This window comes from Streptomyces sp. NPDC048514 (assembly GCF_043199955.1).
Taxonomy (GTDB): Bacteria; Actinomycetota; Actinomycetes; order Streptomycetales; family Streptomycetaceae; genus Streptomyces.
Genome location: NZ_JBICWT010000004.1, coordinates 287,370 through 400,935 on the forward strand (window position 1 = coordinate 287,370; position 113,566 = coordinate 400,935).

Here is a 113,566-nt window from a genome sequence, read left to right on the forward strand (position 1 = left end):
TCGGGTTGGGCCACCCCGGCGGGTTGCCGGGCTGCGGCGTCGTCGGGTTGGGCCACCCCGGCGGGTTGCCGGGCTGCGGCGTCGTCGGGTTGGGCCACCCCGGCGGGTTGCCGGGCTGCGGCGTCGTCGGGTTGGGCGGGTTGGTCGGCGGCGGCGTCGTCGGGTTGGTCGGCGAGGTCTTGTTCGGGTCCTGCGAGCTACCCGGCACCTTGGACGGGACTTCGATCGGGCCACCGGTGCCCCCATAGCCGGGCCCCGTCGAGCCACCCGGCGTCCCGCCGTACTTGCCACCCCAAAGTGTCTGCGGCTGCTGAGCCTGCGAAGCATTGCCCTGCGGAGCATTGCCCTGCGAAGCACCCTCCTGGGAGGCACCCTCCTGGGAGGCACTCTCCTGGGAGGCACCCTCCTGGGAGGCACCCTCCTGGGAGGCACCCTCCTGGGAGCCACCCTCCTGGGAGCCACTCTCCTGAGAGCCACCCTCCTGAGAGCCACCCGGATCATCCTGCTGCGGAGCTGCAACGGGAGGAGCTTGTGGGAGCGCCGCAGCTTGGGCGACTGGCATCACCACGAGAAGGCTCCCGGCAAGCAGTACTGGACTGCCGAACGCGATGAGCTGTCGCCTAGCCGGCGAGAGTTGATGTTTTGCGGCCACAAGGCATCACCTCGAAACGACTGAGAAAGATGCGGCCTTTCATTCCGCTTTAGTCGACGCAGCACCACAAGTCAAATGGAACATTGGTAGTCTAATGGTCAATCAGTTTATCGCACCCATACCACTCATCGCACTTTTCGCACTTCTCGCATCAGTGCGAGCCAAAACGCACCGCACTTTAGGAGGGGCGTCGGGGTGTCACCCTTCTCACACCTGTGCGAGCCGTAAGGTCCTGCGCCGTGATCACAACCCACACCACTGCCGTCACAAACCAGAAAGGCGGTGTCAGCAAGACAGCCACCGCCCTGAACATGGTCGGCGATCTGTCAGAGGCTGGAAAGAGCGGGCTCCTGGTCGACCTCGACCCGCAAGGCCACCTCACAGACGGACTGGGCATCGACCAGGCGTCCACCGGGGAAGGTTCGGCCAACCTCTACAGTGCCCTGATCGGGGCGTACGCCGACAGCGTCGCTGACCTGATGGCACGTCATCATGCTCCGGCCGAGTGGCTCGAGCTGGTACCGATCCTCACGACCAACGCGCTCGCGGCCGCCGACGGGGTGCTCATCCCCGTCCAGGCCAAGGTCAGCGCAGCTCTCCGTCTGCTGCTGCCTCAGATCGCCTCGGCGGACACCGACCTGCGGGAGAAGCCTCTCGAGCTGCACGGACTGGTCGTATCTCCGCTACGCCGGCCCACAACGAAGCTCGCGGAGTCCGTACTCGAGGAGCTGGACAAGCCTGACGGACTGCCAATCGTCGGCACCGCGCTGCTAGGTGTCGTCGTCACCGCGACCTGGCGGTCCGGCCGAACCGTGGTCGACTATCCCCCAGAATCCGTACACGCCCAGGCACCTGGGGCTCTCGCCAAGACCCTGGCAGGTGGCCAATGAGCGGCCGCAGGAAGAAGCTGCCCCCGCCGGCCGACAACGGAGACCCCACAACCCCCCTGCGGTCCCGTCCCGCCCGCACCACCGTCAGCGACACCCAGCCAACACGGCAGCCACCCGCCCCGGACGCTTCTGCGCCCGCACAGGCCAAGAATGCGCCTATGGACCGTCGTTCCTGGTACATGCCGAAGGAGTCTGCCAACGCCCTGGCGGAAGCGCTGGATGAGCTCCATTGGTCCACCCGGCAGCCGAAGCACGTCATCATGGCCGCCCTGGTCGCCGTCGCCCTTGAGCAGCTGCCCGCAGTGGAAGAACGGATCAAGCAGCAGTAGTCGCATTTCTCTCACCGCGCGGCAGCTCGCTCGACCCTGCAGGTCGTGTCCGACCGTTGCTCAGAGCCGCAGCGGCTCTCGGCGTTCCGGATCTTTCAGCCCGGAAGATCCGTCTCATCACCAAGACCGTGTCCTGTGTGGTGAGGCGGATCAGTCGCTTGTCTGGCTGCGGGTAGAAGGGATTGTGCTGGTTGTGTTGCAGGTTTAGTGGCAAGTCGAGAGCTGAGATCAATTGGCGCTCTAGGATCCATGGCTCATCGTGTCCGAGCCAGCACACTTGTGCGTGATCAGCCATCCACTCGCTGAGCCGATCTTCACCGTTCCCGCCGAACGTGAAACGCTTTCCACTACCCACGCGTCGCAGCTCGACCCCAAGCAGAACGCCGAGTGTGCGCCGTAGCGTCGACCCCTCTGTTATCCCTGCGGGCGAGAACATCCGGGCCTTGAGTCAGTACTTCTGGCCGCTCTGCACGGGCCAGGCCATCCCTATCGACTCGTGGAGATCGCGGATGTGGCTGGACCCCTGGGTCTAGCCGGGCGGACGTGGCGGGGCGGCACGGTCGGCACGGCCGGCACGGTCGGCACGGCCGGCACGGTCGGCACGGCCGGCACGGTCGGCAGATCTACGGATCGCGCGGAGGTCGGCCTCCGAGCCGCGGTTTCCCCTGCGACCACGACGGTCACCCCAGGCCTGCCCCATCGGTAGGTGATTCTCGTGGGTCACCGTCGCGCCGGTCGGCCAGGATCATCGCCACATCGTCCGCCAGCTCGCCGCCGGTGTGACGAATCAGCGCCTGGTGCAGTTGCTCCAGGAGTTCCAGTGGGCTTGGTGCGACGCCCATCCCCTCCACGGCCTCCGGCAGAGCGAAGAACTCGCCTTCGCGGTTGCGGGCCTCGATCACACCATCGGTGTACAGCAGCAGCCGGTCACCAGGGAGGAACGCGTAGCTTTCCGGCTTCTCGGGCCGGTCGCTGACGACGAGGTCCTCGAGGCCGAGGGGCGGCAACGGCAGACTCGGCATGAGTGGGGAAGCCCTGCCCCGGTGCAGGAGCAGCGGCGGTGGATGTCCACGATTGACCAACTGCACCACGGGTTCGTCCGGTACCTGCGCGATGAGGGCCGTGGTGAACCCTTCCAGCAGAACCTCCTGACCATACGCACCCGGGACGGCGACTTCTCGCCGAAGCGCAGCCGCGCAGCGGTTCATGACCTCTACCAGGTCGTCCTCATAGTGCACCGCCTCCCGGAACGCTCCCAGTGCCGCCGCGACGGCCCGCACCGCGGACAGTCCTTTGCCCCGGACGTCTCCGACGATCAGCCGAACGCCGTACCGCGTCTGCACCGCCTCGTACAGATCACCGCCCACCTGTGCCCCCGTCCCGGCCGCAAGGGCCAGACTGCCGGCCCGCAGTGGGCCCAGACGCGGGGGCACGGGCCGCAGGACGACATCCTGGGCCGCAACGGCGATGCGACGGACCTGGTCCAGCTCTCGCTGCCTGCGCTCCTGCATGGCGCGGCTGGTGATGAACCCGGCCACGGAGACCAGGATCAGAGCCAGGAAGTTGCTGTAGACCGGCAGGGTGCCCCACGCCCCGTTGTGCGTCGCGGTGGTCACACTGATCGCCAATGCGAGGCCCGCCGCCGCGGTGGTGCCCTTGGGCCCCAACGTCACTGCCGCCAGCGCCGGCACCGCCGTGAGGAAGGGACCCGTGTAGATGAAGTGCGCAGGCGTGAGTTCGATGGCCAGCACAGCCAGCGCGATCAAGAAGGGCACGCACTGCAGCAGCGCGAAGAGGACCCGGTTGTGACCGCCGGCTCCTGCCATCGAGTGGGACCGCAGAAGCGACCTCATGTCCCAAGCCTGCCTCGCTGAAACCCACAGCTCCACCTCAGCCCGCCGCCCTGGGCGGCGCAGAGACCCGCCCGGCCCGTTTGCACTCTGATCACGCCCGGTGGGCCACCGGCCTCCGATCAGGGGTGACGTTCACTACCTGGTTCCGGCGCCCCGTCCCGATCGACCCCCGGCGTTCACGGATGTGGCTCGATACCCGGGTCTGATCACGTTTTCGACAACTCCGGTCACACCGGCACCGCAAACGCTTACAGTGCATCCGCACCTGTTTTTGAACGCGTTCAGGTCACTGTCGGCGCGACAGGCGAGACGGACGCGGCACGTGCCGACGGGGACGGGGAGGAGTGCGCGGGATGCGCAACGGGGTCAAGGGCGTGGTCATAGGCGGGGTGTGCGCGGCGATGCTGGGAGGCGCCGGTTACGGCGCCTACAACATCCTGTCCGCACTGAACGACGACGGGACGACGAGCGGCGTGGCCGCGACCGTGAAGTCCGGGCCGCCCGGCGGGGACGAGGTGAAGGACACGGCGGCGAAGTTCTTCGCCGCGTGGGAGAAGGGCGACGCGGCGACCGCGGCGTCGTACACGAACTACCCCGGCGCCGCACAGCAGTTGCTGACGGCCTACGGCGACGACGCGCACATCACCGGGGTGCGCATCACGCCCGGCACGGCCACCGGCACGAGCGTGCCGTTCTCGGTCGAGGCGACGGTGTCGTACGGCGGCACGTCCGAACCGCTCGCCTACCGGAGCAGGTTGTCCGTCGTGCGCGGTGAGACCACGCACCGCCCGCTGGTCGACTGGAAGCCGTCGGTCGTGCATCCACGGCTGCGCACCGGGGACACGCTCGTCACCGACGCGTCGGCGGCCGCGCCGATCCAGGCCCTGGACCGGGACGGCGCCGTGCTGACGAAGGAGAAGTACCCCTCTCTCGGTCCGGTCCTGGACGAGTTGCGCAAGCGGTACGGCGACAAGGCCGGCGGCCGGGCCGGTGTCGAGCTGGCCGTACGGCATACGGGCACGGACGGCTCCGGAGGGGCCGCCGACACCCCCCTCCTCACGCTCACGAAGGGCAGGACCGGCAAGCTCCGCACGACCCTGAGCGCGGGCGCGCAGGCGGCCGCCGAGACGGCCGTGGCGAAGTACCCGGACGCCTCCGTCGTGGCCGTCAGGCCGAGCACGGGCGAGATCCTGGCCGTCGCCAACAACCGCACCGACGGCTTCGACGCGGCCCTGCTCGGTGAACGCCCGCCCGGCTCCACCATGAAGATCATCAGCGCCGCCACCCTCATCGACAACGGCCTGACGTCCGCGAACGGCAAGGCGCCCTGTCCCCCGTCCGCCGTCTGGCAGAGCCAGACGTTCCACAACCTCACGGGCCTGGAGGCGAACGAGAACGCCACCCTCTCGGAGAGCTTCGCCCGGTCCTGCAACACCGCGTTCGTGAAGTTCGCGGACGTCGTGAAGGTGGACTCCCTCACCGACGAGGCCGAGGAGCGGTTCGGGCTCGGTCGGAACAACTGGCAGATCGGCGTCCCGTCCTTCGACGGCCGCGTCCCCGCCACCGGGGGCCCCGACACCGCAGCCGCCCTCATCGGCCAGGGCCAGGTCCAGATGAGCCCTCTGAACATGGCCTCCGTGACGGCGACCGCGATGACCGGCACCTTCCGGCAGCCGGTGCTCGTGCCGCTCACGCTGGACGACCGGGAACCGGCACGCGCGCGTGGGCTGTCGCCGGGCACGGTCGCCCAGCTGCGCGCGATGATGAACCGCACCGCGACGAGCGGCACCGCGGCACCGACCATGTCCGGGCTCAGCGGGAGCATCGGCGCGAAGACCGGCTCGGCGGAGTCCGACGGGCAGGCGAGGTCGGACAGCTGGTTCACCGGTTACCGCAACGACGTGGCGGCGGCCGCGATGGTCCAGGACGGCGGTCACGGCATCGACGCGGCCGGTCCGATTGTCGCAAGCGTGCTACGGAACGCCGGCTGACATCAGCCGTCACGGCGGGGACTTTAAGGTGAAGGACGTCGTTGGGGAGTGTGTGAGGGCTGCGGGGACCCTGGGGAAGGCGCGGAGGAACTGAGGCTGTGGGCAAGAGAAGGCGCGTCGCCGCGCGACGGAAGACCGGACCCGCCGTGCTCGGCGGGATGATCGCCGTGGTCGTCGGCGGCGCCGGATTCGGCGTCTACGCGCTGTACGGCGGAGGTGCCGCCGCCGACGAGGGGACGTCCGCCACGGCCGGCCACAAGGCCGTCAGGACCGGCCCGTTGACCGCGGCGGAGATCCGCACGGCCTCGACGCGCTTCCTCACCGCCTGGCAGCGGGGCAGGACCGCGGAGGCGGCGGCCGCCACCGACGACCCGTCGGCCGCCGGAGCCCTCCTCACGGGCTACGCCAAGGACGCCCGTCTGACGGACGTCACCCTCACCGCCGGGGCGGCGACGGGCGCCAAGGTGCCCTTCTCCGTCAAGGCGACGGTCGCGTACCACAAGCTCGGCAAGCCGCTCGCCTACGGCAGTTCGCTCACCGTCGTCCGGCGCGCGAGCGACGGCAAGCCACTGGTCGACTGGCACGCCGCCGTCGTCCACCCGGACCTGAAGGACGGCGACACGCTCGTCACCGGCGAGTCCGGCACCCCGCCCGTCACCGCACTGGACCGCGACGGCGGCAAGCTGACGGCCACCCGGTACCCCTCCCTCGGCACGGTGCTGGACGGCCTGCGGGAGAAGTACGGCAAGACGGCGGGCGGCCGGGCCGGCATCGAGCTGCGCGTGGTGCGCGGCAAGGCGTCGAGGACGGCCAAGCTGTCCGACAAGACGCTCGTGGAGCTGAGCAAGGGCACACCGGGCACGGTGCGCACGACGCTGAGTCCGGGCCTGCAGAGGGCCGCCGAACAGCAGGTCGGCAAGCGGGCCGGCGCCTCCGTGGTCGTCGTGCGTCCCTCGACCGGCGAGATCCTCGCCGCCGCCAACAGCGGGCACGGCTTCAACATCGCCTTCCAGGGCTCCCTCGCGCCCGGCTCCACGATGAAGGTGATCACCTCGTCGCTGCTGATCGACAAGGGCCTGGCGGAGGCGGACAAGAAGCACCCCTGCCCCAAGACGTTCACCTACGGCGGCTGGAAGTTCCACAACGACGACGACTTCGAGATCAAGGGCGGCACGCTCAAGGCCAGCTTCGCCCGCTCCTGCAACACGGCCTTCATCAGCCAGGCGAAGAAGCTGCAGAACGACGACCTGACCGAGCAGGCGCAGCAGGTCTTCGGCCTGTCCATGAACAACTGGGCGATCGGTGTGCCCAGCTTCGACGGCTCGGTGCCGGTCCAGTCGGCGGCGCAGATGGCGGCCTCGCTGATCGGGCAGGGCGGGGTGCGCATGAACCCGCTGAACATGGCCTCGGTGGCGGCCACCGTGAAGACGGGCACCTTCCATCAGCCGTACCTGGTGTCACCGTCCGTTGACCACCGCACGCTGGCCACCGCATCGCGCACCATGTCCGCCGGGACGCTGTCCCAGCTGCGCGAGATGATGCGGTACACGGCCGCCTCCGGCACGGCGGCCGAGGCGATGTCCGGGCTCGGCCCGGACTACGGCGCGAAGACCGGCTCCGCGGAGGTCGACGGGCAGAAGAAGCCCAACGGCTGGTTCACCGCCTACCGGGGCGACCTCGCCGCGGCGGGCGTCGTCCAGGCCGGCGGCCACGGCGGCGACACGGCGGGCCCGATCGTGGCGGCACTCCTCAGGACTGGAGGCTGACCGCCGCCCCCGGCCCGGCGGCGCCGTCCCGGCCCTGCCGGTCAGGTCCCGTCCGGCTCGGTCAGGTGCGCACCGGTCCCACTCGGCTCAGGTGTGCACCGGCTCGGCGGTGTAGGTCCGGCGCAGGAATCTGACCAGGGTCTTGGACTCGAACTGCACGACGGCCACGCCGCAATCAGTGTGGAACTCCACGACGGCCTGGACGCGCCCGCACGGCCACACGCGTACGTCACCGCTCTCGGCCGGTGCCCGCAGTCCCTTTTCCAGCAGTGCGCGGGAGAAGGTCCACTCGTGCGGGCCCGGCAGGCCGAACCGCACCGACCGTGGATCACTGTCGGGGTCGTACCGCAGCACGACGGGGACCGCCCCCGGATCCTCTTCGTCCGTGACGATATGGGCGCGCGCGTACTGTTCGACTACAGACATCGGAACGCCCTTTCACGCAGTGTGACCTTTGCGAAAGTCATGCATCCACTTCCTCCTCCAATGTCGCACATTTTCCTGTGAGCGCGTCCGGAGGCGGTGGATCTCCCGGCACCTCCGCCCGTTTCACCGGACGACCGACTGGTACTTGCAAGCCACTTGCAACAAGGTTCTAAAATCGTACGGTGCATGTACCTGACGGATTCATCAACGCCCCCACCTCCGCCGTCACCGGAGTGGTCGCCGCCGGTGCGCTCGCGGTGAGCCTGCGCGGCGCCCGCCGCGAACTCGACGAGCGAACGGCCCCGCTGGCCGGTCTGGTAGCGGCGTTCATCTTCGCCGTACAGATGCTCAACTTCCCCGTAGCGGCCGGAACAAGCGGCCACCTTCTGGGTGGTGCGCTGGCCGCGATCCTCGTCGGCCCCTATACAGGGGTGCTGTGCGTGTCGGTGGTCCTGCTCATGCAGGGTGTGCTGTTCGCCGACGGCGGGCTGACCGCGCTCGGCGTGAACATCACCGACATGGCCATCGTCACGACGGTCGTGTCCTACGCGATCTTCCGCGGTCTGCTCGCCGTGCTGCCCCGCAAGCGGCGCTCGGTGACCGTCGCCTCCTTCGTCGCCGCACTGGTGTCCGTGCCGGCCGCCGCCGTCGCCTTCACCGCGATCTACGCGATCGGCGGCACCACCGACATCTCCCTCGGCAAGGTCGCGACCGCGATGATCGGCGTGCACGTGCTGATCGGGATCGGCGAGGCGGTCATCACCGCTCTCACCGTCGGCGCCGTCGTCGCCGTACGCCCCGACCTCGTGCACGGCGCGCACGGCCTGCGGCAGCGGCTCCAGCTGCGGGTGAACGGCACGCTGGTCGACGCCCCCGCGGCCGAGGCGCCCACGGCGCCCGTGGCGGCGCGCACCTCCCGGCGCACGCTGTGGGTGACCGGCCTCGTCACCTCCCTCGTCCTCGCCGGCTTCGTCAGCTTCTACGCCTCCGCCAACCCCGACGGCCTGGAGAAGGTCGCGCACGACAAGGGCATCGACAGGAAGGAGGAGGCGCACGCGGCGGCCGACTCCCCGCTCGCCGACTACGGCGTCAAGGACATCTCCGACGCCCGGCTGTCCGGCGGCCTCGCGGGAGTGATCGGCGTCGGCGTCACCGTCGTGGCGGGCAGCGCGGTGTTCTGGGCCGTGCGCCGGCGCCGCAGCGCGGACGTCTCCCCCGTCTCCACGACGGGCTCGGGCGTCTGACGTGGGAGCGGGACACGCGCACCGGCTCTACCGGCACGGGCACTCGCCCGTGCACGCCCTGCCGCCGCACACCAAGCTGGCCGCCGTCTTCCTGTTCGTGGTGGTCGTGGTGTCGACCCCGCGGGGGGCCATGTGGGCGTTCGCGGTCTACGCCGTCCTGCTCGCGGTCATCGCGTACCACGCGCGCGTGCCCGCCGGTTTCCTGCTCAGGCGGCTGCTGATCGAGATCCCGTTCGTCGCGTTCGCGGTGCTCATGCCGTTCGTGGCGGAGGGCGAGCAGGTACACGTCCTCGGGATGTCGCTCAGCGAGAGCGGCCTGTGGGGCGCCTGGAACGTGCTGGCCAAGGGCACACTCGGCGTCGCCGCCTCCGTGCTGCTCGCCGCCACCACCGAACTGCGCGAACTGCTCCTCGGGCTGCAGCGGCTGAAGCTGCCGCCGCTGCTCGTGCAGATCGCCTCCTTCATGATCCGCTACGGCGACGTCATCACCGACGAGATGCGCCGGATGCGGATCGCCCGTGAGTCGCGTGGCTTCGAGGCGAATGGCGTGCGCCACTGGGGCGTGCTCGCCAAGTCCGCCGGCGCGCTGTTCATCCGCTCCTACGAACGCGGGGAGCGCGTGCACCTGGCCATGGTCAGCCGGGGGTACGCCGGCTCGATGCCGGTCATCGACGAGGTGACCGCGTCCCGGGCGCAGTGGTCGTACGCCCTCACGCTCCCCTGCGCCGCCCTCACCGTCTGTCTGCTGGGATGGGTCCTGTGACTACACCTGCCTCCCTGGAGGTCTCCGGCCTCGCCTTCGCCTACCCGGACGGCCACCAGGCCCTGTTCGGTGTCGACTTCCGCCTCGCGCGCGGTGAGCGGGTCGCGCTGCTCGGCCCGAACGGCGCCGGCAAGACGACCCTGGTCCTGCACCTGAACGGCATCCTCGGCGGCGGCACCGGCACGGTGACCGTGGCCGGGCTGCCCGTCGGCAAGAAGCACATGGCCGCCGTCCGGCAGAAGGTCGGCATCGTCTTCCAGGACCCGGACGACCAGCTGTTCATGCCGACCGTGCGAGAGGACGTGGCGTTCGGCCCGGCCGCCGCCGGGCTGAGGGGCGCCGCGCTGGAGGAACGGGTGCGGCACGCCCTGGAACGGGTCGGCATGCAGGACTTCGCCGACCGTCCGCCGCATCACCTCTCCTTCGGCCAGCGCCGGCGCGTCGCGGTGGCCACCGTGCTCGCCATGGAGCCGGAGATCCTCGTCCTGGACGAGCCCTCCTCCAACCTCGACCCGGCCTCCCGCCGCGAACTCGCCGACATCCTGCGCTCGCTGGACGTGACGGTCCTCATGGTCACCCACGACCTGCCGTACGCCCTGGAGCTGTGCCCGCGCGCCATGATCCTCAGCGACGGCGTGATCGCTGCGGACGGGCCGACCGGCGAGCTGCTCTCCGACGACCGGCTGATGCGGGCGCACCGCCTGGAACTGCCCTTCGGCTTCGACCCCCGCACCGTGGCCCCCACCACCCCGCACCACGCCTGACGCGACGCCCCGCACCCACCGCGGCGGCACCGGAGCGGCACTGAGAGACACCTCACGTCCGTCCGCCCTGCGCCGAGGAATCGCAGGCGCAGGGCAGCTGTTGCACGCACTGTCGCAGGCGATCGGAAGGGACGGCGGGCGTGGACGTGAACGGCACTGTGGCCGAGGGCTTCGAGCCGGTCAGGGAGGCGTTCGCAGCGAACTTCGCCCTGCTCGGCGAACGCGGTGCGGCCGTCGCCGTGTACCGCGACGGGCACCGGGTCGTGGACCTGTGGGCCGGCACCAGGGACGTGGACGGCGACACCCCCTGGGAGTCCGGTACCGCGCAGATCGTGCGCTCCGCGACCAAGGGCGTCGCGGCCGCCGCGCTGCTGCTCCTGCATCAACGCGGCGAGCTGGACCTGGACGCCCCGGTCGGCACCTACTGGCCCGAGTACAAGGCGGCCGGCAAGGAGCACACCCGGGTGCGGCACCTGCTCGCGCACCGCGCCGGCCTACCCGTACTCGACCGTCCGCTGACCCCGCGGGAGGCCGCCGACCCCGACCTCGGTGCGGCGGCCGTCGCCCGGCAGGCGCCGGCCTGGGAGCCGGGCACGGACCACGGCTACCACGCCCAGACCTACAGCTGGCTGACCGGTGAACTGGTCCGGCGCGTCACCGGCCGCCCGGTGGGCGAGTGGCTGGCGGACGAGATCGCCGGGCCCGTCGGCGCGGACCTGTGGCTGGGCCTGCCCGCGTCGCACCGCACGCGCGTCGGACGCGTCGGTCCCGTCGAGGCCCCGGAAGCCGCAGGCGCACTGAGGACCCGCCCCAAGCGCGCCGTCGCCGAGGCGTACGCCGACCCGGACTCCCTGACCCGCCGCGCGTTCGCCGCGATCACACCACTGCCGGACGAGAACGACCCCGCCTACCGCGCCGCCGCCCTGCCCGCCTCCAACGGCATCGCCACCGCCGACGGCCTGGCCCGCTTCTACGCCTCGCTGATCGGCGAGGTGGACGGTGGCACCCGCCTGTTCGCCCCGGCGACGACGGAACTGGCCCGCACCGAGCAGTCCGCCGGAGCCGACCGGGTCCTCGTCGTCGGCACCCGCTTCGGCCTCGGCCACATGCTGCACGGCATCGCCTCCCCGCTGCTCTCCCCCGCCTCCTTCGGGCATCCCGGCCGGGGCGGTGCGCTCGCGTTCGCCGACCCGGAGGCCGGTGTCTCCTTCGGCTACGTCACCAACGGCTTCAGGAAGGGCGTGACGGCGGACCCGCGGGCCCAGGCCCTGGTGCGGGCCCTGCGCACGGCACTCGCCTAGGCACGGCCGCGGTCAGGGGGGTGCGCCGCGGCCGCGGCGCGCGTCGTCCCGAAGGTCCTCCCTCTCGCGCCCTGTCGCGTCACACGTGGATCGGGTGCGAGGTCCGGCCGGAATCCGCGTCGATCTCCTCGTGCGCCTTGGTCAGCAGTTGCATGGCCAGTTCGTTGAGCGCGCGGGCGCCGGCGATCTCCTCGCCGACCCGCGGCTGGTGGGAGTCGACGCGGTGCCGGCTGGCCCGGCCATGCGCCCGTACCTCGGTGCCGTCGGGCAGACGCACCATCGCCACCGCGCGCGTGTGCTGATCGTCGTCCTCCACGAACTCCAGCTCGACGTGCCATCCCACAACCGTGTGCATCATGTCGACCACCTCCGGAGAGCCACTGCTTCCAGGGTGCGCCGGGCGGCCCCGCCCGTCATGTCGGTGCCCGGGCCGCCCGCCGCGCGAGGCGGCCGTACGGTCCTCACTCGTCGAAGCTGGCGAAGTAGGCGGCGGCCATGTCCTCGTCCGCGTGGCCCTGGGCGGCGGCACGGGCGAGCCGCTCGGCGGTCGCCGCGGCGACGTCGAGGCGTACGCCCTGCCGTTCGCCGGCCTGGACGATGAGCCGGGCGTCCTTCTCCGCGGTGGCCACCGCGAACGACGCCGGGGAGAGCTTGTCCTCGAGGATCAGCGTGGCCTTGGCGCGCAGGTATCCCATGTCGAGCGGGCCGCCTTCGATCAGGTCGAAGAAGTGCTGCGGGTCGACACCCAGGCCCTTCGACAGGGCCAGCACCTCACCCGCCGCGGCGGTGGCCGCGAGGACCCAGCTGTTGGCGACCAGCTTCAGCCGGCTGGCGCTGCCCGTGCCGCCGTCGTCCCCGGTCCACACCGTCTTGGCCCCGACCGCGTCGAAGACCGGCTCGACCGCGGCCCGGCCCTCCTGCGGTCCGGCGGCAAGCACGGTCAGCAGGCCGTCCTCGGCGGGCCGGCGCGTGCCGAGGACGGGGGCGTCGTAGAAGACGAGCCCGTGCTCGCGGGCGAACGCGGCCAGCTCCGTGATCAGGTCCGTCCCGGCGGTGGTGCACTGCGCCCAGACCGCGCCGGAACGCAGTGCCGGGGCCGCCTCGCGCATGACGTCCAGGACGGCGTTGCCGTCGTAGAGCATGGTCAGTACGACATCGGCGCCCTCGACGGCCTCGGCGGGCGTGCCGGTGATCCGGGCGCCGTCGGCGGCCAGCGGCTCGGCCTTCTCGCGGGTGCGGTTCCAGGCGCGGACGTCCAGCCCGGCGCGGCAGAGGTTGCGGGCCATGGCGGCCCCCATGATGCCCGTGCCCAGGACACTGACGGTCGGCTTCTCGGTCATTGACGGCTCCCTGTCGTGCGGTTACTGCCTCGTGCAGTCGTGCGGTTGCTGCCTCGTGCTGTCATGCGGTTACTGCCTCGTGCTCCGACGTCATCTTCGTACGGATGCGCCCGGGGACGGCTCGAGCCGCGCTCCTTTCCGCTCCGGCCGCACGGACGGTCCGCTTCGTACGGGCGCGCCGAGGGGCCGGCTCCAGCCGCACGCGCTATCCGGCGTGCAGCATCAGCCCGATCCCCACGACCAGCAGGCCCGCCGCCGCGAGCCGGGGTGCTCCGAAGCGCTCCTTGAAGAGCAGTGCGCCGATCGCGGCGCCGACGATGACGGACGACTCGCGCAGGGCGGCGACGGGCGCGAGTTCGGCGCGGGTCTGCGCCCACAGGACCAGGGCGTACGCGGCGACGGAGAGGGCGGCGCCGAGAAGGCCGAGGGCGGCGTGGGGCCGCAGCAGCCGGAGGGTGTCGCCACGCGCGCGTGCGTACATGTACGCGGGGATGACGACCCCCTGGATGGCCATGAGCCAGGCGATGTAGCCGAGGGGGGTGTGCGAGGCGCGGGCGCCCAGTCCGTCGAGCACCGTGTACGCGGCGATCGTCAGACCGGTCGCCAGAGCCGCTCCGATCGCCGCCCAGTCGGGCCGGCTCCCGCGCAGGCCCCACAGGCTGACGCCGGTCAGGCCGAGGCAGGACACGACGATGCCGGCCATCGCCCAGGCACCGGGCACCTCGTGCGCGAAGACGGCGGCGAGAAGGGCGACGACGAGCGGCGCGCTGCCGCGCGCGAGGGGGTAGGCCTGTCCGAAGTCACCCAGGCGGAAGGACGTCATCAGCAGGGCGTAGTAGGCGACGTGCACGACGGCCGAGGTCAGCAGGTACGGCCAGGCGGCCGCGGCCGGGACGGCGGTGAACGGCAGTGCCGCGAGCCCGATGAGCACCCCGCCGCCGGAGATCAGGGTGAAGCCGACCAGCTTGTCGGTGATCCGGTGGGCGATGGCGTTCCAGCTGGCGTGGGTGACGGCGGCCAGCAGGACGGCCGACGCGACGAGCGGTGTCATGCGGTCCGCTCGCGCACGTCCACCGGCGCGGCACCCGCGTGGGCGACCAGATCGGGAAGCCCGCGCACCTTGCCGGCCGGCTCCCCGATCCCGTGCTCGCGCAGGGCCTCGGCGAACCGGGGGTGGGCTCCTGATCCGTCGGCGTCCGTGGCGGCTTCCGTCGTCATGAAGGGCACGGTAGTGGCCGGTGCGCGGCGCGCGCGAACGAGTTACGGCCTCGGTGCCGAACCCGCCGGCGTCGCCCACCTCGGCCGATCACCCGCTCCGCGGGTCGCGGGTCAGGACATGAGCCGGTGAGGGTGCAACCCGTCCCCACGGGCACCCTCACCGGCCGTTCTGCCGTCGGAAGCGGTACGTCAGGCGCGTACCAGCTCCCGCTCCCCGTCGGGGTCGGCGTCCCTGCGTTCCTCCGCCGTGCGCAGGCCCTCGCCCTCGACGTCGACGTTGGGCAGCGCCCGGTCCAGCCACTTCGGCAGCCACCAGGCCCGCTTGCCGAGCAGCGCGAGCACCGCCGGCACGATGGCCATGCGGACGAGGAACGCGTCGAAGAAGACGGCGATGGCGAGGCCGAAGCCGATCATCTTGACCATCGACTCGCTGGAGCCGATGAAGCCGGAGAAGACGGCGATCATGATGACGGCGGCGGCCGTCACGACCCGGGCGCCGTACCTGAAGCCCGTCACCACCGCCTGGCTCGCGCTCTCGCCGTGGACGAAGGCCTCCCGCATCCGGGTCACCAGGAAGACCTCGTAGTCCATGGCGAGGCCGAAGACGACGCCCACCATGAAGATCGGCATCATCGACATGACCGGGCCGGTCTGCTCGACGTTCATCAGGCCGGACAGCCAGCCCCACTGGAAGACCGCGACCACGGCGCCGAGGGCGGCCAGGACGCTGAGCAGGAAGCCGAGGGCCGCCTTCAGCGGGACGAGGATCGAGCGGAACACCACGATGAGCAGCAGGAAGGCGAGTCCGACGACCAGGGCCAGGTAGGGCAGCAGGGCGTCGTTCAGCTTCTGCGAGACGTCGATGTTCATCGCCGTCGAGCCGGTGACCAGGACCGTGGAGTCGGTCTCCCGGGCGATGTCCGTGCCCTTGTCACGGATGGCGTGCACCAGGTTCTCGGTCGTCGCCGAGGACGGCTTGGACTCCGGGACGACGGTGATCGTCGCGGTGTCGCCGGCCTTGTTGGGCGCGGCCGGGGTGACCGTGACGACGTCCTTGAGGCCCTTGATCTCTTCGCCGACCTTGGCGAAGGCCGCCTTCGCGTCGTCGCTGTCCCTGGCGTCGACGACGACCATGAGCGGACCGTTGAAGCCGGGTCCGAAGCCCTCGGAGAGCAGGTCGTAGGCGCGGCGCTGGGTGGTCGAGGTCGGCTGGGAGCCGTCGTCGGGGAGGCCGAGTTCGAGGGAGGCGGCCGGGATCGCGGCCGCGCCGAGTCCGATCACGCCGAGCAGGAGTACGGCGACCGGGCGCCGGACGACGAAGCGGGCCCAGCGGGTGCCCATGTTGGGCCGGCCCGGCTTCCTGGGCGGGCGGCCGCCGCCGAGCAGCTTGCTCTTCTCGCCGGCCGGCTTGATCCTGCGGCCCGCGTAGCCGAGCAGTGCCGGGATCAGGGTGAGGGCGATGAGGACCGCGATGGCGACGGTGCCCGCGGCCGCGACGCCCATCTTCGTGAGCATCGGGATGTTGACGACGGACAGGCCGACCAGGGCGATGACGACGGTCAGTCCGGCGAAGACGACCGCCGAGCCCGCCGTGCCGACGGCGCGGCCGGCCGCCTCCTCGCGTTCGCGGCCCTCGGCGAGTTCCGCGCGGTAGCGGGAGACGATGAACAGGGCGTAGTCGATGCCGACGGCGAGGCCGATCATCGAGGCCAGGGTGGAGGTGGTGGTGCCCAGATCCAGGGCGCTGGCGAGCGCGGTGATCGTGGAGACGCCGATGCCGACGCCGATGATCGCGGTCAGCAGCGGGAATCCGGCCGCGAGCAGCGAACCGAAGGTGATGACGAGGACGACCGCGGCGATCGCGATGCCGATGACCTCGCTGGAGCCGGTCTCGGGGGTCGCGCTGAGCGCGTCACCGCCGATCTCGACGGTGAGCCCCGCGTCCCGTGCCTCCTGCGCGGCCTTCTTCAGCGCGTCGCGCGAGGTGTCCTCCAGCTCCATGCCGGAGACCCTGTACTTCACCGAGGCGTAGGCGATCGTGCCGTTCTTGCTGACGGCATGCCCCTTGTAGGGGTCGGCGACCGAGGTGACCTCGGAGTCGCCCTTGAGCTTGCCGACGGTCTTCTCGACGGTCGCCTTGTTGACGGCGTCCGTCATCTTCTCGCCCCTCGGGGCCTTGAAGACGACCCGGGCGGTCGCGCCGTCGGCGCTCATCCCGGGGAAGCGCTGTTCCAGCAGGTCGAAGGCCTTCTGGGCCTCGGTGCCCGGGATGGAGAAGGACGTGTTGCCGGCGGTTGGCGCGGAGGCGGCGCCCACCCCGGCGAGGGTGAGCAGCGCGACCCATATGAGGGCGGCGAAGTGGCGTCGCCGGAAGGCGAGCCGGCCGAGTTTGTAGAGGAACGTGGCCACGGAGGCGTACTCCCGGTCAGGTCGTGGGTTCGGCTGGGCAGGGGCTTTCAGCCCGACGACGTGAGCGGTGACGTCAGGTGGTGGGCTTGCTGGGGAGGGGATCGGTGCCGGTTCCGGCGGGGCCGGTTCCGGCGGGGCCTGTTCCGACGGGGCCGGTCCTGGGTGACCGGCCCGGTGGGCAGGGGGATTCAGTCGGTGGGAACGCCGAGGGCGGGGAGGACGACGGCGTCGATGTACGAAAGGAGGAAGTCCTGCGTCGGCGGTAGTTCGTCGATCATCGTGCGGGCGGCGAACCCACCGATCATCATGTGCATCACGAACTCGATGGCGGGGTTGTCCGCACGGACCTCGCCCCGTTCGATCGCCCGTTGCAGCACACGGCGGAACTCCGCCATCTCCGGTTCGATGAGGTGCTCCCGGAACGCCCGCAGGAGGTCCGGGTTGGAGTGGGTCGCCATGGCCAGGCTCCGCATCAGAGCGGAGTTCTGTTCCATCTCGCAGTCGTCCGCACGCAGCGTGAGCGCGTGCAGGTCACCCCTGAGCGACCCGGTGTCGATCTCGTCGGCGAGGGTGCCCGGCTTGCCGTGCCGCACCGCCCTCGCCACCAACTCGGCCTTGCCGCCCCACTGACGGTAGAGCGTGGCCTTGCTGGAACGGGTGCGGGCTGCCACGGCGTCCATGGTGAGGGTGTCGTAGCCGACTTCCCGGAGCAGTTCGAGCACGGCCTCGTACAACTCGGCCTCACGCTCGGGCGTGATCCGACTGCGACGCGCCGTTGCGACGACCTCGGTCATGCCAGTCACCTTCCCGCTCCGGAGCTTTCTGCTTCGTACACCACAGAAAGATACCCCGCTAGCGAGCGAAACGAAACCGTTTCGTACGTGTGGTGGGTCACGCGTGTCGGGTTTGCGTAAGTGAGCGGACCGTGCGCCGGTTCGCGGTGTACGGGAAGTGCCGGTTCGCGGTGTACGGGAAGCTGCTGCCGGTTCGCGGTACGGGAAGCCGCCGGTTCGCGGTGTACGGGAAGCTTCCGGTCGGCGCGGTACCGGGAGCCGCCGGTCCGTGCGGTGCGGGTGGCGGGGGAAGCCGAAGTCGCCGTTCTTCACGAGTTGCTGGGGCTCTTCGCCCGGAAAAGCATGGGGAGGTGAGCTATCTGCGTCTTCCCCACCTCAGCGGCGACCTGCTGTGCTTCGTGTCCGAGGACGACCTCTGGCTGGCCCCCCTCGACGCCCCCGGCCGCGCCTGGCGGCTCACGGCGGACCGCACGAAGGCCGGCCACCCCCGCTTCTCGCCCGACGGCCGCCGGATCGCCTACACCACCTGGCGCAGCCTCGTCCCCGAGATCCACCTCGTCGGCGTCGACGGCGGTCCCGCGCGGCAGCTGACGTACTGGGGCAGCGCCGACACCCAGGTCTGCGGCTGGACCCCGGAGGGCGACATCCTGGCCGTCGCCTCCCACGGAGAACCCTTCTCCTACTTCACCTGGGCCTACAAGGTCCCCACCGACGGGGACCCGGGCGGCCGGCTGCCCTGGGGCCCCGTCTCCGACCTCCAGGTCGCCGACCTCGACGGCGAACGCAGGACCCTGCTGCTCACCGGCACCCCGCCGCACGAACCGGCCTCCTGGAAGCGCTACCGCGGCGGCGCCATGGGCCGCCTCTGGCTGCACGGCCGGCGCCTCCTGCCGGACATCGACGGCCATCTGGCCTGCCCCATGTTCGTCGCCGGCCGGATCGCCTTCCTCTCCGACCACGAAGGCGTCGGCAACCTCTACTCCTGCGCCCGGGACGGCACCGATCTGCGCCGCCACACCGACCACGACGCCTTCTACGCCCGGCACGCCTCCACCGACGGCAGCCGCGTGGTCTACCAGTGCGCGGGCGATCTGTGGCTGGTGGACGACCTCTCCCCGGCCGGTGCGCCGCGCCGGCTCGACGTCCGGCTCGCCGGCCCCGCCACCGGGCGCCGCAGATATCCGGTGCCGGCCGCGCAGAACGTGGACGGCATCTCCGTGGACGAGACGGGCCGCGCCGGCGCCGTCGTCGTACGCGGCAGCCTGTACTGGCTCACCCACCGCGACGGACCGGCCCGTACGATCACCGACACCCCGGGTGTCCGGGTGCGGCTGCCGGAGATGCTGGGCTCGACCGGGCAGGTCGCCTACGTGACGGACGCCGAGGGCGAGGACGCCGTCGAGATCGCCCAGCTCCCCCGCGCGACCGGCGACCGCGCGCCGCGCCGGCTGGCCTCGGGCGAGCTGGGGCGGGTCCTGGAGATGGTGTCCGACCCGCTCGGCGAGCGGCTGGCCATCGCCTCGCACGACGGACGTCTGCTGCTGCTCGACGTGACGGACCCGTCCACGGACCCGTCCGACGACGAGACCGGGCCCGGGGCCGGCACGGAGGACGCCGAGGAGCCCACGCCGGAGGCGGCCGGCGAGATGCCCGGGGACCTGGGCGAGCCCGGGGACGCGGAGGTGGTCGAGGACACGGAGGTGGCCGGGGAGACCGCATCGGGCGGCGGCCCGGCGGATGGCAGTGGTGGCCGTGGCAACGGCAACGGCAACGGCAACGGCAACGGCAACGGCAACGGTGTGACCGAGTTGATCCACTCCGTCAACGGTCCCGTGCGCGACCTCGCGTTCTCACCCGACGGCTCGTGGCTCACCTGGTCCCACCCGGGCATCGGCCGCTCGCTGCGCCAGATCAAGCTGGCGCGCATCAAGGACCGATTGATCGTGGACGTCACGAACGGCCGTTTCGAGGACGAGAACCCCGTCTTCACGCGGGACGGCCGCTACCTCGCGTTCCTCTCCTGGCGCGGCTTCGACCCGGTGTACGACGTCCACACCGGGGACCTCTCCTTCCCGCTCGGCTGCCGCCCCTACCTCGTCCCGCTGTCCTCGGCCACCCCCTCGCCCTTCGCCCTGAACCCGGAGGGGCGCCCCGCCGCCGGCGGCCTGGACCCGCTCGAGGACGAGGAGAGAGGCGAGGGCGGCACGGTGATCGTGGAGGTGGAGGGCCTGGAGAACCGGGTCACGCCGTTCCCGGTCATCGCCTCCAAGTACTCCGCGCTGTACCCGGTCGCCGGCGGCGGGCTGGTCTGGCTGCGCTGGCCGATCTCCGGCGCGCTCGGCGAGACCTTCGCCAGCCCGGACGACACCACCGGCCGTCCCACCCTGGAGCACTTCAACATCAGCAAGGCCAAGAAGTCCGAACTCGTCGGCCATCTCGACTGGTTCGCGGTCAGCGGCGACGGCACCCGGCTGGTCGTCGTCGACGAGGGCGACCTGCGGGCCGTGCCCTCGACCGAGATCGGCGACAGCGATTCGACCGTCTGGATCGACCTGCGCCGCATCCTGCACCAGGTCGACCCGCCCGCCGAGTGGCGCCAGTCCTACGAGGAGGCAGGACGTCTCATCCGCGCCTACTTCTGGGACCCCGACATGTGCGGCATCGACTGGGACGCGGTGCTCGGCCAGTACCGGCCGCTGGTGGAACGGGTGGCCTCCCCGGACGAGTTCGCCGACCTGCTGCGCGAGGTCCTGGGCGAGCTGGGCACTTCGCACGCCTACGTCACCGCCGCCCGCCGCAACGAAGGGCCGCCCCACTACCAGCGCTGGCAGGGCCTCCTCGGCGCCAACCTCGCCCGCCGCGACGGCCACTGGACGGTCAAGCGCATCCTGCCCGGCGACTCCTCCGACTCCAAGGCCCGATCGCCGCTGGCCGGCACGGGCATCCGCGAGGGCGCCGTGCTCACCCACGTGGACGGCCGCCCGGTCGACCCGGTCGCCGGCCCCTTTCCGCTGCTCGCCGGCTCGGGCGGTACGACCGTGGAACTGACGTTCACCACCGCGGAGGGCGGGGCGGGGCACGCCCGGCGCGTGGCCGTCGTCCCGCTCGTCGACGAACGCCCCCTGCGCTATCAGGACTGGGTGGCCAAGCGCCGCGAGGTCGTCCGGGAGTTGAGCGGCGGCAGGTGCGGCTATCTGCACATCCCCGACATGGGCGGCTCCGGCTGGGCCCAGTTCAACCGCGACCTGCGCATGGAGGTGTCCCGGCCCGCGCTGATCGTGGACGTGCGCGGCAACGCGGGCGGCCACATCAGCGAACTCGTCATCGAGAAGCTGACCCGCACGATCCTCGGCTGGGACCTGACCCGGGACGCGCAGCCGGTGGCGTACACCTCGAACGCCCCCCGGGGCCCGGTGGTCGCCCTCGCCGACGAGGCGACCTCCTCGGACGGCGACATGATCACCGCGGCCTTCAAGCTGCTGAAGCTCGGCCCCGTCGTCGGCCAGCGCACCTGGGGCGGCGTGGTCGGCATGACCGGCCGCCACCGCCTGGGCGACGGCACGGTGATCACGGTGCCCATGAACGCGGCCTGGTTCGACGCCTATGGCTGGTCCGTGGAGAACCACGGTGTCGCCCCCGACCTGGAGGTCCTGCGCACCCCCCTCGACTGGGCGGAGGGCCGCCACGCCCAGCTCGACGACGCGGTCCGGCTCGCCCTGGACCTCCTGGAGACCAACCCGGCGGCCGTTCCGCCCGACTACGCCGACGTCCCCGACCGTTCACGTCCCAGGCTGCCACCGCGGCGGTGAGCCCACGCCCGCCAGAAGGGTGGGCACGAAGGCGGTGGACGCGAAGGGCGATGGGCACGAAGGCGGTGGACGCGAAGGGCGATGGGCACGGAAACCGGTAGCCAGCAGCCGGTAGCCGTCAGCCGTCAGCCGTCAGCCGGGGAGACGCCTCGCCGGGGCCCGGACCGGCTGCGGACACGAACGCAGGGCGCCCTCCGCGAGGAAGGGCGCCCCACGTGATCCGGCCAAGGCCGAACGTGATGACTAGGCGTCGTAGTCCCGCTCGAGGTGCTCGCCCATCTCACGCTCCGGGTCCTCGATGTCGCGCATGTTCTGGCGACCCCGCTCGGTCTGCGGCTGCTGGCCACCGCGCTGCGGCTGCTGCGGCTGCTGCTTGCCACGCTGGCCGGCACGCTCACGCGCCTGACCGGCCTTCTCCTTGGCCTGGTCCTGCATCTCGTTGGCCTTGTTCTGGAACTGGTCCTTCATACCCATGTGGGTTCACTCCTGTGGTGAGTGAGAGTAGGGAGTCGGCCCCTTGGTGGGGCCTCGACCAGATTCACACGGGGGAACACGGAGCGCATGTGGATCAGTTACGGTGCGTAGCCCTCCCCGCTTCATCAGCCGCCCCACCTGCGCCGACGAGTCCGGAGCGCATGCCTTGCAACCGGGGCGCGAACCGTTTCATCTCGCGCTGGCCGACCGTGCCGATGAGCGCCGGCAGGTACCCGCGCACGCCCTGCATGCCGCGCAGCCACCACTGCCCGTAGACATGCGCCGAGCGCCGCTCGATCCCGGCGACGAGCCGGTCCACCGCGGGACCCAGCGGGTAGGTCTTGTTCGACGGCCAGGGCAGCCGTTGCCGCAGTTCGCGCATGACGTCGTCCTGGTCGGCGCCGCGCACCATGTCGGTGTCGGTCCAGGACAGGTACGCGACCCCGACGCGCACGCCCTGGTAGCCGACCTCGGCGCGCAGACTGTGCGCGTACGCCTCCACGCCGGACTTGGACGCGCAGTACGCCGACATCATCGGCGCCGGCGTGATGGCGGCGAGCGAGGCTATCTGGAGCAGATAGCCGCGGCTCTCGACGAGCACCGGCAGGAACGCGCGCGCGGTCACCGCGGAACCGATCAGGTTCACCTCGATCACGCGCCGCCACGCCTGCGGGTCGGAGTCCGCGAACGGACCGCCGGTCGCCACACCGGCGTTGGCGACGACGATGTCCACCTTGCCGAACCTCGCCTTGACCTCCTCGGCCACCCGGGCCATCGCCTCGTGGTCGGTGACGTCGGCGTACCAGTGCGCGCTCTCGCTGTGCAGCCGCCCGGAGACCTCCTTGAGCGCGTCCTCCTCCAGGCCGACCAGCGCCACCTTGGCGCCGCGCGCGGAGAGTTTGCGTGCCAGCAGTTCACCGACACCACGTGCCGCTCCGGTGACGACCGCGACCTGTCCCTCGAGGCTGACCGTGCTCATGCGCCCTCCTTGATCTGCGCCGGGGTGGAACCGTGTTCGGGGGTGCCCCCCGTGACATAGGTGGTGACCAGCTCCCGGATCCGGCGGATCACCGGCTCGGGGGCCTCGATCGGGGTCATGTGACCGACGCCGGGCAGCTCGGTGAGGCCGACGCAGTGAGGCAGCGCGGCGACCAGCGCACGGGCGTGCACGGGAGGCGTGAGCCGGTCGGACGTGCCGTGCACCACCGCGGTGGGCACACGCAACTCCCGTACGCCGTGGTCGAGATCGAGCGCTTCGAGGACGGCGGCCCAGGCGTGGCGCACGGCGCGCGGGCAGGAGTGCACGATCCGCGCGCACGCCTCCACCATGTGAGGAGCGGAACCGGCGCCCATGGTGGCGTACTTGAGGACGCTTTTCGCGACCGGTGTGACCGGCCCGAGCGGGGCACGCGAGCCGAGAACGCGCCCGGTCATCCAGGTGCGCGCGCGTCCGGCGCGCAACGGCAGCACGCGCGACTCCGCCACCAGCCGCGAACTTCCGGTGCTGCACAGCAGGACGGCCGCGGCGTGTTCACGGACGCGGGGGCGGCCGGCGGCCGCCATGACGGTCATGCCGCCCATGGAGTGGCCGACGATCAGGGCCTTCTGCCCGCGTTCCAGCGTCCCTTCGAGCACCGCTTCGAGATCGTCCGCCAGGGCGTGGGTGGTGCACGCCGAGCCGGCGGGACTGCGTCCGTGTCCCCTCTGGTCGTAGGTGATCACGCGGTGGTCGGCCGCCAGATCCCGGACTTGCGCCGCCCAGAAGGCGGTCGAGCAGGTCCAGCCGTGGGAGAGGACGACGGGAGGCGCGTCGTCGGGCCCGTGCACCTCGACGTGCAGCCGGGCTCCGTCGGCGGAGACGACGGTGAGCCGGCGGGCGGGGACGGGCGGGGCGTACGGGCCGGAGGCCACGGAGGCGGGCCGGCTCATGCGGCGTTCCCGCTCTGCCCGGCGCCGTCGGCCTGCGCGGGCGTGCTCCGCCCCGTGCCGTGCGCGGCCGGCTCCGCCGCGGCCCTCTCGGCCGCACGCCCGGGTTGCTCGGCAGTGCGTGCGGATCGCTTGGCGGCGGTGCGTGCCGGCTGCTCCGATGCGCTGCGTGCCGGCTGCTCGGCGGCGGCTCCCGGCCGCTCGGCGGTGCCCGCGGGTCGCTCGGCGGTGTGACCGGACGCGCCCGTGTCCTTCGTCCCGGGCTTGCGGACGACCTCGTACTCCCCCAGGTCCACCCGCCGGGTCGCGCGCCGGAACTCGGTCGTCGTGCCGGGCCAGATGGTGGTGTTGCGGCCGCTCGCGTCCAGATACCAGCTGGTGCAGCCCCCCGTGTTCCACACGGTCCGCTTCATGCGCTCCTGCACCTCGTGGTTCCAGGCCGCGACGGCGGCGGGCCGGGCGTCGAGCGCGGTGCGGCCGCCGAGGACGTCGAGCTGGCGCAGATAGTCGGCCATGTAGTTCAGCTGGGACTCGATCATGAGGATCATGGAGGAGTTCCCGAGGCCGGTGTTGGGCCCGATGATCGTCATCCAGTTCGGGAAGCCCGCCGCGGAGGCGCCGCGCAGGGCCTGCATGCCGCTCTTCCAGGTCTCCGCGAGGGTGACGCCCGCCGCGCCGACCACGCGCTCGGCGATGGGCATGTCCGTGACGTGGAAGCCCGTACCGAAGATGATCACGTCGGCCTCGGTCTCCGTGCCGTCGGCCGCGACGAGCGTGGACCCGCGGATCTCGCTGAGCCCGCTGGCGACGACGTCCACGTTGGGCCGGGCGAGCGCCGGGTAGTACTCGCTGGACAGCAGGATCCGCTTGCAGCCGATGCGGTAGTCCGGGGTGAGCTTGGCGCGCAGGGCCGGGTCCTTGATGGCGCGGGCCATGTTGCGCTTGGCGAGCCGCTCGACCAGACCGAGTTCCTCGGGGCGCTTGGTGAAGGCCTGCACCTGCAGTTCCCGGATGCCCCACAGCAGTCCGCGGCGCAGCTGGGTGGTGACGGGCACGGACCGGTGCAGCCAGCGCTCGGCGCCGCTGATGGCACGGTCGATGCGGGGCATCACCCACGGCGCGGTGCGCTGGAAGAGGGTGAGGCGGCCGGCCAGCGGCTGTACGGCGGGCACGATCTGGATGGCGGAGGCGCCGGTGCCGACCATGGCGACCCGCTTGCCGCGCAGGTCGTGGTCGTGGTCCCAGCGTGCGGAGTGGAACACCTTGCCGGGGAAGGACTCCAGCCCCGGGATGTCGGGGATCTTCGGGTCTGACAGCGGTCCGGTGGCGGAGACGACGACATCGGCGGTCAGGGACCCGCTCGCGGTCTCGATGTGCCAGCGCAGGTTCTCGGCGTCCCAGGTCATCAGCTTGACCTCGGAGTCGAAGCGGATGTGCGGGCGCAGGCCGAAGAGGTCGGTGACGTGCTCCAGGTAGGCGCGGATGTGCCGCTGCCCGGAGAAGGTGCGCGGCCACTCGGGGTTCGGCGCGAAGGAGAAGGAGTAGAGGTGGGAGGGCACGTCGCAGGCACACCCGGGGTAACTGTTGTCCCGCCAGGTGCCGCCGACGCTGCCGGCCCGTTCCAGGACGACGAAGTCGGTGATCCCTTCGCGGCGCAGCCGCACGGCGGCCCCCAGCCCGCCGAAGCCGGACCCGATCACCGCCACCCGTACATGTTCGTGCTCGGCCATCCCGAAGCCTCCACGCATCGCCTTGGACTCTGCCAGTGAACACTGGCGCAATGGGACTGTAGAGCAGCTCCGTACCGAGCGGTAGGGGGCGCGGGAAGGAAAGTTACCGGCGGTACAACATAGGCTGCGGTCGTGGCTGAGGACGCAGAACACCCGGGTGCCCGGCGCGAGTACCGCATGGAGGAGCTGGCGCGGCTGGCCGGCATCACCGTGCGCACGCTGCGCTTCTACCGCGAGCGCAAGCTGCTCCCGCCGCCCCGCCGGGAGGGCCGTATCGCCTGGTACGACGAGCACCACCTGGCCCGCCTGCGCACCATCGCCGCCCTGCTGGAGCGCGGCCACACGCTGAACGGCATCGCGGAACTGGCCGAGGCCCTCGACCACGGCCGCGACGTCGCCGACCTCCTCGGCGTCGGCACCCCCACCGAGGAGGAGCCGGTCCGCCTGACCCCGGAGGAACTGGCCGCCCGCTTCGAGGGCGAGGTCACTCCCGAGAACCTCGCCGCCGCCATGAACCTCGGCTATCTCGGCACCGACGGCGACGAGATAGTCCACATCAGCCGCAAGCTGCTGGACGTCTCCTCGGCGCTGGTCCGCGAAGGCATCCCGCTCGCCGAGGTCCTCGAGGCCGGCGTCCGCGTCCGCGAGCACGCCGACGCCCTGGCCGCACTCTTCTCCGACCTGATCCTGCGCCACGCCCCCGAGGAGGACCTGCACCGTCTGCGCCCGCTCGCGCGCAGCGTGGTGGAGGCGGAGCTCTCTCTGGCCCTGGACCGCCGGATCAGCAAGGACGGTCCGGCCGACGGCACCGGCCGCCCCTACAGGTCGTAGACGACGGTCACCGGCGCGTGGTCCGACCAGCGCTCGGCGTGCGTGGCCGCGCGCTCGACGAAGCCCTTGACCGCCCTGGCCGCCAGGCCGGGGGTGGCGACGTGGTAGTCGATGCGCCATCCGGAGTCGTTGTCGAAGGCCCGTCCGCGGTAGGACCACCAGGTGTAGGGACCCTCGGCCCCGGGGTGCAGGGCGCGGACGACGTCGACGTAGCCGCCCTCCTCGGCGGCGAGCACGCGGCCGAGCCATTCCCGCTCCTCGGGCAGGAAGCCGGAGTTCTTCACGTTGCCGCGCCAGTTCTTGAGGTCGGCCTGCTGGTGGGCGATGTTCCAGTCGCCGCACACGACCACCTCGCGCCCGTCCGCGGCGGCCCGCTCGCGCAGCCCCTTGAGGTGGGCGAGGAACTCACTCATGAAACGGACCTTCTCGTCCTGCCGTTCGGTGCCGACCTCGCCTGAGGGCAGATAGAGGGAGGCGACCGTGACGCCGGGCAGGTCCGCCTCGACGTACCGCCCGCCGCCGTCGAACTCGGCCGAGCCGAATCCGACCCGGACCCGGTCGGGCTCGCGCCGAGTGTAGAGAGAGACGCCGGCGCGGCCCTTGGCGGCGGCCGGGGCGTGCAGGACGTACCAGCCGTCGGGCTGCCGGACCTCCTCGGGCAGCTGGTGCGGCTCGGCGCGTACCTCCTGGAGGCAGACGACGTCCGCCGAGGTCCCGGCGAGCCACTCCACGAAGCCCTTCTTGGCGGCGGCTCGCAGTCCGTTCACGTTGACCGAGGTCACCGTCAGCAAAGCAATCTCCTCGACCTCACAGGGCGACCTCGGGGCTGGACGTGCTGTCCGAGGTCGCAGTCGGCACCCGGGCACGATACCGGCACACTGGTCGGAGTCCGCAGAGTCCTGGGAGCCGCTCCCCTGCATAGAAGTACGATACTCCGCATGTATATACGTCCGGTTCGCTTCGATCACCCCGACGCCGTCAAACTCAACGACGAGGTCCAGGCCGAGTACCACCTGCGCTACGGCGACGGCGGCGACGCCACCGCCCTCGATTCCGCGGACTTCGACCCGCCCCGCGGCGTGTACCTGATCGCGTACGACGCGCACGACCGCCCCGTCGCCACCGGCGGCTGGCGCAGCCAGGACAGCAACGACGAGGGCAACGAGGACGGCGACGCCGAACTCAAGCGCATGTACGTGATCGAGGAGATGCGCGGCCGCGGTCTCGCCCGCCGCATGCTCGCCGCGCTGGAGGAGGACGCCCGCATGGCCGGCCGCGTCCGCATGGTCCTGGAGACGGGCACCAAGCAGCCGGAGGCCATCGCCCTGTACGCGTCCAGCGGTTACGAGCCGTGCGCCAGGTTCGGCTACTACCGCCACTACGAGGAGAGCCGCTGCTTCGCGAAGAAACTCCGCAAGGTCTGACGAAGCCCTGGACGGCTCCGGGCACATTTTCCCGTGTAACTCGGATCACACCAGGCCCGCTTGAGCCTCCTGGGCTTCGCGGCGGGCCTGGCCGACCGCGACCCGGCGCCGGCCGGGAAACCATGAAGCCCCGGTCGGCTACTGCCGACCGGGGCTTCATGCTGCGTGGACCTGTGGGGATTTGAACCCCAGACCCCCTCGATGCGAACGAGGTGCGCTACCAGACTGCGCCACAGGCCCTTGCAACGAGTGAAACTCTAGCATCCCCATCGGGCTGCTCGGAAATCCGCTCCCTGACTGGTCAGAGCGCGGGTCTCGCGGAGCGGGCCGGTCCCGCGGAGTAGGCGGGTCCCGCGGAGTAGGCCGGTCCCGCGGGGTCCCGCGGAGTAGGCGGGGCGGCGGGGGGGCGGCCCGGCCCGCAGGACGGGCCGGGCCGCCCCGGGTCACTCGTTGGCGGCGCGCGGACGGTCGCCGTCCTCGTACTGGTCGAAGAGGGGCGTGCGGACCCGCTCGCGGGCCCGCCGCGCGGAGGCCGCGCGGCGCGCGTCGCTTCGGCCGTCCGCCGGCTTGTCCCCGGACGCGGGCGCTTCGTCCTCGGCCTGCGCCGTGGGCGCCTGGCCGGCCTCGTGCTCGGGCGCGATGGCGCTGGAACGGGCCGAACTCCACGTGTCCGGCGCCCCGAGATCCACGTCGGAGGTGGCGCGCGGCGCGACCGGAGCGGTCACGTACGTCGGCAGCGGCACCGGCACCGGGTCCCAGCTGTCTCCGTGTCCGGGTCGGCGCTGCCGCTCACGCTGCTGGTCGACCCACTCGGCATGGTCGGTCTGCTCGACGAGGGCGCGCCGGTCCGCGGCGAGCGCGGAGAGACCGGTCTCCGTGTCGGTTTCGGGTCCCTCCTCCGGTTCGTCCGCGCCGGTGCCCGCCTCGAGGGGCGCGCGCCGGCGTGGCAGGCGCTCCCGCTCGCGCAGCCGCTGGGCCGCGACCTCGGCGCGGCGGCGGTCCATCTGGTAGGCGAAGCGTCGGCGCTCCTGGGAGCGCAGATGGGCGATGTAGGTGCTGAGCAGCACCGCGGGCACGCCCGGCACCCAGAGGAAGGCAAGTCCTCCGACCGCCGCGACGATCGCGCCGAGGGAGAAGGCGAAGAACAGCATCACGGTGGTGCGCCGACGGCGCGCAAGCACCTTCGAGCGCTGGGCACGTGCTGCCGCCGCCTGCGCCGACGGCGCGGACCGTGCGGCGGGCACACGCTTCTGCGCGGGTACGGTCCCGGCCGTCCGCCCGGGTGCACCGGAGGAGTTGTGCCCGGGCGCGAGAACGGACTGGGGCGCCGGTACGACGGCCGGTGCCGGATCCGCGCTCGGCGGCGCCCCCGGCCCGGCCTCCGCACGGACTTGACGGCGCGTCGGAGGCACGGCGAAGGCCCGGACGTCCACCGAGTCGGTGACGCCATCCGGTTCGTCGGCGTCCCGCTCCCCCTCGTCGGCGGAGCGCGCCCGCAGGTCCTTGGCGTATCGGCGCTCCATACCCGCCCGTCCGGACAGCAGCCGGATGGCGGTGCTGAAGCGTTCCGTCGGACGGGCCTCGTTCAGCTCGTCCTGCCTACGGAGCCACATCGGCACCAAGTAGGCGGCCCAGGCCCCGACAATGACTGCGTAGATGAGGCCGCTGCTGCTCACGTCTCACACCGTAGAGGGGTTTGCGTGGGGCCATCCGCCAATTGGGCCGGTGTGTCGCACGATCTGGCTGATATTTCCAGCTTTTTTTGCGACCGATGCGATCAGACGATCGACTGGGTCATGAATTCAACGTCCCGAGACGGTCAGCAGACGATCAATTTCGAACATATATTCAATTTCCGAGGCTAGGCGGGATTCCCGGGCGTGTTCTGCCGATTCCACGGCGCTCCCGCGGCCCCCGGGGTGTCCCGAGCGTCGCCCCCACCGTCGGCCGGCGACCCCGTGCGCCGGGCGTCGTGGGAGCGCGCCCGGCGCCAGCGTCCGAGCACCCCGTCGGGCACCTCTTCCGCGGTGAGCGCGAAGACCAGATGGTCCCGCCAGGCCCCGTCGATGTGCAGATAACGCGGCCGCAGCCCTTCCTCGCGGAATCCGAGTTTCTCCACGACCCGGCGGCTCGGCCGGTTCTCGGGACGAATGCAGACCTCGATGCGGTGCAGGCCGACGGCCCGGAAACAGTGGTCCACCACCAGCGCGACGGCCGTCGGCATCACCCCGCGGCCGGCCACCGACTCGTCCACCCAGTAGCCGATGTGCCCCGAGCACATCGACCCCCAGGTGATACCGGCAACCGTCAACTGCCCGACGAGCCGGCCCTGATACTCGATGACGAAGGGCAGCATCCGGCCCGCGCCGGCCTCGGAGCGCAGGTGCCGGACCATCTGCCGATAGGTCGGCCGGTGCGCTATAGGTCCGCTCGGCGTGGGCGGCGGAATGGTCGCCTCCCAGGGACGCAGCCAGTCCCGGTTGCGCCGGTTCACCTCGCGCCAGGCCCGCTGGTCGCGCAGCTTTATCGGCCGGAGGACGATGTCGCCGTCCGCCAGCACGACTGGCCAGGAGGGGCTGTTCAGCTCGCACCCCCACCTGGTCCGGGGTGGTCACCGCCGCGGATCTGGTCGACGGCGTGTATCAGCAGCGGCTCCAGCACGGCGAGCCCGTCCTTCACTCCGCCCGTCGAGCCGGGCAGATTGACGATCAGCGTCCGCCCCGCCACACCTGCCAGGCCACGGGACAAGGCGGCGGTCGGCACCTTCTCCCGGCCGTACGCCCGGACGGCCTCCGCGATGCCCGGCACCTCGCGCTCGATCACCGCGCGGGTCGCCTCGGGCGTGCGGTCGGTGGGCGAGATGCCGGTCCCGCCGGTGGTGAGGACGGCGTCGTAGCCGGCCGCCACGCCTTCGCGCAGCGCCGCCTCCACCGGTTCTCCGTCGGGGACGACGCGCGGCCCGTCGACGGCGAAGCCGAGGCGCTTCAGGCCGTCGGCGATCAGCGGGCCGCCCTTGTCCTCGTAGACACCGGCGGCGGCCCTGTTCGACGCGGTGACCACCAGAGCACGGTAGGTCATGACCGGCTCCAGTCGCCCGACTTGCCGCCCGTCTTCTCCTCCACCCGTACGTCCGTGATGACCGCTCCCTTGTCGACCGCCTTGACCATGTCGATCACGGTGAGCGCGGCGACCGTCACCGCGGTGAGGGCCTCCATCTCGACGCCCGTGCGGTCCGTCGTCTTCACAGTGGCCGTGATCTCCACGGCGTCGTCCGCGACCGACAGTTCCAGTTTCACACCGCTCACCGACAACGGGTGACACAGCGGGATCAGGTCCGGGGTCCGCTTGGCGCCCATGATGCCCGCGATGCGCGCCGTGGCGAGGGCGTCACCCTTGGGCACCCCCTCGCCGCGCAGCAGCTCGACCACCCGGGGCGAGACGAGGACCCGGCCGCCGGCGCGGGCGGTGCGCGCGGTCACGTCCTTCCCGGATACGTCGACCATGCGGGCCGCGCCCGCGTCGTCGATGTGCGTCAGTCGGTCGTGCGTACTCATGATCTGTGGCGCTCCCGGTCCGGGCCCGTCGCCGTGCGGAGCACGGGCCTGTCGTGCGCGACACGGTACCGCCAAGCCGGTGCACGCACCGGACCAGGATCGCCCCGCGGACGGCCACGCGCGCGTCAGCCGAGCAGCACGACCTCCACCTCGGTGCCGGGCTCGACGGATTCCGTCTCCTCGGGGACGACGATCAGGGCGTCGGCCTGGGCCAGCGCGGCGATCAGGTGGGAGCCCGAGCCCCCGACGGGGGTCACCTCGCCGTCGGTGTACGCGCCACGCAAAAACTGGCGCCGTCCCTCGGGCGAGCGAAGCGCCTTGTCCGCCCGCAACGTGGCCCGTACGGGCGCGCGGTGGACGTCCGTCAGGCCCATCAGGGCCCGGATGGCGGGGCGGACGAACAGCTCGAAGGAGACGTACGACGACACGGGGTTGCCGGGCAGCGCCAGCAGGGGTGTGTGGTCGGGGCCGATGGAACCGAAGCCCTGGGGCTTGCCGGGCTGCATGGCGAGCTTGCGGAACTCGACGCCCGCGCCCGCCTCGTCCTCGTCGCCGACGGACGACAGGGCCTCCTTGACGACGTCGTAGGCGCCGACGCTCACCCCGCCCGTGGTCACCAGCAGGTCCGCGCGGATGAGCTGGTCCTCGATGGTGGAGCGGAGGGTCTCGGCGTCGTCGGCGACGGCACCGACCCGGTAGGCGATGGCGCCCGCGTCGCGCGCGGCGGCGGTCAGGGCGAAGCTGTTGGAGTCGTAGATCTGGCCGGTGGCCAGTTCCTCGCCGGGCTGGACCAGCTCGCTGCCGGTGGACAGGACGACCACGCGCGGACGCGGGCGGACGCGCACGGTGCCCCGGCCGATCGCGGCGAGCAGGGCGATCTGGGGCGGCCCGAGGATCGTCCCGGCCTCCAGGGCGCGGTCGCCGGCCCGCACGTCGCTGCCCTTGGCGCGTACGTGCGCGCGTGCCTCGGCGGGACGGTGCACGCGCACGTGCCCCTCCGCGCCCTCGGGGGCCAGACTGCGCGCCCGCATGCCGCTCACCGGGCCCTCGCCGAGCCCCCCGTCGGTCCACTCGACCGGCACCACGGCCTCGGCGCCCGGCGGCAGCGGGGCACCGGTCATGATGCGGGCGGCCTGGCCGGGACCGACCCGCACCAGCTCCGCCGCACCCGCCGCGACGTCCCCGACGACCTCCAGGGCGGCCGGGAACTCCTCACTGGCGCCCGCCACGTCCGCGACCCGGACCGCGTACCCGTCCATGGAGCTGTTGTCGAACGGCGGCAGCGACACCGGCACCATGACGTCCTCGACCAGGACGCAACCCTGGGCGTCGAGAAGTTGCAGCTCGATCGGCTCCAGGGGGCGGACGGTGGAGAGGATGTCCTCCAGATGCTCGTCCACCGACCAGAGGTGGTCCGGATCGGCGGCGTGGGTCGCGGCGCTGCTCAAGACTGCTGCATCTCCTCGGCTACGTACCTGCGAAGCCAGGTCCGGAAGTCCGGGCCCAGGTCCTCACGTTCGCACGCGAGTCTGACAATGGCACGCAGATAGTCGCCACGGTCCCCGGTGTCATAGCGGCGGCCCTTGAAGACGACGCCATGCACCGGGCCGCCGACCTTCTCGTCCTGGGCGAGCTGCTGAAGCGCGTCGGTGAGCTGGATCTCGCCACCCCGGCCGGGCTCGGTCTTGCGCAGTATGTCGAAGATGTGCGGGTCGAGGACGTAGCGGCCGATGACCGCGTAGTTGGAGGGGGCGTCCTCCGGGTCCGGCTTCTCGACGAGCCCGGTCACCTTCACGACGTCGCCGTCGGCGGTGGTCTCCACCGCCGCGCAGCCGTAGAGGTGGATCTGCTCGGGCGCGACCTCCATGAGCGCGATCACGCTGCCGCCGTGCTGCTCCTGGACCTCGATCATGCGCTGGAGCAGCGGGTCCCGCGGATCGATCAGGTCGTCGCCGAGGAGGACGGCGAAGGGCTCGTGACCGACGTGCGGGGCGGCGCACAGCACGGCATGCCCGAGCCCCCTCGGGTCGCCCTGGCGCACGTAGTGCATGGTGGCCAGATCGCTGGACTCCTGCACCTTCGCGAGCCGGCCCGCGTCGCCCTTCTTCTGGAGGGCCGATTCCAGCTCGTAGTTGCGGTCGAAGTGGTCCTCGAGGGGACGCTTGTTGCGTCCGGTGATCATGAGCACGTCGTCGAGCCCCGCCGACACGGCCTCCTCGACCACGTACTGGATCGCGGGCTTGTCGACGACCGGCAGCATCTCCTTGGGAGTGGCTTTGGTAGCCGGCAGGAACCGGGTGCCGAGGCCTGCTGCGGGAATGACAGCCTTGCTGATCCTGGGGTGCGACTGAATCATGCCCGCAACCTTATCCGGTGCCTTGAATGCGAATCTGTGGCTCCGGTTGGTTGACCCTTATATGAGTGCATTGGTGAAGAAGGGGGCGAGGGCGACCAGTGGAACACGTCGGACGTACTGGCGAGCCTGACAAGCGCGCGTTGCGGCAGGGGTTCCTCGCGGTGAGGAACAGGTTGACGGACGATGACGTCCGGGAGGCCGGCCGGGCGCTGGCCGAGCGCGCCCTGGACCTGCCCGAACTGGCGCACGCCCGCACGGTGGCGGCGTACGTGTCGGTGGGGGCCGAGCCCGGCACGCCGGCCCTGCTGGACGTCCTGCGCGCGCGGGGCGTGCGCGTGCTGCTGCCCGTGCTCCTGCCCGACAACGACCTGGACTGGGGCGAGTACACCGGCCCGCACTCCCTCGCGCGGGTCCGGCACGGGAGGAGGATGGCGCTGTACGAGCCCTCCGGTGAGCGTCTCGGTCCGGACGCCGTGGCCGAAGCGGACGTCGTCCTGCTGCCGGGGCTCGCGGTGGACTCCCGCGGGATGCGCCTGGGCCGCGGCGGAGGCTCGTACGACCGCGTGCTGGCCCGCCTGGAGCGCGCGGGCCTGCGCCCCCGGCTCGTGGTGCTGCTGTACGACACGGAGGTCGTCGCGCACGTCCCGGGGGAGGGCCACGACAAGCCGGTGCACGCGGTGGTGACACCCTCGGGCGCCCGCCGGTTCACGAGCCCCTGACCGGGCGCCCGTGCGCATAGCCGTCCCCGCACGGCGCACCCGCGCGCAGAGACGTCCACCGCACCGCACACCCGGGCGAAGAGCCCCGCGCCGCGCACCCGCACACAGAGCCATCCGCGCGCGGGCGCACCCGCAGCGGCGCGGAGCGGCCCCCCACGCACGCGTGGGGGGCCGCTCCGGCGGTACGGATCAGCGGCTCACGGCTTGAGGACGAGCGTGTCGCTCGTGCTCCCGTCGACCGCCTTGCCCGAGAACGACCAGGGCAGCAGCTCGCCCTTGGCCCACTTGCCCGTCTGGTCCGTGTAGTGCGCGCTGAAGGCGTGCCCGGAGGCGCCGGTCAGGTTGATCCACTTGGACTTGTCGAGGTCGGCGAGGTTGACGACCATCCGCATGGACGGCACCCAGACGACGTTGTAGCCGCCGGCGGCGTTCCAGCCGGTCGCGTCCACGCTGGCCTCGCCGCCGCTGAGCTTCCAGGGGCCGCGGTTGAGCACGTACTGCAGGGCCTTGGGGCCATCGGTGCCGAGCGTCTGGTTCTTCAGGAACAGGCGGTGCAGCCGGCCCCAGCTCCAGGTGTCGATGTCCTTGCCGAGCTTGGCGGTCAGCTCCCAGCGGGCGTCGATCATGGCGCGGGCGAAGAGCTGGTCCCGGTTCTCCGCGGCCGGCCGGGTGCCCGACTTGGGCGCCTTCCACCAGTCGCTGTCCGGCTTGTCCATCAGCGTGCGCACGACCTCGAACCAGCGGTCGCCGCCGTCCGGCTGCGCCTGGTCGGCGTCGCGCTGGCCGCACTCGCGCACCTTGGTGTCGTCGTCCACCGGGCCGGTGCTGTCGATCTTGTCGACCCACAGGCACTGGCCCTTGACGCGCAGTTCCTTGGGCAGCTTGTTGCCGAAGGCGAGCTTGACGACGTTGCGCCAGACGGCGTTGAAGTACGCGGCCGCGGCGGAGTCGGCGTCCTGGGTGTAGTCCCAGCCCTCCAGCAGCTTCTGGGCGTCCCGGACGTTCCTGTCGTCCAGGTTGATCTTCAGCAGCTTGGGCACCAGGAGCTTGGCGATCTCGCTGCTGTTGTCCAGCTGCATCTGCCGCATGTCGTCGGTGGAGATCTTGCCGCCGTCCTTGATCTTGGACTCGATCAGGTCGGTGATGCGCTGGCTGCGGGCGCCGTAGCCCCAGTCGGTGGTGAGCGTGTACGGGTACTTGCCCTCGTCGACCACGGCCTGGTTGGCGGTGACGATGTAGCCGCGCTCGGGGTTGTACTCGTAGGGCAGCTCGTCCTGGTCGATGAAGCCGGTCCACTTGTACTTCGCGTCCCAGCCGGGCGCCGGGATGGAGCCGTCGTCCACGGAGGAGCGCGTCGGGATCTTGCCGGGCAGGGTGTAGCCGATGTTCCTGGTGTCGGCGTAGACGAGGTTCTGCGACGGCACGTCGAACAGTGCGGCGGCCGCGCGGAAGCCGTCCCAGTCCGCCGCCCTGTCGAGGGCGAACACGGCGTCCATGGAGGTGCCCGGGTCGAGCGCGGTCCACCTCAGGGCGATGCCGTAGCCGTCGCCGCGGTCGGGTGCGGCGGTGTTGACCGTGGCCTTCCTGCCGACCTGGACGAGTTCGTCGTCGCGGTCGGACAGCAACGGCATCCCGTCCTGGGTCTGCCGGACGACGATGGACTTGGACGTGCCGCCGGCGACCTTGATGGTCTCCTCGCGGGTCTTGAACGGCCGGACCTTGCCGTCGTACAGGTAGCCGTTCGCCGTGACCTTCTCCAGGTACAGGTCGGTGACGTCGACCCCGGAGTTGGTCATCCCCCAGCCGATCTTCGCGTTGTGCCCGATGATCACGCCGGGCATGCCCGCGAAGGTGTAGCCGCTGACGTCGTACTGGCACTTGCCGGAGACGGCCCGGCAGTGCAGGCCCATCTGGTACCAGACGGACGGCAGCGACGCCGACAGGTGAGGATCGTTGGCGAGCAACGGCTTGCCGGTGATGGTGTACCGCCCGGACACGACCCAGGAATTGGAGCCGATGCCCTGGCCGTTCACTCCGACGGCCGTCGGTACGTCGTCGAGGACCTTGTACAGGCCCGCCAGCTGGCTCGTGAGGGCCGATCCGCCCGTACCCGTGGTGGAGGAGCCGGTCGAGCCCGTGGTGCCCTGGGAGGCGCCCGTGCCGCCGTTCTGCCGGGAGGAGCCCGTGCCGCCGTCCTGCTGGAAGGTCTTGGTCAGCTCGTCGAACCGGCCTTCCTGCACGATCGGCTTGTTACGGCCGTAGGGGTACTTCGGGTACAGGTCCTGGATCTGCTGCGGGCCGAGGCGGCTGGTCATCAGCGCGCGGTCGATCTCGTCCTGCATGTTGCCGCGCAGGTCCCAGGCCATCGCCTTCAGCCAGGCGACGGAGTCGACCGGGGTCCACGACTGCGGCGTGTAGTCGTTGGTGAAGCCCAGGGCCGCGTACTCCAGGGAGATGTCCTTGCCGCCCTTGCCCCGGAGGTAGGCGTTGACCCCCTTGGCGTACGCCTGGAGGTACTTCTTCGTGGAGGCCGACAGCTTGGTGTCGTACTCCTCCTCGGCGACCCGGTCCCAGCCGAGGGTCCGCAGGAACTCGTCGTTCTTCACCTGACCCTTGCCGAACATCTCCGACAGGCGCCCGGAGGTCATGTGCCGGCGCACGTCCATCTCGTAGAACCGGTCCTGCGCCTGGACGAAGCCCTGCGCCATGAAGAGGTCCTCGTCGGAGGAGGCGTAGATCTGCGGGATGCCGTAGCCGTCCCGCTTCACGTCGACCGGCCCGGACAGGCCCTGGAGCGTGATCGAACCCTTGGTCTGCGGGAAGGAGGCGCGGACGGTGCTGATCGACCAGTACGCCCCGTAGGCGATGCCGCCGATGACGGCGAGCACCAGCACGAGCACGAGCAAGCGGGCTTTGCGCCCCTTCTTCCTGCCGGACTTGACGGACGTGGCACCCGTGGTGGCGGTGTCACCCGTTGTGGCGGTGGTGTTGGGGGGCATCGCTGTCCTTGCTGTCCTAACGCGAGCGGCAGGTCGGGCTGTGACTTTGAATGAGCGCTGGAGCAACCATAGGCGCAGGGCCCTGCGCCACTTGACGCGGAGTCGGCAACTAGCGCGCACGGACGTTCGATCTTGCCCGGTCGAGCGTCAAGAAATCGTCAAGAGTTAGGTAAGGTAACGAAGTACTTGGGGTGCGGTGCGCCGCCGCCTCGGGGACTTGTACACGTGCCTCCGCGCGCCCCGCGCGCGGGCCGAGGAAGGGAACCGCCGCTGACTGTCCACCACCTCAACCAGCTCCTGCTCGTCTGCTCCGTCGTCCTGCTCGTCGCCGTCGCGGCCGTCCGGATCTCCTCGCGCAGCGGGCTCCCCAGCCTGCTCGTGTACCTGGGGATCGGCGTCCTCATGGGCCAGGACGGCATCGGCGACATCCACTTCAACAGCGCCGAAGTGACCCAGGTCATGGGGTACGCGGCGCTCGTCGTGATCCTCGCCGAGGGCGGCCTGGGCACGAAGTGGAAGGAGGTCCGGCCGGTCCTGGCGTCGGCCTCCGTCCTGGCGACGGCGGGCGTCGCCGTCAGCGTGGGTGTCACCGCGGCGGGCGCGCACTATCTGGTCGGGCTGGAGTGGCGGCAGGCGCTGATCATCGGCGCGGTGGTGTCGTCCACGGACGCGGCGGCGGTGTTCTCGGTGCTCCGCAGGATCCCCCTCCCCGCACGCGTGACGGGCACGCTGGAGGCGGAGTCCGGCTTCAACGACGCCCCCGTGGTCATCCTGGTCGTCGCCTTCTCGACCGCCGGCCCGGTCGAGCACTGGTATCTCCTGCTGGGCGAGATAGCCCTCGAACTGGCCATCGGCGCGGCCATGGGGCTGGCGGTGGGCTGGATCGGGTCCTGGGGGCTCAGGCACGTCGCCCTGCCCGCCTCCGGCCTCTATCCGATCGCCGTACTGGCCATCGCCGTCACCTCGTACGCCGCCGGTGCGCTGGCCCACGGCAGCGGCTTCCTGGCGGTCTACCTGGCCGCGATGGTGCTCGGCAACGCCAGGCTCCCCCACTGGCCTGCCACGCGCGGCTTCGCCGAGGGGCTCGGCTGGATCGCCCAGATCGGCATGTTCGTCGTCCTCGGCCTGCTGGTCACACCGCACGAGCTGGGTGACGACGTCCTGCCCGCCCTGCTCATCGGGCTGGTCCTGACCATGGTGGCCCGGCCGCTCAGCGTGATCCTCAGCCTGGCGCCGTTCCGCGTGCCGTGGCAGGAGCAGACCCTGATGTCGTGGGCGGGCCTGCGCGGCGCCGTGCCCATCATCCTGGCGACCATCCCGATGGTGAACGGCGTCGCCGGCAGCCGCCGCATCTTCAACATCGTCTTCGTGCTGGTCGTCGTGTACACCCTGGTCCAGGGCCCGACGCTGCCGTGGCTCGCGCGCAAGCTGCGGCTGGGTGAGCAGGGCGAGGCGTCCGACCTCGGCATCGAGTCGGCCCCCCTGGAGCGGCTGCGCGGACACCTGCTGTCCGTCTCGATCCCCGAAGGCTCCCTGATGCACGGCGTGGAGGTCAGCGAGCTGCGCATGCCGCCGGGCGCCGCCGTCACACTCGTCGTGCGAGAAGAGGAATCGTTCGTCCCCCTGCCGACGACGGTGCTGCGACGGGGAGACGAGCTGCTGGTCGTCGCCACCGACCCGGTCCGCGGCGCGGCGGAACGACGCCTGCGCGCGGTGGCCCACGGCGGCAAGCTGGCCGGCTGGCTCGGCACCGACGGAGCGGGTGCCGAGCGGTGAGCGGGCCGGTGCCTGCCGGGGCGCACCCCGAGTGCCGTGCCCGGCGGGCGCACGCCGGGGGCGCGCCTCGAGTGCCGTGCGGCACTGATGAGCCGCGGCCGCCACGTCTGAGCAGGTCATGCGTGCGTTACCGGCATGTTCCGGACGATTCACACCTGCGTCGATCGCAGGCGAGAGGGTCCTACGGTGCTCATTTTCACAGGAGCACAAGCCCTTGATCCCTGTAGTATGAAGGCACCCCAGATCGAACCAACTCTGCCTGATGCAGAGCTGGCGCGACCGTATGGCGGCCGGAACGCCTCCCGCAGTGGCACCGGTATCTACCGCAGTTCCGCGCAAGAGGACAGCTCTCGGCGCCCCCGCACGGGCGCGCTACCAGGCCGAAGAAAGGCACGGGCCGTGGCATCCACGGTCACCACCGGACCGGCGGAGAACTCGTCGGCTTCGTCCCGCCCTGGATACGGACAGCTGCTGCGCACCCGCGGCGCCTGGACGTTCCTGCTCCCCGGTTTCGCGGCGCGCCAGCCGTTCGCCATGCTCACGATCTCGATCGTGCTGCTCGTGCAGCACACCACCGGCTCGTACGGCGCCGCGGGCGCCGCCGCCGCTGCCACCGGCGTCTCCATGGCGCTGTTCGCGCCGTACAGCGGCCGCCTCGCCGACCGGTACGGCCAGCGTGCCGTGCTGATCCCCGGCGTGCTGGTGCACACGCTGGCGAGCCTGACCCTGACGGCGCTCGCGCTGGCGCACGCGCCCCTGTGGGTGCTGTTCCTGGCGGCCGTCCCGACGGGCGCCTCGGTGCCGCAGATCGGCCCGATGGTGCGGGCCCGCTGGGGCGTGAAGCTTCAGGGCTCGCCGCTGATGACCACGGCGGCGGCGTTCGAGTCGGTCACGGACGAGCTGACCTTCGTCTTCGGCCCCCTGCTCGCGACCGCGCTGTGCACCGCCGTGACCCCGTCGGCGGGCCTCGTCACCGAGGCCGGGCTGACCCTCGTCGGCGGCCTGCTGTTCGCCGCACGCAAGAGCACGCAGCCGCAGGTGGGCGCAGAGAGCGGGCACGCGCGCGTGAAGCACGCCTCCGCCCTGAGCGTCCCGGGCGTGCGCGTGCTGGCCGTGACGTTCCTCGGTATCGGCTCCGTCTTCGGCGGTATGCAGGTGTCGCTGGCGGCATTCACCGAGTCGATCGGCGAGCCCGGTCTGAACGGTGTCCTGTACGGCGTCTTCGCCGCCGGCAACATGCTGTCCGGCGTGGTGTGCGGTGCGATCGCCTGGAAGGCCGCTCCCCAGCGGCGCCTGGTCATCGGGTACACAGCGCTCGCGGTGACCGCGTCCGCCCTGTGGACCGCGCACTCCGTGCTGCTGCTGGCCGGCCTCGGCCTGCTGGTCGGCATGTGCATCGCACCGGCCCTGATCACCGGGTACACGCTGGTCGAGGGCCTGGTTCCGGCCGGCGCACGCACGGAGGCCTTCACCTGGCTGACCGGCGCGGTCGCGCTCGGCCAGGCGGCCGCCGTCACCGTCGCCGGGCAGCTGGAGGACCGGCTGTGGGAAGGTGCGGGATTCCTGGTGCCCATGGCGGGCACGGTGCTGGCGCTGGCCACCCTGGTGGCGCTGCGCTCGGCGCTGGTCGCCCGGCAGCGGAACCGTACCGTCGCACGTGGCGTCGGTCACCGCGTGCCGGTCACGGTGGACTGATCCCCGGGAATACGTCACTATGGACCGTCGTTAGCACTCATCGAGTGAGAGTGCCAGGAGGAAGACAGTGCCGACCTACCAGTACCAGTGCACCGAGTGCGGCGAGGGCCTCGAGGCGGTGCAGAAGTTCACCGATGACGCCCTGACCGTGTGCCCCAACTGCGACGGCCGCCTGAAGAAGGTGTTCTCCGCGGTCGGCATTGTCTTCAAGGGCTCCGGCTTCTACCGCAACGATTCGCGCGGCTCCACGTCGAGCAGCAGCACGGCCTCGAAGCCGAGCTCGTCGTCCGACTCGAAGTCGTCGTCGGCCTCGTCCTCGTCGGCCTCGTCGACGTCGTCCGACTCGAAGTCCTCCTCGACGGCGTCGTCGTCCAGCTCCGCGAGCAGCTCCGCCGCCTGAGACCTCTCGTCCGGGACCCTGCCGTCGTACGACGGCAGGGTCTTCGGTATGTCCCGCACCGGTATGTCCAGCACCGGCATGTCCCGCACCGGCATGTCCACCACCGGTATGTCCCGCACCACCTCCCGCCGTGCTCCGGCGGCCAGCTAGGGTGCTGGCCATGGCGAACGCAGAGATCGGCGTAATCGGCGGCTCGGGCTTCTACTCGTTCCTCGACGACGTGACCGAGGTCGAGGTGGAGACCCCCTACGGGCCGCCCAGCGACTCCCTCTTCATCGGTGAGATCGCCGGCCGTCAGGTCGCCTTCCTGCCCCGGCACGGCCGTGGCCACCATCTGCCGCCCCATCGCATCAACTACCGCGCCAACCTGTGGGCCCTGCGCTCGGTGGGCGTGCGCCAGGTCCTCGGACCGTGCGCCGTGGGCGGGCTGCGCGGCGAGTACGGGCCGGGCACCCTGCTGGTGCCCGACCAACTCGTCGACCGCACGAAATCCAGGGCGCAGACGTACTTCGACGGGCTGCCGCTGCCCGACGGCAGCGTGCCGAACGTGGTGCACGTGTCCGTGGCCGACCCGTACTGCCCCGCCGGGCGGTCCGCGGCGCTGAAGGCGGCCCGCGGACGCGACTGGGAGCCGGTGGACGGCGGCACGCTGGTCGTCGTGGAGGGGCCGCGTTTCTCGACCCGCGCCGAATCGTTGTGGCACCAGGCGCAGGGCTGGTCGGTCGTGGGCATGACCGGTCACCCCGAAGCGGCGCTCGCCCGCGAACTGGAGCTGTGCTACACCTCGCTGACCCTGGTCACCGACCTGGACGCGGGCGCCGAGACCGGCGAGGGCGTCTCCCACGAGGAGGTGCTGCGGGTGTTCGCGGCCAACGTGGACCGGATGCGCGGTGTGCTGTTCGACGCCGTGGCGACCCTGCCGGAGACCGGGGCGCGGGACTGCCTGTGCGTGAACGCGCTCGGCGGGATGGACCCGGGGTTCGACCTGCCGTAGTCCGCCGGCCGGGACGCCTGGGGACGACCGCGCGGAATTCACCGTTCGGGTGGGCGGGTTGTCCACAATCGGCCCGTGGTCCACCGGCTGCGGCGGGATCCGGCGCGAGGCCTCATCGTGGCATCGCAAGCCGAATTCCTCCTCGCCGGCGGTGATGTCCATGCGCTTCCCCTCGTCGTCCCCGACCCCTTCTCCGCTGTCGCCTCCTTCCCACCCTCCTCGCTCTGCTCGCCCGCCCGGCCCTTCCCCTTTCCCGCCTCCGCTGCGCCTCCCGCGCCCGCTGGGCACGGACGCCCCCGCGACGTGCGGGGTGCCGCAGTTCGCCCCGGTGCGCGTGCGCGGCGGCCGGTACCGGCTGCAACGGCTCGTGGGGCACCGCGGGCGGGCCGTCGCGGCCACCCTCGCGGTGACGGCCGCCGCGCTGGTGGCGGCGGGGCCGCGGGCGGCGCCGGAACCGCACCGCGCGGAGCGGATCCGCGGGCACCCGCTGGCGGACCCGGTACGCCGGCCCGCGACGGCGGACCTGGTGACGGCGCCGGTGCGGATCGCCGACGCGGCCACGGTCCGCCTCCTGCGGGCCGGCGACCGCGTCGACGTCATCGCCGCGCAGGACCCCTCGGCCGGCGGCGGTGCGCGTGTCGTCGCGCGCGGCGTGCGGGTGACGAAGGTGCCGGAGCCGATGGAGGGCGCCGGCGAGAGCGGGGCGCTGGTCGTGCTGTCGGTGCCCCGCGCCTCGGCGGCACACCTGGTCGGCGCGAGCGCCACGGCCCGGCTGGCGGTGACCCTGTGCTGACCCGGCCCGTGGACGTCACCGTCGGACGGCCGGCGGTGCCCCTGTGCTGAACCGGCCCGTGGACGTCACCGGCAGTCTGCCGTCAAGTCCCCCGGAGGCGCGGGGGCATTGGACACGATGGGCTCACCGTGTCGTAGGTTGCGGAGCGTTTGATTCCGAAACCTGTGCATGCGAGGAGCGTTCCCGAGGTGACCGAGAAGAAAGGACCGAGCGTCTTGCAGGGCTTCAAGGCCTTCCTGATGCGCGGCAACGTCGTCGATCTGGCAGTCGCCGTGGTCATCGGCGCGGCCTTCACGAACATCGTCAACGCGCTGGTGAGGGGGATCATCAACCCGCTCGTGGGCGCGATCGGCACACAGAATCTCGACAACTACAGCTCGTGCCTGAAGGACCCGTGCAAGGTGGGCGCGGACGGCTCCGTCAAGAGCGGGGTGCCGATCCTGTGGGGTTCCGTCCTCGGCGCGACGCTGACCTTCCTGATCACCGCGGCGGTGGTGTACTTCCTGATGGTCCTGCCCATGTCCAGGTACCTCGCCCGGCAGGCCGCCCGCAAGGCGGCACGGGAGGGCACGAAGGAGGTCCTGGAGGTGAGCGAGCTGGAGGTGCTCAAGGAGATCCGCGACGCGCTGGTCGCCCAGCGCGGATCGGGGCACGGCGGGCGCTAGCGGCGCTTCCGCGTACGGCTCAGAGGTGGTGGGGCGGCTTCTCGTCGAGGAAGCGCTTCAGGTCGGCGGCACTGTCGCCGCTCGGGCGATCGCCCCACCCGCGATCCGTGTCGTCCGTGGACTGCTGCTCCAGCGGGTCGTCGAAGACCAGCGCGGGCTTCGGGTCGCGCGGCTCGGATTCCGGGGCGGTACTCATGCCACCAGAGTACGGCTCCACCGCGTGCGGTCCGGCGCGGCGTCCGTGGCCGACGGCGGGCGGTCCGGCGCGGCGTTTGTGGCCGACGGCGGGCGGCCACGGCCGGCACCGTCCGGAAGCGGTCCGCCGGACGAGGGCGTGGCCGCCGGCCGTGCCACTCCGCCACCCGTCCCGGAAAGGCTGCGCTCGGGAATTCCTTCACAAGATTTCGAGGTGGTTTTCTGCTGTCCTGGGAGACATGACGTCCAGTTCCGCCCCGCCGCCCGGCACACCGGGCACATCAGAGTCATCCCGCCTGCTGCGGCGGCTCACCGCACGCGGACGCGACGAGACGCACCGGGTCTCCTCCCCGCTGGAGCTGCTCTTCGACCTGTGCTTCGTCGTGGCGATCGCGCAGGCGGGCGTACAACTGGTGCACGCCGTGGCAGCGGGCCACGCGGGCCAGGGGATCCTCAACTACGCGATGGTGTTCTTCGCCATCTGGTGGGCCTGGATGAACTTCTCCTGGTTCGCCTCGGCGTACGACAACGACGACGTGCTGTACCGGCTCGTCACCCTGACGCAGATCGCCGGCGTCCTGGTCCTGGCCGCCGGCGTCTCCCGGGCCTTCCAGCACCACGACTACGTGTTGGTCTGGCTCGGCTACCTGATCATGCGGCTGGCGATGGCCACGCAGTGGCTGAGAGCCGCGAGGTCGGCCACCGGCGCGGAGAGACGCATGGCGCTCCGGTACGCCTTCGGCGTGCTGGTGTGCATGGTCGGCTGGTTCGGGCTGGTGGTGCTTCCCGAACCCGCCCGGCCCTGGCTTTTCCTGGTGATGGCCGTCGCGGAGCTGTGCGTACCGCTCTTCGCCGAGAAGGACTACGGAACCTCCTGGCACCCGCATCACATCGCTGAGCGGTTCGGCCTCTTCACGATCATCGTGCTCGGCGAGACGATCGCCGCGGCCACGGTCGCCGTGAAGTCGGCTGTGGACGAGCACGACGCGCTGGGCGAGTTGCTGCCCATCGCGGCGGGCGGGCTGCTGATCGTCTTCTCCGCATGGTGGATCTACTTCGTGGTGCCCATCCACGGCCACCTGCGCTCCAACCGGCAGGCCTTCCTCTGGGGCTACGGCCACTACCTGATCTTCGCCTCGGCCGCGGCCATCGGCGCGGGCCTCGAGGTGGCCGTGGAGCAGGTGGTCGGCAAGGCGCACATCTCCACGCTCGCCGCGTCCGCGGCCGTGACGCTGCCGACGGCCCTGTACCTGCTGACCGTCTGGGCGCTGCATTCGCGGCACTTCAAGGTGGGCATCGCCCAGCAGCTGGTGCTGCCCGTCACGGCCCTGCTCGTGATCTGCTGCACCTTCCTGGGCGACTGGGCGGTGCTCGCCTCGGGACTCGTCTCCACGGCCGCGGTGGCGACCGGAGCGGTGCTGGCCGCCCGCACGGTCCGCCGGGACCACGAGGCGGACGCCACCGCACCGGCCGGCTGAACCCCCGGACGCGTCCTGGACTGGGACAGACTGGCGTCCATGACAGTTGACGCATTGACGGACGTCGCCGGTCTGCGGGTGGGACACGCCACCCGCAGCGGGGACGGATGGCTCACCGGCACCACGGTCGTCCTGACCCCCGAGGGCGGCGCCGTCGCCGCCGTGGACGTGCGCGGCGGAGGACCGGGCACCAAGGAGACCGACGCGCTCGACCCGCGCAACGTGGTGCAGAAGGTCGACGCCGTCGTGCTGACCGGGGGCAGCGCGTACGGACTCGACGCCGCGTCCGGGGTGATGGCCTGGCTGGAGGAGCGGGGACGCGGGGTGCCGGTGGGGACGGACCCGGCGCATGTCGTGCCGGTCGTGCCCGCCGCGTGCGTCTTCGACCTGGGACGTGGGGGCGACTTCCGCGCGCGGCCCGACGCCGCGACCGGGCGCGCGGCGGTCGAGGCCGCGGCGGCGGCCGCACCCGGCGCTCCGCCGCCCGAAGGGAGCGTGGGCGTGGGCACGGGCGCCGTCGCGGGAGGGCTCAAGGGCGGGGTGGGCAGCGCCAGCACCGTGCTCGACTCGGGGATCACCGTGGCCGCGCTGGTGGTCGCGAACGCCGCGGGTTCGGTGATGGACCCCGAAACCGGGGCGCTGTACGGGGAGTTGTTCCACGGACGGGTGGAGTATCCGCAGGAGCGCGTGCACGAGGCCGCGCGCCACCGGCTCGCCGAGGTCGCCGCCCGCAACGCGCCCCCGCCGCTCAACACGACGCTGGCGGTGGTGGCCACGGACGCGGACCTGTCGAAGGCGCAGGCGCAGAAGCTGGCCGGCACGGCACACGACGGGATCGCCCGCGCCGTGCGGCCCGTACACCTCCTGCACGACGGGGACACGGTGTTCGCGCTGGCGACCGGCGCGCGCCCGCTCGACGCACACCCCTTGGCGCTCAACGACATCCTCGCCGCCGGCGCGGACCTGGTGACGCGAGCGATCGTACGGGCCGTGCGCGCCGCCGAGTCGGCCGAGGGGCCGGGCGGAGTGTGGCCGTCGTACGGGGAGTTGTACGGCAGGGGATAGGGATTGCGGGGCCTCGCGGTCCCGCGTCTGTACGGATTGTCGCGGTTCTGTCACGTGATCGCGTTCCGGGGCTACGGAGGGAACCCCGCCGGGCGCCGGTGCCCTCTTCCTCCACGCACTGGAACGGATCACTCACATCACACGAACCTGGAGCAGCCCGTGACAACGCCGGACATTGCAGCGCGGCGCGCACTGCTGGCCTGTGCCGCCCTGATGGTCGGCGCCTTCACCCTGACCGCTTGCGGCGGCAGCGCCAGCGCGGACGGCAGGGACGGCAAGGCCTCCCCCAAGACGTCGACGGCGAAGATCGCGATCTCGGCCGAGGACGGTTCGACGGACGCGTCCATCAACGCGACCGGGGTGAAGGTCAGCGGCGGAAGGCTGACCGGCGTGAAGATGACCGTGGCGGGGTCGGGGCAGGCCGTGCCGGGGGCGATATCGGCGGACGGCGGCAGCTGGAAGCCGAAGCAGCAGCTGGAGCGCGGCACGAAGTACGAGATAGCCGCGACCGCCAAGGACGGGAACGGGCGCACGGCGGCGGCCAACTCCATCTTCTCCACCGTCACCACGGCCAACAGCTTCATCGGCACCTACACGCCGGACAACGGTGCGACGGTCGGGGCGGGCATGCCGGTGTCGTTCAGCTTCGACAAGCCCATCACCGACAAGAAGGCCGTGCAGTCGCACATCAAGGTCGACTCCAGCGGCGGCCAGCAGGTGGTCGGGCACTGGTTCGGGGACCAGCGGCTGGACTTCCGGCCGCAGGAGTACTGGAAGGCCGGCTCCAAGGTCACCATGCGCATCGACCTGGACGGGGTCCAGGGCGCCAAGGGCGTCTACGGGGTGCAGAAGAAGACCGTCTCCTTCACCGTCGGGCGGTCGCAGGTCTCCACCGTCGACGTCAACACGCAGACGATGACGGTCGTGCGGGACGGCAAGACGATCAAGACGGTGCCGATCTCCGCGGGAAGCCCGGACCACACCACGTACAACGGGCAGATGGTGATCTCCGAGAAGTTCACGCAGACCCGGATGAACGGCTCGACGGTCGGTTACGGCGGGGAGTACGACATCCCGGACGTGCCGCACGCGATGCGGCTGACGACGTCGGGGACGTTCATCCACGGAAACTACTGGTACAACAAGGGCAACCCGCCCTTCGGTAGCCAGGGCACCAGTCACGGCTGCGTCGGCCTCGCGGACGTGCAGGGGGCGCAGGGCGCCACGTCGGCCAAGTGGTTCTTCGACAACTCGCTCGTCGGGGACGTCGTGATCGTGAAGAACTCCCCCGACAAGACGGTGGCGCCGGACAACGGCCTCAACGGATGGAACATGGCCTGGAGCGCCTGGACCGCCGGAAGTGCCGTCTGAGCGGCGGCTTTTGACCGAACGACGGGCCGCGCGGGAACATCTCGCGCGGCCCGCGCGTTTTCCCGGCGTACGTTTTCCCGGTTCCCGGACACGATGTCCGACCGAGGGGCTACGGTATGCACCCACAAGGTGACATGCAGCAACGCCGGGAGATGTCTTGAGCGTTCCGTACGAGACCGCAGCGTACGAACCAGCCGAGTCGCCCGAGTCTCCGGAGGAGCATCTCGCGCGACTCCTCGGCCGCGCGCTGAACTCCTTCGAGCTTCCGGACGAAGTGATACGGCAGCTCGACTGCGCTCTGGCCTACGACAGTTCGCTGCACTCCGCCCACCACAGCGCGGGACTGCACCGCGAGACCTACCGGCACACCTGGCTGCTCGCCGACGGTTCGGCGGTCACACTGTGGGAGCTCGTGCACAATCCCGCTCCCGGCGGCGTCCAGGAGCACGAGGTGTACGTCGACCAGGAGGAACTGCAGGCCGCCACGTCACAGCTCGGACTGCCCCCGGACACGCCCGTCTTCGAAACGCCCGCGCTGATGCGGCTGTGGGCGATCCCGGAGCCCCGGCACGTGTTCGCCTCCGACGACTCGGCGGACCACGCGCGCCGGCTGCTGCGCCGCGCGGAGAACCCCGACCGGCCCGACGCCGGGACGGCGGCGTTGCTGGCGACGGCGACCGCGCACGCGATCACGCAGGCGTTCGGCCGGCCGGGGCGGGCCGGACGCGCGGGGCTGAGCTACACGCTGTACGAGCACGCGTTCCTGCTGCCGGACGGCACGGAGACCTCCTTGTGGGAGGTCGAGCACACGGCGACCCCCGACGGGCGGCACATGTGCGAGGTGTACATGTCCCGGGCCGCGGCCCGGGACGCCATGGAGCGGCGCGCGGCACGGCAGGGGTAGCGGCGGCCGTCCCGCACATCGCGCTCCCCGCGCGAGGGGCGGTCGGGGCGCCGCGCACCTTCCGCCGTCATCAGCCGTTGGCCGTCAGCCGTCAGCCGTCAGCCGTTGGCCGTCAGCCGTTGGCCAGTTGCCGTACGAGGCCGGCGAACGCGTCCTGCTCCGCGCGGGTCAGTTCGACGGATTCCAGCGGCGGGCCGGCCTGGCGCTGGCGCGGCAGGGCCGGCAGGGTCACGGCGGGGCGCCGGCCGGCGGCCGGCGGCCCGGTGCGGCGCAGCAGCCGCCACAGGACGGCGGCCCAGGCCACACTCGCCGCAGCGAGGACGGCCACGCCGATCAGCTCGAGAGTCGGGACGTGCTCAGCCATGCACCCCAGTACACACCACGGTCCGGGACTTTGGTCCCGGACCGTGACGTATATCGCATGAGGGAGTGAACAACTCACAGCGAACTAAAGGGACAAGAGGGCAGGACCGGGGCCGGAAGGCCGGTGGGCAGGAGCGGCGGGCGGTGCGTGGTGGTCAGGCCGCCACCGGCTGCTGCTTCGCCTCCTTCGGTGTGGCGGCCGTACCGGCCGCGGGGCCGGCCCCGTTCGTGTCCGGGGCCTGCTTGCGCATCCCCTTCAGGAGGATCACCAGGGCGGTGCTGGCACAGACGCCGGCCGCGATGGCGGCCAGGTAGAGGAACGCGTGGCCGATCAGCGGGACCACGAAGATGCCGCCGTGCGGGGCGCGCAGGGTGGCGCCGAAGGTCATCGAGAGCGCCCCGGTGAGCGCGCCGCCCACCATCGAGGAGGGGATGACCCGCAGGGGGTCGGCCGCCGCGAAGGGGATCGCGCCCTCGGTGATGAAGGAGGCGCCCAGGACCCAGGCGGCCTTTCCGTTCTCGCGCTCGGTGGGGGTGAACAGCTTGGCCCGGACCGTGGTGGCCAGGGCCATCGCCAGCGGCGGGACCATGCCTGCCGCCATCACGGCGGCCATGATCTTCATGGCCGAGCCGCTGGGGTCGGAGACGGCGATGCCGGCGGTGGCGAAGGTGTAGGCGACCTTGTTGACCGGGCCGCCGAGGTCGAAGCACATCATCAGGCCGAGCAGGGCGCCGAGCAGGACGGCGTTGGTGCCGGTGAGGCCGTTCAACCAGCCCGTCAGAGCCTTCTGCGCGGTGGCGATGGGCTTGCCGATCACGACGAACATCAGGAAACCGACGATCGCCGTGGAGATCAGCGGGATCACCACCACGGGCATGATGCCGCGCAACGCCGTCGGGATCCGCACCCGCTGGACGCCCAGTACGACGGCGCCGGCGATGAGACCGGCCACCAGGCCGCCGAGGAAGCCCGCGTTGATGTCCAGCGCGATCGCGCCGCCGACGAAGCCGGGGACGAGACCCGGCCGGTCGGCCATGCCGTAGGCGATGAAGCCGGCCAGCACCGGGACGAGGAACTTGAAGGCCACTTGGCCGATCTGGAAGAGCAGGGCGCCCCAGCTTCCGGACTGCGTCCACAGGAAGTGGTCCATGACCGAGGGCGCCTTGTCGACCTGCCAGCCGCCGATCGCGAAGCCGAGGGCGATGAGCAGGCCGCCCGCGGCGACGAACGGGACCATGTAGCTGACGCCGGACATCAGCCACTTGCGGAGCTTGGTGCCGTAGCCCTCCGCGGAGTCGCCCGCGCGCGTGACCGGTGTGCCGCCCGACGCGGCCGCGGGGGCGCTCGTCTCGCCGCGCGCCGCCTTCTCGCGGACCTCCGCGATGAGGTCGCCGGGGTGGTTGATGCCCGCTTTCACTCCGACGTCGACGGTCGGCTTGCCCGCGAAGCGGTCCTTGTCGCGTACCGGGACGTCGTGCGCGAAGATCACGCCGTCCGCCGCCGCGATCACCGCGGGGTCCAGCCGGGTGAAGCCGGCCGAGCCCTGCGTCTCGGCGATCAGCTCGACGCCGGCCTCTCGGCCCGCGTTCTGCAGGGACTCGGCCGCCATGTAGGTGTGGGCGATGCCGGTCGGACAGGAGGTGACGGCGACGATGCGGAAGGGGCGCCCGCCGGACTCCGCGCCGTCCGAACCGGCGCCCACAGGGGTCTCCGGCGCCGACGCGGACCCGCTCGCGGCGGACGCCGTACCGCCCGTCGCCGCGCCTGCCGTACCGCCCGCCGTGCCGCCCGCCGCGGCGCCGGCGGAGGCCGCCGCCGGCGCCGCAGCGGTGTCTTCGGAGGCGCACGCGGCGCCTTCCACCGCGCCCTGAGCGGCGCCCGAAGTGCTCTGCGCACCAACGCTGTTCGCGCCACCGGCGTTCGCACCACAGCCGTTCGCACCACCGGCGTTCGCACCACCGGTGTTCGCACCACCGGCGGTGCCCGCGGCAGGACCCCGCGCATCCGGCGCACCCGGTACCGGCTGCACCGTCGTCCGCGTCTCGTCCCCCCTGACGAGCGCCGCTGCCGTCTCCGGGTCCCCCGCCGCCCGCAGCGCGGAGGTGAACTCGGCGTTCATCAACTGGCGGGCCAGTGAGGAGAGGATCGTCAGATGGGCGTCGTCGGCGCCGGCCGGGGCGGCGATCAGGAAGATCAGGTCGGCCGGGCCGTCCGCGGCGCCGAAGTCGACACCGGGGGTACTGCGGCCGAAGGCGAGGGTCGGCTCGGTGACATGGGCGCTACGGCAGTGCGGGATGCCGATGCCGCCGTCGAGGCCGGTCGGCATCTGGGCCTCGCGGGCGGCCACGTCGTCGAGGAAGGCCGCCAGGTCGGTCACCCGGCCCTGGGCCACCATGCGCTCGGCGAGGGCGCGCGCCGCCGCTTCCTTGGTGTCAGCGGACAGGTCGAGGTCGACCAGGTCCGCGGTGATCAGCTCGCTCATCGCGGGCTCCTCTGCACGCGTATCGCCCGGGGAGAGGGGTGGGCGTAAGGGGGGACGGGGGTGCGATCGGGGGACGCGAGGCCGGCATCCGGCCTGCAGGACCCGAGGCCGACATCGGGCCCACGGGTCCCGACGTCGACGGCCGGCCCACGGGTCCCGACGTCGACGGCCGGCCCACGGGTCCCGATGTCGACGGCCAGGGGGCTGGTGCCGCGGGAGGCCGGCAAGCGGCGGGGGTGGGGTGTGGGCGGGGTCATGAGAGGTGTTCCGTCAGTTCGCGTTCCAGGGGGAGGTCGGCGGTGACGGTCACCGCCGCCGGACGCAGGTCGGCGGGTGCCGGCATCACGCTGCCGGGGAGCTGGACGGCGGCGGCGCCGTGGGCGACGGCGGAGGCGAGGGCCTCCGGACCGCTGCCGCCGGCGATGAGGAAGCCGGCCAAGGAGGCGTCACCGGCACCCACGTTGCTGCGGACGGCGTCCACGCGGGCGCTGCCGAACCAGGCGCCGGTGTCCTCCACGAGGAGCTGGCCGTCGGCGCCCAGGCTCGCGAGCACGGCGCGCGCGCCCAGCCCGCGCAGTTCCTCGGCCGCCTTCAGCGCGTCGCCCACGGTCGTCAGGGGGCGCCCGACGGCCTGCGCGAGTTCCTCCGCGTTGGGCTTCACCACGTCGGGCCGGGCCCGCAGCGCTTCCACGAGCGCCTGCCCGGAGGTGTCCAGGGCGATCCGCGCGCCTCCGGCGTGCGCTCGCGTGACGACGTCGGCGTACCACGAGGGCGAGAGCCCCCGGGGCAGGCTGCCGCAGCACGCGATCCAGTCCGCGTCGCGCGACTGCTCGCGCACCGTGTCCAGGAGCAGTTCCTGTTCGCTCGCGGACAGCTCCGGCCCGGGTGCGTTGATCTTCGTGAGTACCCCGTCGGACTCCGCCAGCGCGATGTTGGAACGGGTGGCTCCGGAGATCCCGACCGGCGCGACCTCGATGCCCTGTGCGTCGAGCAGGTCGGCGACGAGCGCCCCCGGCGCACCTCCCAGGGGCAGGACGGCGACCGTGCGCCGCCCGGCGGCCGCCACGGCGCGGGAGACGTTCACGCCCTTGCCGCCGGGGTCCGTCCGCTCCGTGTCGGCGCGGATGACCTCGCCGCGCGTCAGGGCGAAGACCTCGTAGGTGCGGTCGAGGGACGGGTTGGGGGTGACCGTGAGGATCATGCGCGTACCACTTCCGTGCCGCCGCGCTCGATGACGGCGGCGTCTTCGGGGCTCAGCCCGCTGTCGGTGATCAGCAGGTCCACGTCGTTCAGGTCGCCGAAGCGGGCGAAGTGCTCCTGGCCGTGCTTGGCGGAGTCGGCGAGCAGGACGACGCGGCGGGCGGCGGCGACGGCCGCGCGCTTGACCGCGGCCTCGGCGAGATCGGGGGTGGTCAGCCCGTGCGCGGCGGAGAAGCCGTTCGCGGCCACGAACAGCACGTCGGCGCGGATCTCGCCGTACGCACGGAGCGCCCAGGCGTCCACGGCGGCGCGCGTACGGTGCCGTACCCGCCCCCCGACGAGGTGAAGCTGGATGCCCGGATGGTCGGCCAGGCGGGCGGCGATGGGCAGGCTGTGCGTGACGACGGTGAGGGAGGACTCCAGCGGGAGCGCCGCGGCGACCCGGGCCAGCGTCGTACCGGCGTCGAGGATCATCGTGCCCTCGGCCGGCACCTCGGTGAGGGCCGCCTTGGCGATGCGGTCCTTCTCGTCGGCGGCGGTGGACTCGCGCTCGGCGAGGTCCGGTTCGAAGTCGAGGCGGCCGACCGGTATGGCACCGCCGTGTACCCGGCGGACCAGGCCGGCCCGGTCGAGGGCCTTCAGATCGCGGCGGATCGTCTCGGCCGTGACCTGGAACTCCTCGGCCAGCGCCAGGACGTCCACCCGGCCGCCGTCACGGGCGAGCCGGAGGATCTCCTGCTGCCGTTCCGGTGCGTACATGTCGTCGGCCTCCGAGGTGATGGGCCGGTCGCCAGACCGCCGCCTTCGCTTGCCCGGGTGCCCGATCGCTTGCCAAGCAATGCCCGAACGTGTGGTTTAACCGGCACGCTACGCCTGGTCTTAAGAAAAGTAAACAGATTCGGGCCGCATTCGGGCATGAACGGACTTGCTGCGGGTGTGTCCGAAAAGCAGCGGGGCCCGGCACCTGCTCGGTGCCGGGCCCCACGTCGACGACTGCTCAGGCCACGAGTTCGCGCTCCTTCTCCACCACCTGGAGCCCGGCCTCCGCTGCCCCCTCCACCTGCTGCGCCGGACGCTTCGGCAGGGCCGACATCAGCACGAAGATCACGCCCATGACCCCGGCCACCCACCACAGCGCGTGCTGGAAGGCGTGCACGAAGGCCGGGCCGACCTGGGCCGGTGCCAGCCGGTCGCCGATCTGGCCGAAGAACACCACGGACACGAGCCCGAGCCCGAGCGCGTTCCCCATCTGCTGCACGGTGTTGATCAGCCCGGACGCGGAACCGGCGTGCTCGCGCGGCACCTCGGAGAGCACCGCGTCGGTCAGCGGGGCGACGATCAGCCCCATGCCGATTCCCATCACCACCAGCGGGAGGGCCATCTGCCAGGAGGCGATGGACAGGCCGTAGCGGTGGGCCTCAGCCAGGTAGATCAGCACGCCCAGGCCCATGATCAGCGCGCCCGACTGGAGCACCTTGCGGCCGAACCGCGGGACCAGCTGCTGCACGGACATCCCGGCCGCCGTCGACACGGCCAGCGAGAACGGCACGCCGGTCAGTCCGGCCCGCAGCGGGCTCCAGCCGAGGCCGATCTGCATGTACAGCGTCCACACCAGGAAGAAGATGCCGAGCGCGACCCCGAAGACGGTCTGTACGGCGATGCCGGCGGCGAAGCTCTTCACGCGGAACAGCGACAGCTCGATCAGCGGGGAGCCGTCCCGGGCCGCCTTGCGCCGCTCGTACACGACCAGCGCGGCGAACACGACCAGCGCGCCGGCCATGCACACGTGTCCCCACAGCGGCCAGCCCAGCTCGCGACCGCGGGTGAGCGGGTACAGCAGCATCAGCAGCCCGAGGGTCACCAGGGCCACCCCTACCAGGTCCAGCTTCAGGGCCTTCGGCGCGCGCGACTCGGTGATGAAACGGCGGCCGAGGAGGTAGGCGACGACGCCGACCGGCAGGTTGATGAGGAAGATGGGCCGCCACTCCAGACCGAACAGGTTCCACTCCGTCAGCAGTGCCCCGAGCAGTGGTCCGGAGACGGCGCCCAGCCCGACGACCGCGCCGAACAGGCCGAAGACCTTGCCCCGTTCATGGGCCGGGAAGGTCGCGTGCACGATCGACAGCACCTGCGGCACCATCAGCGCCGCCATGCCGCCCTGCAGGAAGCGGGAGGCGACGAGCATCTCCGGGTTCACGGCGAAGCCGCACAGCGCGGAGGCGAACGTGAAGCCGCTGATACCGATCAGGAACAGTCGCCTGCGCCCGTGGATGTCGCCGAGGCGGCCACCGGTGATCAGGCCCGCGGCGAAGGCGAGGGCGTAACCGGCCGTTATCCACTGGATCTGACTGACGGAGGCGTGCGCGGTCCGCTGGATGGACGGGATGGCGATGTTGACGATCGTGACGTCGACCAGGTCCATGAAGGCCGCGGCCATCACGATCGCGAGGGCGAACCAGCGGCGGCGGTCCGCCGGGGCGCCCTGGGAACCGCCGGTACCGGTGGCGGGCCGAGCTGGGTGGATCTGTTCCGTGGAGGTCATGCGTCCACGCTAGGACCCCATTAGGTCAGTTCAGGACCTAGATGTACGGCATCCTCGGAGCCATGACGACGGACACCCCGGCCCGGCTCCTGCAACTGCTCTCCCTCCTCCAGACCCCGCGCGAGTGGCCCGGCGGCGAACTGGCCGACCGGCTCGGGGTGTCCCGCCGCACCGTGCGGCGGGACGTCGACCGGCTGCGCGAGCTGGGCTACCCGGTACAGGCCACGAGGGGCGCGGACGGCGGATACCGGCTCGTCGCGGGCAAGGCGATGCCGCCGCTGGTGCTGGACGACGAGGAGGCCGTCGCGATCGCGGTCGGGCTGCGGGCCGGCGCCGGGCACGCCGTGGAGGGCGTGGACGAGGCGTCGGTACGGGCCCTGGCCAAGCTGGAACAGGTGCTGCCGGCCCGGCTACGGCACCGGGTGACCACACTGCAGGCCGCCACCACGCCGTTGACCAGCGGGGACGGCCCGAGCATCGCGCCGGAGACACTGACCGTGATGGCCTCGACGGTGGCGGGGCACGAGCGGCTGCGGTTCGCCTACCGCGACAAGGACGGCAGCGACTCGCGGCGCCTGACGGAGCCGTACCGGCTGGTGTCGACCGGACGGCGGTGGTACCTGGTCGCCTACGACCTCGACCGGGCGGACTGGCGCACGTTCCGGGTGGACCGGGTGAGCGCGCCGTTCGCGACCGGGGTCCGGTTCGCGCCCCGGGAGCTGCCGGCCGGCAGCGCCGCCGAATACCTGCGGCACTCCATCAGCCGGCGGCGGGAGACGTACGAGTTCGAGGTCCGGTTCGCCGCACCGGCGGAGCGCCTCGCCACGCGGCTGCCCGCCTGGATGGGCACGCCCGGGGACGACGGAGAGGGCGGGTGCGTCCTGCGCGGCACCACCGGCGATCCCGTGGAGTGGCTGGCGGTACGGCTGGCCATGGTGGGCTGCGAGTTCGCGGTACGCGAGCCGGCGGACCTGGTGCGCAGCGTGCGGGAGCTGGGCGGAAGGCTGAGCAGGGCGGGCGGCTGAGCCGCACGGAAGCCGGGCGAGCGGTCGGGCTCGGCGGAAGGCTGAGCAGGGCGGGCGGCTGAGCCGCGCGGGAGCCGGGCGAGCGGTCGGGCTCGGCGGAAGGCTGAGCAGGGCGGGCGGCTGAGCCGCACGGGAGCCGGGCGAGCGGTCGGGCTGGGCGGAAGGCTCGGCCGGGCCGGCAGCCGGGCCGGGCGGGAAGCCGTCCGGTACGACCGACACACTCAGCCGGCTCAGCGGGCCCGGCGGGCTCGGCGGGCTCAGCGGGCTCAGCGGGCTCAGCGGGCTCAGCGGGCTCAGCGGGCTGGCCGCCCATCCCCGCCGGGCGCCTGGTCGTCCGTGCCTTCCCGGCCGGCGTCCTAGGCCTGCCCGGCAGCCTCCCCGGTGTCCTCGACGTCCCAGCCGAAGTCCCGCAGTGCCCGCAGGTTCCGCAGCGCCAGAGCCGCCGGGCCCTCCGGGCCTGCGGGCGGGAAGGTCGTGGCGGCCCAGGACTCCACGGCCACACGCACGGCCGCCCCGGCCACGGCCGCGCCGAAGCGGAGGGCGGGGGTTACGTGTACGGAAGCGACGGCCGACGGTGCGGAGGCAGGAGTGGCCGGTACCGGCACCGGTGCCGACGGCGACGGCCCCGGCGACGGCGACGGCGACGGCGACGGCGACGGCGACGAGGCAACGTTGTCGGTACCGCAGTGGGCGGACCTGCGTGCCGCGAGGATCTCCCCCAGGGTGCCTTCCGACGCCTGGCACACCTCCGCCCAGACCTTGCGCAGGGCGGGGCTGGTGTCGGCGAGGCGGATCAGGGTGCGGACCCATTCCCAGGACGCGGCGGACACTCCGGACCCGGGGGTGAGGGTGTGGCGGACGGCGTGTTCCAGTGCCTCCGGGACGGTGAGGTCGGCCGGGGCCGCGCGCACGGCCTCCGCCCAGCGCTGGGCGCCCGCCGCGTAGAGGGGGGCCACCGCTTCCTCTTTGGTGGCGAAGTAGCGGTAGAACGTCCGCGGTGCGATGCCCGCGGCCTGGGCGATGTCCTCGGCGCGGGTGGCCCGCATGCCCTGGTGGACGAACAGACCGGCCGCCGCCCGAGCGATCTCCATCCGGGTCTCGGCCTTCCGGCGTTCCGTGAGGGAGACCGGCGCGGAGACGGAAAACCGCTGGTGGGCGGGGTTGGGGGTGGTGCTCATCTCGGCAGGCTATGCCCATGTGACAGAATCTGCCATCCGGCGGTCCACCCCGGGGTTCAGGTACGGGGTGGGCCGCCATTCCAATGCGCTCGACCCGTCCCGGGGTGTGCTGGTGAGCCCGCTGAACGGCGAAGAGGAGTCGGGCTCCGGCGCCTGGGGGGGTAGGCGCCGAAGCCCGACTCTGGAAGGTCCCGGCGCCGGGGGGGGATTGCGTCGGGACGTGGCTCGCGTGGGCCGGCCGATGGTGTGGGGCCGCGTGGGGACGGCGATGGCTACGGCCGATGGTGCGCTGCGCTGATCCGGTCGAAGGAGAGTCGCCCGGCCGAAGGTGGGGTGATTCGGCCGGCCGTGAGGTGCCCGGCGGGTGGGGTGCCCGGCCGGTGAGGTGCCGCGGCCGAAGGTGGGGTGATTCGGCCGATGGTGCGATGTGCTGACCCGATGATCTGCTGGCCCGATGGTGGGGGCCTGGCGGTGTGCGGTGTGCGGTGTCGCCGTGATGGGTGCTGTGGTGAGGTGGGGAGTGCGATCCCGGAGCCCCGCTCACGGGGCCCGGAAGGGTTGTTCCCGCGGGCCTGGGATTTGAAGCGACGGGACTACGGCATGTTTGCGCCGTCTTTCGCCACCCGGCGTACGCATCGCACGGACCCGTACGCCCGCCTCGCGCGCCCCCGCACGCCCCGTACACCCGCACGGAGCCGGTACCCCTGGACCCGGACACCCGCCGGCGCGCATCCGCGCCGAACGGAGTCGCGCGCCGCACCTTCATCCCCCGGGGCACGGAACGGAACCGCGCGCCGTAGCCGCTCCCCCGGCTGCCCGGTCCCTCTGCCCCGGCCCCCCGGCTCCGTTACGCCGCCGCGTCGAAGCCGGTGTCGCGGGCGAGCTTCTTCAGCTCGAGGAGGGCGTGCTTCTCGATCTGGCGGATGCGCTCGCGGGTCAGACCGTGCTCCTTGCCGACCTCGGTCAGGGTGCGCTCGCGGCCGTCGTCGATGCCGTAGCGCATCTTGATGATGGAGGCCGTGCGCTGGTCCAGGCGGCCGATCAGGTCGTCCAGTTCCTCGCTGCGCAGCAGCGTCAGCACGGACTGCTCGGGGGAGACCGCCGAGGTGTCCTCCAGCAGGTCGCCGAACTGGGTCTCGCCCTCGTCGTCCACCGACATGTTCAGCGAGACCGGGTCGCGGGCCCAGTCGAGGACGTCGACGACACGCTCCGGCGTCGAGTCCAGCTCCGTGGCGATCTCGGTGGGCTCCGGGTCGCGGCCGTTCTCGCGGTTGAACTCGCGCTGCACGCGCCGGATGCGGCCCAGCTCCTCCACAAGGTGGACGGGGAGCCGGATCGTGCGGGACTGGTCGGCGATGGAGCGGGTGATGGCCTGGCGGATCCACCAGGTGGCGTACGTCGAGAACTTGAAGCCCTTGCGGTAGTCGAACTTCTCCACGGCGCGCACCAGGCCGGCGTTGCCCTCCTGGATCAGGTCGAGCAGCGGCAGGCCACTGCGCGGATAGCGCCGGGCGACCGCGACGACCAGGCGGAGGTTGGAGCGGATGAAGACGTCCTTGGCCCGCTCCCCCGCGGCGACAAGCTCCTCCAGCTCCTCGCGGGTGGCGTCGGCCTTGCTCTCCTCGTACCCGTCGAGGACCTGCCGCGCGAACACACCCGCCTCGATGGTCTGGGACAGCTCGACCTCCTTGGCGGCGTCGAGCAGCGGCGTACGCGCGATCTCGTCGAGGTACATACCGACCAGGTCGCGGTCGGCGATCTCGCCGCCATGGGCGCGAACACTGCTTGCCGAGTCGGCCGTCTCGCCGGTGGCGGACTGACGACGGGCGACGGCACGGGTTGCCATGCGTGCTCCCTTGCGATGGTGGGCTGACGGGTGGTCCTGAACGCTCGGCACTTCGGGGACCGTCTCCGCGGACTCTCTCCGAGTGCCCTGCATCCGTGGGAAACAACGACTGGAATCCGGACAGAATTCCCAACCCGCCCCCCGAATTTTCTGATCATGCAGTACCCTGTCGGCCACTTCGGGAGGCAGGATGCCGTCGGCACACGCAGAGGTGCAGGTCAGGCCGGGAGTCGAGGGCGACCTCGAAGCCCTCACGGCGCTCTACAACCACTACGTACGCGAGACGGCCATCACATTCGACACGGCGGTCTTCACTGCGGAAGAGCGCCGCCCTTGGCTGCTCTCCCACCCGGAAGACGGCCCGTACCGCCTGATGGTTGCCAGGGACGCGCTCTCACAGCGGATTCTGGGGTACGCCACATCCAGCCCCTACCGGCCGAAGCCCGCGTACGGCACCTCCGTGGAGACCTCGGTGTACGTGGCCCCGGACGCCGGCCGACGCGGGATCGGCGCGCTGCTCTACGACGCCCTGTTCGAGGCGCTGGCCGGGGAGGACGTACACCGGGCCTACGCCGGGATCGCCCAGCCCAACGAGGCCTCGGAGCGGCTGCACGCCCGTTTCGGCTTCCGGTACGTCGGCACCTACCGCGAGGTGGGCCGCAAGTTCGGCCGCTACTGGGACGTGGCCTGGCACGAGAAGGAGCTGTGACGGCGGCGGCCGTTCGCGCGGTTCGGGCGATCCACCGGCACCCGGACCGCGGTCAGCCGAACTGCACCGACCGCTTCGCCATCCCCATCCAGAACCCGTCGATCACCGACCGCGGCGCGTCGAGTTCGCCGCCCGCCTCCGCCGCGCCCATGGTCACGAAGAGCGGGGCGAAGTGCTCGGTGCGCGGGTGGGCGTAGCGGCCGGCCGGGGCCTTGTCCAGGAAGTCGAGCAGCGCGTCCCAGTCGCGGGCCTCCAGGGCGCGCCGGCCCCAGTCGTCGAACTCGGCGGACCAGCCGGGGACTCCGCCGCCGGTGTGCCGGAGGGCGGCGAGGTTGTGGGTGAAGAACCCGGAGCCGACGATCAGCACCCCCTCGTCGCGCAGCGGGGCGAGCTTGCGGCCGATGTCCATCAGGCGGACCGGGTCGAGGGTGGGCATGGAGATCTGCAGCACGGGGATGTCGGCGGCCGGGAACATCTCGACGAGAGGGACGTAGGCGCCGTGGTCGAGGCCGCGGTCGGGGATGTCCTGGACGGGGGTGCCGGGGGCGCGCAGCAGCTTGCGGACGGATTCGGCCAGAGCGGGTGCGCCGGGGGCATCGTACCGGACCCGGTAGTAGCGCTCGGGGAAGCCCCAGAAGTCGTATACGAGCGGGACGGGTTCCACCGCGCCCAGGGCGAGCGGGGCTTCCTCCCAGTGGGCCGAGATCATGAGCACGGCCTTGGGACGGGGCAGGCCGGCGGACCAGGCGGCGAGCTGTCCGGGCCAGACGGGGTCGTCGGCGAGCGGCGGGGCGCCGTGACCGAGGTACAGGGCGGGCATGCGCTCCGGCGTGGCGCCCTGAGCGACGTCCTGGGCGGTGACGGACATGGTCGCGGCTCCCGATCATCCAGATGCTTTAACTCTCAAGCTCTCGCCACGAGGGTACGCCGGACTTGTTCAAGTTTCAAGGAGGCGCCTCGTAGAGTTGACGCATGACTACGGCACCGGACTCCGCCGCGGGCCACCGCTGGCTCACCGACGAGGAACAGCGCGTCTGGCGCGCCTACCTGCACGCCACCACCCTGCTGGAGGACCACCTCGACCGGCAGCTGCAGCGCGACGCGGGCATGCCGCACATCTACTACGGTCTCCTCGTCGGCCTGGCCGAGGCACCGCGCCGCCGGTTGCGGATGACCGAGCTGGCGATGAACGCGAAGATCACCCGCTCCCGGCTGTCCCACGCGATCGCCCGGCTGGAGAAGAACGGCTGGGTGCGCCGGGAGGACTGCCCCTCCGACAAGCGCGGCCAGTTCGCCGTGCTCACCGACGAGGGCGTGGAGGTGCTGCGACGGACCGCGCCCGGCCATGTGACCGCCGTGCGCCAGGCGCTGTTCGACCGGCTGAGCCCGGAACAGCAGAAGGCCCTCGGCGAGATCATGGAGATCGTCGCCGAGGGCCTCCAGCCCGAGGAAGCGGGTGCGGACCTGCCCTGGCTCCGCTAGGGCGCCGTACGGTCCACCGTCGAGGCCGCCGCCGTACGGTCCACCGTCGAGGCCGCCGCCGTACGGTCCACCGTCATGGTCGGCCGTGCAGACCACCGTCGAGGCGCGCGGGCCGCCCCGCGGGCGGTCGGTTGGGCGGTCGGTTGGGCGGTCAGTGCGCGACCACCGGCACCTTGAACTCGTCCTCGAGGCCCTCACCGGAGGCCACCGCCGTGCCGCTGCCCGGCTTGCCGGCGTTGACGAAGGTGAAGGCGATCAGCGAGGCGAGCGCGAGGATGCCGACGGCGAACCAGATCGCCGCGCTGTAGCCGTGCACCATGCCCTGGAGCTGGACCAGCTGCGGCTTGGCGGCCGCACCGGCGATGTGGTCCTTGACGTACGACGTGGTCGCCGAGGCGGCGATGGTGTTCAGCAGGGCGGTGCCGATCGCGCCGCCCACCTGCTGCGAGGTGTTGACCATCGCGGAGGCGACACCGGCGTCCCGGGGCTCGACGCCCTGGGTCGCCAGGGACATGGCGGGCATGAACGCCGTACCCATGCCGAGGCCGAGCAGCACCATCGCCGGCAGCAGCAGCGTGGCGTACGAGGAGCCGATCTCCAGCTGGGTCAGCAGCAGCATGCCGAGGCCGGCGACCAGGAAGCCGGGACCCATCAGGAAGCGGGCCGGCACGCGGGTCATCAGCCGGGTGCCGATCTGGGTGGAACCGGTGATCATGCCGGCCACCATCGGCAGGAAGGCGAATCCGGACTTGACCGGCGAGTAGCCCTTCACGATCTGCAGGTAGTAGGTCAGGAAGAGGAACAGGCCGAACATGCCGATGATCGCGAGGCCGAGGGAGAGGTAGATACCGCCGCGGTTGCGGTCGGTCACCACGCGCAGCGGCAGCAGCGGGGCCTTGACCCGGGACTCGACGACCACGAACGCGAGCAGCAGCACCACGGAGCCGACGAACATCGACACGGTGACGGCGTCGCTCCAGCCGTTGGACTCGGCGCGGGTGAAGCCGTAGACGAGCGCGACCAGGCCGAGGGTGGAGAGGATCACGCCGGGGATGTCGAGCGGCGAGCGGTTGCGGCCGCCCTGCGGCTCACGGATGACGAAGTATGCGCCGATCGCGGCGACGACGGCGAACGGGACGTTCACGAAGAAGGTCCAGCGCCAGTCCAGGTACTCGGTGAGGAAGCCGCCGAGGATCAGGCCGACGGCGCCGCCACCACCGGCGATCGCGCCGTAGATGCCGAACGCCTTGGCGCGCTCCTTGGCGTCGGTGAACATCACGGCCAGCAGCGACAGCGCGGCGGGGGCGAGCAGCGCGCCGAAGGCACCCTGCAGTGCGCGGGCGCCGAACATCATCCCGCCGGTGGTCGCGGCGCCGCCGAGCGCGGAGGCCGCCGCGAAGCCGGCGAGACCGAGGACGAAGGCGCGCTTGCGGCCCCACAGGTCGGCGATGCGGCCGCCGAAGAGCAGCAGACCGCCGAAGGCGAGGGCGTAGGCCGTGACGACCCATTGCTTGTTGCCGTCGGATATGCCGAGGTCCTGCTGGGCCGAGGGCAGGGCGATGTTCACGATGGTGGCGTCGAGGACGACCATGAGCTGGGCGAGCGCGATGAAGACGAGCGCCTTCCAGCGGTTGGCGTCACCGCTCGGTGCGACGGCGCCGGGAGCCTTGAGGGCTGTGTCGGACATGGATGTACCCACTTCGGGACTTCGTGACGGAAAAGGGCAGAAAAATAATGAGAAAACGGAGCTGAGGGGCAGGCGGCGACCGGCGGCGGCCCGACGCGGCGTCGGGGACCGGATGCCGGGCTCGACACTCCGTGCCGGGTGCACGGTGCCGGGTCGGTTGCGGTGTGGTCGGTGGACTCCGGTCGGGGGCCGAACTCATCGGTCCGGCGACCGATGGCGCTCGGGCCGTTGCCGGGCGGGGTGCGGCCGGGCGCGACCGGCGGGTCAGGACGTGCGCAGCTCCTTGATCGTGACGGCCGTACCCGGCAGGACGGAGCGGGCGGGGGCCCGCAGGCCGTCGAGGAACAGCTGGAGGTGGCGGTGGACGAAGCGGTCGCCTTGGAGGCAGTCCGTACCGGCCGGGGGCCGGCTCAGCTGGGCCACGACGATCAGCAGGTCACCGACGCCGACATCGGGCCGAAGCCGTCCGGCCGCCTTCGCCCGGCCCATGACCTCTTCCACGAGCTGCTCGACCCGCTCCCGGGAGGCTTCCAGGTCGGGGTGATGCTGGTCGAAGGTGTCGGAGATCATCGGGCACAGCGCGCTGATCCGCTCGTCGGCGGCGGCGTGCACGAAGTGCTCCAGGGCCGCGAAGGCGTCCCCGGTCTCGGCGAGGGCCACTTCGGCCGCCTCGGCCGTCCGGTCCATGACGGAACAGACGACCTCGCGGACGAGGGCCTCACGGTCGGGGAAGTTGCGGTACACCGTGGCGTTGCCCACGCCGGCCCGGCGGGCGATCTCGTCCAGCGGCACGTCCGGACCGTGCTCGACGAACATTTCGCGGGCGGCGGTGACGATCCGCTCCCGGTTGCGCACGGCGTCGGCACGGGGCCGGGGCACCTTGTGCTGCGCGGGGGAGGTCGCGGTCGGCACGGCGTACTCCTTGAGGCGTTGGGGGCGATCCGGGGAGGCACTCCCCGTTTCGCTCGGACACAGGGCTAAACGGGGAAACGGTCCCCGCTTATTTCCCGCCGCCGAAAAGAATCACTGTGACCTGAGCCACATTCAACATCCGCCGGACTTCACCCTCTTGCGGGCCGCGCTTCGCACGTTCGGTCTCCTCCAGCGCGCGCCCGTCACCCTGCCGACACAGGGTGATCGCAAGGGTGCAGCCGGAGACCGGGGGCTGCCGTGGAGCGAGAGGTCCATGCATGCAGCCGCACTCACCCCGCCGCCGCATACACGTGCACCGCATACGCGCGCGCCGCAGCCGCTCGCACCGCATACGCTCGCACCGCGCAGGCCCGCGCCGGATACCTCCGCGCCGGGTGGCCTCCTTCGCCGCGGTGACCGTGCTCACCCTCACGGTCAGCACCTCGGCCGGGACCGGACATCTGACGGCGCCCACCACCGCCGGGCCCATCGGCCTGGCCCGCTCCACCGCCCTCTCGCCCTGCATGATCCACGGCGGTCTCGAGGTACAGATGACCGAGGGTGTCCCCACCCCGCGCGGCTACTCCCGCTCCATAGGGACGGTCCGCGCCCTGACCCTGATGATCGATTTCTCCGACGCGCCCGGCAAGGGCAGCGCCATGGACCGCTTCCGCGAGTTCTTCCCGCAGACCCAGGAGTGGTTCCGCAACGCGTCCTACGGCCGGCTCGACTACCGGCCCGAAACCCCCATCGACACGTGGCTGCGGATGCCGAAGAGCTTCAAGGAGTACGGCATAGAGCGCGGCGCCCCCTTCGACCCCGGCTACCGGCAGCTGGTGCAGGACATCGTGGCCTCGGCCGACCCGAAGGTGGACTTCCGCTCGTACGACCTGCTGAACGTGCTGGTCACCCCGAACGCCGGTCCCTCCGCACTGGACACCGTGCTGTCCGTGACCTTCGCCGGGAACGGGGAGGCCCCGATCGCCGACGGCGTGCCCGTCGCCAACGCCTCCTTCGTCTACTCCCGCCAGGACGACGGCTCCGGCTCCTACACCCGCACCGGCTACCGGGTGCTCCCGCACGAGAACGGCCACACCTTCGGCCTGCCCGACCTGTACACGCAGGAGGGCGGCGGCGCGGTCGGGCACTGGGACATCATGAGCGAGGACTGGGGCGCCAACAACGATCTGCTGGGCTGGCACAAGTGGAAGCTGGGCTGGCTGGACGGCAACCAGGTCGCCTGCGCGGCGGCACGGGGCAGCGCCGACTACGTCCTCACGCCGCTGTACAAACGGGGCGGCGGCAAACTGATCCTCGTGCCCGTCGACGCCCGGACCGCCTACGCGCTGGAGCTGCGCAGCCAGGGCGGCAACGACGAGTCGGTGTGCCGGCCGGGCATCCTGATCTACAAGGTGGACGCCACGGTCGACACCGGACGCGGTCCGGTCACGGTCTACGACAGCCACCGCGGCAGCGGCGGCTGCACCCGCAGCCCCAACGTCCACGCAGAACTCTCCGACGCCCCGTTCGCCTCCGGCGAAACCTTCAAGGACCCGCGCCACGCCATCACGGTCAAGGTCCTCAAGACGGACGAGAACGAGAATTACCGGGTCCGGATCACTCGGGGGTAGCGGAGTGGATCGAACGGGGGGCGGGGGCGGCGGTAGGGAGCGGGACGGGGGGGCGGGGGCGGCGTAGGGAGCGGGCCGGGGGGAGGCGGTAGGGAGCGGACCACACGCGGGGCCGGCCGGGCGGGGGCACGAGGGCACGGACCACACGCGGGGCCGGCCGGGCGGGTGCCTGCCCGCGCTGCTCGGCGCGCGCGCCGACGCCCCGGCCCGAAGAACTGGACGCGTCGGTTTCGCTCGCGGTAGCCGACCTCGACGGCGTCCGCTTCACCCACCAGGCCACGCGTCACCGGGCGATGTCCGTGAGCTTCCACATCGGCGACCTGTTCCCGGCCGAACGCAGCGCGCCCGCAGCCTTGTTCACGACCGAGCGAACGGAAGCGGACCGGAAACGGTGGCGCACCGGGCGGCGCCAGGCCCCTCGGACGGCCACATTCCGCACCGTTTCCCCCACAATGCCCACGCTCGCCCCACCGGCCCCACAGCCAAATCCCACTCCCCCACCCAACATCATCCAGCTTCCCCTCCGGCATCCGGTAACCTGTGGACCGAGTACCGCGCCTTCGTAGCTCAGGGGATAGAGCACCGCTCTCCTAAAGCGGGTGTCGCAGGTTCGAATCCTGCCGGGGGCACATAGAGAAGGGCCAGCTCAGGAAGGGTTTCCTCCCGGGCTGGCCCTTCGGCGTTTCAGGGGTCGTGCCACAGGCGTGCCACTACGGGCCAGCAGGGTCCTCCCCGGAGGGGTAGGAGACCGCTCCGGCACCACCCCGGATCATGGCGCCGAGCCGATCCGCGATGGCCCGATCCCGGTCGCTGGTCATGTGCCGGTAGATCAGCGCGGCGCGTGAGCTGCTGTGGCCCATGCGGGTCATTAGCTCCCGGGTGCTCGACCCGGCCGTCGAGGCGAGCGTGTTGCCCGTGTGCCGAAGGTCGTGGAAGTGCAGCTCGGCGGTGATGCCAGCATCCTCCCGAGCCTTGCCCCAGTCGTCGCGGAAGTTGCTCCGCCGCAGCTGCCCGCCCTGGGGACCGACGAAGACGTGTCCGTCGCGGCCGGGAGCTGCGTCCGTCGCCGTTTGACGTCGACCGCCTGACCACCGGGGACGAGCCCGTCTCGGTGAAGAGGGCTGCAAGACTGCCAGGATGGCCGACATGACGACGAGCTACGGTGAGGTGGCACCCGGGTTCGAGCCGGTGCGGGCGGCGTTCATGGAGAACTTCACGCGGCACGGGGACGTCGGCGCGGCGGTGTGCGTGTACCGCAACGGCCGGCCGGTGGTGGACCTGTGGGGCGGCGTGGCCGACGCCGAAACCGGTCGTCCTTGGACGCGGGACACCCTGCAGCTGGTCTACTCGGCGACCAAAGGCGCGACGGCGACCATGGCGCACATGCTGGTCGAGCGCGGAGAGCTCGACCTGGACGCGCCCGTCTCGAAGTACTGGCCGGAGTTCGCCGCGAACGGCAAGGCGGACATCCCTGTGCGCTGGCTCCTGGCCCACCAGGCCGGCCTGGTCGCGCTGGATCAGCCGGTGCCGTTGAAGGAGGCGCTGGCCTGGCACCCGATGGCGGCGGCGCTGGCCGCTCAACGCCCCCTATGGACTCCGGGCACAGCGCACGGCTACCACGGGCGGACCTGGGGCTGGCTGGTCGGCGAGGTGATCCGCCGGGTGTCCGGCCGCTCACCGGGCCGCTTCTTCGCCGACGAGATCGCGGCCCCACTGAGCTTGGACTTCTTCATCGGCCTGCCCGCCGGCGAACGCGACCGAGTCAGCCGCATGGTGTACCAGCGGCCGGACGTCGACCTCACCACCCTGTCCACCGAGTCGGTCCCGGAGGAACTCCGCGAGCAGGTCGCCGCTTGGCGGGACCCGAACTCGTTTAGCAACAGGGCATACGCCGTCACCGACCCGCCCGGTGTCGACTTCGACTCACCGGAGGTACAGGCCGCGGAGCTCCCGGCCTCCAACGGCATCGGCACCGCACGCGCTCTTGCCCGCATGTACGCCGCTCTGATCGCCGAGGTGGACGGTGTGCGCCTGCTCTCCCCGGACGCCCTGGCGTCAGCGACCGAGGAGCAGGCCAGCGGGAAGGACCAAGTCATGCTGATCCCCAGCCGCTTCAGCGCCGGGTACATGCTGCCCACCGAGAGCAACCCGATGACGGGGCGAGGCGCCTTCGGCCACACCGGCCGAGGAGGGTCGCTCGCCTTCGCCGATCCGGAGCACGGTGTTGCCTTTGGGTACGCGATGAACAACATCATCGGGGGTACGGACGACGTCCGCGCGGCATCTCTGGCCGACGCGGTGCGAAGGTCGCTCGTGTAAGGGCAAGATCCGGGATGGCTCCGCCGGAGAGCATGAGCGCCCGGAGCACGGTCGCGGCGGTTACGCCGCCAACAGCAGCCTTGGCAGGCAGAGCGACCGGGGAGGAGAATGTCACGCTGGTAGCCCAGGCCCTGTGATCTTGCGGGGTGGACAGGAGAAGGAGCGGATGCGCAACCGCAGCAGGACTCGTAAGGTCCTCGCCACCGTCACCGCGACCGTACGTGAGTGGAGGGACGAGGAAGGGTGGGGTGTGCTCGACTCGCCCGAGACGCCCGGCGGTTGCTTCGGCCACTACTCCGACATCCAGGCGCCCGGCTTTCGCACGCTGTCGCCAGGGCAGCAGGTCGATCTCGTCTGGGAGGCACCCGGTTTCAAGCAGGACGGGTACGACTACCGCGCGGTGAGCATCGTCCCCAGGCCCGTCTGACATCCGCACCCGGCGCCGACGGCCGCGGACACTGCCGTACCGGAGCGGTCACGGCCGACCGGCGACGAGCCGTGCAACGCCGTTTCGGCGGCCTCAGCCGTGTGCGGTGCGCGAGTGCCGAGGCGGGTGCCGCAGGTTCCCATCATGCCGGGGGGCCCACCGTGAAGGGCCGGTTCACAGGCTTGACCCCGTCGGGCTTCTCCCTCGTCGTGAGCTCGGCCGCGCCCCGCACGTGCCTAGCGCGCCCGGCGAATCCACCTCGAATCCGCCTCGTCCCGCTGCGTGCGATGTGCACGGGTGAGGCCGGATCGTGGCGGCGCGGGGCTGTATTGCCGGGCCCGGTGGTGGCGCTTAGCGTGAAGTGGGGGCGCTGAGAGACGAGGTCACTCATGCCACGGTCCATGCGCGCGCTCGTTGCCGGAACGGTCGGCGAACCGGCCGATGTGCTGCGGCTGGAATCCCGGCCCGTTCCGACGCCGGAGGCGGGCCAGGCGTTGGTCCGTGTGAAGGCGACTCCGATTCACGCCAGTGATCTGCATGTTCTGCGTGGCCGCTACGGGTTCGCCCCCGAGTTCCCCACCGTCGGGGGGCACATGGAATGCGTGGGCCGTATCGAGGCCCTGGGGCCGGACACCGAGGGACTGAAGGTCGGCGAGCGTGTGGTGGTCGCCGCCGTACCGGCGGTACCCGGGCCGCATGTGGACGGTACCTGGCAGGAACACCTTGTCGCCGACGCACAGAGGCTTCTGCCGGTCCCGGACAGCCTGAGCGACTCCAGCGCCTGTCAACTCGCCGTCAATCCGCTGACCGCGCTGCTCCTGGTGACGCGCGAACTCGACGTACAGCCGGGTGAATGGTTGTTGCAGACGGCCGCGGGCTCCACCGTCGGCAGGCTCGTCATCCAGCTGGCCGGGCATCTGGGTATACGCACCATCAACGTCGTGCGGCGGCGCGCTGCCGTCGAGGAGATCAAGGCACTCGGTGGTGACGAGGTCATCTGCACCGAGGACGAGGACCTGTTGCGGCGTGTGGCCGAGATAGCGGGGCCGGCCGGCGTGCGCAAGGCCACCGACTGTGTCGCGGGCGACGTGGGTGCCCAGGTGTCCCAGGCACTGGCTCCGGGAGGAGAGGTCGTGGTCTACGGCGCGCTCTCCACCCATCGGCAGACCGCACCGGCGGCGCTGACGATCCCGCTGCAGGCGCGCTCGGTCATCTACGAGACGAAGGTGGTCCGCGGCTTCTGGCTGAACCGCTGGTTCGGCACTGCGTCACCCGCAGACGTGCTGCACGCGCTGTCCGAGGTCCGCGGTCTCGTCGCCGATGAAGTGCTGAGCATCCCCGAGGGCCGGCCGTTCCCGCTCGACCGCTTCGCCGAAGCCGTCGCGTTCGCCGAAGCACCCGCGCACGGCGCCAAACCGCTCCTCGTCTTCGAGGACGGCCGGGACGGAGACGGCGGGTAGTAGCTCACCTGCGGGTGCCGTCACCTGTAGCTCACCTGCGGGTGCCGTCACCCGTCACCCCTCGCCCGTCATCCCTCACCCCGCACCCGTCACCCGTCACCCGTCACCCGCCGTGTCCGGTTCCGGTTCCGGTTCCGGTCCCGGTCCCGGTCCCGGTCGCTCGAAGTACTGCAGGACTCCGCCGACCGTGAAACACAGTGCGCCGGTGAGGGTTCCCCAGTCGGCGACACCGACGCTGACCAGGCTTCCGGTCGCCGGGCGGGTGAAGGCGGCCAGGGCGGAGATCAGGAAGAGCCAGGAGCCGAACTGGTTGACGGCGACGATCCACCAGCCGAGAGTCCGCGTGTGCAGACAGGGCCAGGGCCATGGCCATCCGTGACAGACCTCGCCGAAGGCCAGGTGGCCGGAGATGAGGAAGAGGCCGCATCCGATCATGTCCGGGGCCCAGACCAGCCGGTCGGTCTGTCGGGCGGTGAGCCCCTGCAGGAAGGAGTCGAGGAGGTTGATGCCGAAGACGAGGGTGCCGGCGAAGAGGACGAAGGTGCTCAGCCAGTCGATCCGGTGGGGCTCGTAGCTCCACCAACTCCAGTCGGGAGTCAGCAGCACCCCGTGGTCGTCCCTGCGTGGCGTGTTGATCGCCTGCAGCAGGGACGCGTAACCACCGGCGGTGAAGAACAGGCCCCCGGTGAAGTAGACCGAGGCGCTCGTCATCGGGCTGCCGGGACCGAACTGCGAGAGCCCGGCGCCGAGGGCGAACAGGAGTCCTCCGAGACAGAACGAGCCAGCCGCGACGGCGTTCAGCCTGCGCAGGCGTACCAGTGACACATTGTCCGCGGTGCGCAGGCGGTCCTCGGCGGCCCCTTCGGCGCGTACGGTCAGGATTCCGCGCTTACGTGCGGGACGCGATTCCCAGGACGCCGTACCGCCCTCGGGAAGGGCCCACGTGAACCGGGTCGTGAACGGTCCCGCGCCCTCGCCGCGCTGTTCGGATCGGCCTGTCGGGTGAGCCCGGCCCCGCGGCCTTCCGCCCGGCGGTGGCATGCGGGGGCGGGCGGTCAGTGCTGTGGGTGCGGGTGTGCGTGGAACAGGGAGCGCCTCTGACTGCCGGCGGTGCCCCGGGTCAGACGGCCGGCCTCGACGCGCAGCTGGAAGGCGTGGACCACCTCGACCAGACCCAGGACGATCGCCATGATGCCCGCCACCAGAGTGAGCGTGGCGATCGAGCCGAAGGGCAGGACGATCAGCACGATGCCCGCGAGCAGGGTGACGATTCCCAGGAAGATCTGCCAGCCTCGCGCCGGTGCTTCCTTGGACGACACCGCGGACGCCGTCATCATGATGCCGCGCAGCAGCCAGCCGAAGCCGATCCACAGGGCGAGCAGCAGGATGGATTCCAGGGTGCCGCGGAAGCAGACGAGCCCGAGCAGCACGCAGAGGGCGCCCGTGATGAAGTGCAGGGCCCGCAAGTGCCCCGGTACGTGTGCGCCGAAGGCCGCGGCCACCTGGAAGACGCCGCTGATCAGCAGGAAGGCGCCGAAGAGTACGCCTACGACCCGAAGCGTCTCACCCGGCCACGCCAGGACGACGACACCCAGGGCTATCGACGCCAGGCCGATGGTGAACAGGGACTGCCAGCCGAAGTTCGCCATGGCGCCCAGGGCTTCACCGCCCGGGGAGGCGCTCTGGGACTTGGTCTCCTGCGGCGGGCTGTCACCCGGGAAGTCGGAGGGCAAGGTCATGCAGCCCACCTCTTTCGTGGAACGTCACGAAGGGATCAGGACATCTCCATCGTCACCCATTCGGCCCCGTCCCGCTCGAGGAAGGGAACGCCCGTCCCGGCCGGCCCGGCGGCGCGCGGGTCAGCGGCGGCCACCGTTCCCCCGGCAGCGGCTCCAGCTCAGAGCGGCGGTTTCGGCTCCTCGGGGTACGGCTCCGGTTCTTGCCCGTCGTCGGGGGGCCAGCAGGCGCACGGCGGTGCCACCGCCCGGTACGGCCGGAGGCCGGGTTCGGTTTCTTTACGGTTCCCTGACGGCCGGGCCGCATCCGTCGGGCCCCGGTCCGGTGTCCTCTCCGATGTCCGCAACGGGCGGAAGTCGTGTCGGAGATGGGAGGTGCCATGGAAGGCACCGTCGTCGCAGTGGTGGTCGTGGTCCTGCTCGCGCTGCTCGTGCTCAGGGGCGGGATGCGGGTCGTCAACCAGGTGGAGCGCGGGGTGGTGTTCCGGTGGGGCAAGGCTCTGCCGAGCCACCGGCAGCCGGGCGTCACCTTCCTCATCCCGTTCGCCGACCGGATGCGCAAGGTGAACGTGCAGATCGCCACCATGCCGGTGCCGACGCAGGAGGGCATCACCCGGGACAACGTGTCGGTGAAGGTCGACGCCGTCGTCTACTTCCGGGTCACCGACCCGGTGCGCGCGGCGATCGAGGTGCAGGACTACGTCTTCGCCGTCGGGCAGGTCGCCCAGTCCTCCTTGCGGTCCATCATCGGCAAGAGCGACCTGGACGACCTGCTGAGCGACCGGGAACGGCTGCACGAGGGGCTGGCGTTGATGATCGACAGTCCGGCCGCCGGCTGGGGCGTCCACATCGACCGGGTCGAGATCAAGGACGTCCAGCTCCCGGAGTCGCTGAAGCGGTCCATGTCCCGGCAGGCCGAGGCCGAGCGGGAACGGCGGGCCCGGGTCATCACCGCGGACGGCGAGTTCCAGGCCGCGCAGCAGCTCGCCAACGCCTCACGGATCATGTCCGACACCCCCGAGGCCATGCAGCTGCGTCTGCTCCAGACCGTCGTCGAGGTGGCCGCCGAGAAGAACTCCACGCTCGTGATGCCGTTCCCCGTCGAACTGCTGCGGTACTTCGACCGGGCCACCCAGAAGATCGACGCCCAGATCAGGACGCAGACCGGTCCGGCACAGACCGTTCCGGCAGACACCGTTCCGGCGCAGGCCGTTCCGGCGCAGGCCGGTCCGGCACAGACCGGCGAGAAGGGCGCCCAAGCGGAGCCCGTCGTGCCGGGGCCCGTCGTACCGGAGGGCGCGGGACCGGAGGCAGCGGGACCGGAGCCCGTCGTACCGGAGGCCGCGGGACCCGAGACCGCCGGACCGGAGGCCGTCGCGTCCGAGCCCGTCGCGTCCGAGGTCGGCGGGCCGGAATCCGTCGAGGCGGAGGGGCTGGGGCGCGGGGGTGCCGCCCGGCAGGGCTAGCATCCGGAGCATGACGACTACCGACCAGAACGCCTCCGTGCTGGACACCGAGATCGGGGCCCTCCAGGGCGGCTCCGCGAACCTGCCGCAGTACGCCGGCAAGACCGTGCTCATCGTGAACGTGGCCTCCAAGTGCGGCCTGACCCCGCAGTACACGGGCCTGGAGAAGCTCCAGGAGCGGTACGCCGAGCAGGGCTTCACCGTGCTGGGCGTGCCCTGCAACCAGTTCCTCGGGCAGGAGCCCGGCACCGCCGAGGAGATCGCCGAGTTCTGCTCGGCGACGTACGGCGTGACGTTCCCGCTGACCGAGAAGGTGGAGGTGAACGGCGAGGGCCGGCACCCGCTGTACGAGCGCCTCGTGGGCTTCGCCGACGGCGAGGGTCACACCGGTGACATCCGCTGGAACTTCGAGAAGTTCCTGATCGGCCCGGACGGCAAGGTCGCCGCCCGCTTCTCGCCGCAGACCGAGCCGGAGTCGGCCGAGGTCGTCGCCGCCATCGAGAGCCGGCTCGGCTGAGGGCGGCTTGACCTTGCCCTCGGGGCAAGGAGCAACGTCCTCCTCACCGGGCGGAGCATGACCGCCCGGTGACGGAGGAGCGAGGGGGCCGTAAGGGCTCCCGGGGGTGAAAGGGGGCCGGCATCGTGGACGGCGAACTGCTCACGATCGGTGCCTTCGCCGCGCGGGCCCGGCTGTCGGCCAAGGCCCTGCGGCTCTACGACCGGCTCGGCCTGCTGGCGCCGGCGCATGTCGACGGCACCAGCGGCTACCGCTACTACCGCGCCGGCCAGGCAGAGCGTGCCCGCCTGGTGGCCCTGCTGCGGCAGCTGGACATGCCGCTCGCCCGGATCGCCGAGGTGATCGGGGCGGAGGGCGCCGAGGCCGCGGACCGGCTCGCCGCCTACTGGGCGGACGTGGAGGCCCGGGTGGCCGGGCAACGGGCCCTCGCCGAGTACCTCCGTGGACGACTGTCGGGGAGGAGCTGCGAGATGTACGAGAAGTTCGCGATCGAGACGGTGGAGCTGCCGGCGCAGGTGGTGATCACCGAGTCGCGGCACACGCTGGCGGACGAGCTGCCGACGTGGATCGGCGCGTCCCTGGGGCGGCTGGAGTCGGCCGCCCGGGAGTGCGGGGGCGTCACGGGCGCGCCGTTCGTCGTCTACCACGCGGAGGTGTCGATGGAGAGCGACGGACCGGCCGAGTCCTGTGTCCCGGTGGTCGACGAGGCGGCGGCCCGGGCGTGGGCCGAGCGGCAGGGGCGGGCCTGGGAGACGAGGGTCCGGGTGGAGCCGGCGGCACGGCTGGCGTATGCCCGGATCACCAAGGCGCAGGTGGCGCATCCGCAGATCCTGGCCGCCTTCGAGGCGGTGGAGCAGTGGATGGCCGGGGAGGGGCTGGAGATGGCGGGTCCCTGCCGGGAGGTCTACTTCGGGGACTGGGACGCGGCCGGGCCCGGTGACCCCGTGTGCGACGTGGCGTTTCCGGTGCGGCCGACAGGCCCCCTGCCCGCCACCGCCTGACGTCCAGGGCATCGAGGGCGGCCGGGGCGGCCTGCGGTCTCTGGGCGGAGCCGGGAAACGGCCGGGAGTCCTCCGAGGGGGTCCCCAGGGCCTGGTCCTCTTCCGTCCCGCAGGCGGACCGGAAGGGGAAAGGCGGGAGCCCTCTTCGGTTCCGTGGGTGTGCCGGCCCGCGAAAGGGGAGCCCTTTTCGGTCTCCCGGGCGGGCCTAGGCGGCGCGGGGGAAGGCGGGAGCCCTCTCGGCAAGGACGGCGACTGGTCGAGAGGGCTCTCCTGGTGGCGCTTGTGCAGTTGTGTTGGCCGGACCGTGCGGTCCGACGCGTCTAGGGACGAGGGTCAGGGAAAGCCCCCTACGCCTTGACCGAGTCGACGAAGGCGCTCCACGCGTCGGCGGGGAAAGCCAGGATCGGGCCCTCGGAGACCTTCGAGTCACGGACGGCGAGTTCGGCGGTGGTGGGCGACTTGACCTCGACGCAGGCGCCGTTGCCCGCGGAATAGGAAGACTTCATCCACGTCTCCGAAGCGCCCTGAATCAGTGCCATGTCCACTCCTGTTACGAGTTGCGGTAGTGCGGTTCGCGCCAACCCTGTCGTCTGATTGGCGTGATCGACGCTACCGGGCAACGGCCCCCGCCGGAGCGGCCGTTCACTCAACCGGATGGCATATTCCAAGTGAGCCTTCCACTGGAGTGGACCGACGGTGTACGATCCCGCGCCCTCTGTGACACCAGCTCATTCGGCGTAGTCTTTGGCCCGTTCCGCAATGAACTGTCGGGATTGCTCAACATTGAGGGACTGTGCCCGCAGATGCTCATACATCACGGCGTACTTCTGTACGTCCTGCGCCTTCTCCAGATACAGATCGCTGGTCACACCCTCCAGGTACACCACGCTGGAGTCGGCCGCGTCCGTGAACTCCAGGATCGCGTACTGGCCGTTGAGGCCCGGATGCGCGCCCACCTCGAAGGGCAGCACCTGCACGGTGACGTGCGGCAGCTGGGACAGCTCGATCAGGTGCTCCAGCTGTTCCCGCATCACCAGCTTGCTGCCCACGACCCGGCGCAGCGCCGCCTCGTCCAGCACCACCCACAACCGGAGCGGGGTGCCCTCGGCGGTGATACGTTCCTGTCGGCGCATGCGCACCTGCACACGCTTCTCGATCTCGGCCGTGGACGTCTCCGGCAACGCCCCCTGCACCAGGGCCTCCGCGTAGGCGCGGGTCTGCAACAGACCGGTGACCAGTTGCGGTTCGTACACCCGCAGTGACTCCGCGTCCGTCTCCAGGCCGATGTACACGCTGTACGGGATGTCCCCGAACGTGTGCCACCAGCCCTGCTGCCGCGAGTCCCGGGCCATCTCCATCAGCGAGTCGACGATCCGCTGGTCCTCGACCTCGTAGACCCCGCACAGGTCGCGCACATCGCGCTGGCTGATGCTTCTGCGGCCGTTCTCCAGCCGGCTGATCTTCGACTGCGACACGAGCAGCCGCTCCGCGACCTCTTCGGCCGTCATGCCCTTGAGCTCACGGAGCCTGCGCAGCTCCTGGCCCAGTCGGCGCCGCCTGACGGTGGGATTGACATTGGACGCCACGGGACGTGCACCTCCGGCTGCCTGCCTGTTACTTGACACTTTGCGTATCTGCTGTTGAGCAGACTGCCACCAAGGTGCTTTCTACCGCTGGCAAACGAGGGATATGCAGTGCGTACACGTCAGTTCGGGAACGGAACCGACCCCATGGGTCCCGGCGGCGGCCGGTGCCGGCACGCAGTCGAGCGGGGCGGCGGGATCACGAGGATCTCGCCGCCCCGCTCGAACCGAGCGGCTCCCGAACCGGGTCTGCGTGAACCCAGGGGGTGTGGATCAGTGGGCCACGGCGCGCGCCATGACCCCGCGGTGCGGCTGCATCGGAACACCGCGTGCGGGTTCCGTCGCGGCCCTCGCCGTGGGCGTGGCCGGCCGGCCGGCCGTGGCCGGGCCACGGCGTGGCTGTGCGGCCGCTCCGTTCTGCACGTCCATCACGGCGTGCGCGACGAGCCCGCCCATCGGGTCGTGCCGGATCAGGTCCCGCAGCCGGGACCTGGACGAGCGCCCCTCATTGCCGGGGTAGAGATGTTTGCCGAGCCCGACGGCGTGCGCCAGGGCGGCGAGCGCCGCGGTCCGCGGGTCCGGCGGTACGCCGGTGCGGATCGCGGAGTCCAGCCGGGCTCGGATCTCCCGGCTGATGTCGTTGTCCGTCGCCTGATAGCGCGTCGTCGGCAGCACCCCGCACATCTGGCCCGCCACGGCATGCACCATGCCGCACCGCTCCAGATGCGAGAGATACGTCTGACGGAGCCCCAGCCGGGGTCCGCCGATCCAGTGGACGGCACGCACCGGAGCGCCGCGCCTTCGCAGCAACTCCAACGCGCAGTCCAGAGTCGGATCTCCTGTCGGCCGTGGTACCACCACGGCGATACGATCCCCGTCTGGGGCTATCCGTCCGGCCAGCGCCAGCTCCACTAGCTGTGCACCGGCCAGACCGAGGTCGAGCGACTGCGGCTGCGCAGTGGTACCCGTGGTCGGGTCCAGTGCGAGCAACAGAAGCTCCTCCGGAAGTGTTCTGCGGCTCCTGCCCATCCATGCCTCCCCGCGTGGATGAATGACAGGGTGACCCCTCTCACATTGGTCTGTCGAGGGCGCGTGACCGGTTCGTGAGGGAACCGGCAGGTATGTCGTTCTCGTCTACCACAGGGGCCAAGCCCTCACACAGGACACTGGTACATGGTTCGGACAGGGCGCGCTTGCGAGCGTGCGGCGCATGGAGGAGGCATCGGTGGCGGGCGAGTCCCCCGACAGGTCGAAGCAGCGCGAGTCGTCGGCGGAACCGACGTCGGGGAGTGGGGGTTCGGTTCCCGAGGCGCGCGATCCGCGTCTCGCGGTCGCCCGGGAGAAGGATTCCGCGGGCGGCGGCTCGGACACCGCGACGAGGGTCCTGTCGGTACGGGACCCCGGACGACGGCCGGCTCCCAGCGAGCCGGCCGAGCCGGCCGGGCCCGAGGAGGCCCCCGAGCCGGCCGGGGCCGCTGAGCCGACGGCCGTGGCGGAGCCGGCCGGGGCCGGGGATGCGGCCGACGCCGGGTCCCGGGAGGCGCCCGAGCAGGACGCCGCTCTGCGCGAAGCGGTCTCGGCGTGGGTCCGCGGGGCGGACGAAGCCACCGGGAAGCAGCAGCGGAAGACCGACGCGACCGCGAAGACGCGGGAGAGCGGCGAGTCCGAGAACTCCAAGAACCCCGAGAACCCCGAGAACTCCGAGAACTCCGAGAACACGTCCGCCGAGGCCGCGACGAGCACCGAGGCGGCCGTGCGGGCCGACGCCGACCCGAAGCCGGAGTCGAACGCGAAGGCCCCCGCCGCGACGGCCGCCGCCGGCGCGGAGGCCGCGAGGGGCGCCAAGGTCGACGCCGACCCGAAGGCCGCAGCGCGGACGAAGGCCGACACCCGCCCGAAGGCCGACGCCGGCCCGAAGGCCGCGGCGGACGCGAAGCCCGAGCCGAGCGCAGAGCCCGGCACCGATTCGCAGCCCGAGGCGGACGCCAAGCCGAAGGCGGACTCGAAGCCCGGCACCGGCGCCGAGCCCGAGGCGGACTCGAAGCCCGAGGCCGGCGCCAAGCCCGGCACCGACGCCGAGCCCGGCGTCGACTCGAAGCCCGAGGTGGACGACGGGGCCCGCACGGACACCGACGGCGATGGGGACACCGGCGTCCGGAGCGAAGGAACCGAGGACGCCCGGAGCGAGGTCGAGACGCCCGAGGACGAGACGCCCGGGGACGAGACGCCCGAGGACGGGACGGCCGGGGACGAGACGGTCGAAGACGCGGCGTCCGAAGACGCGGCGAGCGAAGACAAGGGCGGCGAAGACGCGGCGGGTGAGGACGGCGACGGTGCGCCGGCCGGCCCCCGTGTCGACCAGCCGACCGCCGTCTTCAAGGCCCTGAGCCCGAAGAAGCCCGAGGTCGACCAGCCGACCACCATGCTCAAGCTGGGCGGCACGCCGAAGACTCCCGCTCGCAGGGCTCCGGAGTCCGACAGCGAACGCACCAGCAAATTCGTCGCGCTGAAGGACGACATGCGGCCGGGCGTGAAGGCACGGCCCGCCACCGAGCCCGGCAGCACCGGGACCGGCAGCAGCAAGCCCGGCACCACCGGGACGCCCAGCGGCAAGCCGGGCGCCACCGGGACCGGCAGCGGCAAACCGGGGACCACCGGAACCGACGGCACCGGACCCGGCAGCGGCAAGCCGGGCACCACCGGGACCGACGGCACCGGACCCGGCACCGCCAAGCCCGGCACCGCCAAGCCCGGCGACACCGGGTCCGGCAGCAGTAAGCCGGCCGGTGCCGGGACGGCCGGTGCCGGGGTGGGGAGTGCCAAGGCCGACGCCACCACCGCGCTCCCCCAGGTCGGTCCCGAGCGCACCACCCAGCAGCCGCTTCCGCCCAAGCCCCCGCTGGACCTGCTGGCCGAGCTGACGAACACGCCTCCGCCCCCGGAGACCCCGGTCCGCACCCTCGTGCGCCGGGTCAAGATCTGGACCCCCCTGGTGCTGCTCCTGGCGATCGTCTTCGCGGTCGTACAGACGCTGCGCCCGCTGCCCGCCCCCACCCTCGCGCTGACCGCCGAGGACAGCTACACCTTCGGCGGCGGGAAGACGAACCTGCCCTGGCCCGGCAAGGGCCAGGGCTGGATCGACGGGGACGGCATCGGCACGATGGGCAGCTTCGGCAAGCAGACGCCCGTGGCCATCGGGTCGGTCGCCAAGACCATGACCGCGTACATCATCCTCCGGGACCACCCGCTCGAGCCGGGGCAGGAGGGCCCGAAGATCGAGATCGACGCGACGGCGGAGAAGGAGGGTGGTTACAACAAGGTCGGCGAGTCCACGCTCAACACCGTCGCGGCCGGCGACCACCTCACCGAGAAGCAGGCCCTGTCGGCCGTCATCATCCCGTCCGCCAACAACATCGCGCGGCTCCTCGCGCGCTGGGACGCGGGCTCGGAGGCGGCGTTCGTGAAGAAGATGAACGCCACCGCCAGGGAACTCGGGCTGACCCACACCACGTACACCGATCCCTCGGGGCTGAAGGAGAGCACCGTCTCCACCGCCGAGGACCAGGTGAAGCTCGGCCGCGCGTTCGTCAAGGTGCCGGCCCTGGTCGCCATAAGCAGCGCGGCCAGCTGGACCGACCCGTCCGGCAAGTTCTGGCCCAACTACAACGAGCTGCCGTACCACATCGGCGCGATCGGCATCAAGACCGGCAGCACCACCAAGGCCGGCGGCAACCTGCTCTTCGCCTCCCGCAAGCAGGTCGGCGGACAGACGGTCACGATCGTCGGCGCGATCCTCGGCCAGCACAAGCCGGACATCCTCAAGACGGCCAACGAGGTCAGCCAGACCGCGCTGCTCGCCGCCCAGTCCGCGCTGACCTCGGCGAAGATCCTGAAGAAGGGCGACGTGGTCGGTTACGTGGACGACCGGCTCGGCGGCCACACCCCGGTCGTGATCACCGAGGACGTCACGGCGGTCGGCTGGGCGGGCCTGAAGGTGAAGCTGTCGTTCGCCCCCGGCACCGTGGCGCACACCGCGAAGGCGGGCACCAAGGTCGGCACACTCACCGTGGGTGACGGTACGGCGCGTTCGGTGAAGGTCCCGGTGGCGCTGCAGAAGGATCTGGCCGAGCCCGCTTTCGGCGCCAAGCTGACGCGTCTGGGCTGATCACGACACCACCGGCCCACCGCGCACCCCGTCGACGGAACCCCACCCGGGAGCCCGGCGGCGGGGTGCGTGCTAGCGTCACGAATCGGGGCAGGTCGCCGGTCACGGGACACGGCCGCGAACTGGACGAGAAGCGGCCGGGAACACCGAGGGACGCGGCCGAGAACAGAAGACACGGGACACGGGGAGTGCCTTCAGGTGGCCACAGCGGAGCCGACACGTGCCGACGACGCCGATCCGGGCCCGGGATCCGGTCCGCGAATACGCGGGTCCGCGACCGACACCGGCGGCAGGGACGCCACGCACGGTGATCTCGGTGCGGACGGTGACAGCGGTACGCACGGTGACACCGACGCACACGGTGACGCCGGTGCGGACAGCCCCCGGGACTCCCGTCCGGCAGGACCGGGGTCCGGCGCCCTCGCCCGTCTTCTCGCCGCCGCCGAGCCCCTGCGGCAGCGGCTCCTGCTGCACCCCGTCCTGTCCGTCACGGCGCTCGCGGGCGTGCTGCACATCATCTGGTTCTTCACGTTCGCGAACAGTGGCGGCGATCTCGCGGCCCAGGACGCGTGGGCCGAGTTCGTCGGCCGGCACCCCGACTCGGCGTACAACCTCGCCTGGTACGGCGGCATGCACCCGGTCTCGTACAGCGTGGTGTCGCCGTACCTGATGTCGCTCCTCGGTGTCCGTACGACGATGATGATCGCCGGGACGGTGTCCGCGGGCCTGCTGACGCTGGTGCTCATCCGCAGCCGGTCGGTGAAGAACCCGCTGTGGGCCTCGCTGGCCGGCGTCTTCGCGCTCCTGTGCAACGCGATATCCGGCCGGGTCACCTTCGGGCTCGGCACCATGTTCGCGCTCGGCGCGACCGCGGCCGTCTTCTGCTGGCCGTACCGGTGGCGGTACAAACGCTGGGCGAAGGCCCTGGTCGCCGCCCCCCTGGCGGCGCTCGCCACGATGTCGTCGCCGGTCGCGGGGCTGTTCGTGGGCCTGATCGCCGCGGCGCTGTTCCTGCAGAAGCGGCGGCCGGGCGCCTGGGCGCTGGGCCTCGCGCCGTCGGCCGTGGTCGCCGTGTCCGCCTGGCTGTTCCCGTTCTCCGGCACCCAGCCGATGACGATCGGCTCGGTGATCCTGCCGCTGCTGTACGGCCTGCTGTGCCTGTTCCTGGTGCCGAAGGAATGGGTGACCGTCCGGCTGACGGCCGCCGTCTACAGCCTCGGTGTCGTGCTGGTGTGGCTGATCAGCTCGCAGATCGGGTCGAACATATCGCGGCTGCCGATGCTGTGCGCGGGCGCGGCACTGATCGCCGCGCTGCCCTACACGGTGCCGAAGTCGCGCAAGTGGTACGTGACGGTGCTGGCGTTCCTCGGCTTCGTCGGCTGGATCGGGTTCAAGTCGGTGGACGACATCATCCACACCACCCCGGCCGCCTCCTGGGCCCGGGAACTCGCCCCGCTGGTGAACGAGCTGCAGGAGGTCGGCGCCGAGAAGGGCCGCGTCGAGGTGGTGCCGGCACGCTCGCACCGGGAGGCCTCCGCGCTCGCCCCGTACGTCAACCTGGCGCGTGGCTGGAACCGCCAGGCCGACATGGAGCGCAACCAGCTCTTCTACGACGACACGCTCAACTCGGCGAACTACCACGAGTGGCTGCAGCGCTGGGCGGTGCACTTCGTGGTGCTGCCCAAGGACAACCCGGACGGGGACGGCGGCGTGCGTGAGCGTCAGCTGCTGCGGCGCGGGATGCCGTACCTCAGGCAGATCTGGGGCGACGCCAACTGGCAGCTGTTCCAGGTGACGGATCCGGCGCCGCTCGCCGAGCCCGACGCGTCGGTGGTCCGTGCCGACCAGGTCGAGATGGTCCTCGACGTGGCCAAGGCCGGGCGCGTCCTGGTCAAGATCCCGTACTCGCCGTGGCTGAGCGTCGTCGACGAGCACGGCAAGAGCCTGAAGGCTCCGCAGGAGACCGAGGGGTCCAAGCACCGGGCACCGGGGACGCCGAAGTCGTACGACAACGCCAACGGCTGTCTGATGGAGACGCCGGAGGACGCCAACGGGGACAAGTGGACCGCGTTGCTGGCTCCGCGGCCCGGTACGTACCGGCTGGCCTCGCCGTATCAGTTCCCTCGTGGCACTCCCTGCCCGGACGAGCTGAAGTAGGGTCCGCGCTCACCCGCCGGTCCCGGCCGGCGGGGGACGGCGGTCATTGCGGTCCCCGTAGTCCGGTGACGTACGTGTCCGTGCCCGGGATCGTCGGGACGAACGGGGCCACCAGCTCCAGGCGGCCCAGTCCCGGGCCCGCGATGTCCGCCTCCAGGCCGGTGAAGTGCTCCTCCCAGCACTCCCTCGGGTCCCTCTCCAGGAACCACAGCAGCGTCAGCCGGGTGTCCACGCCCTCGACCTGCTTGACGTAGGTCATCCGGTCGCCGGGCAGCGGGGTCGGCCGGAACACGGTGACCATGGCGGCGGGGGAGCCCGCGAGGCGGCGCGGCAGGTGCCGGGCGCGCAGCCACTCCAGCAGCTCGGGCCGCCGCTCGGGAGACTCGGCGTCGATCACCTCCAGCACCAGGCCGGCGTAGGGGTGGTCGAGGGCGTGGACGTCGCGCGGTCCGGCCGCGCCGTCCCGGTAGACCGTCGTCTCGTGGTCCTGGAAGGCCGTGAAGACGTGGGTGCGGGCGTGGTGGACGCGGGCGTCACGGTTGAGGCGCTTGTTGACGGCGACCGTCCACTTCATGTGGTCGGCATAGCGGCCGGCGGTGATCCAGTACGTGGACAGGTAGCAGCCGGCGGTGACCGGCTCGGCGATCGCCGACTTCTCGGGGCGGCGCAGGAGCTGCAGATCGCGGGTGGCCACCCAGCGGCGGCCCGCGAACATCCAGGGCATGGCCATCGCGCCGGCGTAGTAGTGGTCGTCCTCGTACCAGCGGTTGTAGGCGTACTCGTGTCCGGGGTGCGGCTCGACCATGGTGATCAGGGCGTGGCCCGGGCGCACGCCGTACGGGCCCACGGCGGCCAGCTCGGCGTACGCCTCGCTGCGGGTGTCGTCGCTCATGCGGTTCCCCTCCGGCTCGTGCGGATTCTCTTCCGTCCTCCCGCGGTCGCCCATACTCTGACGCTCCGTCAGATATAACGCCATACCCCGGGAGGCACCGATGTCCCTGCTCACCGGTAAGACCGTCGTCGTCTCGGGCGTCGGTGCCGGACTCGGCCATCAGGTCGCCGCGGCCGTCGTACGGGACGGCGGGAACGCCGTGCTCGGCGCGCGCACCGAGGCGAACCTCGCCAAGAGCGCGGCCGGCGTCGACCCGGACGGCACGCACACGGCGTACCAGGCGACGGACATCACCGACGAGGGGCAGTGCGAGGCCCTCGCCGCACTGGCCCGGGAGCGGTTCGGCGCCGTCCACGCGGTGGTGCACGTGGCGGCCTGGGACTCGTACTTCGGCGGAGTGGAGGACGCCGACTTCGCGACCTGGCGGTCGGTCGTCGACGTGAACCTGCTGGGGACGCTGCGGATGACGCGGGCATGCCTGCCGGCGCTGCGGGCGGGCGGGGGCGGCTCGGTGGTGTTCATCGGGACGCAGTCGGCCGTGGCAGCGCCCTCACAGGTGCGGCAGGCCGCGTACGCCGCCTCGAAGGGGGCGCTGACCAGCGCGATGTACTCGCTCGCACGGGAGCTGGGGCCGGACCGGATACGGGTCAACACCGTGCTGCCGGGCTGGATGTGGGGGCCGCCGGTGCAGGCGTACGTGCGGTTCACGGCACAGACGGAGGGGGTGCCGGAGGACGAGGTGCTGGGCCGGCTGACCGAGCGGATGGCGCTGCCGGAACTGGCCACCGACGGAGACGTGGCGGACGCGGTGGTGTTCCTCGCCTCGGACCGGGCGCGGGCGATCACGGGGCAGCAACTGCTGGTGAACGCCGGGGAGCTGATGAGATAGGCCGTTTTTGTTCATCCATATGAACTCAGGTCATCAAGTAGAACGATTTTACCGTGACTTGACTTTCCTGTTGCTTGTCGCGTTCATGTAGCGGGACCCACGATCGGGCACATGAACAGTCTCGACTGGGCCGTGCTCATCGGCTACTTCGGCGTGATGGTCGCGATCGGTGTCTGGTCGCACAAGCGCGTGGACAACGTCTCCGACTTCTTCACGGCCGGCGGCAAGATGCCCTGGTGGCTGTCCGGCATCTCGCACCACATGTCGGGCTACAGCGCGGTGATGTTCACCGGATACGCGGGCATCGCCTACACCTACGGCGTCACCTCCTTCGTCACCTGGTCCTTCCCCATCGCGCTCGGCATCGCCATCGGCTCCAAGCTGTTCGCGCCGCGCGTCAACCGGCTGCGCTCCCGGCTGCACGTGGCCTCCCCGCTGGAGTACCTGAAGAACCGCTACGACCTGCGCACGCAACAGGCGCTCGCCTGGTCGGGCATGCTGCTGAAGATCGTGGACGTGGGCGCCAAGTGGGCCGCGATCGCGACCCTGCTGTCGGTGTTCACGGGCGTGTCCCTGAACCAGGGCATCCTCATCACCGGCGCCATCACTGCCGTCTACTGCACGATCGGCGGTCTGTGGGCGGACGCGCTGACCGAACTCGGCCAGTTCGTCATCCAGTTGCTGGCCGGCGTCTCCATGTTCGTCGCGGTCGTGGTGAAGCTGAGCGACAAGGACATCGGCTTCCTCGGCGCCTGGGACGAGCCCGCGCTGCACGGCCACGGCAAACCGCTGGTCGGCCCGTACGGCACGGTGTTCCTGCTCGCCTTCCTCTTCATCAAGCTCTTCGAGTACAACGGCGGCATGCTCAACCAGGCCCAGCGCTACATGGCGACGGGCAGCGCGCACCAGGCCGAGCGCTCGGCCCGGCTCTCGGCGATCCTGTGGCTGGTCTGGCCGGTGGTCCTGTTCTTCCCGATGTGGATGTCGCCGCTCCTGGTCCACGCGCGGAAGCCGGACGGCTCCGACTCCTACGCCCTGATGACCGAACAGCTGCTGCCGCACGGCCTGCTGGGGCTCGTCATCGTCGGCTTCTTCTCGCACACCATGGCCATGTGCTCCTCCGACGCCAACGCCATCGCGGCGGTGTTCACGCGGGACGTGGCGCCGGTGCTGTCGGCCCGGGCGCGGGCCTGGGGCGAGCGCTCGGGGCTGATCGCGGCCCGGGTGACCACGGTCGTCTTCCTCGGCCTGTCGATGGCGGTGGCCACCCAGGTCAACTCCCCCGCCTTCAAGGACATCATCACGGTCGTCATCAAGTGGGTGGCCGGCCTGATGGGCCCGATCGCGATCCCGATGATGCTGGGCCTGCTCCGCCCGTTCCGCCGCTCCGGCCCGACGGCGGCCCTGACCAGCTGGGCGGCGGGCCTGCTGGCCTTCTGGCTGGTCAACTACCCGATCAGCTGGAAGGTCGACGGCGGAGTCCCGCTCCAGTACCAGGTCTCGATCCCGCTGGCGGTCTCCCTGGTCCTGTACATCCTGATCGGCCGGCTGAAGCCGGAGGACACGCCGGAGCGGCTGGCGGTCATCGAGCGGCTCAACACGGACGGGGACGCGGTGGCGGCGGTCCCGGTGCCGGCGGGGGCCGGCGACGAGGTGACCGGGACGCCGGTGAAGGACTAGCGAACCGGCGGGGGACCCGGGGGGGGCGAAGGACGATCGCGGTCAGACGTGGGAAGTCCGAACGATCTTCCCTTTCCGCTTCCCCCGACGTAGCCGCCCGGGGATTCACCGTGACCGCCGAAGGGAGATCGTCGCCCCTCCGTGGGCAGGAAGAGCGCATCAACCCTCCGACGGGCGTGCGCCTAGCGCGGATACCGCGCCAGCCACCCCGGGGACGATCCCGCCGGCCCGTGCAGCGCGGGTCCCTGCGTCATCTCCATGGCGAAGTCGTCGGCGAGTTCCAGCAGAGTCGGGCGGCCCTCCAGCTCGGTCAGCCAGGCCGGCGGGAGCGCGGTCTCGCCGTGCAGGGCGCCCAGCAGGCCGCCGGTGAGGGCGCCCGCCGCGGCCGAGGGGCCGCCCTGGTTCACCGCCAGGCACAGCCCGTGCCGTACGTCCTCTCCCACCAGCGCGCAGTACACGGAAGCCGCCAGCAGTCCGTCCGCCGTGCCGTCCCCGGCCAGCTCCTCCACCCGGGTCGGGCTGGGCATCCCCTGTCGTACGGCGCCCAGGGCGTGCTGGAGGGCGTCGGAGACCGGCTGGTGCCCCGGGCGGGCGGCGAGCAGGGCGAGGGCCCGCTGGACGGCGCCGTCCAGGCTCTCGCCGCGGGCGAGGCCGTGCACGATGACGGCGTACGCGCCCGCCGACAGATAGGCGATGGGGTGCCCATGGGTCTGGGCGGCGCACTCCACCGCGAGCTGGGCGACGAGCTGGGGCTCCCAGCCGACCAGCAGCCCGAAGGGCGCCGAGCGGGCCACGGCCTCCGGCCCCAGTTCACCGGGGTTCTTGGGCTGCTCAAGGGTGCCCATGGTCTCGTCGCCGAGGCCCATGAGCAGGGCGCGCGTCGGCTGCCGGCGGGCGTACAGCCATTCCTCCCGCGCGAGCCAGCCGTCGTCCTCGCGGCGCTCGTCCGGCCCCCAGTCCCGCTGGGTGGCCGACCAGCGCAGATACGCCCGGTGCAGATCGGTCGGCGGATGCCAGGCACCGGTGTCGCGGCGCACCTGGGCGCGTATCAGCCCGTCCACGGTGAACAGGGTGAGCTGGGTGTGGTGCGTGACCGTACCCCGCCGGCCTTGCCCGAAGGCCAGGTCGAGCAGTCCCTCGGGGCCGTAGGCCGCCCGGATCTCCTCCAGGGAGAGCGGATCGGCCGGGCCGCCCAGCGCATCGCCCACGGCCGTCCCCAGCAGCGTGCCGCGCACCCTGCTGCGGAAGTCCTGCTGTTCGGCACGGCCCCAGACGGGACCGGACGTCGCACCCACCAGACCTCCCCACAGCACCGTCCGCCTGTACGACGTTCAGCACTGTAATCGACCCGGAACGGCCCGTTCAGCAGGGCAAAACGGCCCCCCTCGGGCATTCCCGCCCAGCCGTGAGCGCTTCGATCCCGTCCGGGATCCGGCCGGGGCCGAAGCCGGGCGGTTCGTCGGCGTCCGGTGCGAAGGCTCCCCCGGCGACGCTCCTGGTGAGGTCGGGTCAGCGGCCCGCGGGACGGTGGCACGCCGCGCCGGGACGCTCTCGTACGCCGTTCGACCGCTCCGGCCCGTTGGCCCCCGCGCCGACCGGGACTATCGTCTGAATCCTGGACCAGCACGAGGAGGACGGCCGGTGATGCCGCAGGACGAGGCCGTGATCGGCCGCACGGGGACAGTACTCATCGGAACGCGCGGTGCGGCGGGTCCCGGCGAGGTTCTCGTGCGGGTCCGGGGCGGCTCCGAGACCTTCCTCGCCTGGTCGGAGGAGCCCCTGCCGATGGGTGCGACGGTGCTCGTGATCGAATCACGTGGATGCCGCGAGATCGGCGTCATCGAGTGGGTCGATCCACTGGACGCGCTCGGCGGCGACTCCGCCGGCGCCGGCTGAGGAGTACAAGCATGTTCGGATATCGCGTTCCCGCTCCCGACGAGGCGATGTTGATCTCGGGGGGCCGGCGGGGACTGGGGGGCGCGCCGTTCCGAGTGGTGACGGGCCACGGCAAGTTCGTGCTCCCGGTCTTCCGGAAGGTCCGGTTCCTCACGTTGTCGATGTGCGAGGCCGAGGTCACCGAGACCTGTGTGACCCGCCAGGGCATCTCGCTGCACGTCCGCGCGGTCATCGCCTTCAAGGTGGGGAACGACCACGAGAGCATCATCAACGCCGGCCAGCGGTTCCTCTCCGACCAGGAGCAGATGTCGGTGCTCACCGGCCGGATCTTCGCCGGTCACCTGCGGGCGATCATCGGCTCGATGACGGTCGAGGAGATCGTCACCGAACGGCAGAAGCTCGCCGCGGAGGTTCTGGACACCTCCAAGACCGAGATGGCCAAGATCGGTCTGATCGTGGACTCGCTGCAGATCCAGTCGATCGACGACGGCGAGACCGGGTACATCGACGCGATGTCCGCGCCGCACAAGGCCGCCATCCAGCGGCAGGCGCAGATCGCCCAGGCGCAGGCCACCCAGGCCTCGGTCGAGGCGGAGCAGGCGGCGGCCCGCAAGCAGGCCGAGTACGCCCGGCAGACCGCCGTCGTCAAGGCCGAGTACTCGGCCGAGGTGGACCGCGCCCAGGCGCAGGCCGGACAGGCCGGGCCGCTGGCACAGGCGCACGCCCAGCAGGAGGTGCTCGCCGCCCAGACCGAACTGGCCCAGCGCCAGGCCAAGTTGCGCCAGCAGCAACTGGTCGCCGAGGTCGTGAAGCCCGCCGAGGCCGAGGCCGAGCGGGTCAGGATCCTCGCCGCCGCCGAGGCGCAGCGGATGAAGATCCAGGCGGAGGCGGCGGCCTCGTACGACCGGGTCGCGCTCGACCGGATGCTGATCGACCAGCTCCCGCAGATCGTCAAGGAGGCCGCCGGCGGCCTCGCCGGCGCCAATGTCAACGTCCTGAACGGCGCCGACGGCCTGGGTGAGATCGCCGCCGGACTGGTGTCCCAGGGCCTGACGATCCTCGACTCGGTCCGGCAGAACCTGAACGGCCAGGACGGCGACGGCCACCGCGCCCAGGAGAACAAGTCCGACGGCCGCCCCGAGTTGCAGGCGGGCAGGGGGACGAAGCCGAACGACGGTTCGGTCAACCTCGACTAGGCCCTCTCGGGCCTGCGCACGAGGAGGCCGAGGCCGTACTCAGGGCGGTCGGGCGGCAGATCACCGCTCTGGCGGGAGGCCGCCGGCCTGAGGCAGCCCGCGCTGGGCGCACGCATCGGCCAAGGAGCGGACCTGGTGTCGGCCGTGGAGCGCGGAGTGCGGTTCCGCCAACCGTAGTTCGCGGACGCGGCCGACGAGGTGCTGGGCGCGGAAGTCGGTCTTCGACCAGGTCCCGCGTCCGCAGATCACCCGGGACGCACCCCGCCGGATCCCGCCGGATCCCGCCGCACATATGACGCAATGCGCGGTGGGAGAAGACGGTGTCCGTCGGGGAGAATCCAGCCATGACCACCACCCCCACACGCCACACCGGCCTCAGACTTGCCGCCGGTGTGCTCACGGGCATACTCGCCCTCTACATCGCCCTGGTCGCCCTCGGGAACATCACCGACTTCGGGACGAACCAGCAGTTCGTCCGGCACGTACTGGCGATGGACACCACGTTCAGGGACGACAACCTGATGTGGCGGGCCGTCACCAGCACCGCCCTGGAGGACACCGCCTATGTGCTGATCATCGTCTGGGAGACGGTGGCCGCGCTGGTGCTCGTCTGGGGCACCTACCTCTGGGCGCGGCAGGACGTCGACCGTGCCCGCCGCTTCTCCACCTATGGGCTGCTGATGCTGTTGCTGCTCTTCGGTGCCGGGTTCATCGCGATCGGCGGTGAATGGTTCTCGATGTGGCAGTCCAAGACGTGGAACGGGCTGGACGCCGCCACCCGGATCTTCCTGATCAGCGGAGTCGCGCTGATCGTCAACCAGTTGCCGGGCGCCGGACGGCAGGACGCTAGCTGACGACCGACACCGGCGTTCCCTTGTCGCCGAAGGACCACAGCGCGGCCCCGTCGCCCTTGTGGAGGCGGATGCCGCCCAGTTTCTGGCCGTTCGCGGGCGGCGGCGAGGATCCGTCGAGGGCGTTGGAGAAGGCTATGTTCACGCCGGACGCCTTGGTGAAGTACATGACGTGCTCGATCGGGACGCCGTCCGAGCCCCGGAGGGACTGGGTGCGCAGGGTGATCGAGTAACGGCCGGGCTGCGGGCCCACCGTGCCCGGCCACACCGTGAACGTGCGGCCCGCCCTGCCGGTCGCGTCGACCAGCCAGACCCGCTTCTCGCCGAGCGAGTAGACGATCCGGCGGCCCGTCCCGGACTCGTCCGGCAGGGCGGGGGCGGCCGGTGCCTTCGGCGACCGGGAGGCGTGGGCGCCCGCCGGCGCCGAGGCGCCGGGTCTGGCCGCGGCGGCCGTGGGATGCGGCCCGCCCTCGGCCTGGACGCCGAGGGCGACCACGGCCGCGGTCGCCGCCACCGTCAGACCGGTGACCCAGGCCCACGAGGGCAGTCGGGCAGCCACGGGCACGCATCTCCTCCGCTATGGGGCCCCTGCTCGGATCGGGGGTCGGATCATCGTACTCAGTCCAGGACCGGCAGCAGATCCGGCAGGTGCCCGTCGGACGCCTCGGCCGCCCGCCGCCGCTCCTCGGGGACCTCGCCGTAGAGCGTGGTGCGCGGCTTCGCCGGCCGGCCCGCCGCCTCGGCGACCGCGATCAGGTCGCGGACCGACTTGTAGGAGCCGTAGGAGGAGCCCGCCATGCGGGAGATCGTCTCCTCCATCAGGGTCCCGCCGAGGTCGTTGGCCCCGGAGCGGAGCATCTCCGCCGCGCCCTCGGTGCCCAGTTTCACCCAGCTTGTCTGGATGTTCGGGATCCAGGGGTGCAGCAGCAGCCGTGCCATCGCCGTGACCGCGCGGTTGTCCCGGATCGTCGGGCCCGGGCGGGCGATCCCCGCCAGGTACACCGGGGCGTTCGTGTGGATGAACGGCAGGGTGACGAACTCCGTGAAGCCGCCCGTCTCGCGCTGGATCCCGGCGAGCGTGCGCAGGTGGCCCAGCCAGTGGCGGGGCTGGTCGACATGGCCGTACATCATCGTGGAGGACGAGCGGATGCCCAGCTCGTGGGCGGTGCTGATCACCTCGATCCAGGTGGCCGCGGGCAGCTTGCCCTTGGTCAGCACCCAGCGGACCTCGTCGTCCAGGATCTCCGCCGCCGTCCCCGGAACGGAGTCCAGGCCGGCCTCCTTCGCCGCGGTCAGCCACTCGCGGACGGACATGCCGGTGCGGGTCGCGCCGTTCACCACCTCCATCGGCGAGAAGGCGTGGACGTGCATGCCGGGGACGCGTTTCTTGACCGCCTCGGCGATGTCGAAGTACGCCGTGCCGGGCAGGTCGGGATGGATGCCGCCCTGCATGCAGACCTCGACGGCGCCCACGTCCCAGGCCTGCTGGGCGCGGTCGGCCACCTGCTCCAGCGACAGCGTGTAGGCGTCCGCGTCGGTGCGGCGCTGGGCGAAGGCGCAGAACCGGCAGCCGGTATAGCAGACGTTGGTGAAGTTGATGTTGCGGGTGACGATGTACGTCACGTCGTCGCCCACCGCCGACCTGCGCACGTCGTCGGCCACCTGGCACAGGGCGTCCAGCGCCGGGCCGTCCGCGTGGAGGAGGGCCAGCGCCTCGGCGTCGGTCAGTCTCGTCGGGTCGTCGGCCGCCGTGCGCAGCGCCTGCCGTACGTCGGTGTCGATGCGCTCCGGCACCATGCCGGGGGCGGCCGCCTCGCGCAGCGCCTCCCAGTCGCCGTACACCTCGTCGAAGTCGTCTCGGCGGTCGCCCGTGCGGCCCTCGGTGTCGATCGTGCGGTGCAGGTCCGTGCGGCCGGCCGGTACGAAGGCCTCCTCCGGCTCCTGCCACGGCAGGCCCGCCGGGAGCGCCCCGGGGCGGGCCAGGCCCGTCTCCGGGTCGGCCAGCGCGTCCACGTGCGGGCGCAGCCGGGGGTCCAGCCAGGGCTCGCCGCGCCGGACGAACTCCGGGTAGACACAGAGGCGTTCGCGCAGGTGGAAGCCGGCTGCCGCGGACCTCCCGGCCAGTTCCTCGATCTGCGGCCAGGGGCGTTCGGGGTTGACGTGGTCGATGGTGAGCGGGGAGACCCCGCCCCAGTCGTCGATGCCGGCGCCGATCAGCCGCTCGTACTCGGCGTCGACCAGGTTCGGCGGGGCCTGCAGGCAGGCCGAGGGGCCCATGATGTGCCGGGCGACGGCCACCGTGGCGAGGAGTTCGTCCAGTTCGGCGTCCGGCATGCCGCGCATCGCCGTGTCCGGCTTGGCACGGAAGTTCTGGATGATCAGTTCCTGGATGCCGTGGTAGGCCCGTGCCACCTTCCGCAGCGCGAACAGAGACTCCGCGCGCTCCTCGTACGTCTCGCCGATGCCGATCAGCAGACCGGAGGTGAAGGGGACGGAGGAGCGGCCCGCGTCCTCGAGCACCCGCAGCCGCACGGCCGGTTCCTTGTCCGGGGAGCCGTGGTGCGGGCCGCCGGGTTCGGACCACAGGCGGGTCGCGGTCGTCTCCAGCATCATGCCCATGGACGGGGCGACCGGCTTCAGCCGCTGGAAGTCGGTCCAGGTCATCACGCCCGGGTTGAGGTGGGGCAGCAGGCCCGTCTCCTCCAGGATGCGGATGGAGACGGCGCGGACGTAGGCGATGGTGTCGTCGTAGCCGTGCGCGTCCAGCCACTCGCGCGCCTCCGGCCAGCGGTCCTCGGGCTTGTCGCCGAGGGTGATCAGGGCTTCCTTGCAGCCGAGGGCGGCGCCCCTGCGCGCGATGTCGAGCACCTCGTCCGGGGACATGAACATCCCGTGGCCCGCCCGGCGCAGCTTGCCGGGGACGGTGACGAACGTGCAGTAGTGGCACTTGTCCCGGCACAGCCGGGTGAGGGGGATGAAGACGCTCTTCGAATAGGTGATGACGCCGGGGCGGCCCGCCTGCTCGAGGCCCGCGTCCCGCACCCGGGCGGCGGACGCGGTGAGGTCGGTGAGCGCCTCGCCGCGGGCCTGGAGCAGTACCGCCGCCTCGGCGACGTCGAGGGCGACGCCGTCCCGGGCCCGTTTGAGGGCGCGACGCATGGAGTTCTCGGTCGGTCCGGTTCCGGAGGTCGCGGAAGTCGTCATTTCACGAGCATACGTTTGGGTCGCGCCGGTCCAACGGGGCCGGGGGGACCCGAGGGTTCGGTGTGCCCCGGTACGGTTCGTCCGGGGCCGTCGGCGCAGGAACGCCGGGCCGGGCCGCACGGGGGCGGGCCGGCGGCCCGCCGGCCACGGGAACGCCGAAACCGTCGGCTACAGGAACGCCGCGTATTGGTCGAGCACTCCCAGCACCTCCGCCTCACCGGCCGACGGCAGCTGGAGCACGACCTCCTCGATGCCCAGCTCGGCGTAGTGGGCGAGCTTGCCAGGGCTGGGCAGCACCGCGTACGGGACCACCTGGAGGGCGGCGGGGTCACGGCCCGCGGCCGTCCACGCCGAGCGCAGCACGGGCAGCGACTCGGTCAGGCCCCGGCCGCCGATCGGCAGCCAGCCGTCGGCGTACTCCGCGATGTGCGCGAACAGCTTGGGTCCGGCGGCCCCGCCGACGAGCGTGCGGGGGCCGATCACCGGACCGCGCGGCTTCTGCACCGGCTTGGGGTACGCGATGCTGGCCCGTACGCTTCCGAACTCGCCCTCGTAGGCCACCGGTTCCTCGGCCCACAGCGCCCGCATGAGGTGCACCCGGTCCCGCACCAGCTCCCGCCGGGTGCGCCAGGTCACGCCGTGGTCGGCGGCCTCCTCCACGTTCCAGCCGAAGCCGAGGCCGAGGGTGAGGCGTCCGCCGGACAGGTGGTCGAGCGTGGCGACCTGCTTGGCCAGGTCGATCGGGTCGTGCTGGGCCGCCAGGGTGATCCCGGTGCCGAGGCCGAGGTGCTCGGTGACGGCCGCCGCCTGACCGAGCGCGACGAAGGGGTCGAGGGTGCGGCCGTACTCGCGCGGCAGTTCGCCGCCGGCCGGGTACGGGGTGGCCCGTTCGACGGGGATGTGGGTGTGCTCGGGCAGGTAGAGACCGGCGAAGCGGCGCGCCTGAAGTTCACGGGCGAGCCGGGTGGGGGCGATGGTCTCGTCGGTGAGGAAGATCGTGACGGCGATGCGCATGGGTCATCTGTACCGGGTATGACGTCGACTGTCCATACCGACTGGTCGGTCGTCGGTGATCGGTGCGGCGGGGAGCGCGGAGCGCCGGCGGGCGGTGCGGACCCGGTATGGCTCGCCGCACGGTTTCCCGCGCTCCGCCGCCGGGCTACGTTGAACGGGTGGCGACCATGCGCGGCACTCTCGCACCAGGGGCACCCGACTACGTCTACCTTCCCTTCGACGTACCTCCCGCGACGGCCGAGTTGCGGGTCTCGTACACGTACGACAGGCCCTCCGTCCCCGCCGGCACCCCCGGCAACGCACTCGACATCGGGCTCTTCGACGAGCGCGGCACCGAAGTGGGCGGCCGGGGCTTTCGCGGCTGGTCGGGGGGTGCGCGCACGGAGTTCTTCGTCCGCGCGGACGAGGCGACGCCCGGGTATCTGCCCGGTCCGCTCACCCCCGGCACCTGGCACATCGCGCTGGGGCCCTACACGGTCGCGCCGCAGGGCCTGTCGTACGAGGTGACGGTCACGCTGACCGAGGGGGAACCCGGCACGGCCCCGGCGCCGGTGTATCCGCCCGAGCGGGCCGCCGGCCGGGGGCGGGCCTGGTACCGGGGCGACTGCCATCTGCACTCCTGGCACTCCGACGGCCGCCGGACCCCGGCCGAGATCGCGGCGCTGGCCCGCTCCGCCGGGCTCGACTTCATCAACAGCTCGGACCACAACACCATGGCGTCGCACGCCCATTGGGCCGACGCCGCCGGCGACGACCTGCTGGTGCTGCTCGGCGAGGAGGTCACCACCAGGAACGGTCACGTCCTGGCGCTCGGCACCGATCCGGGCACCTTCGTCGACTGGCGCTACCGGGCCCGGGACCACCGCTGGGCGCGTTTCGCCCGCGCGATCCGCCGCGCCGGCGGTCTGGTGGTACCGGCCCATCCGCACGCCGACTGTGTCGGCTGTGCCTGGAAGTTCGGGTTCGCCGAGGCGGACGCGGTCGAGGTGTGGAACGGGGCGTGGACGCCCGACGACGAGGTGACCCTGGCCGCCTGGGACGGCCGGCTGGTCGCCTCGGTGCGCGAGGACGGGGCGTGGCTGCCGGCGATGGGCGACAGCGACGCCCATCGTGATCCGGACGTGGTCGGCCACCCCCAGACGGTCGTCCTGGCCGACGATCTGACCCGGGCGGCGATCCTGGCGGGCCTGCGGGCCGGCCGCTCGTACGTGGCCGAGTCGGGGGCCGTCTCCCTGGCCTTCACCGTGACGGCCGACGGGGGCGGACACGCGGGCATCGGCGAGCGGCTGCGGGTGCCGGCCGGCACGCCGGTGACCGTCCGGCTGGAGGTCGCGGGCGCCCCGCGCTGCTCGGTCCGCCTCGTCACCGACCAGGGCGTGCTGTTCACCGGCGGCCCGCTGCCGGTGTCGGGTGCGGGCACGGTGGAGTGGCGTACGACGTCTTCCCACGCGGCCTACGTCCGGGCCGAGTTGCGGCACGAGACGGCCGTGGGCCCGGTGCCGGGCGCGATGGCCGCGTTCACCAACCCCGTCTTCCTCGGCACCACGTGAGCCGCTGGGCCGCCCGGCGTCCAGCGGGTGCTCCGGCGCCTAGCGGGTGCTCCGGCGCCTAGCGGGTGCTCCGGCGCAGGGCGACGATCTCGGCGACCGCTTCCAGCCAGCGGGCGGCCCAGGTGTCGGCCTCCGGTGTGGCGGCGGTCTGCGCGGCGCCGCTAAGCCAGTCGCGCAGCACCTCCGCCGGCTCCGGGCCCGGCAGCGGCTCGGGCAGTTCGGCGGCGTACGCCAGGCCGCCGGCCCGGACGATCTCGGCGACGAACACCAGCGAACGCGGCAGCACCCCGAGCCGGTCGAGGGTGACGGCGGCCGCGATGGCACCGTCGCCGAACAGGGCGGTGCGGAAGGCCTCCTGGGTCAGGCCGTAGCGGAGCAGCACGGAGACGTCGGTGGCGGCCAGGACCTCGTCGTCGGAGCGGCTGTCGGGAGCAGGGGGCATGCGGGCCTCGGTTCCGGTCCGGGTCAGCGGACGGTGATCGTGAAGACGTAGTACCCGGCGCGGGAGCCCGGGGTGCCGGTCGCCGTGGGATAGGGCGACGGGGACGCCGAGCCCGCCGGGGTGGGCGACAGGGTGGAGCGGTCGCCGGGGCCGGGTCCGGTGCAGGTGTGCAGCGGGCAGTACAGCAGCCGTACCGTGGCCCTGCCCTTCCCCCGGGCGGTGAAGTCGAAGGACTGGGTGCCGCCGGTGCCGCCGTCGGCGTCACCGCCGCCGTAGCTCTGCCGGCCGCCGCGGTACTTCAGGACGGCCGGGTCCGGCTCGGGGCCGGCGAGGTACCAGTGCCGGCCCAGGGTCGGGGCCGCCGGGACGGTGAGGGCGAACCGCTCGCCGGGCGCGGCGGTGACGCTGCGGGTCCCGGTGCCGTACTCGGTGCCGGTCGCCGCCGTTCCGCCGGGTGTGGCCGTTCCGCCGGGTGTGGCCGTTCCGCCGGGTGTGCGTCCTGCGCCGGTCCCGCCGTCGTCGCCGCAGCCGGTGAGGGCGAGCAGGCAGACGAGGGCCGCCGCGCCGAGGAGTGGTGCACGTGAGGTCATGGTCGCTCTCGGTTCCTGGGTCTCTCAGTCCTGGGGCAGATGGACGGCGTAGGCGTCGGGCAGTCCGCTGTTGCTGGCCTTCGCCATGCCACCGTTGACGAAGTCGTCCTCACTGACCCATGTGGTCTGGCCCCACGGGTTGTAGATCTCCAGCTTGTCGCCCTCCTGGCCGACGATCATCATGGCGTGCCCGGACCGCTTGTTCCGGTCGTCGTACCCCTCCACACCGATGGGCACCGGCTTGCCCTCCGCCACCGCCTTCTCGATGTCCGGCAGCACATTGCGGCGCGCGTCCGCGTCGCGGACCTCGTGCAGCGCGTACGAGCTTCCGGTCTCGGGGCTGATCTCCTTGTTGACGACCTCGGTCTTGCCGTCGAGGCCCATGCCGTTGTACCCGTCGCCGCCGTGGCCCTCCTGGTGCACCCGGTGCTGTTCGTCCACCAGGCGCCGCCGGAAGGCCGCCGGGTCGTTCTCCTGGCCGCCGGGCCCGCCGGTGAGCGAGAGGGCGTAGACGGGGTCGACCATGGCGCGGGCGGTGACGGTGGACGAGGCGACACAGGTTCCCTCACTGCCGTCGCCGCCCTGGGACCACTGCTGGGTGCCGAAGCTCTGCAGGTCGGTGTTGACGTTGGAGCCGTTGCCGTTCGTCCCCTCGTCCCGGAGGCTGTCCCCCTCGGTGACGAGCGGCGTCAGGTGCTGCTGCAGCCATGCCGGGTCCTTGCCGTGGATCTTCCCGTCGAACGTCTCGATGTCGCCGACGCCGTGTCCCGCGGCGAGGGCCTTCATCAGGTACGCCTTCTCCTGCGGGGACGACGACTTCGCCAGCAGCTGCTCCATGCGGGTCCGGTCGGCCGGCGAGAGCTTGTCCATGGCCCGGCCGGACCGTTCCAGGTCGTTGGCGCTGAGGATCTCGTTGTAGTCGGCCGCGCCGGCCGGCCCGCTGGTGTCGGCCAGCATCAGCCGGTCGACGGCGGACAGTTCGACGGTGTGCATCTTCCCGGCGCGCGCCTCGGCCGCCCACTTGTTCAGGTCCCGGGCCGCGGCCCGGGCGGCGTCGTCCGCGGCGACGGCCGCCCGGTGCATCAGATCGATGCCGGCGGCGGCGGTGGACCGGGCCGCCGCGAGGTCCGCCTCCTCCTCGTCGGTCTCGATCATCCGGTCGAAGAAACCGTCCTTGGCGCCGAGCCGCTGCTTGGCCGCCTGCATCCTGGCGCGGCCGTCGGCGTCCTGCTTCTGCGCGTTGCCGAGCGCGTCGGCCAGCGTGAGCAGCGCCTTCGCGCCGCCCTGGAACGCCTCGGCCATCTTCGTCGCGGCGCGGGCGGCGGCGCCCACCGCGTCGGAGGCGCGGACGCTCGTGTCGCCGACCCACACCTGCGACAGCCCCTTGCGGGCCACCTTGTCCACCCGGTCGTGCACATCGCCGGCCTTGTCGACCTGGTCGCGGTAGCGCTTGCTCAGCGATTCGAGCGTGGCGGTGTCACCGACCGGCGCGCTGACGAAGAGCGCGCCGTCGATCTGCTCCAGCAGGTCGTTCTTGGACCCGGCCTTCGGAATGCTCTCGCACAGACCGGCCAGCCAGGAACGCCGGGCGGCGGGGGTGCTGAAGGGCACCAGGACTCCCCAGAATCCCGTCATCGGCGCACCCTCAGTATTCCGCGAGGGCCGACGGCCGCTGGGCGTACGCCGGCATGGTGGTGAGGGCGGCCGGTCCGGCGCCGAACGGCGTCGTGGCCGGACCGGCGGCGCCGGTGGGCACCGCCTCGGCGCGGGCCGCGACGGCGTGGTCGCCGCCCGCGTACGCGCCCTTGGCGAGACGGATCTTGTCGCCGAGTTCGTGCAGCGCCGACTCCAGCGTGCCGGCGTCCGCCTCCCAGGCCGCGGCGAACGCGTCGAACGCCGCCGCCGCTTCGGGACCGCCCAGGTCGTCCTGCGTGTGGGACGGGGCGGGGCCGACGGCCGTGCGGATGTGTCCCGCGTCGTCGCCCGCGCCGTCCAGTTCCTTGGCCTGCCCGGACATGCCGGACTTGACCGTATAGCCATCCGAGGACGCGCCCATCAAACTCCCCCGTTGCGATAGGTCATGATCGCGGGGGAGGCTAGCACGCGGCGGCCGTACGGACGCCGACGTCGTCACAGGCCCCGCACGGGGTCGGCACAGCACCCTCGCGGGGTGGTGCCGGCCGTGGCCGGGGAGAGCGGGAGAACCGGAGCCATGTCAGGCCGCGCAGACCTCAAGCACCGACTCGTGACCCGCTTCCAGCGGTATGTGGCCAACCCGCTCAACCGGCGGCTGCCCTTCCAGGTCCTGCTGGAGACCACCGGGCGCACGTCCGGTGAGCCGCGGCGGACGCCGGTGGGCGGCCGCCGGGTCGGCGACTCCTTCTGGCTGGTCTCCGAGTTCGGCCTCAAGTCGCAGTACGTGCGCAACATCCAGGCCGACCCGCGGGTACGGGTCCGGATCGCCGGCCGCTGGCACCACGGCACCGCCCTCCTGCTGCCCGCGGACGACGCCCGGGCCCGGCTGCGCTCCCTGCCCCGCTTCAACAGCGCGGCGGTCCGGGCGTTCGGCACCGACCTGCTGACGGTACGCGTGGACCTGACGGACTGACCCTCCCCGGCCCGGCCCGCTCAGCCGGTCCGGCCCGGCCCGTCCCGCTCGGCCCGGCCCCGCAGCCCGGCCCGCTCAGCCCGGCCACACGAGGGCCTGCACCTCGCTGTAGGCGTGCAGGGCGTACACGCCCACGTCCCGGCCGACCCCGCTCTTCTTGAACCCGCCGAACGGGGCCTCCATGTTCCTGCCGACGGTGTTGATGCCGACCCCGCCCGCCCGCAGCCGGCGCGCCACGCGGAAGGCCCTGGCCACGTCGCCGGACCAGACGTAGTCGATGAGGCCGTAGTCGGAGTCGTTGGCGAGGGCCACCCCCTCCTCCTCGTCGCCGAAGGGGATCACCGTCACCACGGGCCCGAAGATCTCCTCCCGGGCCACCCGCATGTCGTTGCCGCAGTCGGCGAGGAGCGTCGGGGCGACATAGAAACCCTTCTCCAGCGGGGGCCGTTCACCGCCGGACACCAGCACGGCGCCTTCCTTGCGGCCGAGTTCGACGTAGGACTCCACGCGTGCCCGGTGCTCGGCCGAGATCAGCGGCCCGACGACGGTGTCCGGCTCCCTCGGATCGCCCACCTTCAGCCGGCCGGCGTACGCGGCCAGCCGCTCCACCAGCCGGTCGTACACCCCGCGCTGGGCCAGCACCCGGGTCGGGGCGGTGCAGATCTGCCCGCTGTAGAAGGAGAAGGTGGTGCCGATGCCGGCGACGGCCGAGCCGAGGTCGGCGTCGTCGAAGACCACGGCCGCCCCCTTCCCGCCCAGCTCCATCAACTGGCGCCGCATGTCCCGCCCGCACACCTGCGCGATGCGCCGGCCGACGGCCGTGGAGCCGGTGAAGCTGACCATGTCGACGTCGTCGCAGGCCACCACCGCCTCGCCGACCGCCGTGTCACGCCCCGAGACGACGTTCACCACCCCCGGCGGCACCCCGGCCGCCTCCAGCGCCTCGGCCATCCGGTAGACGGACAGGGGGTCCTGCGGGGCGGGCTTGACCACCACGGTGTTGCCCATCGCCAGGGCCGGGGCGACCTTGCCGGCCGGGTTGGCCCACGGGTTGTTGTAGGAGGTGATGCAGGTGACGACCCCCACGGGCTGCCGTATCGCCAGCGCCCCCAGCACGCCCGCGCGACCCATCGGCCCGGCCTCGTCGAGCTGCGGGACCAGCGCCCATTCGGTGGGCTCGACCGTGGCGTACCTGCGGAAGCGGGCCGCGGCCACGCCGACCTGCATCGCACGGGCCGTCCCGGTCGTCGCCCCGGTCTCGGCGCGGGCGAGGTCGGCGTACGGCTCCAGGGAACCGCGGATGATCTCGGCCGCCCGGCCCAGTACCGCCGCCCGTTCCTCCGGCCGGGTCCGCGACCAGGGGCCGAACGCCTCCCGGGCCGCCGCGCAGGCCGCCCGCGCCTGCGCCGGCGAGGCCTCCGGTGCCCAGCCGACCAGCCCCTCGGTGGCCGGGTCGGTCACCGGGTAGTGCCCGCCGGCCGGCTCGACCCAGTCCCCGCCGACGAACAGCCGCTGTCCCTCGCTCACCGGGTGCCCACCGTCCGCGTGTCCCGCCCGGAGCGCAGCACCCTGCCCGGCACGGCGCCGGTCACCACGTCGTCCCGGATCGCCTCGGTCCCGTTGACCCACACGGCCCGCACCCCGAGCGCCCTGGAGTCCAGCCGGGGGCTGCCGCCCGGCAGGTCGTGCACCAGACGGGCCTGGCCCGCGTCGATCCGCTCCGGGTCGAGGAGGACGAGGTCCGCGTGCCAGCCCTGCCGGATCCGGCCGCGCTCGCGCAGCCCGAACAGCCGTGCCGGATCGTCGGTCAGCATCCGCACCGCCTGCTCCAGACCGACCAGCCGTCGCCCGCGCAGGCAGTCCCCGAGGAACCTGGTGGTGTACGGCGCCCCGCACATCCGGTCCAGGTGGGCGCCCGCGTCCGAGCCGCCGAGCAGGACGTCCTCGTGCCGCCAGGTCTCGGCGCGCAGCGTCCAGGAAGCGGGGTCGTTGTCGCTCGGCATCGGCCACAGCACGGTCCGCAGTTCGTCGTCGGCGCAGATCTCCACCAGGCAGCCGAACGGGTCCTGCCCGCGTTCGGCGGCGATGTCCCGCACCACGCGTCCGGTCAGCCCGCGGTTGGCCTCGCTGTAGGTGTCGCCGATGACGTAGCGGCCGAAGTCCGCCAGCCGCCGGAAGACGCCTGCCTCCTTCGAACCGGCCCGCCGCAGCATCTCCGCCCTGACCTCCGGGTCGCGGAGAGCGGCCATCCGCTCGGGCACGGGCAGCCCGAGGACCGGCCCCCAGCCCGGTATGAGGTTGAGGGCGCAGAAGGTGCCCAGGGACATGTTCATCGGGGTGAGGATCGGCATGGTGAGGGCCACCACCCGGCCGCCCGCCTTCCGGGCGCGTTCGCTCGCGGTCAGCTGCCGGGGCACGCGCTCCGGGACCGCCGCGTCGATGGTGAGGACGTTCCAGTTCAGGGGCCGCCCGGCGACCGCGCTCAGCTCCACGAGCAGGTCGATCTCGGCGTCGCTGAACTGGTCCAGGCAGCCGGCGACGATGGCCTCGAGCTGGGTGCCCTCGTGCTCGCCGACGGCCCGCGACAGCGCCAGCAGTTCCTCGGGCCGGGCGTACCGGGAGGCGACCGGCTGCCCGTCCCCGTCCGAGTGGGTGGAGGACTGGGTGGTGGACAGCCCCCAGGCGCCGGCGTCCATGGCCTCGTGGAACAGCCGGAGCATCTGCCGCAGCTGCTCCGGAGCCGGCTGCCCGCCGACCGCCTCCGGCCCCATCACGTACCGCCGCAGGGCGCAGTGCCCCACCATGAAGCCCGCGTTGACCGCGATCCGCCCTTCGAGGGCGTCCAGGTACTCCCCGAAGCCGTGCCAGCTCCAGGGCGCGCCCTGCTCCAGCGCGACCAGGGACATCCCCTCCACCTTGGACATCATCCGCCGGGTGTAGTCGGCGTCCTCGGGGCGGTCCGGGTTCAGCGGCGCGAGGGTGAACCCGCAGTTCCCGGCGGCGACGGTGGTCACGCCGTGATTGAGGGAGGGGGTCGCGTACGGATCCCAGAAGAGCTGGGCGTCGTAGTGGGTGTGGGGGTCGACGAAGCCGGGGGTGAGGACGAGTCCGGCGGCGTCCTCGCTGCTGCGGGACTCCTCGGTGACCCGGCCGACGGCGGCGATCCGGCCGTCGCGTATTCCGACGTCGGCGGTGTGGGCGGGCGCGCCGGTGCCGTCCACGACGGTGACACCCTTGATGAGGTGATCGAGCATGGGGCTCCCCTTTCAACTCCGGTACGTGGAAGGGGCGCGGGGAACCGCGCGACCGGCCACAGCCGGCCCGCACCCCGCGACGGCGATCACGAGGCCGCCCGGAACCGGCTGGTCCGGTGCACGGGATCCGTGTCGATCTCCGGAATGACGTGCTCCCCGATCAGCCGGATCGTCTGCAGCGTCTCCTCCTTCGGCACCCCCACCGGCAGCCCGAAGCTCAGCTGGTCCGCACCCGCCTGCTCCCACCGCTTGCACTGCCGAGTCACCTCGCCGGGGTCGCCGCAGATCAGCAGCTCCTCCTCGATCAGCAGCTCGACGAACTCCGGCGTGTACTCGGGCAGCGTCTCCGGCCACACCGGGAAGCCCTCGGGGCGGGGGAACGTGTCGTGGTACCGGAAGACCAGCGAGGGCAGGTAGTGCAGCCCGCCGCCCACCGCGATCTCGATCGCCTCCGCGTGCGTCGGCGCGCAGATGGCGGTGGTCGTCACCATCACGTTGTCGTTCACGAAGTCCCCGACGGGCTCGGCGTCCACGACCGCCGTCTTGTACTGCTCCAGCACCCACTCCATGTCGGACACCTTCTGGATGCTGAAACCGAGCACGCCGAGCCCCTTCTTCGCCGCCATGGCGTACGAGGGGGGTGATCCGGCGGCGTACCACATCGCCGGGTGCGACCTCCCGTACGGCTTCGGCAGGATCTTGCGCGGCGGCAGCTGCCAGTGCTTGCCCTGGAAGCCGGCGTACTCGTCCTGGAGCCACATCTTCGGGAACTCGGCGATCGTCTCCTCCCAGATCTCCTTGGTGTGGTTCATGTCGGTGATGCCGGGCAGGAAGCCGAGGATCTCGTGGCTGCCGGCCCCCCGGCCGCTGCCGAACTCGAAGCGGCCCTCGCTGAGGTGGTCGAGCATCGCGACCTTCTCGGCGACCTTCACCGGGTGGTTGACCGGGGCGAGCGGGTTGAAGATCCCGGAGCCCAGGTGGATGCGCTCGGTGGCGTGGGCGAGGTAGCCGAGGAAGACGTCGTTGGCGGAGAGGTGCGAGTACTCCTCCAGGAAGTGGTGCTCGGAGGCCCAGGCGTACTTGAAGCCGGAGCGGTCCGCCTGGATGACGTACTCGGTCTCCTCCATCAGCGCCTTGTGCTCGGCCAGCGGGTCGGTCTCGGCGCGCTTGCCCACGTATCCCTGTACAAAGAGCCCGAATTCCAAGGCGGGTCACCGTCCCCAGTCTCATCTGACACACCGTCAGATACGTTCGTCGGCCGACTGTCGCACCGCTCGCGACGACCGTCAATAGCTGACGGTCAGTCAGGTGTTCGGTTCAGATCACGCTGACCCCGGCGAGCCATCCGCCGTCGATCACGAACGGCTGACCGGTGATGTACGAGGAGTCGTCCGAGGTGAGGAAGAGGGCCAGCCGTGCCACCTCGGCCGGCTGCCCGACCCGCCCGAGCGGCACGAGCCCCCGGTACAGCTCGGCCAGGGCCCGGCTCATCTCCTCCGGGTCCGCGTCCGGGTCCAGCCGGGCCGGGTTGGACATGGCGGTGTCGATGGCGCCGGGGCAGATGGCGTTGACCCGGATCCCGCGGGCCGCCAGCTCCAGCGCGGCCACCCGGGTCAGCCCGAGCACCGCGTGCTTCGTGGCCGCGTACGTCCCGACGGCCGCCATGCCCGTCAGGGCCGTGTAGGAGGCGGTGTTGACGATCGTGCCGCCGTCGGTCAGCTCCGGCGCCACCGTCTTCATCCCGAGGAAGCAGCCGACCTGGTTGACCTGTACCACCTGCATGAACTCCGCCAGAGGGGTGTCCACGAGGGAGTTGAACCGCAGGATGCCGGCGTTGTTGACCAGCCCGTCGATGCGCCCGTACGCCTCCTTGACGTCCGCGACGGCGGCCCGCCAGCCGTCCTCCGTACCGACGTCGAGATGGACGTAACGGGCGCCTATCTCCTTGGCGAGCGCCTCGCCCTGCTCGTCGAGCACATCCGCCACGACGACCTGCGCGCCCTCCGCCCGGAAGAGCCGCGCCTCCTGCTCGCCCTGTCCGCGGGCCGCCCCGGTGATGACGACGACCCGCCCGTCCAGCTTGCCCATGTCCGCTCCTCAGCTGAGCCGGGGTGCTACCTCCGCCCCGAACGCGGTGATCTGGTCGATGAGTTCGCTGCGGCTCCGGCTGCGGAACCGCACCTGGATCTGGTGCACGCCCATCGCGCGGTAGGCCCGCAGCGACTCGGCGATCCCCTCGGGCGCCCCGGTGAGGGTGCGCCGCCCGACGTGCCAGCCCGGGTGGCCGATGTACAGCGGCTCGGTGAGGGCGCCGATCGTGAGGGGCCCCTCGACGCCGTGTTCCTCCCGCAGCCGCCGCAGTCGCGCGATCTGGTCGGGCAGCCGGTCCCGCGGGTCCCCCTGCGGCAGCCAGCCGTCACCCTTCAGCGCGGCCCGGCGGACGGCCGCCGGCGAGGAGCCGCCGATCCAGATCGGCACCCGCGGCTGCGCGGGGCGGGGCCGCTGGCCCAGGTCGGCGAAGTCGTGGAACGTGCCGTGGTGCTCGGGGAACTCCTCGGGCCCGAGGGCGGCCCGCAACGCGTCGATCGACTCGTCGAGCACGGCTCCGCGCCGCTCGAAGTCCACCCGGAGGGCCTCGAACTCCTCACGCACGTGCCCGGCGCCCACGCCGAGGATCAGCCGCCCCCCGGAGAGGTGGTCGACGGTGGCGTACTGCTTGGCACTGAGCAGCGGGTGCCGCAGGCCCACCACCGCCACGTGGCTGAGCAGCCGGATCCGCTCGGTCACGGCCGCGAGATGGGCGAGCGTGGCCACCGGGTCGTACCAGACCGTGCTCATCGCCGGGGCCAGCCGGCGCGGCACGGCCACGTGGTCGCAGCAGGCCAGGTAGTCGAACCCGGCGCGTTCCGCGGCCCGGCCGACCGCGACCAGGTCGGCGGGGCCCGCGGCGACCTCCCAGCCCTCGGCGTAGAGGGTGCTCTGGGACTGCACGGGCAGCTGGATGCCGTAGGCGAGTGTCACGACGGCCCCGTCCAGAGCCCGTCCGGCGTCAGCCCCAGCAGCTCGATGGCGTTCCCCCGCACGATCCGCTCGACCACGTCCGGCGCCAGGTGGCCCATCTGCGCCTCGCCGACCTCACGGGACTTGGGCCAGGTGGAGTCGGAGTGCGGGTAGTCCGTCTCGTACAGGACGTTCCCGACGCCTATGGAGTCGAGGACGCGCAGCCCGAAGGCGTCGTCGAAGAAGCAGCCGTAGACGTGGCCGGCGAACAGCTCGGACGGCGGCCTGCGCACCTTGTCGGCGACGCCGCCCCAGCCGCGGTTCTCCTCCCACACCACGTCCGCGCGCTCGAGGATGTACGGGATCCACCCGATCTGCCCCTCCGCGTACATGACCTTCAGGTTCGGGAAGCGCTCGAACTTGCCGCTCATCAGCCAGTCGACCATCGAGAAGCAGCAGTTGGCGAAGGTGATGGTGGAGCCCACGGCGGGCGGGGCGTCGGCCGAGGTGGAGGGCATTCGGCTGCTGGAGCCGATGTGCATGGCCACGACCGTGCCGGTCTCGTCGCAGGCCGCGAGGAACGGGTCCCAGTCGTCGGTGTGCACCGACGGCAGCCCCAGGTGCGGGGGTATCTCGGAGAAGGCGACGGCCCGCACGCCACGTGCGGCGTTGCGCCGCACCTCCGCGGCGGCCAGCCCGGCGTCCCACAACGGGACGAGGGTGAGCGGGATGAGCCGCCCGCGCGCCTGGGGCCCGCACCACTCCTCCACCATCCAGTCGTTGTAGGCGCGCACGCACCGCAGGGCCAGGTCCCGGTCCCGGGCCTCGGTGAAGGTCTGGCCGCAGAAGCGGGGGAAGGTCGGGAAACAGAGGGCGGACTGGACGTGGTTGACGTCCATGTCGGCGAGCCGGGCGGGCACGTCGTACGAGCCGGCCCGCATCTGCTCGTAGGTGATGACTTCGAGGCGGATCTCGTCGCGGTCGTGGCCGACGGCGGTGTCGAGGCGGGTGAGCGGGCGATGCAGGTCCTCGTAGACCCACCAGTCGCCGAGCGGCCCGTCCGTGCCGGGTGCGCCCATGACGGGCTTGAAGCGCCCGCCCAGGAACGTCATCTCCTTGAGCGGTGCGCGCACGATCCGGGGCCCGACGTCCCGGTACTTCTGCGGCAGCCGGTCCTGCCAGACGGTGGCGGGCTCCACGGTGTGGTCGTCGACGGAGATGATCAGCGGGAACTGTGTGGTCTCCATGCCGCTCACGGTAGCGCCGAACTGACGGTCCGTCAGCTACTGTTTCCGCGTCCCCGGATGCGAAGACCGTGTGAGGACCTTGTGCGCCGGGAGCCGCCACCCTGTGATCGGCGTCTCCCACGACTGACGCAACCGCCCGGAACAAGGCAAACTGACGGGGTTGTTCGTGACACCGAGGGGGACGAACGCATGGACGCTGGGCCGCGAGTACCCGAGCAGCGGCGTGCCGGCTCCGTGACCGTGGCCGGGACAGGCGCCGTCGCGGGGACGGGGGCGCTGCGCTTCGGCGTGCTCGGTCCGGTGCGGGCCACGCGCGGCGCGGACGCGCTGAACACGGGCTCCCCCCAGCAGCGCGCCCTGCTGGCCGCCCTGCTGCTCCGGGAGGGCCGTACGGCCACGGCGGCGGAGCTGATCGACGCCCTGTGGGGCACCGAGCCGCCGTCCCAGGCGCTGGCGGCGCTGCGCACCTACGCCTCCCGGCTGCGCAAGATCCTGGACCCCGGCGTCCTGGTCAGCGAGTCCGGCGGCTACGCCGTACGCGGCCTCGGCGAGGGCGCCCTGGACCTGGCGGTGGCCCAGGAGCGGTCGGTGGACGCCGAGAAGGCGCGCGGGGCCGGGGATCTGGGCCGGGCCCGGTCGCTGCTGAACGAGGCCCTCGCCCTGTGGGACGGCGAACCCCTGGCGGGCGTGCCCGGCCCGTACGCCGAGGCGCAGCGGGCCCGGCTGGAGGAGTGGCGCCTGGGCCTGCTGGAGGCCCGCCTGGACATGGATCTGGAGCAGGGCTGCCACGCGGAGGCGGTCTCGGAGCTGACGGCGCTGACGGCCGCGCACCCGCTGCGGGAGCGGTTGCGGGAGCTGCTGATGCTGGCGCTGTACCGGAGCGGCCGGCAGGCGGAGGCGCTGGCGGTGTACGCCGACACCCGGCGCCTGCTGGCGGAGGAGCTGGGGGTCGATCCGCGGCCGGGGCTCCGGGAACTGCAGCATCGCATCCTCCAGGCGGACCCCGCCCTGGCGGAGCCCTCGGCGCCGGTGGCGGAGCCGGCGACGGCCCCGGTCCGCCCAGCACAGCTGCCGGCCACGGTCCCGGACTTCACCGGCCGCTCCACCTGCGTGACGGAGCTGAGCGAGGTGCTGTCCAGCGCGTCCGAGGCGGAGGGCCGGGTGATGGCGGTCTCGGCGCTGGCCGGTATCGGCGGCGTGGGCAAGACGACCCTGGCGGTCCATGTGGCCCACCGGGCGCGCCCCGCCTTCCCCGACGGACAGCTGTACGTGGACCTGCAGGGCGCGGGCCCCCGCCCGGCCGAGCCGGAGACGGTGCTGGGGTCGTTCCTGCGCGCGCTCGGCACGGCGGACTCGGCGATCCCGGACTCGATGGAGGAACGGGCGGCGCTCTACCGCTCGGTCCTGGACGGCCGCCGGATCCTGGTCCTGCTGGACAACGCCAAGGACGCGGCGCAGGTACGGCCGCTGCTGCCCGGCACGGAGGGCTGCGCGGCCCTGGTCACCTCCCGGGTCCGGATGCTGGACCTCGCCGGCGCCCATCTGGTCGATCTGGACGTCATGTCCCCCGACGAGGCGCTGGCGCTCTTCACGAAGATCGTGGGCGTGGAACGGGTGGCGGCGGAGCGCGAGGCCGCGCTGGACGTCGTGGCCGCGTGCGGCTTCCTGCCGCTGGCGATCCGGATCGCGGCGTCCCGCCTGGCGGCCCGGCGTACCTGGACGGTGTCGGTCCTCGCCGCGAAACTCGCGGACGAACGCCGCCGGCTGGACGAGCTGCAGGCCGGCGACCTGGCGGTGAAGGCCACCTTCGAGCTGGGCTACGGCCAGCTGGAGCCGGCCCAGGCCCGGGCGTTCCGGCTGCTGGGCCTGGCGGACGGCCCGGACATCTCGCTGGCCGCGGCCGCCGCGGTGCTGGACCTGCCGGCGGAGGACACGGAGGACCTGCTGGAGTCCCTGGTGGACACGTCGCTGCTGGAGTCGGCGGCCCCGGGCCGCTACCGCTTCCACGACCTGGTACGCCTCTACGCCCGCGCCTGCGCGGCCCGCGACGAACAGCCCCCGAGCGAGCGCGGGGCGGCGATGTCCCGCCTGCTGGACTTCTACCTGGCGACGGCGACGGGCGTGTACGCGATGGAACGGCCGGGGGACCGGACGGTCGCCCATCTGGAAGGTGTGGAGGGCCCGGGCATCGCCTTCGCCGACGCCTCGGCGGCACTGGACTGGCTGCACACGGAGGCCGAGCCCCTTCTCGCGTGCGTCCAGCAGTCACTCGACGCGCCCACCCTGCGACGGGCCGTCGATCTTCTGCTGGCCACCATAGACCTGGCCGAGTCCGGAGCCAGCGCTCGGCGGTACGAGACGACGGCCGTGGCTGCCCGGGACGCGGCCGCCGGCCTCCGCGACGCGCACGCCGAGACACGGTCGAGGATCACGCTGGCGCAAGTCCTCAGCCAGTCCGGACGGTTCGACGAGGCGCGGCTGGAGGCCGAGCACGCCGACGTGCTGAACGAGGCCGCCAAGGATCCCTGGACGAGCAGTACGGCGCCCAACCAGCTGGGCATCATCGCGAACTGCACGGGACGCTTCCCGGACGCGGTGACCTATCTGCAGCGGGCCATCGAAGCTTTCCGGGCCGACGGCAACAAGCCGGGCGAAGCCAGTGCCGTGTGCAACCTCTCCCGTGCCCTCGCCTCCATGGGACGCAGCAAGGAGGCCGTGGAGCTCGCGAAGCGGGGGGTCGACATATACGACGAACTCGGTATGTCGGTCCGCCTGGCCAACGCCCACTACGCGCTGGGCATCGTGCTCACCCAGGCCGGGTCCCTGTCCGAGGCGCTGGTGCAACTGACCGAGGCACTGCACATCTTCACCGACAGCCGACAGCGCCTGTGGGAGGGAACCACCCACTTCCGCATCGCGCAGGTGCACCTGGTCTCCCAGCACTCCGCTCTGGCGGCCCAGCACGCCGAACAGGCCCTGGCCATCGGCTGCATCGGCGGCGACTGGATGCGGGCCAACGCCCTCACGATGCTGGGAAGGGCCCTGGAAGCACTCGGCCAGTCCGACCGGGCCCGCGCCTGCTGGCAGGAAGCCCTCGCGCTGTACGAGCAGACGGGCTCGCCCGAGGCCACCGAGGTGCGCTCCCTGCTCTCCCCTCTGGCAGCGGCGTGAGCGTCTGCCGCCACGTCGTTCATCGAACGTTTATGACCGCCTGTCACTCTCGATGAGTCGATCCGCCGCTGTCGGGGGGCAGACGGATCCGCCGGGCCTCACGGCTACTCTGAGGCCTTCTGGAACGCCCGTTCGGCGACCTACGGGGGAGTTGCCGAACGGGCTCTCCTGCCAGTGCGTCACATATCTCTTGGAGTACCAGCCATGAGCAAGGACGAGAAGATCATCACGTTGGACCAGCACACTCCCGCTCCGCCCGCCCTGGACGAGCCGGTCACCACGATGGACCAGCACACCCCGGCCCCGCCCGCCCTGGACGAGCCGGTCACCACGATGGACCAGCACACCCCGGCCCCGCCGGCTCTCGACCTCCACGGCGGGAAGTAGGGCCACCTCCCCGACGGGGGACGGTCGCGGCGGCGCGGAGGGGAGTCGCCGCGGCCGAGGTGGGTTCGGGGGATGTGATCTCGTCCGGGGGGGGCGGGGTCCGGGGATGCGACCCCGCCGGGGGGGATCGGGGGATGCGACCCCGCCGGGGGGGGATCGGGGGATGCGACCCCGCCGGGGGGGGATCGGGGGATGCGACCTCGCCCGGGGGGGGCGGGGTCGCCGTCGCGTTGCGGGGCGCGGGGCGGGGCGGGGGCTCCGGCCGGCTTCTTCCGTGGCGGTCAGTCCCCGCCCCTCCTCCGCAGGCCCTCCTTCAGCACCTTGCCGCTCGCGTTCCGGGGCAGTGACCCCACGAACTCCACCGTTCTCGGCACCTTGTAGTTCGCCATCTCGCGGCGGGACCAGGCGATCAGGTCGTCGGCGGTCAGGACGGAGCCCGGCCGGCGGACGACGAAGGCCTTGCCGACCTCGCCCAGGCGGGCGTCGGGCACGCCGATCACCGCCACGTCCGCCACGTCCGCGTGGATGCCGAGGAGTTGCTCTATCTCCGCCGGGTAGGCGTTGAATCCGCCGACGATGAACATGTCCTTGATGCGGTCCGTGATGCGCAGGTTGCCGGACGTGTCGAGGACACCCACGTCGCCCGTGCGCAGCCAGCCGTCCGGGGTCACCGTCCGTGCCGTGGCCGCCGGGTCGGCGTAGTAGCCGCGCATCACGTTGAAGCCGCGGACCAGCACCTCCCCGGGGCTCCCGGCCGGGACCGGCGCGCCCGTCTCGGTGTCGGCCACACGCACCTCCGTGCCCGGGATGGGCCGGCCGGAGGTGGCGGCGATCACCGACGGGTCGTCGCCGCGCCGGCACATCGTGACGATGCCGCTCGCCTCGGAGAGGCCGTAGGCGGTGAGGACCGTGCCGATGCCGAGTTCACCGTGCAGGCGTTCCACCAGGCGCAGCGGGACCACCGCCGCGCCCGTCACCACCAGCCGCAGCGCCGACAGGTCGTGGGCGTCGCGGGCCGGATGGTCCAGCAGGGACTGGTGGAGGGTCGGGGGACCGGGCAGGACCGAGATGCGTTCGGCCGCTATGTTCGCCAGCGCCGTCGCCACGTTGAACACCGGCTGCGGAACCATCGTCGCCCCGCGCATCAGGCAGGCGATCACCCCGGCCTTGTAGCCGAACGTGTGGAAGAAGGGGTTCACGATGAGGTAGCGGTCCGTCGTGCGCAGCCCCGCCAGGTCCGCCCAGATCTCGTACGCCCGCAGGGTCTGCGCGTGCGTGATCATCGCGCCCTTGGGGCGGCCCGTCGTACCGGACGTGAAGACGATGTCCGAGAGGGACGGACCGGACAACCGGTCCTCGCGGGCGCGGACTTCGGCCGCCGACCGCCCCTCCCCCGCCGCCAGGAAGTCCTTCCAGGTGCGGAAGTCCGGTGGGGCGTCGTCCGACAGGACCACCACCTGCTCCAGCGCCGGCAGCCCGGGCAGCGGGCCCCTGCCGTCCGGCGCCCCCTGCCCCGCCGCGCGGCGCAGGGACGCCACGTACGACGTGCCGAGGAACGTGCCCGTCACGAACAGCAGCCGGGCCCCGCTGCGGCGCAGCACCTCCGCCGCCTCGGCGCCCTTGAAGCGGGTGTTGAGCGGGACCAGGACCGCGCCCGCCGAGACCGCGCCGAGCGCCGCGACGATCCAGTCCAGGCTGTTGGGGGCCCAGACGGCGACCCGGTCGCCCACCTCGACCCCGCCGGCCAGACAGGCGGCCGCCGCGCGCTCGACCCGGGCGCCGAGTTCGGCGTAGGTGACCCTCGTACGGCCCTCGACCACCGCCTCGGCGTCCGCGTACCGCTCGGCCGACGAGCGCACCAGTCGCGGGATCGTGCCCCAGTCACTCACAGCAGGCCTCCCCGAAGCACACAGCTGGCTGACGAACCGTCAGGTTAGCTGTAATCTGACGACCTGTCAGGAGAGGGGGTTTCGCATGACGGGAACGGGACTGAAGGACGCCACCGCCATCGTCGGGATCGGGCAGACGGCTTTCGCCAGGCACCTTGCCGAGGACGAGAAGACGCTCGCCTGCCGGGCCGTGCTGGCCGCGCTCGACGACGCCGGGATCGCGCCCGGCGAGGTCGACGCCCTGGCCTCCTACACCATGGAGGAGACCGACGAGGTGGAGCTGGCGAAGGCCGTCGGGTTCGGGGACCTGACGTTCTTCAGCAAGGTGGGGTACGGAGGCGGCGGCTCCTGTGCCACCGTCGCGCACCTCGCCGCGGCCATCGCCACCGGGCAGGCCACCGTCGGGGTCGCCTGGCGGTCGCGGAAGCGGGGCAGCGGGCCGAGGCCGTGGACCAACACCGCCGTACAGCTGCCCACTCCGGCCCAGTGGACCCGGCCCTTCGGGCTGCTGCGGCCGGCCGACGAGATCGCCATGCTGGCCAGGCGGTACATGCACGAGTACGGCGCCACCCGTGATCACCTGTTCAACGTGGCCCTCGCCTGCCGGAACCGGGCCAACCAGAACCCGGCGGCCGTCATGTACGAACGGCCGCTCACCCGCGAGATGTACATGTCCGCCCGCTGGATCAGCGAGCCGCTGTGCCTCTACGACAACTGCCTGGAGACGGACGGCGCGCTGGCCTGTGTGGTCGTCGGCCGGGAACGGGCGCGGGACTGCGCGAAGAAGCCCGTGTACGTCCACTCCGCCGCGCAGGGACTGCCCGCGCAGCACCACGGCATGGTCAACTACTGGAACGACGACCCGCTGACCGGCCCCGCCTGGACCGCCGCCCGGCATCTGTGGAAGCACGCCGACCTCACCCCGGACGACGTGGACGTGGCGCAGATCTACGACGCCTTCACGGCCCTCGTACCGCTGTCGCTGGAGGGGTACGGCTTCTGCGGACGGGGGGAAGGGG

Annotated in this window: 99 protein-coding genes, 2 tRNA genes and 1 pseudogene (1 of these 102 running past the window's edge); 46 read left to right on the top strand and 56 right to left on the bottom strand. The window is 71.8% G+C overall.

The genetic code is table 11. The features are described 5' to 3' along the window. On the bottom strand, positions 1-208 hold a 208-nt coding region (locus tag ACGFT2_RS10035; RefSeq protein ID WP_393275398.1), incomplete at its 3' end, for a hypothetical protein. A 683-nt stretch (positions 209-891) separates the two neighbouring features. Here ACGFT2_RS10035 and ACGFT2_RS10040 point away from each other — a divergent pair. Next, positions 892-1,542, top strand: coding sequence for a ParA family protein (locus tag ACGFT2_RS10040; RefSeq protein WP_393275400.1), 651 nt, complete (start codon positions 892-894; stop codon positions 1,540-1,542). Between the two features lie 179 nt (positions 1,543-1,721). Continuing rightward, positions 1,722-1,871, top strand: a complete 150-nt coding sequence (locus ACGFT2_RS10045; protein WP_393275402.1) for a hypothetical protein — start codon at positions 1,722-1,724, stop codon at positions 1,869-1,871. On the opposite strand, the gene ACGFT2_RS10050 is transcribed toward ACGFT2_RS10045, so the two are convergent. Further along, a complete protein-coding gene (locus ACGFT2_RS10050; RefSeq protein WP_393275404.1) occupies positions 1,858-2,307 on the bottom strand; it encodes a GIY-YIG nuclease family protein in 450 nt (149 codons plus the stop codon). The genes ACGFT2_RS10045 and ACGFT2_RS10050 overlap by 14 nt on opposite strands. 244 nt (positions 2,308-2,551) lie before the next feature. After that, complete coding sequence (locus ACGFT2_RS10055; RefSeq protein ID WP_393275406.1) at positions 2,552-3,697, bottom strand: PP2C family protein-serine/threonine phosphatase; 1,146 nt, start codon at positions 3,695-3,697, stop codon at positions 2,552-2,554. Between the two features lie 380 nt (positions 3,698-4,077). Here ACGFT2_RS10055 and ACGFT2_RS10060 point away from each other — a divergent pair, with 380 nt between their 5' ends. Together ACGFT2_RS10060 and ACGFT2_RS10065 are read left to right on the top strand one after the other, a co-directional pair. After that, a complete protein-coding gene (locus ACGFT2_RS10060) occupies positions 4,078-5,715 on the top strand; it encodes a penicillin-binding transpeptidase domain-containing protein (protein ID WP_393275407.1) in 1,638 nt (545 codons plus the stop codon). A 98-nt stretch (positions 5,716-5,813) separates the two neighbouring features. Continuing rightward, positions 5,814-7,481 (top strand): penicillin-binding transpeptidase domain-containing protein, encoded by a 1,668-nt coding sequence (locus ACGFT2_RS10065; protein ID WP_393275409.1) that lies wholly within the window; start codon positions 5,814-5,816, stop codon positions 7,479-7,481. A gap of 87 nt (positions 7,482-7,568) precedes the next feature. On the opposite strand, the gene ACGFT2_RS10070 is transcribed toward ACGFT2_RS10065, so the two are convergent. Beyond that, positions 7,569-7,907, bottom strand: coding sequence for an SsgA family sporulation/cell division regulator (locus ACGFT2_RS10070; RefSeq protein WP_393275411.1), 339 nt, complete (start codon positions 7,905-7,907; stop codon positions 7,569-7,571). 182 nt (positions 7,908-8,089) lie between these two features. Between ACGFT2_RS10070 and ACGFT2_RS10075 the strand changes: the two genes are divergently transcribed. The 4 genes from ACGFT2_RS10075 (at position 8,090) to ACGFT2_RS10090 (ending at position 11,979) form a co-directional block, all read left to right on the top strand. Further along, a complete protein-coding gene (locus tag ACGFT2_RS10075; RefSeq protein ID WP_393275413.1) occupies positions 8,090-9,151 on the top strand; it encodes an energy-coupling factor ABC transporter permease in 1,062 nt (353 codons plus the stop codon). A gap of 1 nt (position 9,152) precedes the next feature. Continuing rightward, a complete protein-coding gene (gene cbiQ, locus ACGFT2_RS10080) occupies positions 9,153-9,914 on the top strand; it encodes a cobalt ECF transporter T component CbiQ (protein WP_393275415.1) in 762 nt (253 codons plus the stop codon). Continuing rightward, complete coding sequence (locus ACGFT2_RS10085) at positions 9,902-10,678, top strand: energy-coupling factor ABC transporter ATP-binding protein (protein WP_393275417.1); 777 nt, start codon at positions 9,902-9,904, stop codon at positions 10,676-10,678. The genes cbiQ and ACGFT2_RS10085 overlap by 13 nt, the downstream gene beginning before the upstream one ends. A 140-nt stretch (positions 10,679-10,818) precedes the next feature. After that, positions 10,819-11,979, top strand: a complete 1,161-nt coding sequence (locus ACGFT2_RS10090) for a serine hydrolase domain-containing protein (RefSeq protein ID WP_393275419.1) — start codon at positions 10,819-10,821, stop codon at positions 11,977-11,979. A gap of 79 nt (positions 11,980-12,058) precedes the next feature. On the opposite strand, the gene ACGFT2_RS10095 is transcribed toward ACGFT2_RS10090, so the two are convergent. From ACGFT2_RS10095 to ACGFT2_RS10120, 6 genes are all read right to left on the bottom strand, one after another. Continuing rightward, positions 12,059-12,337: a DUF1876 domain-containing protein gene (locus ACGFT2_RS10095; protein WP_393275421.1), complete on the bottom strand. Its 279-nt coding sequence runs from the start codon at positions 12,335-12,337 to the stop codon at positions 12,059-12,061. A 103-nt stretch (positions 12,338-12,440) separates the two neighbouring features. Further along, entirely contained in the window at positions 12,441-13,319 is an 879-nt protein-coding gene (locus tag ACGFT2_RS10100; RefSeq protein ID WP_393275422.1) for an NAD(P)-dependent oxidoreductase, read from the bottom strand. 205 nt (positions 13,320-13,524) lie between these two features. Further along, positions 13,525-14,370, bottom strand: coding sequence for an EamA family transporter (locus ACGFT2_RS10105; protein ID WP_393275424.1), 846 nt, complete (start codon positions 14,368-14,370; stop codon positions 13,525-13,527). Further along, positions 14,367-14,537 (bottom strand): hypothetical protein, encoded by a 171-nt coding sequence (locus ACGFT2_RS10110; RefSeq protein ID WP_393275426.1) that lies wholly within the window; start codon positions 14,535-14,537, stop codon positions 14,367-14,369. Before ACGFT2_RS10110 ends, ACGFT2_RS10105 begins: the two co-directional genes overlap by 4 nt. Before the next feature lie 189 nt (positions 14,538-14,726). Further along, positions 14,727-16,946 (bottom strand): MMPL family transporter, encoded by a 2,220-nt coding sequence (locus ACGFT2_RS10115; protein WP_393275428.1) that lies wholly within the window; start codon positions 16,944-16,946, stop codon positions 14,727-14,729. A gap of 188 nt (positions 16,947-17,134) precedes the next feature. After that, the gene (locus ACGFT2_RS10120; RefSeq protein WP_393275429.1) at positions 17,135-17,740 is read right to left on the bottom strand and encodes a TetR/AcrR family transcriptional regulator; all 606 of its coding nucleotides are present in this window, start codon (positions 17,738-17,740) and stop codon (positions 17,135-17,137) included. A 350-nt stretch (positions 17,741-18,090) separates the two neighbouring features. Between ACGFT2_RS10120 and ACGFT2_RS10125 the strand changes: the two genes are divergently transcribed. Further along, positions 18,091-21,549, top strand: a complete 3,459-nt coding sequence (locus ACGFT2_RS10125; RefSeq protein ID WP_393275431.1) for a S41 family peptidase — start codon at positions 18,091-18,093, stop codon at positions 21,547-21,549. Between the two features lie 243 nt (positions 21,550-21,792). Here the strand turns inward: ACGFT2_RS10125 and ACGFT2_RS10130 are convergent, their stop codons facing one another. From ACGFT2_RS10130 to ACGFT2_RS10145, 4 genes are all read right to left on the bottom strand, one after another. Continuing rightward, entirely contained in the window at positions 21,793-22,023 is a 231-nt protein-coding gene (locus ACGFT2_RS10130; protein ID WP_393275433.1) for a hypothetical protein, read from the bottom strand. Between the two features lie 94 nt (positions 22,024-22,117). Next, on the bottom strand, positions 22,118-23,002 hold the full coding sequence (locus tag ACGFT2_RS10135; protein ID WP_393275435.1) for an SDR family oxidoreductase: 885 nt from the start codon (positions 23,000-23,002) through the stop codon (positions 22,118-22,120). Further along, entirely contained in the window at positions 22,999-23,952 is a 954-nt protein-coding gene (locus tag ACGFT2_RS10140) for an alpha/beta fold hydrolase (RefSeq protein WP_393275437.1), read from the bottom strand. The genes ACGFT2_RS10135 and ACGFT2_RS10140 overlap by 4 nt, the downstream gene beginning before the upstream one ends. Next, positions 23,949-25,679, bottom strand: a complete 1,731-nt coding sequence (locus tag ACGFT2_RS10145; protein WP_393275439.1) for a flavin-containing monooxygenase — start codon at positions 25,677-25,679, stop codon at positions 23,949-23,951. Before ACGFT2_RS10145 ends, ACGFT2_RS10140 begins: the two co-directional genes overlap by 4 nt. A gap of 177 nt (positions 25,680-25,856) precedes the next feature. Between ACGFT2_RS10145 and ACGFT2_RS10150 the strand changes: the two genes are divergently transcribed. Next, on the top strand, positions 25,857-26,510 hold the full coding sequence (locus tag ACGFT2_RS10150; RefSeq protein ID WP_393276307.1) for a MerR family transcriptional regulator: 654 nt from the start codon (positions 25,857-25,859) through the stop codon (positions 26,508-26,510). Here the strand turns inward: ACGFT2_RS10150 and ACGFT2_RS10155 are convergent. Further along, positions 26,498-27,301 carry an exodeoxyribonuclease III gene (locus tag ACGFT2_RS10155; protein ID WP_393275441.1) on the bottom strand — a complete coding sequence of 268 codons (804 nt, stop codon included), beginning with the start codon at positions 27,299-27,301 and terminating at the stop codon, positions 26,498-26,500. The genes ACGFT2_RS10150 and ACGFT2_RS10155 overlap by 13 nt on opposite strands. 147 nt (positions 27,302-27,448) lie before the next feature. Here ACGFT2_RS10155 and ACGFT2_RS10160 point away from each other — a divergent pair, with 147 nt between their 5' ends. Further along, complete coding sequence (locus tag ACGFT2_RS10160; protein ID WP_393275443.1) at positions 27,449-27,934, top strand: GNAT family N-acetyltransferase; 486 nt, start codon at positions 27,449-27,451, stop codon at positions 27,932-27,934. A gap of 166 nt (positions 27,935-28,100) precedes the next feature. On the opposite strand, the gene ACGFT2_RS10165 is transcribed toward ACGFT2_RS10160, so the two are convergent. From ACGFT2_RS10165 to galU, 7 genes are all read right to left on the bottom strand, one after another. Further along, a tRNA-Ala gene (locus tag ACGFT2_RS10165) sits at positions 28,101-28,174 on the bottom strand. Positions 28,175-28,377: 203 nt separating this feature from the next. Then, positions 28,378-29,610 (bottom strand): gephyrin-like molybdotransferase receptor GlpR, encoded by a 1,233-nt coding sequence (gene glpR, locus ACGFT2_RS10170; RefSeq protein WP_393275445.1) that lies wholly within the window; start codon positions 29,608-29,610, stop codon positions 28,378-28,380. A gap of 185 nt (positions 29,611-29,795) precedes the next feature. Beyond that, positions 29,796-30,494, bottom strand: coding sequence for a GNAT family N-acetyltransferase (locus ACGFT2_RS10175; RefSeq protein ID WP_393275447.1), 699 nt, complete (start codon positions 30,492-30,494; stop codon positions 29,796-29,798). A 20-nt stretch (positions 30,495-30,514) separates the two neighbouring features. Continuing rightward, positions 30,515-31,012, bottom strand: a complete 498-nt coding sequence (locus ACGFT2_RS10180; protein WP_393275450.1) for a molybdenum cofactor biosynthesis protein B — start codon at positions 31,010-31,012, stop codon at positions 30,515-30,517. Beyond that, positions 31,009-31,488 (bottom strand): cyclic pyranopterin monophosphate synthase MoaC, encoded by a 480-nt coding sequence (gene moaC, locus ACGFT2_RS10185; protein WP_393275452.1) that lies wholly within the window; start codon positions 31,486-31,488, stop codon positions 31,009-31,011. The genes ACGFT2_RS10180 and moaC overlap by 4 nt, the downstream gene beginning before the upstream one ends. Before the next feature lie 125 nt (positions 31,489-31,613). Beyond that, positions 31,614-32,936 (bottom strand): gephyrin-like molybdotransferase Glp, encoded by a 1,323-nt coding sequence (glp, locus tag ACGFT2_RS10190; RefSeq protein WP_393275454.1) that lies wholly within the window; start codon positions 32,934-32,936, stop codon positions 31,614-31,616. Beyond that, the gene (galU, locus tag ACGFT2_RS10195) at positions 32,933-33,844 is read right to left on the bottom strand and encodes a UTP--glucose-1-phosphate uridylyltransferase GalU (protein ID WP_393275456.1); all 912 of its coding nucleotides are present in this window, start codon (positions 33,842-33,844) and stop codon (positions 32,933-32,935) included. Before galU ends, glp begins: the two co-directional genes overlap by 4 nt. Before the next feature lie 98 nt (positions 33,845-33,942). On the opposite strand from galU, the gene ACGFT2_RS10200 reads away from it, so the two are divergent. Beyond that, a complete protein-coding gene (locus tag ACGFT2_RS10200) occupies positions 33,943-34,563 on the top strand; it encodes a 5-formyltetrahydrofolate cyclo-ligase (RefSeq protein WP_393275458.1) in 621 nt (206 codons plus the stop codon). 197 nt (positions 34,564-34,760) lie between these two features. Here ACGFT2_RS10200 and ACGFT2_RS10205 read toward each other — a convergent pair whose 3' ends face one another. After that, on the bottom strand, positions 34,761-37,562 hold the full coding sequence (locus ACGFT2_RS10205) for a penicillin acylase family protein (RefSeq protein ID WP_393275460.1): 2,802 nt from the start codon (positions 37,560-37,562) through the stop codon (positions 34,761-34,763). 225 nt (positions 37,563-37,787) lie between these two features. Here ACGFT2_RS10205 and ACGFT2_RS10210 point away from each other — a divergent pair, with 225 nt between their 5' ends. From ACGFT2_RS10210 to mscL, 6 genes are all read left to right on the top strand, one after another. After that, a complete protein-coding gene (locus tag ACGFT2_RS10210) occupies positions 37,788-39,338 on the top strand; it encodes a potassium/proton antiporter (protein WP_393275463.1) in 1,551 nt (516 codons plus the stop codon). Positions 39,339-39,737: 399 nt separating this feature from the next. After that, positions 39,738-41,033, top strand: a complete 1,296-nt coding sequence (locus ACGFT2_RS10215) for an MFS transporter (RefSeq protein WP_393275466.1) — start codon at positions 39,738-39,740, stop codon at positions 41,031-41,033. Between the two features lie 67 nt (positions 41,034-41,100). After that, on the top strand, positions 41,101-41,433 hold the full coding sequence (locus ACGFT2_RS10220) for an FmdB family zinc ribbon protein (protein WP_393275469.1): 333 nt from the start codon (positions 41,101-41,103) through the stop codon (positions 41,431-41,433). Between the two features lie 160 nt (positions 41,434-41,593). Then, on the top strand, positions 41,594-42,427 hold the full coding sequence (locus ACGFT2_RS10225) for an S-methyl-5'-thioadenosine phosphorylase (protein ID WP_393275472.1): 834 nt from the start codon (positions 41,594-41,596) through the stop codon (positions 42,425-42,427). 160 nt (positions 42,428-42,587) lie between these two features. Beyond that, positions 42,588-43,220: a hypothetical protein gene (locus ACGFT2_RS10230; protein WP_393275475.1), complete on the top strand. Its 633-nt coding sequence runs from the start codon at positions 42,588-42,590 to the stop codon at positions 43,218-43,220. Positions 43,221-43,408: 188 nt separating this feature from the next. Continuing rightward, positions 43,409-43,885: a large conductance mechanosensitive channel protein MscL gene (mscL, locus tag ACGFT2_RS10235; RefSeq protein ID WP_393275478.1), complete on the top strand. Its 477-nt coding sequence runs from the start codon at positions 43,409-43,411 to the stop codon at positions 43,883-43,885. Between the two features lie 19 nt (positions 43,886-43,904). Here the strand turns inward: mscL and ACGFT2_RS10240 are convergent, their stop codons facing one another. Continuing rightward, entirely contained in the window at positions 43,905-44,081 is a 177-nt protein-coding gene (locus ACGFT2_RS10240) for a hypothetical protein (RefSeq protein ID WP_393275481.1), read from the bottom strand. Positions 44,082-44,319: 238 nt separating this feature from the next. Here ACGFT2_RS10240 and ACGFT2_RS10245 point away from each other — a divergent pair, with 238 nt between their 5' ends. From ACGFT2_RS10245 to ACGFT2_RS10260, 4 genes are all read left to right on the top strand, one after another. Beyond that, positions 44,320-45,558, top strand: coding sequence for a low temperature requirement protein A (locus tag ACGFT2_RS10245; protein ID WP_393275484.1), 1,239 nt, complete (start codon positions 44,320-44,322; stop codon positions 45,556-45,558). A gap of 39 nt (positions 45,559-45,597) precedes the next feature. Continuing rightward, positions 45,598-46,623 (top strand): P1 family peptidase, encoded by a 1,026-nt coding sequence (locus tag ACGFT2_RS10250; RefSeq protein ID WP_393275487.1) that lies wholly within the window; start codon positions 45,598-45,600, stop codon positions 46,621-46,623. 159 nt (positions 46,624-46,782) lie between these two features. After that, positions 46,783-47,994: an Ig-like domain-containing protein gene (locus tag ACGFT2_RS10255; RefSeq protein WP_393275490.1), complete on the top strand. Its 1,212-nt coding sequence runs from the start codon at positions 46,783-46,785 to the stop codon at positions 47,992-47,994. A gap of 157 nt (positions 47,995-48,151) precedes the next feature. Beyond that, a complete protein-coding gene (locus ACGFT2_RS10260) occupies positions 48,152-48,898 on the top strand; it encodes a DUF6227 family protein (RefSeq protein WP_393275493.1) in 747 nt (248 codons plus the stop codon). Positions 48,899-49,010: 112 nt separating this feature from the next. Here ACGFT2_RS10260 and ACGFT2_RS10265 read toward each other — a convergent pair whose 3' ends face one another. The 5 genes from ACGFT2_RS10265 to ACGFT2_RS10285 all read right to left on the bottom strand — a co-directional run bounded on the left by ACGFT2_RS10265 (position 49,011) and on the right by ACGFT2_RS10285 (position 55,486). Continuing rightward, positions 49,011-49,262, bottom strand: a complete 252-nt coding sequence (locus ACGFT2_RS10265; protein ID WP_393275496.1) for a hypothetical protein — start codon at positions 49,260-49,262, stop codon at positions 49,011-49,013. Between the two features lie 154 nt (positions 49,263-49,416). Then, a complete protein-coding gene (locus tag ACGFT2_RS10270) occupies positions 49,417-51,744 on the bottom strand; it encodes a fructose-specific PTS transporter subunit EIIC (protein WP_393275499.1) in 2,328 nt (775 codons plus the stop codon). Between the two features lie 253 nt (positions 51,745-51,997). Then, a complete protein-coding gene (pfkB, locus tag ACGFT2_RS10275) occupies positions 51,998-52,945 on the bottom strand; it encodes a 1-phosphofructokinase (protein ID WP_393275502.1) in 948 nt (315 codons plus the stop codon). Then, a complete protein-coding gene (locus ACGFT2_RS10280; protein ID WP_393275505.1) occupies positions 52,942-53,703 on the bottom strand; it encodes a DeoR/GlpR family DNA-binding transcription regulator in 762 nt (253 codons plus the stop codon). The genes pfkB and ACGFT2_RS10280 overlap by 4 nt, the downstream gene beginning before the upstream one ends. 238 nt (positions 53,704-53,941) lie before the next feature. After that, complete coding sequence (locus ACGFT2_RS10285; RefSeq protein WP_393275508.1) at positions 53,942-55,486, bottom strand: MFS transporter; 1,545 nt, start codon at positions 55,484-55,486, stop codon at positions 53,942-53,944. A gap of 62 nt (positions 55,487-55,548) precedes the next feature. On the opposite strand from ACGFT2_RS10285, the gene ACGFT2_RS10290 reads away from it, so the two are divergent. Continuing rightward, positions 55,549-56,511, top strand: a complete 963-nt coding sequence (locus ACGFT2_RS10290; RefSeq protein ID WP_393275511.1) for a helix-turn-helix transcriptional regulator — start codon at positions 55,549-55,551, stop codon at positions 56,509-56,511. Between the two features lie 356 nt (positions 56,512-56,867). Here the strand turns inward: ACGFT2_RS10290 and ACGFT2_RS10295 are convergent, their stop codons facing one another. Both ACGFT2_RS10295 and ACGFT2_RS10300 read right to left on the bottom strand, forming a co-directional pair. After that, positions 56,868-57,602 carry a TetR/AcrR family transcriptional regulator gene (locus ACGFT2_RS10295; protein ID WP_393276310.1) on the bottom strand — a complete coding sequence of 245 codons (735 nt, stop codon included), beginning with the start codon at positions 57,600-57,602 and terminating at the stop codon, positions 56,868-56,870. 934 nt (positions 57,603-58,536) lie between these two features. Next, complete coding sequence (locus ACGFT2_RS10300) at positions 58,537-59,535, bottom strand: RNA polymerase sigma factor RpoD/SigA (protein ID WP_393275514.1); 999 nt, start codon at positions 59,533-59,535, stop codon at positions 58,537-58,539. A 190-nt stretch (positions 59,536-59,725) separates the two neighbouring features. On the opposite strand from ACGFT2_RS10300, the gene ACGFT2_RS10305 reads away from it, so the two are divergent. Further along, positions 59,726-60,244, top strand: a complete 519-nt coding sequence (locus ACGFT2_RS10305; protein WP_393275517.1) for a GNAT family N-acetyltransferase — start codon at positions 59,726-59,728, stop codon at positions 60,242-60,244. A gap of 52 nt (positions 60,245-60,296) precedes the next feature. Here the strand turns inward: ACGFT2_RS10305 and ACGFT2_RS10310 are convergent, their stop codons facing one another. Continuing rightward, positions 60,297-61,112: a dioxygenase gene (locus tag ACGFT2_RS10310; RefSeq protein WP_393275520.1), complete on the bottom strand. Its 816-nt coding sequence runs from the start codon at positions 61,110-61,112 to the stop codon at positions 60,297-60,299. 104 nt (positions 61,113-61,216) lie between these two features. On the opposite strand from ACGFT2_RS10310, the gene ACGFT2_RS10315 reads away from it, so the two are divergent. After that, complete coding sequence (locus ACGFT2_RS10315; protein WP_393275523.1) at positions 61,217-61,726, top strand: MarR family winged helix-turn-helix transcriptional regulator; 510 nt, start codon at positions 61,217-61,219, stop codon at positions 61,724-61,726. Between the two features lie 151 nt (positions 61,727-61,877). On the opposite strand, the gene ACGFT2_RS10320 is transcribed toward ACGFT2_RS10315, so the two are convergent. Both ACGFT2_RS10320 and ACGFT2_RS10325 read right to left on the bottom strand, forming a co-directional pair. After that, complete coding sequence (locus ACGFT2_RS10320) at positions 61,878-63,413, bottom strand: MFS transporter (RefSeq protein ID WP_393275526.1); 1,536 nt, start codon at positions 63,411-63,413, stop codon at positions 61,878-61,880. 264 nt (positions 63,414-63,677) lie between these two features. Further along, complete coding sequence (locus ACGFT2_RS10325; RefSeq protein WP_393275529.1) at positions 63,678-64,325, bottom strand: TetR/AcrR family transcriptional regulator; 648 nt, start codon at positions 64,323-64,325, stop codon at positions 63,678-63,680. A gap of 395 nt (positions 64,326-64,720) precedes the next feature. Between ACGFT2_RS10325 and ACGFT2_RS10330 the strand changes: the two genes are divergently transcribed. The 3 genes and pseudogenes from ACGFT2_RS10330 to ACGFT2_RS10340 all read left to right on the top strand — a co-directional run bounded on the left by ACGFT2_RS10330 (position 64,721) and on the right by ACGFT2_RS10340 (position 66,585). Beyond that, positions 64,721-65,956: a M6 family metalloprotease domain-containing protein gene (locus ACGFT2_RS10330; RefSeq protein WP_393275532.1), complete on the top strand. Its 1,236-nt coding sequence runs from the start codon at positions 64,721-64,723 to the stop codon at positions 65,954-65,956. 169 nt (positions 65,957-66,125) lie between these two features. Next, positions 66,126-66,405 (top strand): annotated as a pseudogene (locus tag ACGFT2_RS10335) (IclR family transcriptional regulator); the annotation flags it as partial. A gap of 107 nt (positions 66,406-66,512) precedes the next feature. Then, positions 66,513-66,585, top strand: a tRNA-Arg gene (locus tag ACGFT2_RS10340). An 81-nt stretch (positions 66,586-66,666) separates the two neighbouring features. Here ACGFT2_RS10340 and ACGFT2_RS10345 read toward each other — a convergent pair. Continuing rightward, a complete protein-coding gene (locus ACGFT2_RS10345) occupies positions 66,667-67,104 on the bottom strand; it encodes a tyrosine-type recombinase/integrase (protein WP_393275535.1) in 438 nt (145 codons plus the stop codon). On the opposite strand from ACGFT2_RS10345, the gene ACGFT2_RS10350 reads away from it, so the two are divergent. The 3 genes from ACGFT2_RS10350 to ACGFT2_RS10360 all read left to right on the top strand — a co-directional run bounded on the left by ACGFT2_RS10350 (position 67,103) and on the right by ACGFT2_RS10360 (position 70,162). Continuing rightward, positions 67,103-68,275 (top strand): serine hydrolase domain-containing protein, encoded by a 1,173-nt coding sequence (locus tag ACGFT2_RS10350; RefSeq protein ID WP_393275538.1) that lies wholly within the window; start codon positions 67,103-67,105, stop codon positions 68,273-68,275. The genes ACGFT2_RS10345 and ACGFT2_RS10350 overlap by 2 nt on opposite strands. 166 nt (positions 68,276-68,441) lie before the next feature. Then, a complete protein-coding gene (locus ACGFT2_RS10355; protein ID WP_393275541.1) occupies positions 68,442-68,702 on the top strand; it encodes a cold-shock protein in 261 nt (86 codons plus the stop codon). Between the two features lie 401 nt (positions 68,703-69,103). After that, complete coding sequence (locus ACGFT2_RS10360; protein WP_393275544.1) at positions 69,104-70,162, top strand: zinc-dependent alcohol dehydrogenase family protein; 1,059 nt, start codon at positions 69,104-69,106, stop codon at positions 70,160-70,162. Positions 70,163-70,258: 96 nt separating this feature from the next. Here ACGFT2_RS10360 and ACGFT2_RS10365 read toward each other — a convergent pair whose 3' ends face one another. Together ACGFT2_RS10365 and ACGFT2_RS10370 are read right to left on the bottom strand one after the other, a co-directional pair. Continuing rightward, entirely contained in the window at positions 70,259-71,203 is a 945-nt protein-coding gene (locus tag ACGFT2_RS10365) for a hypothetical protein (RefSeq protein WP_393275546.1), read from the bottom strand. A gap of 14 nt (positions 71,204-71,217) precedes the next feature. Next, positions 71,218-71,901 (bottom strand): HdeD family acid-resistance protein, encoded by a 684-nt coding sequence (locus ACGFT2_RS10370; RefSeq protein ID WP_393275549.1) that lies wholly within the window; start codon positions 71,899-71,901, stop codon positions 71,218-71,220. Between the two features lie 377 nt (positions 71,902-72,278). On the opposite strand from ACGFT2_RS10370, the gene ACGFT2_RS10375 reads away from it, so the two are divergent. The 3 genes from ACGFT2_RS10375 to ACGFT2_RS10385 all read left to right on the top strand — a co-directional run bounded on the left by ACGFT2_RS10375 (position 72,279) and on the right by ACGFT2_RS10385 (position 74,882). Continuing rightward, on the top strand, positions 72,279-73,364 hold the full coding sequence (locus ACGFT2_RS10375) for an SPFH domain-containing protein (protein WP_393275552.1): 1,086 nt from the start codon (positions 72,279-72,281) through the stop codon (positions 73,362-73,364). Between the two features lie 10 nt (positions 73,365-73,374). Beyond that, positions 73,375-73,881, top strand: coding sequence for a glutathione peroxidase (locus tag ACGFT2_RS10380; protein WP_393275555.1), 507 nt, complete (start codon positions 73,375-73,377; stop codon positions 73,879-73,881). A 125-nt stretch (positions 73,882-74,006) separates the two neighbouring features. Beyond that, on the top strand, positions 74,007-74,882 hold the full coding sequence (locus ACGFT2_RS10385; protein ID WP_393275558.1) for a MerR family transcriptional regulator: 876 nt from the start codon (positions 74,007-74,009) through the stop codon (positions 74,880-74,882). A gap of 347 nt (positions 74,883-75,229) precedes the next feature. Here ACGFT2_RS10385 and ACGFT2_RS10390 read toward each other — a convergent pair whose 3' ends face one another. The 3 genes from ACGFT2_RS10390 to ACGFT2_RS10400 form a co-directional block, all read right to left on the bottom strand. Beyond that, positions 75,230-75,421 (bottom strand): DUF397 domain-containing protein, encoded by a 192-nt coding sequence (locus tag ACGFT2_RS10390; protein WP_393275561.1) that lies wholly within the window; start codon positions 75,419-75,421, stop codon positions 75,230-75,232. A 189-nt stretch (positions 75,422-75,610) separates the two neighbouring features. Beyond that, entirely contained in the window at positions 75,611-76,468 is an 858-nt protein-coding gene (locus tag ACGFT2_RS10395) for a helix-turn-helix domain-containing protein (protein ID WP_393275564.1), read from the bottom strand. 270 nt (positions 76,469-76,738) lie between these two features. Continuing rightward, positions 76,739-77,494 (bottom strand): GPP34 family phosphoprotein, encoded by a 756-nt coding sequence (locus tag ACGFT2_RS10400; RefSeq protein ID WP_393275567.1) that lies wholly within the window; start codon positions 77,492-77,494, stop codon positions 76,739-76,741. A gap of 181 nt (positions 77,495-77,675) precedes the next feature. Here ACGFT2_RS10400 and ACGFT2_RS10405 point away from each other — a divergent pair, with 181 nt between their 5' ends. Next, positions 77,676-80,630 (top strand): D-alanyl-D-alanine carboxypeptidase, encoded by a 2,955-nt coding sequence (locus tag ACGFT2_RS10405; RefSeq protein ID WP_393275570.1) that lies wholly within the window; start codon positions 77,676-77,678, stop codon positions 80,628-80,630. Between the two features lie 198 nt (positions 80,631-80,828). Continuing rightward, positions 80,829-82,787 (top strand): MFS transporter, encoded by a 1,959-nt coding sequence (locus ACGFT2_RS10410; protein ID WP_393275572.1) that lies wholly within the window; start codon positions 80,829-80,831, stop codon positions 82,785-82,787. Between the two features lie 43 nt (positions 82,788-82,830). On the opposite strand, the gene ACGFT2_RS10415 is transcribed toward ACGFT2_RS10410, so the two are convergent. Further along, entirely contained in the window at positions 82,831-83,679 is an 849-nt protein-coding gene (locus ACGFT2_RS10415; RefSeq protein ID WP_393275574.1) for a hypothetical protein, read from the bottom strand. A gap of 100 nt (positions 83,680-83,779) precedes the next feature. On the opposite strand from ACGFT2_RS10415, the gene ACGFT2_RS10420 reads away from it, so the two are divergent. Together ACGFT2_RS10420 and ACGFT2_RS10425 are read left to right on the top strand one after the other, a co-directional pair. Continuing rightward, on the top strand, positions 83,780-84,568 hold the full coding sequence (locus ACGFT2_RS10420) for an SDR family oxidoreductase (RefSeq protein ID WP_393275577.1): 789 nt from the start codon (positions 83,780-83,782) through the stop codon (positions 84,566-84,568). A 111-nt stretch (positions 84,569-84,679) separates the two neighbouring features. Then, positions 84,680-86,248 (top strand): sodium:solute symporter family protein, encoded by a 1,569-nt coding sequence (locus tag ACGFT2_RS10425; protein ID WP_393275580.1) that lies wholly within the window; start codon positions 84,680-84,682, stop codon positions 86,246-86,248. 182 nt (positions 86,249-86,430) lie between these two features. On the opposite strand, the gene ACGFT2_RS10430 is transcribed toward ACGFT2_RS10425, so the two are convergent. After that, positions 86,431-87,543 (bottom strand): ADP-ribosylglycohydrolase family protein, encoded by a 1,113-nt coding sequence (locus ACGFT2_RS10430; protein ID WP_393275583.1) that lies wholly within the window; start codon positions 87,541-87,543, stop codon positions 86,431-86,433. Positions 87,544-87,892: 349 nt separating this feature from the next. On the opposite strand from ACGFT2_RS10430, the gene ACGFT2_RS10435 reads away from it, so the two are divergent. The 3 genes from ACGFT2_RS10435 to ACGFT2_RS10445 all read left to right on the top strand — a co-directional run bounded on the left by ACGFT2_RS10435 (position 87,893) and on the right by ACGFT2_RS10445 (position 90,194). Then, positions 87,893-88,144: a hypothetical protein gene (locus tag ACGFT2_RS10435; protein ID WP_393275586.1), complete on the top strand. Its 252-nt coding sequence runs from the start codon at positions 87,893-87,895 to the stop codon at positions 88,142-88,144. A gap of 11 nt (positions 88,145-88,155) precedes the next feature. Next, positions 88,156-89,340, top strand: coding sequence for a flotillin family protein (locus tag ACGFT2_RS10440; RefSeq protein ID WP_393275589.1), 1,185 nt, complete (start codon positions 88,156-88,158; stop codon positions 89,338-89,340). Positions 89,341-89,684: 344 nt separating this feature from the next. Beyond that, the gene (locus ACGFT2_RS10445; RefSeq protein WP_393275592.1) at positions 89,685-90,194 is read left to right on the top strand and encodes a DUF2165 domain-containing protein; all 510 of its coding nucleotides are present in this window, start codon (positions 89,685-89,687) and stop codon (positions 90,192-90,194) included. Here the strand turns inward: ACGFT2_RS10445 and ACGFT2_RS10450 are convergent. The 3 genes from ACGFT2_RS10450 to ACGFT2_RS10460 all read right to left on the bottom strand — a co-directional run bounded on the left by ACGFT2_RS10450 (position 90,187) and on the right by ACGFT2_RS10460 (position 94,409). Beyond that, the gene (locus tag ACGFT2_RS10450) at positions 90,187-90,750 is read right to left on the bottom strand and encodes a hypothetical protein (RefSeq protein WP_393275595.1); all 564 of its coding nucleotides are present in this window, start codon (positions 90,748-90,750) and stop codon (positions 90,187-90,189) included. The genes ACGFT2_RS10445 and ACGFT2_RS10450 overlap by 8 nt on opposite strands. A gap of 59 nt (positions 90,751-90,809) precedes the next feature. Continuing rightward, positions 90,810-93,395, bottom strand: coding sequence for a bifunctional FO biosynthesis protein CofGH (locus ACGFT2_RS10455; protein WP_393275598.1), 2,586 nt, complete (start codon positions 93,393-93,395; stop codon positions 90,810-90,812). Between the two features lie 168 nt (positions 93,396-93,563). Further along, the gene (locus ACGFT2_RS10460; protein ID WP_393275601.1) at positions 93,564-94,409 is read right to left on the bottom strand and encodes an LLM class F420-dependent oxidoreductase; all 846 of its coding nucleotides are present in this window, start codon (positions 94,407-94,409) and stop codon (positions 93,564-93,566) included. 107 nt (positions 94,410-94,516) lie between these two features. Here ACGFT2_RS10460 and ACGFT2_RS10465 point away from each other — a divergent pair, with 107 nt between their 5' ends. Continuing rightward, positions 94,517-95,959: a CehA/McbA family metallohydrolase gene (locus ACGFT2_RS10465; protein WP_393275604.1), complete on the top strand. Its 1,443-nt coding sequence runs from the start codon at positions 94,517-94,519 to the stop codon at positions 95,957-95,959. Positions 95,960-96,017: 58 nt separating this feature from the next. On the opposite strand, the gene ACGFT2_RS10470 is transcribed toward ACGFT2_RS10465, so the two are convergent. From ACGFT2_RS10470 to ACGFT2_RS10485, 4 genes are read right to left on the bottom strand one after another with little or no spacing between them, the layout of a single operon-like run. Beyond that, positions 96,018-96,401: a hypothetical protein gene (locus tag ACGFT2_RS10470; protein ID WP_393275607.1), complete on the bottom strand. Its 384-nt coding sequence runs from the start codon at positions 96,399-96,401 to the stop codon at positions 96,018-96,020. 23 nt (positions 96,402-96,424) lie between these two features. Further along, complete coding sequence (locus tag ACGFT2_RS10475; RefSeq protein ID WP_393275610.1) at positions 96,425-96,991, bottom strand: protease inhibitor I42 family protein; 567 nt, start codon at positions 96,989-96,991, stop codon at positions 96,425-96,427. Positions 96,992-97,015: 24 nt separating this feature from the next. Beyond that, a complete protein-coding gene (locus ACGFT2_RS10480; protein ID WP_393275613.1) occupies positions 97,016-98,626 on the bottom strand; it encodes a peptidoglycan-binding protein in 1,611 nt (536 codons plus the stop codon). Positions 98,627-98,636: 10 nt separating this feature from the next. After that, entirely contained in the window at positions 98,637-99,008 is a 372-nt protein-coding gene (locus ACGFT2_RS10485) for a hypothetical protein (RefSeq protein ID WP_393275615.1), read from the bottom strand. 195 nt (positions 99,009-99,203) lie between these two features. Here ACGFT2_RS10485 and ACGFT2_RS10490 point away from each other — a divergent pair, with 195 nt between their 5' ends. Continuing rightward, the gene (locus ACGFT2_RS10490; RefSeq protein WP_393275618.1) at positions 99,204-99,599 is read left to right on the top strand and encodes a nitroreductase/quinone reductase family protein; all 396 of its coding nucleotides are present in this window, start codon (positions 99,204-99,206) and stop codon (positions 99,597-99,599) included. A gap of 75 nt (positions 99,600-99,674) precedes the next feature. Here ACGFT2_RS10490 and ACGFT2_RS10495 read toward each other — a convergent pair whose 3' ends face one another. The 6 genes from ACGFT2_RS10495 to ACGFT2_RS10520 all read right to left on the bottom strand — a co-directional run bounded on the left by ACGFT2_RS10495 (position 99,675) and on the right by ACGFT2_RS10520 (position 107,100). Next, the gene (locus ACGFT2_RS10495; RefSeq protein ID WP_393275621.1) at positions 99,675-101,126 is read right to left on the bottom strand and encodes an aldehyde dehydrogenase family protein; all 1,452 of its coding nucleotides are present in this window, start codon (positions 101,124-101,126) and stop codon (positions 99,675-99,677) included. Then, complete coding sequence (locus ACGFT2_RS10500) at positions 101,123-102,853, bottom strand: amidohydrolase family protein (RefSeq protein ID WP_393275624.1); 1,731 nt, start codon at positions 102,851-102,853, stop codon at positions 101,123-101,125. Before ACGFT2_RS10500 ends, ACGFT2_RS10495 begins: the two co-directional genes overlap by 4 nt. A gap of 86 nt (positions 102,854-102,939) precedes the next feature. After that, positions 102,940-104,058, bottom strand: coding sequence for an LLM class flavin-dependent oxidoreductase (locus tag ACGFT2_RS10505; RefSeq protein ID WP_393275627.1), 1,119 nt, complete (start codon positions 104,056-104,058; stop codon positions 102,940-102,942). Positions 104,059-104,170: 112 nt separating this feature from the next. Next, positions 104,171-104,941 carry an SDR family NAD(P)-dependent oxidoreductase gene (locus ACGFT2_RS10510; protein WP_393275631.1) on the bottom strand — a complete coding sequence of 257 codons (771 nt, stop codon included), beginning with the start codon at positions 104,939-104,941 and terminating at the stop codon, positions 104,171-104,173. 9 nt (positions 104,942-104,950) lie between these two features. Continuing rightward, positions 104,951-105,874, bottom strand: a complete 924-nt coding sequence (locus tag ACGFT2_RS10515; RefSeq protein WP_393275634.1) for an LLM class F420-dependent oxidoreductase — start codon at positions 105,872-105,874, stop codon at positions 104,951-104,953. Further along, entirely contained in the window at positions 105,871-107,100 is a 1,230-nt protein-coding gene (locus ACGFT2_RS10520) for an amidohydrolase family protein (RefSeq protein WP_393275637.1), read from the bottom strand. Before ACGFT2_RS10520 ends, ACGFT2_RS10515 begins: the two co-directional genes overlap by 4 nt. A gap of 189 nt (positions 107,101-107,289) precedes the next feature. On the opposite strand from ACGFT2_RS10520, the gene ACGFT2_RS10525 reads away from it, so the two are divergent. Both ACGFT2_RS10525 and ACGFT2_RS10530 read left to right on the top strand, forming a co-directional pair. Continuing rightward, positions 107,290-110,271 carry a BTAD domain-containing putative transcriptional regulator gene (locus ACGFT2_RS10525; protein WP_393275640.1) on the top strand — a complete coding sequence of 994 codons (2,982 nt, stop codon included), beginning with the start codon at positions 107,290-107,292 and terminating at the stop codon, positions 110,269-110,271. A gap of 204 nt (positions 110,272-110,475) precedes the next feature. Next, the gene (locus ACGFT2_RS10530; RefSeq protein ID WP_393275643.1) at positions 110,476-110,658 is read left to right on the top strand and encodes a sigma-like protein; all 183 of its coding nucleotides are present in this window, start codon (positions 110,476-110,478) and stop codon (positions 110,656-110,658) included. A gap of 281 nt (positions 110,659-110,939) precedes the next feature. Here ACGFT2_RS10530 and ACGFT2_RS10535 read toward each other — a convergent pair whose 3' ends face one another. Continuing rightward, positions 110,940-112,547: a FadD3 family acyl-CoA ligase gene (locus ACGFT2_RS10535; protein ID WP_393275646.1), complete on the bottom strand. Its 1,608-nt coding sequence runs from the start codon at positions 112,545-112,547 to the stop codon at positions 110,940-110,942. A gap of 85 nt (positions 112,548-112,632) precedes the next feature. Between ACGFT2_RS10535 and ACGFT2_RS10540 the strand changes: the two genes are divergently transcribed. Then, positions 112,633-113,566, top strand: partial view of a lipid-transfer protein gene (locus tag ACGFT2_RS10540; protein ID WP_393275649.1) — the 5' portion only. Its footprint extends 221 nt past the window's final position; 934 of the gene's 1,155 nt are visible here — the first part of the coding sequence; the start codon lies at positions 112,633-112,635; its stop codon lies off the right edge, out of view.

Excerpts from the sequence above, each read along its gene's own strand:
- ACGFT2_RS10150 (WP_393276307.1), top strand. The coding sequence starts at position 25,857 with ATGGAGGAGCTGGCGCGGCTGGCCGGCATCACCGTGCGCACGCTGCGC.
- moaC (WP_393275452.1), bottom strand. The coding sequence starts at position 31,488 with ATGAGTACGCACGACCGACTGACGCACATCGACGACGCGGGCGCGGCC.
- ACGFT2_RS10105 (WP_393275424.1), bottom strand. The coding sequence starts at position 14,370 with ATGACACCGCTCGTCGCGTCGGCCGTCCTGCTGGCCGCCGTCACCCAC.
- ACGFT2_RS10230 (WP_393275475.1), top strand. The coding sequence starts at position 42,588 with ATGCGCTTCCCCTCGTCGTCCCCGACCCCTTCTCCGCTGTCGCCTCCT.
- ACGFT2_RS10045 (WP_393275402.1), top strand. The coding sequence starts at position 1,722 with ATGCCGAAGGAGTCTGCCAACGCCCTGGCGGAAGCGCTGGATGAGCTC.
- ACGFT2_RS10100 (WP_393275422.1), bottom strand. The coding sequence starts at position 13,319 with ATGACCGAGAAGCCGACCGTCAGTGTCCTGGGCACGGGCATCATGGGG.
- ACGFT2_RS10510 (WP_393275631.1), bottom strand. The coding sequence starts at position 104,941 with ATGGGCAAGCTGGACGGGCGGGTCGTCGTCATCACCGGGGCGGCCCGC.
- ACGFT2_RS10475 (WP_393275610.1), bottom strand. The coding sequence starts at position 96,991 with ATGACCTCACGTGCACCACTCCTCGGCGCGGCGGCCCTCGTCTGCCTG.
- ACGFT2_RS10470 (WP_393275607.1), bottom strand. The coding sequence starts at position 96,401 with ATGCCCCCTGCTCCCGACAGCCGCTCCGACGACGAGGTCCTGGCCGCC.
- ACGFT2_RS10055 (WP_393275406.1), bottom strand. The coding sequence starts at position 3,697 with ATGGCAGGAGCCGGCGGTCACAACCGGGTCCTCTTCGCGCTGCTGCAG.
- ACGFT2_RS10095 (WP_393275421.1), bottom strand. The coding sequence starts at position 12,337 with ATGATGCACACGGTTGTGGGATGGCACGTCGAGCTGGAGTTCGTGGAG.
- ACGFT2_RS10390 (WP_393275561.1), bottom strand. The coding sequence starts at position 75,421 with ATGGCACTGATTCAGGGCGCTTCGGAGACGTGGATGAAGTCTTCCTAT.
- ACGFT2_RS10500 (WP_393275624.1), bottom strand. The coding sequence starts at position 102,853 with ATGCTCGATCACCTCATCAAGGGTGTCACCGTCGTGGACGGCACCGGC.
- ACGFT2_RS10070 (WP_393275411.1), bottom strand. The coding sequence starts at position 7,907 with ATGTCTGTAGTCGAACAGTACGCGCGCGCCCATATCGTCACGGACGAA.
- ACGFT2_RS10110 (WP_393275426.1), bottom strand. The coding sequence starts at position 14,537 with ATGACGACGGAAGCCGCCACGGACGCCGACGGATCAGGAGCCCACCCC.
- ACGFT2_RS10485 (WP_393275615.1), bottom strand. The coding sequence starts at position 99,008 with ATGTCCGGGCAGGCCAAGGAACTGGACGGCGCGGGCGACGACGCGGGA.
- galU (WP_393275456.1), bottom strand. The coding sequence starts at position 33,844 with ATGATTCAGTCGCACCCCAGGATCAGCAAGGCTGTCATTCCCGCAGCA.
- ACGFT2_RS10435 (WP_393275586.1), top strand. The coding sequence starts at position 87,893 with ATGCCGCAGGACGAGGCCGTGATCGGCCGCACGGGGACAGTACTCATC.
- ACGFT2_RS10350 (WP_393275538.1), top strand. The coding sequence starts at position 67,103 with ATGACGACGAGCTACGGTGAGGTGGCACCCGGGTTCGAGCCGGTGCGG.
- ACGFT2_RS10300 (WP_393275514.1), bottom strand. The coding sequence starts at position 59,535 with ATGGCAACCCGTGCCGTCGCCCGTCGTCAGTCCGCCACCGGCGAGACG.
- ACGFT2_RS10420 (WP_393275577.1), top strand. The coding sequence starts at position 83,780 with ATGTCCCTGCTCACCGGTAAGACCGTCGTCGTCTCGGGCGTCGGTGCC.
- ACGFT2_RS10320 (WP_393275526.1), bottom strand. The coding sequence starts at position 63,413 with ATGTCCGACACAGCCCTCAAGGCTCCCGGCGCCGTCGCACCGAGCGGT.
- ACGFT2_RS10365 (WP_393275546.1), bottom strand. The coding sequence starts at position 71,203 with ATGCCACCGCCGGGCGGAAGGCCGCGGGGCCGGGCTCACCCGACAGGC.
- ACGFT2_RS10270 (WP_393275499.1), bottom strand. The coding sequence starts at position 51,744 with ATGAGCGAGCTGATCACCGCGGACCTGGTCGACCTCGACCTGTCCGCT.
- ACGFT2_RS10310 (WP_393275520.1), bottom strand. The coding sequence starts at position 61,112 with ATGTCCGTCACCGCCCAGGACGTCGCTCAGGGCGCCACGCCGGAGCGC.
- pfkB (WP_393275502.1), bottom strand. The coding sequence starts at position 52,945 with ATGATCCTCACGGTCACCCCCAACCCGTCCCTCGACCGCACCTACGAG.
- ACGFT2_RS10345 (WP_393275535.1), bottom strand. The coding sequence starts at position 67,104 with ATGTCGGCCATCCTGGCAGTCTTGCAGCCCTCTTCACCGAGACGGGCT.
- ACGFT2_RS10180 (WP_393275450.1), bottom strand. The coding sequence starts at position 31,012 with ATGACCTACCGTGCTCTGGTGGTCACCGCGTCGAACAGGGCCGCCGCC.
- ACGFT2_RS10445 (WP_393275592.1), top strand. The coding sequence starts at position 89,685 with ATGACCACCACCCCCACACGCCACACCGGCCTCAGACTTGCCGCCGGT.
- ACGFT2_RS10245 (WP_393275484.1), top strand. The coding sequence starts at position 44,320 with ATGACGTCCAGTTCCGCCCCGCCGCCCGGCACACCGGGCACATCAGAG.
- ACGFT2_RS10355 (WP_393275541.1), top strand. The coding sequence starts at position 68,442 with ATGCGCAACCGCAGCAGGACTCGTAAGGTCCTCGCCACCGTCACCGCG.
- ACGFT2_RS10405 (WP_393275570.1), top strand. The coding sequence starts at position 77,676 with ATGGAGGAGGCATCGGTGGCGGGCGAGTCCCCCGACAGGTCGAAGCAG.
- ACGFT2_RS10265 (WP_393275496.1), bottom strand. The coding sequence starts at position 49,262 with ATGGCTGAGCACGTCCCGACTCTCGAGCTGATCGGCGTGGCCGTCCTC.
- ACGFT2_RS10520 (WP_393275637.1), bottom strand. The coding sequence starts at position 107,100 with ATGGAGACCACACAGTTCCCGCTGATCATCTCCGTCGACGACCACACC.
- ACGFT2_RS10135 (WP_393275435.1), bottom strand. The coding sequence starts at position 23,002 with ATGAGCACGGTCAGCCTCGAGGGACAGGTCGCGGTCGTCACCGGAGCG.
- ACGFT2_RS10525 (WP_393275640.1), top strand. The coding sequence starts at position 107,290 with ATGGACGCTGGGCCGCGAGTACCCGAGCAGCGGCGTGCCGGCTCCGTG.
- ACGFT2_RS10415 (WP_393275574.1), bottom strand. The coding sequence starts at position 83,679 with ATGAGCGACGACACCCGCAGCGAGGCGTACGCCGAGCTGGCCGCCGTG.
- ACGFT2_RS10250 (WP_393275487.1), top strand. The coding sequence starts at position 45,598 with ATGACAGTTGACGCATTGACGGACGTCGCCGGTCTGCGGGTGGGACAC.
- ACGFT2_RS10400 (WP_393275567.1), bottom strand. The coding sequence starts at position 77,494 with ATGGGCAGGAGCCGCAGAACACTTCCGGAGGAGCTTCTGTTGCTCGCA.
- ACGFT2_RS10465 (WP_393275604.1), top strand. The coding sequence starts at position 94,517 with ATGGCTCGCCGCACGGTTTCCCGCGCTCCGCCGCCGGGCTACGTTGAA.
- ACGFT2_RS10240 (WP_393275481.1), bottom strand. The coding sequence starts at position 44,081 with ATGAGTACCGCCCCGGAATCCGAGCCGCGCGACCCGAAGCCCGCGCTG.
- ACGFT2_RS10380 (WP_393275555.1), top strand. The coding sequence starts at position 73,375 with ATGACGACTACCGACCAGAACGCCTCCGTGCTGGACACCGAGATCGGG.
- ACGFT2_RS10050 (WP_393275404.1), bottom strand. The coding sequence starts at position 2,307 with ATGTTCTCGCCCGCAGGGATAACAGAGGGGTCGACGCTACGGCGCACA.
- ACGFT2_RS10480 (WP_393275613.1), bottom strand. The coding sequence starts at position 98,626 with ATGACGGGATTCTGGGGAGTCCTGGTGCCCTTCAGCACCCCCGCCGCC.
- ACGFT2_RS10315 (WP_393275523.1), top strand. The coding sequence starts at position 61,217 with ATGACTACGGCACCGGACTCCGCCGCGGGCCACCGCTGGCTCACCGAC.
- ACGFT2_RS10455 (WP_393275598.1), bottom strand. The coding sequence starts at position 93,395 with ATGACGACTTCCGCGACCTCCGGAACCGGACCGACCGAGAACTCCATG.
- ACGFT2_RS10440 (WP_393275589.1), top strand. The coding sequence starts at position 88,156 with ATGTTCGGATATCGCGTTCCCGCTCCCGACGAGGCGATGTTGATCTCG.
- ACGFT2_RS10370 (WP_393275549.1), bottom strand. The coding sequence starts at position 71,901 with ATGACCTTGCCCTCCGACTTCCCGGGTGACAGCCCGCCGCAGGAGACC.
- ACGFT2_RS10145 (WP_393275439.1), bottom strand. The coding sequence starts at position 25,679 with ATGGCCGAGCACGAACATGTACGGGTGGCGGTGATCGGGTCCGGCTTC.
- ACGFT2_RS10425 (WP_393275580.1), top strand. The coding sequence starts at position 84,680 with ATGAACAGTCTCGACTGGGCCGTGCTCATCGGCTACTTCGGCGTGATG.
- ACGFT2_RS10225 (WP_393275472.1), top strand. The coding sequence starts at position 41,594 with ATGGCGAACGCAGAGATCGGCGTAATCGGCGGCTCGGGCTTCTACTCG.
- ACGFT2_RS10205 (WP_393275460.1), bottom strand. The coding sequence starts at position 37,562 with ATGCCCCCCAACACCACCGCCACAACGGGTGACACCGCCACCACGGGT.
- ACGFT2_RS10160 (WP_393275443.1), top strand. The coding sequence starts at position 27,449 with ATGTATATACGTCCGGTTCGCTTCGATCACCCCGACGCCGTCAAACTC.
- ACGFT2_RS10530 (WP_393275643.1), top strand. The coding sequence starts at position 110,476 with ATGAGCAAGGACGAGAAGATCATCACGTTGGACCAGCACACTCCCGCT.
- ACGFT2_RS10290 (WP_393275511.1), top strand. The coding sequence starts at position 55,549 with ATGACGACGGACACCCCGGCCCGGCTCCTGCAACTGCTCTCCCTCCTC.
- ACGFT2_RS10295 (WP_393276310.1), bottom strand. The coding sequence starts at position 57,602 with ATGGAGATCGCTCGGGCGGCGGCCGGTCTGTTCGTCCACCAGGGCATG.
- ACGFT2_RS10120 (WP_393275429.1), bottom strand. The coding sequence starts at position 17,740 with ATGACCGAGGTCGTCGCAACGGCGCGTCGCAGTCGGATCACGCCCGAG.
- ACGFT2_RS10130 (WP_393275433.1), bottom strand. The coding sequence starts at position 22,023 with ATGGGTATGAAGGACCAGTTCCAGAACAAGGCCAACGAGATGCAGGAC.
- ACGFT2_RS10085 (WP_393275417.1), top strand. The coding sequence starts at position 9,902 with ATGGGTCCTGTGACTACACCTGCCTCCCTGGAGGTCTCCGGCCTCGCC.
- ACGFT2_RS10360 (WP_393275544.1), top strand. The coding sequence starts at position 69,104 with ATGCGCGCGCTCGTTGCCGGAACGGTCGGCGAACCGGCCGATGTGCTG.
- ACGFT2_RS10280 (WP_393275505.1), bottom strand. The coding sequence starts at position 53,703 with ATGTACGCACCGGAACGGCAGCAGGAGATCCTCCGGCTCGCCCGTGAC.
- ACGFT2_RS10460 (WP_393275601.1), bottom strand. The coding sequence starts at position 94,409 with ATGCGCATCGCCGTCACGATCTTCCTCACCGACGAGACCATCGCCCCC.
- ACGFT2_RS10375 (WP_393275552.1), top strand. The coding sequence starts at position 72,279 with ATGGAAGGCACCGTCGTCGCAGTGGTGGTCGTGGTCCTGCTCGCGCTG.
- ACGFT2_RS10490 (WP_393275618.1), top strand. The coding sequence starts at position 99,204 with ATGTCAGGCCGCGCAGACCTCAAGCACCGACTCGTGACCCGCTTCCAG.
- ACGFT2_RS10140 (WP_393275437.1), bottom strand. The coding sequence starts at position 23,952 with ATGAGCCGGCCCGCCTCCGTGGCCTCCGGCCCGTACGCCCCGCCCGTC.
- ACGFT2_RS10305 (WP_393275517.1), top strand. The coding sequence starts at position 59,726 with ATGCCGTCGGCACACGCAGAGGTGCAGGTCAGGCCGGGAGTCGAGGGC.
- ACGFT2_RS10285 (WP_393275508.1), bottom strand. The coding sequence starts at position 55,486 with ATGACCTCCACGGAACAGATCCACCCAGCTCGGCCCGCCACCGGTACC.
- ACGFT2_RS10060 (WP_393275407.1), top strand. The coding sequence starts at position 4,078 with ATGCGCAACGGGGTCAAGGGCGTGGTCATAGGCGGGGTGTGCGCGGCG.